Origin of the sequence: Pseudoalteromonas sp. Z1A8, from assembly GCF_011378855.1 — a bacterium.
GTDB lineage: Bacteria > Pseudomonadota > Gammaproteobacteria > Enterobacterales > Alteromonadaceae > Pseudoalteromonas.
Map to the genome: position 1 here is coordinate 1 of NZ_WTLB01000005.1, position 115,343 is coordinate 115,343.

Here is a 115,343-nt window from a genome sequence, read left to right on the forward strand (position 1 = left end):
AAAACCCCTCATGAATTATTTACGGGGCAATCAGAAGTTCTGGTGGCTGCATAATGATTGCACTTAATACTTGAATTCAAGTACCTTTAAAAACACGCTTGCTAATAAAATACCACAAATTCATCGCTAATTACTGGTTTCATTTTCTCAGTTATATGAAGTCTATTTAACGATAAAGAAATTGCGCTATAACTAGCGAATTTTATACCTAGTCGGCTTGGTAACTGCTCCTGCGTTACCCTACTGGCCTACATTCATGTAAGAATAAGTAAAAACAGAGTAAAATATCCGCGTCCTGCTCACATCCCTTACCTACATACTACATGTAGGCAACAAAGCGTAAATTCCCCCTAGTACGAACCCAAGGGCAGCGCATGCTTGGTATTTGAGCTGCGTCATCACCTATTTACGGGGAATAACCACGTAACATAGGCTTCACCTTGAGCAAAAAAACAAACAGCTTACTGTAAATTCAAGCTCGAAAGATAAAAAGGCTCTAATCTGCCTATATAGACTCCATTTAACAATAATGCATTTTAGTTTTCTATAGACACAAAAAAGCCCGCTAAATTAGCGGGCTATTCTGTTATATGGTGGAGAGATAGGGATTTGAACCCTAGATGGGCTATAAACCCATGCCGGTTTTCAAGACCGGTGCATTCGACCACTCTGCCATCTCTCCGATACTGCTAAGTTAAAAGTAAGAGTGTACTAATAACTATTTAAATGAATGATACTTTAATTACCACACACTTATTAAATAAGTGGTGGAGAGATAGGGATTTGAACCCTAGATGGGCTATAAACCCATGCCGGTTTTCAAGACCGGTGCATTCGACCACTCTGCCATCTCTCCGCACGGCCTGCATAATAGGGAAACCCATCCCTTTTGTGAAGCTTTTTTTTTAATTAATTGTTTAAGTGCTTAAAAAACAATTAATTTGTCTAAAGTTAGAACAAAGTGTTTTTAATTTAGCCGTCAATACTCTTTTATTTAAATATTTAACTCTATTGATCTACAAAGGTTTGCCCAAACATATAAGAGTTGGTAATCTAATTTTAGTTAAATTATCGAAACACACACGTTTCACTTAAAGGAGCTCTACAATGGCGTTTAATCAATCGTACAATACCGCGAAACCGGTAATGTCTACCATTGAAACAAACAAGGTACTTAAAAACACCTACTTTTTACTAGCTATGACACTTGCATTTAGTGCAGTGACAGCCGGTATTTCAATGGCACTACAATTACCTTACTTTATGGGAATTGTGTTTACACTTGTTTCGTTCGGTTTATTATTTGTTGTAAATAAAAAAGCAGATACAGCATCTGGTGTATTTTGGGTGTTTGCTTTCACAGGTTTAATGGGGGCAGGCTTAGGTCCATTGCTTAACCATTATGCTGCGATGCCTAATGGCCCAATGCTTATTATGCAAGCGTTAGGTTCTACGGCGCTTATCTTTTTTGGTTTGTCTGCTTATGCACTGAACACTAAAAAAGACTTCTCATTCATGGGTGGCTTTTTAACGGTTGGCTTAATCGTTGTGATTGTAGCTAGCATTGTTAATATTTTTGTTGGCAGTTCACTTATGTTTATGGTGCTTAATGCGGCAGTTGTATTGATCATGTCTGGTTTGATTTTATTCGATACAAGCCGAATCATTAATGGCGGCGAAACCAACTACATTCGCGCAACAGTGTCTTTATACCTAAGCGTATATAACTTATTTACGTCTTTACTTGCTCTACTTGGCGCAAGTGATGACTAATTAAATAGTTCTGTTAAAATAGCCCCTTAATTGGGGCTTTTTTATTGGAATTGTTTTGTCACGTTTTGTTCTTTCATTACATACACCACCATCCGATCACGATACAACGCAAAGGTTAGTTAAGTTTGCGAATGCATGTTTAGCCCAAGGGCACACCATTGATGCTATTTTTTTATACCAGCAAGGTATTTATCATGCATCTACCCACTTTGATTTATCCTCAGACGAACTTCAAATTTCAGCACTTTGGCAGCAACTCGCCGATCAAAAACTAAATTTAATGCTGTGTGTTACCGCCGCTGAAAAACGCGGGTTAGATATTAAAAACACAGGTGTATTTGCAGTCGCAGGGCTAGCTGAATTTGCAATGCTTGCATCTGATGCAGATAAATGGGTGCAATTTAAATGATAAACGTATTAGTAATGAGTCAGTGCAGTCCATTTGACGATTTAAATATTCGTGATGCACTTGATATGACATTGATATTTGCTGCCGTTGACCAAAATGTGAGTTGGTTGTTTAGCGGCCCCGCCGTTTTGGCTTTAAAAAAGCATCAACAACCAAACAATATTGGCTTAAAAGATTTTTTTAAAAACATTAAAACACTCGAAATCTATGATGTTGAAAACATATACGTGTGTGAAAAATCATTGCTTGATTATGGTTTAAATAAACATGATTTACTCATAGAGGCAAAAGCACTTAACTTTAGCCAACAACAAACATTAATTAAAGCGCAGCAGCATGTGGTGAACCTATGAGTACGTTACATATATTTTCAAAGCCGCTTAATTATTACTGCGCAAATCAGCTAGAGAATTTAATTTTATCAACCGATAATGTGCTACTTGTGGGTGATGCCTGCTTTGCAAAAAAACAATTTAGGCAATTTGCAGATACACTGTTAATGCTTGAGCAAGACGCGCAAGTACGTGCAATAAAATTAACAGATAACGATAAAGCAATTAGCTATGAAGACTTTGTAGCACTGACTTTATCAACTAATCAATCAATTACGTGGTAACTCATGCTTGAATTTAACAACCAACAGATTGAAACCGACAAACAAGGCTACTTGCTTGACCATACTTTGTGGTCAAAGGAGCTTGCACCTGTAATTGCTACCCAAGAAAACATTACCCTTAGCGTTCAACACTGGGAAGTCATTAACTTTGTTCGTGATTTTTATATTGAATATAACACCAGTCCAGCAATTCGGATGCTTGTAAAAGCAATGGCTAAAGCACTCGGTGAAGACAAAGGAAACAGCCTTTATTTATATAAATTATTCCCTAAAGGCCCTGCAAAGCAAGCGACCAAAATTGCCGGATTACCAAAACCAGCTAGGTGTATCTAATGAGAAGTAAATCAAGCAATAATCAAGTAACACAAGCCAAACCTAAAAGAAGTACTGGCCGAACTTATTCACGCAGTGCACTTAACAAAACACCTTCTGGTAAAAGAGAAATAAAGCCACAAATAGCATCTAAAGACAGAAAAATTGTATTATTCAATAAACCATTTGATGTGCTATGCCAATTTACAGATGACGCAGACAGAAAAACTCTCGCTGAGTTTATCCCTATTAAAGAAGTTTACGCAGCAGGAAGATTAGACAGAGACAGTGAAGGTTTATTACTTTTAACAAACTGTGGAAAATTGCAAAATACCCTAACAGCACCTGATAAAAAAACCAATAAAACCTACTGGGCACAAGTTGAAGGTGAACCAACAAGTGAATCAATTAATGATTTATGTAATGGCGTAAAACTTAAAGACGGGCTTACACTCCCCGCTAACGTTAAAATAATTGATGAACCTACAATTTGGGCTCGTAACCCGCCAGTACGCGAGCGAAAAGCTATCCCAACTACGTGGTTAAGCATTACTATAAACGAAGGTAAAAATAGACAAGTTCGTCGCATGACCGCGCATATTGGCCACCCTACACTTCGCCTTATTCGCTATAGCATTGGCAACTATACGTTGGATGATATTAATTGTGGTGAATACAGAGTAATTAAGGGTGTAGTTGATGCATAAACCGCATGTCACAGTTGCAGCAATAGTAAAAAAGCAAAATGAGTTTTTGCTCGTCAAAGAGCGCGATAAATTTACACAGCAAATTTGTTACAACCAGCCAGCGGGTCATTTAGAGCAAAACGAAACGCTTGCACAAGCCGCAAGCAGAGAATTACTTGAAGAAACTGGCTTAGCGCTTGAGCCAGTCGGCTTTTTAGGTGTGTATAATTTGCATGCCGAAAATGGAGTGCACTATTTACGATTCTGCTTTTTATTTGAAGCGCCCGATAACATACAAACTCCAGTGCCAATAGATACCGATATAATCAGCGCTAACTGGTACACATTAGAGCAAATAAAAACACTACCGCTTAGAAGCCCTTTAGTATTGAAGTGTATTAACGACAGCCTAAGTCGACCAATATTAAGCCTAGAAACTATTTATAATTAGCTATATTAGGGAGTAGAGTAAATAAAATAATTAACTCTATTTTATTTACTCTGAGCTTAGCGCTATACAGTTACGCCCTTGTTTTTTAGCATAGTACAGGGCGTTATCAGCGGCTTTAACGAAGCTAATTTCATCACTATTTGTATAGTCACTGATGTTATTAATACCCATACTTATAGATAAAAACCCTGTAAAGCTATCCTGGTGAGCAATAGCTAAGTTTTCTACAGCTTTTTGTATTTGCTCAGCTATAAACAATGCCCCTTGCCTATCGGTTTGAGGTAATAAAACAACAAATTCCTCTCCCCCATAGCGAGCAACAAAATCTTCTGGGCGACTAACCGTTGAAGCAATTGTTTGGGCCACATCATATAAGCACGTATCGCCCGCTACATGCCCATACCGGTCATTAAATTGTTTAAAATGGTCAATATCGATAATAATCATCGATAGCATGCCTTTGCATTCTTTTGCTCGTTCGTACTCATGCGTTAGTTTTTCATCAAACCGACGCCTATTTGCAATTTTGGTTAATGCATCCAAAAAGGCCATATCCCTAAGTATATCCTCTGCTTCTAAACGCTCTGTAGCATCATTAAAAACAGCTAAAAACTCTTCACCTATATCAATCCCTGAAATTTCCATCATCACTTGTGTGCCATCACGACAAGACACTCGATAGTTATTTGCGGGTATATCATTATTATTATTCAGCGCCTTTTCAAGCGAGTCTTGCCACAGATCTTTTACAAGTGCTCTGTACTGCGGATCTGGATACGCTTTTTCCCACCACGATTTAAGATTAGGTACATCCTCTACTGTATAACCAAAAACATCTACAAAGCGTTGATTAACTTTCAAAATATCGCCCGTTTTGGAACACACATTACATACCGGCATTGGCAAAACGGTAAATAACCTAGCGTAATGACTTATCTCATGTTTGCGCATAGGGTTGAGTGTACTTTGAGGTAAGTAACTCATTGGCATATCACGTTTTTCAATACTAAGCTTTTCGTCCATTTCTAAAGCAAAATACCATTCAAGCCACCAGTGTTCTACGTGCTCAAGCACCTTTAGCTCAATGTTCTTTTTTGCGGTTGAGCCCTTAATTAAGCTAAATAACTCATGTACATGATTTGGTTCTTGGAAAATGTGAGGGTTTTTGAGTTTTATTAACTCATAAAAAAGGTGATAGGCTGACTTTTTAAACTCTGTCGTTTTACTGGAGAGTAATTCACTATCCACAAAATCAGATTCGTTTGTGTAGTGTTCAACTAAAGAATTTATCTTATTTATTTGATAGGCGTAATTCATATATTCATTCCATTGACTATATATCAAGCGACTTAAAGTGGTTTACATTCATATACTCACCACTATTTTTATTTTATTAAGTGTATATTTACTCTAGTAGTTTTAAAAGAAAATACTATTAATAAAACTTAATAACTACATGAATTAGTCTATAGCCCTAATTCATTAGTTCAGATCACTTAAATTTCACTAAAGCTTCAGCTCAATAACGCGTTTAAGTCTAGTTTGCTATTTGTTATATAAATAAAATACTGACTAATTCCTCTCTTTGCGCCCTTAGTCTCTTTAAGCACAAACAAAATACATGCTATAATCGCGGCCTTTCCAAGTTAACAGCAATCTGTATAAGCGAAATTATTCATGAGCGAAAATAGTCACATTAAAGTCATTGTTGGCATGTCCGGCGGTGTTGATTCTTCTGTATCTGCGTATTTATTACAACAACAGGGCTACCAAGTAGAAGGCCTGTTTATGAAGAACTGGGAAGAAGATGACAATGATGAATACTGTGCTGCAGCTGATGACTTAAAAGATGCGCAAGCAGTGTGCGACAAATTAGGCATTGAGCTTCACACTGTTAACTTTGCAGCAGAATACTGGGACAACGTATTTGAGTACTTTTTAGCAGAGTACAAAGCAGGCCGTACACCTAACCCAGATATAATGTGTAACAAAGAAATTAAATTTAAAGCTTTTTTAGAATTTGCAGCTCAAGCGCTAGGCGCAGACTTTATTGCAACGGGCCACTATGTTCGCCGTGAGCTTCGCGATGACAAATACGTAATGTGTCGCGGGCTTGATAACAATAAAGACCAAAGCTACTTTTTATATACGCTAAGCCACGAGCACCTCAGCCAAACTTTATTCCCTGTAGGTGATATCGAAAAACCAGAAGTACGCCGCATAGCAGAAGAGCAAGACCTAATCACTCACGATAAAAAAGATAGCACTGGCATCTGCTTTATTGGTGAGCGTAAATTTAAAGACTTTTTACAAAAGTTCTTACCAGCACAACCTGGCGTTATCGAAGACACTGACGGTAATAACGTAGGTGAGCACGAAGGCTTAATGTACCATACGCTTGGCCAACGCAAAGGCTTGTTAATTGGTGGTATGAAAGAAGGTTCTGGTGAGCCTTGGTACGTAGTAGATAAAGACCTTGAACGAAATGTACTTATTGTGGGCCAAGGTAAAGATCACCCTCGTCTATACAGCAACGGTCTTAACGCTAATCAACTGCATTGGGTAGACCGAATTGGTCCTAAAGGTACCACTCGTTGTACAGTTAAAACACGTTACCGCCAAGAAGATTTAAGCTGTACCCTATTAGTTGGTGAAGACGGTATGGCACGCGTATTATTTGACGAGCCACAAAAAGCAGTAACACCTGGACAATCTGCCGTATTTTACGCAGAAGATATCTGTTTAGGTGGTGGTATTATTGATTCGGTGATTAAGTAATGAATGAACACCAAGTCATGGCGCTTGCCGCCATGTGCCAGGCTGCTAAACAAGTTCAAAAAATTGCCCAATACGGTAACAATAACGAACATGATTTAGAAATCTTACTTTCGAGTATTATCCAAACATCGCCTGCATCGCCAGAAGATGTTTATCAAGGCACTGACAACTTACGTGATGGCTATAAAACATTAATGGCACAGCTTACTGCTGGCGCTCAAAAAGATGTTGAAATAGTTAAATACGTAGGTGGTTTAATGCAGCTTGAGCGTGCACTAAGTGCAAACGACAAAAGCTTAAACGAATTAGGTAAACGAATAGATGATATTCATCGTCGTTTAGACCATTTTGCTATTACCGACGAGAGCGTTGTCGCCGGTTTAGCAGATATATACTCGTCGGTGCTGAGCCCCCTTGGGCACCGAATACAGGTTTATGGTAAACCCGAGTTACTAAAACAGCAGCTCACTCAAAATAAAATCCGTGCATTATTATTAGCCGGTATTAGAAGTGCGGTGTTATGGCGACAAATGGGCGGTAAACGCCGTCACTTTTTCTTTGCAAAAAGAAAAATACTCGCCATTGCTAAAACTAAGATTTAATTATCGTTCAAACTAAAATTTAGGAGTTATTATGGAGCTTTCAGCGTTAACGGCTATCTCTCCAGTGGATGGTCGCTACGGCAGCAAAACCACTGAACTACGCAGTATTTTCAGCGAATTTGGCTTAATCAAATACCGCGTAATTGTTGAAGTGCGTTGGTTGCAAGCGTTAGCTGCAGCAAGCGATATTAAAGAAGTGCCTGCATTTAGCGAACAAGCTAATGCACTACTAAATGCTATTGTAGATAACTTTAGTGAAGCTGATGCACAGCGCGTTAAAGATATTGAACGCACTACAAATCACGATGTTAAAGCGGTTGAATACCTACTAAAAGAAAAAGTAGCCGATAACAGTGAACTTCATGCAATTAACGAATTTATTCACTTTGCTTGTACCTCAGAAGATATTAACAACCTATCACATGGTTTAATGCTTAGCGAAGCACGTAAAAACGTTTTACTTCCATATTGCGATGAACTTTTAAGCGCAATCAAAGCTAAAGCAATTGAATACAAAACAATTCCAATGATGACGCGTACGCATGGTCAACCTGCTACACCATCAACTATGGGTAAAGAATTTGCTAACGTATACATGCGTTTAAAACGTCAACGTGACCAAATTGCACAAGTTGAAATGTTAGGTAAAGTTAACGGAGCTGTTGGTAACTACAACGCTCACCTTAGCGCATACCCAGATTACGACTGGCATAAACATGCTGATAAATTTGTATCAAGCTTAGGTTTAACACTAAACCCATTTACTACACAAATTGAACCGCATGACTACATTGCAGAGTTGTTTGACGCTATTGCACGTTTTAACACTATACTGCTCGATTTTGACCGTGACATGTGGGGTTACATTGCCCTTAATCACTTTAAGCAAAAAACAATTGCGGGTGAAATTGGCTCATCTACAATGCCACATAAAGTTAACCCTATTGATTTTGAAAACTCAGAAGGTAACTTAGGATTAGCAAACGCTATTTTTGCTCATCTTGCGCAAAAGCTGCCTGTTTCTCGTTGGCAACGTGACCTTACCGATTCAACGGTATTACGTAACCTAGGTGTAGGTATGGGTTATGCACTTATTGCATACCAATCAACACTTAAAGGTGTAAGCAAGCTTGAAGTTAACGAGCAACGTTTAGCTGACGAGCTTGATCAAAACTGGGAACTGCTAGCAGAGCCAATCCAAACAGTTATGCGTAAATACGGCATCGAAAAGCCGTACGAAAAACTTAAAGATTTAACGCGCGGTAAACGTGTAAATAAAGAAATAATGGCTGACTTCATCGATGGTTTAGACCTTCCTGAAGACGCTAAAGTAGAAATGAAAAAACTTACTCCAGCTAACTATATTGGCCGTGCTGTTGAGTTTATTGATGATTTAGTTTAAAACTAAATTGTTCTTTTAAAAAGCGAAAGGTTAACCCTTTCGCTTTTTTTGTTTTAGCACTAATTTATGAGCCTTTGTATGTACCAACTAAAAATAAATAACCTCTCTGAGCAAGAATTTCTCACCCATTTTTGGCAAAAAAAACCGCTATTAATCAAACAAGGTTTTAGTGATTTTCAAGACCCGCTTGATGCTAATGAATTGGCCGGCCTAGCAATGGAAGAAAGCATAGAGTCACGTATTATTACGAATCATAAAAACGATTGGCAAACATACCAAGGTCCATTTGAAGACTTTGAGCAATTAACAGACGAGCACTCTACTCTACTCGTACAAGCGGTTGATCACTGGCATCCAGATGCTGCACAGCTACTGGAACCATTTAGATTTATTCCTAACTGGCGTATAGATGACTTAATGATCAGTTATTCAACGCCTGGCGGTGGTGTTGGCCCGCATTTAGATCAGTACGACGTATTTATTATTCAAGGCGAAGGCAAACGCCATTGGCGTGTAGGCCTTCCCGCTCCAACACTCAAGCAATTTGCCCAAAATAAAAAGTTATTACAAGTAGAACCATTTGAAGCCGTAATAGATTGCATATTAGAGCCTGGCGATATTTTATATATTCCACCAGGGTGCCCTCACGAAGGTTACGCTGTAGAAAACGCACTAAACTATTCAGTTGGTTTTAGAGCGCCAAATCAGCAAGATTTATTATCGAGTTTTGCCGATCATATTATTGATACCGAAAGTGGCCAAAAGCGTTATACCGATCACAACATAACGCTCAGAAAATCTAAAGGTGAGCTTACTAATCTTGAAGTGGAAAAAGTTAAAACATTAATGGCTGCCCTTTTAGAAAACGACGACTTGTTTAAACAATGGTTGGGGTCAACGCTTAGTCAGCCTAAACATGAAATGGATTTAGCACCTGTAGAACCTCCATTTACATCAGAGCAAATAAGCGATGATTTAAGTAATGAAGAAACAGTGTTTGAGCGTTTAGGTGGTACGCGTGCTATTTACCAGCAGCTCGATACAGAACTACTACTAAGTATTAATGGTGAAAATTACGCAATGCCGTTAACTGACTTACCGGCGGTAAAACTACTTACCGACAATACTGAGTTTGAAAGTTCAGCACTGAATTTAACAAACCCAAGCCTAGTTTTTACTCAAACCTTTACTACACTTGTTAATGAGGGGATCTGGTTTAATATAGACCAAGAGTAATAATACCAATTTTATTAATAATGATGAGCATTTTACAGCGTAAAATATTATGTATACAGGTCAGTTAAAATTTTTAATTTTCATCTGATATTGGCTTAAATAATTTTGCTGTGATTGCTTACTCATTCTAATTTGGTGTCAATAGGAGTTTGCAATGGGCTATCTGGTTGATAAGGTTGAATGGGATATAAAAAAAGATATGCTACAAAAAATTCGAGAGCGAGTTTTTGTTTACGAGTTACATATCCCCAAGCATATCGAATTTGATAGCCTAGATAAAATTGCATTACATGTACTTGTTACAGACGATGCAAACTGCCCAATTGCAACAGGTAGATTATGTACAGATGGCTTAATCGGCAGAATAGCTGTATTACCTGAGCACCGTAATCGCAAAGTATATAAATCGCTTCTCAACTTTATTGTGGAATTAGCGTCAAACCAAGGTATTGAAGAGGTTAGCATTAATTGTATTTTAAATGAGGTAGAGCGTTTTAAGCGAAATGGCTTTATTCAGCAAGGGAACGTATTTATGGAGGCGGGAATTCCTAGGCAACGTTGTTTCGGCGTTTAATACAACTCCCTTCACACTTGTCCATTAGATAAAGAAAAGGGCAATAAATAAGCTATCACCCTCTACTTTTTTACTTAACCAAACTGTAGTTACTTTGGTTCATTTGCCCACAGCGGATCGTTTTCATACATTTCGTACAAGCCATGTGCTCTATTTATAAGTAAGTTAGCAAAATCCACTTGTGTTTTATCACGTGCACCTGCACCTGCACCTGTACTCATAATTTGATCAGCTTTTAATTGCCACTGCAAAGAAAAATAACGCATGGCATCACGAGCATCTGTAGCTGCACTTACCTCAGCATGATCTGTAGGTAATCGCCCTGTTACTACCCAATATGTTTTACCGTTCTGTGCTTTAAATTTCCACATTGCACAAAAAGGTGCTAAAAATCGGCTGTCTTTATCAACTACTGACTTTGGCATAATACCTTTTTCGGCTAAATGCTTTTGTGCAGCTTGAAAGCATTCACGCTGCCACTGCATTCTTTGCTCATCAGCTATAACTTGCTCTTTTGCTGTTAACGGCTTTTTTTCTTGTTGTTCCATGTTTAGTAACCTTTTACTTCTTTTTTTACACTTTAAGGGCTTAGTAAATAAGGTGCAAGTATAAAACGGTCTTTTGCATCTCAAAGCTCTCTGTTTGCTGTGTTTTTAGCCAAACTATTATTTTATATTGTGATCAAACGAACCTACATCACCTGGAAAAACTACTGGCGACTCAACACCGTCTTTACTAACAGAGGCTACACCAAAGTAATAATTATCAATCACTACATTTTTAAGTGTGTATTGTGAAACCCTACCAACGTATTTGCTGAACTGCCATTGCGGCTCGCTCGTGTAACGCCAATAAATTTTATAGCCAGCAACGTTTTCGTCACTGCTTTCTTGCCATGAAAACGAAGTATTCGCAGTAACAGCGCCCGTTATTTTAACCTCTTTTGGTGGTGCAGGTGCCCACGCCATAGACGCCATAGTTACCGCATTAAGTGAAGTTAGCTTTGCCGTGTAATCAAAATCAACGCCTTCAATTGTATCGCCATACTCAACACCATTCTCAGTGCGTAGATCTTGATGCTGACGATCGTAGTGCTCGTTAGTTTCCATAATACGCACCGCTGCAAAACCTGCATCATTAAATGGACGATGATGCCCACCACGGCCAAACCTATCTAATCGATATACAAGCATTGTATCTAAATTAGGAATGTATCTGTCGGCAACGGTATCAATATAACGTGCTAAATTGCGGCTCGCAGAATCAACTTCACCACCTGTAAAGCGACGAGTATTAGCTTGCGCCTTGGTTTCTACAACACGGGTACCTTCTGAAAATATACGCGCAGTCGTATTATCAGTTACCCCATTAATACCGGTAATGTTACCAATCATGTCGTTATTTAAAACACCATGAACTTGCCAGTTATGCTTTTGCGCATACGCGGTGAGTATTTTTCCGCCAAACAACCCTTGCTCTTCGCCCGAAAGCGCTGCATACACTACTGAGCCATTAAATTTATACTTACTCAGTACTCGTGCAGCTTCAATTACACCAGCAACACCCGACGCGTTATCGTTTGCTCCAGGCGAATCGCTGGTAAAATCCATAACATCACTTACACGTGAATCTATGTCACCCGACATCATCACCATACGATTAGGCTCGCTTGACCCGCGTTGAATAGCGACTATATTCACCACTTCAACAGGATTCGGAATGCGTTTTTCACCCGAAATAGTCTCTTTCACTTCTATTATTTCAAGACAGCCTCCACATTGGGCTGATATTGTTTCGAATTCTTTTTTTATCCAACGCCTTGCCGCGCCTATGCCTCGAGCATCCGATTTAGTCTCTGAAAGCGTATGACGAGTACCAAAATCCACCAGCGTTTGAATGTCACTGCCAATACGGTCAGCCGACACTTCACTAGCTATATCGTGTAACTTTTGTTGGTCGGTATGTTGTAATTGCGTTTCACCATGTACTGACATAGCAATGCTACATGCGCTAGCAAGTACGCTAAATTCAAGTAATCTTGTTGATATTTTAAAAGGTGATTTAAGCATCTATTAGCTCCTAATTATTATAGTGTTACCATTACTTAACTAAAATTTTATGGCAATACATTTGAGGTAGATGCAGAAAGGAGCACGCTAAAGCGAAGTTATAACAATAGTTAGAGAATTAATTGAGTCGCACAATTAACATAATGCCGGTCATAGGGATTAAACCAAACATCCAAAGTTTTATTCCTAAAATATATTTTTTAAAGCCCCCTTTATTTATACGTGATCTAACTCTACTTCTATAACCGTTAAAATCACCCAAAATTAAAAACACGATTCCAAGTACTACTGCGTAAAATAAAGCACCAATAAGTAAAGGATTTTGCTTAAAAATACTGATTATTTTATCTAAGTGCCGAACGTTGAATGTCATCGCTAAAAGAAAAATATATAACGTTGATATCATCGCTAACAATGTTGCCGCATTAATGGCTGTATTTTTATTTCTTGAATCTAACTTTTTTATGCACTGAGCGCATACAAAATGTACTGCACAAATAAATGTTCTCATTTTCAATCCTTGAATAACGTTTAACTTGTTAATTGCTAATACAATATTATATTTAGAGGCTAAATTACAAACCTTGTTACACAATAACTATTAAAAAATATCCTTTTCGTGGCACACTAGCATTGTGTATACATTAATAGTTTAAGTTATGCGTCAGCTAAAAGAAGATACAGTTAAAAGTAACCTTATTGAGTCGCAGCAAAGTGCATACGGCCCCGTATGTGTGTATCAAAATAAAAAATATCGTTGGTTAACGCTTGCACAAAAAACTGATGAAGACATAACTATTCAAGGCGTTATGAACCTTACACACCCTGAGCAGGTAATTGTGCCTGTAAACCAGTGTATGATGTTATTTTTACTTAAACCGGTAGATACACTAAAAATATTAAATTTAGGCTTAGGTACAGCAGGGTTTGAGCGAATTATGTATCACTTACAAAGTAATACGCCTTACATAAATACTATAAATACATTTAACACGGTAGAAATAAACCCAAGCATTGCCTTAATTGCTGCCCAGTACTTTAAGTTACCCATTAAGCACAGCACCTATTTACAATGCGCCGAGCTGTATATTACACAATGCTCTGATCTCTTTAACGTAATCACTATAGATATATTTAGTGGTGAATATCACCAGCCTTTTTTAACCAGCGATTGCTTTTGGCAAAACATAAATCGCTGCAGTGAGCAAAATACGCAAGTAATCATAAATTTAAATCCACAAACTGGCCAAGAGCTTCAAATGCTGTTAGTTCTATTGAGGCAACATTTTAAGTGTTTAGCAATAATAGAGTTTAACGATTACAAAAATATAGTGATCATGCTAAGCCAACAAACATTAATGCACATAAACGTTGATGAAATACAAAACTCACCTGTGTTTATGAATTTTGCACCTGACCTTTATAAAAATATTAACAGTATTTATCACATAGAATAAAACGTGTTACCTGCCAGGTTCATGCTTTTCATAACAAGGCAGGCTTGTTTCTAACTGCTCCCAGTTAGCCTTGGACGTAACAAAATTATGCGATAACACTTGCTCTGTTATATCGCTATCTATTATTCCTAAACGAATTCGTATTCTACTTTTATCATCGCTGTTGCTGCTATAAACAGGCGAGCCACAGCATTTACAAAAGTAACGTGTTCGCCCGGCTTTAAAACTAAATTCACTGAGTCGTTCTTGCCCTTTAGTTATTGTAAAATCATCTGTATTTACAAATCCATTGGTAGCAAATGCTGTCCCGCTGTTTTTTCTGCACAGTGAACAATGGCAATGAATAATGCTGGTTATACTACCTGACAATTTAACGCTTACCTCACCGCACAAACACGAACCCGTATACATATAACATCCTAACTATTAAGTTATTTTAAACTCAGCTGAAATTTGCTGAGTTAATTTAATGGATAAGTTTACTGGTTAATTTTCTGAATGGAATAATAATTTTTGTATCTTCACAGTTCCCACTGCTATACCTGTTTTTTATTGATTGACATAAAAAAATTAAATTGGTTATATAAATATCAATAATAAATATAGCCAAAATTTAAATTGGTTAACCAAATATCAATAATATTACGAGAGCCAATTATGCATTCTAAACACATTTTAATTTTATGTTTGTTAGGCACATTAGCGTCGTGTTCAACCACGCCTAAAAACACGCCAAGCGAATGGCTACTTATCGATGACTTTGAAAACTCACTTAGCGACTGGCAAAGTGTTGATACACAAAATGAAACTAAGCCACAGGTTAAAAACCCACAAATAACAGTTATACAACCAGAACAAGCAACCGCATCTGCAAATCATTATTTACTAAAAAAGCCCGCACGCGAGGGTATTGTTGGTAATCGCAAGGCGCTCTCTTATAAAAAGCTCCCACAAGCGGTTGAAGTTGGCGACACCTACACATTTTATATGCGTATAAACGTAGCAGCGTTTCCTAATAACCACGCTTTCGGCTTGAGTAACCTCACCCCAGAGCTCATTAATAAACATGCGTACGATGCGTTTGAGCCAACACTTCGCGTAACCGATAAAACAGAATCAAACGATCTTGTAAACGATGGCGCATTAATGGTTAAAACCAACAGCGGATATAGCAATATTCAAAACTACACTACCAAACAATCGGCTAAACCTCTGCAAACAAATACCTGGTACGACGTATGGTACGTTGTTAATAATTCAGCAGCCTCAGAGCAAGGTCAGCAATACAATGTTTACGTAAAAGGTGGTGAATTTAGCAAGCAAACACTGGTGTATAAAAATGCACAATTTAGAATGAAGCGCGAGCAGCCGCTTATATATTTTTTAGCAAACTGTAATACAGGCCCTATTAAAAAGCCTTATGGCAACGGTGGTCTAAGGTATGATGATTTATACATGATAAAAGGAATAAATCTAAATTACCCAACATTATAAAGATGAGTAAAGCGCTTTTTAGATTTTCTGTTAGATATAAGTTTATATTAATAATGCTCTACCATATTCATAATTAATGCCCTACAAACCTGCATTTTAAAATACTTAACTGGTATGATAGCCGCCATTATTTGCCATTTAAGTTTTTAAAATGTATCGATTATTTGAAAAAATGACAAAAGCATTTCCTGAGGACCAACCCACTCAGCCGCCTTCTACTTTGTTTGCTTTTTGTCGCCACTACACCAAAGGAATGGAACTGTCACTGTTGCTTATGTCAATTAGTGCCGCCATGCTCGCTATTTTAGAAGTTTCTTTATTTAGCTACATGGGACAGCTTGTTGATTGGTTAACAGCCTACACGCCTCAAACCTTGTTTGTAGAACAAAAATCAGAACTTATCAAAATGGCTGTTATGCTGTTAGTTGTGCTGCCCGTTGTTGTATTTTTTCACTCCGCTATTTTACACCAAGCCCTACTGGGTAATTACCCCATGTCGATTCGCTGGCTAGCGCATCGTTATTTATTGCGCCAAAGTGTTAGTTTTTATCAAAATGAATTTGCAGGAAGAATCGCCACCAAGGTATTGCAAACCTCGTTGGCTGTACGCGAGACGGTGACTAAGTTACTCGATGTATTAATGTATATCGTGGTTTACTTTGGCTCTATGGTGTTTTTAGTGGCTGAAGCCGATTGGCGCTTAATGATCCCATTACTCGTTTGGTTAGCTTTATATATTTGCGTGCAGCTTTATTTTGTACCGCGCCTTAAAAGAATTGCCAGCTCACAAGCCGATGCTCGCTCAGAAATGACTGGCCGCATTGTTGATAGTTACACTAATATTTCTACAATTAAGCTGTTTTCGTATACCCAACGTGAAGAGCAATACGCAAAACAAAGCATGGATGTATTTTTGCAGCCTGTGTACAAGCAAATGCGCTTAGTAACCAGCTTAAACTTTGTTATTCAAACCCTAAATTATCTATTAGTGTTCTCTGTTGCTGCCGTATCACTTTATTTATGGTCACTTAGCGCAATTAGCGCAGGCGCTATTGCGGTAGCCGTTAGCTTAGCACTTAGATTAAACGGCATGGCACAGTGGATCATGTGGGAAATAAGCAGCTTGTTTGAAAACATCGGCACCGTAGCCGATGGCATGAAAACACTGTCAAACCCTATTGAAGTTGCCGATAAACCAAATGCCGATACGCTTAACGTAAGCCAAGGCGCTATTGAGTTTAACAACGTACACTTTAACTATGGCAAAGCTGCAAACGAAACTAGTCGAAGCCCTGTAATGAACGGTTTAAACTTAAATATTAAACCTGGCGAAAAAATTGGCTTAGTCGGTCGCTCTGGCGCAGGTAAATCAACGCTAGTTAACTTGTTACTACGCTTTTACGACACCGACTCTGGCAACATAAAAATTGATGGCCAAAACATCACAGACGTAAGCCAAGAAAGCCTACGCCGATATATAGCAATGGTAACGCAAGACACTTCCCTGCTTCACCGCTCAGTAAAAGACAACATTTTGTACGGTCGCCCCGATGCAACCCACGATGAAATGATCAACGCGACCAAACAAGCTAAGGCGCTTGAGTTTATAAACGACTTGGTAGATAGCAAAGGCAACAAAGGTTTTGATGCGCAAGTGGGTGAACGCGGCGTTACTCTTTCGGGCGGTCAGCGCCAGCGTATTGCTATTGCACGAGTGCTACTTAAAAATGCACCCATACTTATACTCGACGAAGCCACCAGCGCACTCGACTCAGAAGTAGAAGCGGCAATTCAAGCAAGTCTTGATGATTTAATGACAGGCAAAACAGTAATTGCCATAGCGCATAGGCTCTCAACCATTGCACAAATGGACAGATTAATTGTACTTGATGACGGCGGCGTAGTGGAGCAAGGCACTCACGAAGAATTAATAGCTAAAGGCGGCATTTACGCAGCCCTATGGACTCACCAAACGGGTGGGTTTATAGGAATGGATTAGCCATTAATATTACCCTACTGTAGGCGTGATTTTACATCGCGCTGCTCTTTAAACAAAAAAGCGAAGATGCCACTAGGCTCTTCGCTTTTATGTTTTATATGGTTATAACCTAATTTAAGCTATTAATCTTAGCCCTATCAATACCAGCATAACCACATTAGCAAGCACACCTATTAAAAAGAAATAACTACGTGGGCTTGGGTTTTTCTCAGTAGCAATCGCGTAGTACAGCACCATGTGAATTAAGCGCGCGATTAAGTACACCCAAACACACATTGCAAAAATAGGGCTCTGTAAATTTATTACAAAGGCAAATAAAACAGTACCTATAAATAACGCACTGTTTTCAAGCGTATTATGAAACGTGCGATGCGCTCTAAATATAAAACTGTCGTGCGATAAATCATCGCTTATTTTACCTGGTACTGCATTAGGCTCTTTTGCTTTACTAAATGTAGCTACCGCCCATTGTACAAGTAACATGATTAAATACAGGTAAAATGCCAAGTAGGCCGAAAGTGCAACTTCAGTCATTATTAAATCCCTTGTTGTGTTTTTAATTGGTATTGTAGAGCAAGTTTTAGGCCGCACTTAATTAATTGATAAATATAAACTTAATTTAGTAAAGTTATTTATAAATGTAAGTACTTCCATCTATTTATAAAAATTACCTAGTACATAATCTCTATCAGCCCAACGCGACTGATTTACGAAACCGTGATAAAGCAAATATAAAAAATACACTGCCGATAGCAAATAAAGCCAAAAAGTAAGGCCAAACTACATCCCAGCCTGCTCCTCTGTACAAAATAGCTTGAGCAAATTTCACAAAATGAGTAGTAGGTGCAAATAGCATAATATTTTGTACTATATCAGGCATACTTTCACGCGGTGTGACACCTCCTGACAACATTTGTAATGGCAATAATATAAGGATCATCAATAAGCCTAATTGCGGCATAGTCCGTGCTTGAGTGCCTAATAATATACCCAATGATGTTGTAGCAAATAAATGAATTGCCGCACCCAGCAAAAATAGCGCTGCTGATCCATGAATCGGTACTTGTAAAAAACCTTCAATCACAATAAAGAGTGAAAAAGTGGTCAGTAATAAAATGACCAAACCATTAGCCCAAATTTTAGCCATTACAATTTCAAACGGCGTTAATGGCATTACTAATAAATGCTCTAGCGTACCGTGTTCACGCTCACGTATTACTGCGGCTCCCGTTAAAATAATCGAAATCATGGTAATAACATTCATTAATTCCATTACACTACCAAACCACACACTGGTCATATTTGGATTAAACATTATGTGCGCCGATTGCTTAATAGGTAGCGTGTATACCGCTCGATAACCTTTCACAAATTCATTTATTTCAGCACTGATAATTGTTTGAATATAATTATCACCAATAAATGATTGCGACATACGAGTGGCGTCTATATTCACTTGTAATGTGGGTTGTTTACCAGCAAGTACGTCACGCTCAAAGTGTGGCGGAATATTTAGCACGAAGGTATAGCTTCCGTTATCAAGTGAAGGATCCACTTCACTTAATGCAATAACGTCAGGCGTTTTAAAGTAAGGGTCGTAAAATGCATTAATTATACGCTTAGATAATTGTGATTGATCGTCGTCAACAACCGCAATAGGTGCATTATTTAATTCGATAGAAGTTGCCGAAGAGACTACATAAATTAATCCTGTAAAGGCAAAAAATACAAATAATAGCAGCACTTTATCGCGCCATAAGCTACGCAGTTCTTTAATACCTAAATTAAGAATATTCCCGCGATGTTGCATGGCTATTTATCCTGCTTTGGAAGTAAAAATACACTGGCTAGAGTCAGTACCGGTATAAAAGCAAGTAAAGGTAAAAGCTGCGCCGATAAATCAGAAAAGTTAAGGGCTTTATTAAATACACCACGACATGCTTCTAAAAAGTAGGTAGTTGGAAACAGTTTTCCGATTATTGCAGGAAAGCCTTCTAGCGATGAAACAGGGTCAATCAACCCGCAAAAGTTAACTGCAATCATCAATACAACCACAGTTGATGCTGCTAATGCCGATATTTGTGTCTTAGTAAAAGCCGAAATTAACAGCCCTACCCCCGTTGTTGCTGTTACATACAATAATGCAGCCACGCTTAACGCCCATAAACTTCCTTTTAGCGGAACGCCAAACACAGTGACAGCAAGGGCAACTAAACCAAAAAAACTCACCATACTAACTAAAATGTAAGGCAGTTGTTTACCAATAATAAATTCGAGTCGCGTAACCGGTGTAACATATAAATTTGTGATCGAACCTAATTCTTTTTCACGTACAACACCCAGCGCCATTAATATCGCAGGGATAAACACTAATAAAAGTGGAATAACAGCAGGCACCATAGCCTCAATACTTTTAAAGTCTTGATTATAACGATAGCGCGATTCAATATTCGCAGGTACCAAATTGGGTATTACCCCATAAGTACGCAATGATAAATCAGTGAGGTAAGTGTAATACGAGCTCGTCATATAACCCGATATAGTTTCCGCCCTAAAAGGCATTGAACCATCAATCCAAACTACAATTTCTGGTTTTCGCTCGCGTTTCAATTGCTGACCAAAATTAGGTGGAATTTCAACTGCCACACTTAACTCGCCGCTGCGCATTCGTTTATCTAGCTCTGAAGGGCTTTTAATATCGGCTTTTTGTATGAAGTAACGCGATCCTGCAATATTTTGAATGTAATCTCGACTCTCAGGGGTTTGATCTTGATCCATCACCGCAAAGCTCAAATCTTCAACATCAAAGGTAATACCGTAACCCAAAATAAACATTAAAATAATTGAGCCCAGCAACGCAAAGGTTAAACGAATAGGATCGCGCCATAGCTCTAGCGTTTCGCGATGTGCGTAACCAAATAATCGTAATAAACTAAAAGCGGCATTCCCTTTCTTTTTATGAGTGGTCGATGTTGTAAGTAACTCATCTGATAATGTATCAGACTCGTCAACTGCTGAAATTGGCAAACTTGAAGCAGCAGATTCAAGTACCGCTTCTTCTAAGTAAGTAATAAAGGCATCTTCGAGAGTATCAGCACTACGCGCTTTGCAAAGTGCAGCGGGTGTATCGCTGGCGAGTATTTTTCCTGCGTGCATTAACGATATTCTATCGCAGCGTGCGGCTTCATCCATAAAGTGGGTCGAAATAAAAATAGTAACGCCCTGATCCCGCGATAACTCAATAAGTAATTCCCAAAAGTCATCACGTGCAACAGGGTCTACGCCTGAGGTAGGTTCGTCAAGTATTAGCATTTCAGGGCTATGCACTACCGCCACTGCAAGTGATAAACGCTGGCGAATACCTAATGGTAAATCGACAGGAAAATCATCACGGTATTTTTTAAGGTTAAACCGTATAATTAATTCATTAACACGCGGCGCTATTTGCTCTGCAGGCAAATGAAATAAGCGCGCATGCAACACCATATTTTGCTCAACAGTTAACTCATTATAAAGTGAAAATGCTTGCGACATAAAACCAACGCGTTTACGGGTTTCTATATTGTTAGCATCAACAACTTGACCAAATAACTTAGCTTCGCCACTAGATGCCGGTTGCAGGCCTGTTAGCATTTTCATGGTTGTGGTTTTGCCACAACCATTTGACCCCAAAAAGCCAAAAATTTCGCCTTGTTCAATACGCAAACTAACATTATTAACCGCCGTAAAATCGCCATATATTTTACTAAGCGCTGTAGCCTGAATAGCGGCTTCTGTTGTATTTAGATTTTTCTGGCGAGGAGGAACTACAAGTACATGATGATCATGACGTTTTTCTTCAGGTAATAATGATATAAATGCTTCATCAAGCGATTTTTTCCCTGTTTGTGCTTTAATGTCTTCTGGGCTACCAGTACCTATAACTTTGCCATCGTCCATGGCTATTAGCCAATCAAAATCATCTGCCTCTTCCATGTAAGCGGTAGCAACGAGTACACTCATATCAGTGTGCTGAGCGCGTATATGGTTAATCAATTGCCAAAATTGACGACGAGAAAGCGGATCGACCCCCGTTGTTGGCTCATCCAAAATTAATAACTCAGGGTCATGAATTAACGCACAGCACAAACCGAGTTTTTGTTTCATCCCGCCTGAGAGTTTTTCTGCAGGGCGATCGGCAAACTCAGTGAGTCCAGTGCTTTTTAATAGGTTTTTAATTCGATGCTGGCGCTCTTTTTTTTCTTGTCCAAAAAGACGGCCAAAAAAATCAATATTTTCAAAAACAGACAAGGTGGGATATAAGTTTTTGCCTAATCCTTGTGGCATATAAGCAATACGTGGCGAAGTTGAGGTACGAAAACGGCTACTACGCATATCGCCCCCTAACACTTCAATATCACCTTTTTGAACGGCACGTGCTCCCGCTATAAGCGCGAGCAAACTCGACTTACCTACGCCATCTGGCCCTATAAAACCTACCATACTGCCTGCAGGTAACTCTAGGTTAATATTATCCAACGCTAAATTATTGCCATAGCAATGCGTAACCTGAGTCAGTTTTACTACACTAAAAGATTTTTTAGCTTTATTACTCTGCTTTTCGCTATTGTTTGCATCAGTCATTATTCAGGCACTCTAACCTGTAACTGCATAGGCCAATTTTGCTCTGGTGCTAATAAAACATAAGCAAGCCCAGGTACGCCTGTTTTAACTTGTTCAATATGATCGTTTAATAACTTTGAGTCTAGCTTCACTTTTACTCTAAACATCAGTTTGTCACGCTCGTTACGCGTTTCTACTGACTTAGGCGTAAATTGTGCTTGCGCTGATACAAAAGTAACTTTGGCGGGTAACGTATATTGTGCTATTGCATCTATTACAATGCGTGCCTCAGAGCCTATGGTTACTTTGCCAGCTTGCGCTGTTGGCAAATAAATACTCATATACACATCGGTTAAATCAAGCAAAGAAAAAACCTTACCACCACTGCCAAGCACTTCACCGGGCTCTGCTAATCTATATAATATTCGGCCACTAATCGGCGCTTTAAGTGTGCTATCGGCAATATTGCTTTGTAATCGTTCAATACGCGCTTGTGCCGCATCTATTTCTGCATCCGACTGCACCACTTTTACATTTGCCGCTTTTAAAGCTGCTTGCGCTGTTGCTGAAGCTGTCCGCTTTTGATCAACCACTTCTTTAGAAATATGCCCCTGTTTAAGCAGTGTTACTGAGCGACGTAACTCGGTTTCTGCAAAAGTAAGTTCACTTTTATGTTGTTCTACAATTGCCAAAGCATATTTGCGTGACTCAGTAGCAACACGTAACCCTGCATTAGCCTCACGTAATTGTGCATTTAAATCTTCAGTATCAATAACTGCCAAGGTTTGACCGGCTTCGACCATATCGCCTTCTTGTGCTAAAACCTCGATTAAGCGACCCGGCAATTTTGTTGCAATATCGTACTCCGTCGCTTCAATACGACCATTTCCATAGGCTACGCTCTCTGGCAATTGCTCAGATAGCAGTGCAGATTGCTGAGTTTGCCAAACATACCAACCACCCCCACCCAATATAATCACAGCAGCGATTGTACTGATAGATTTGAGTGTCGATTTAATCGTCATGCGGTAAAACTCCATGTATATAAAAGTGGGTAAATATAGTTAGTATTGGCGTATTTAATAAGATTAGGCTAATACTGCACTATCTTAGGTGTTAACTATCAATGCACTAGTTAATTGTATTATAGGAGTGACTCTACTTTGTTACTTCACGATAGTAGATGGTTTTAATGAATTTTAAATGTCAGTACCCCTATTAATAATCTATCATTACTGGCGTTTATAAATATGATTTAGATCAAAAAACATTCAACGCAATAATAAAGATTACAAATAAGGTACGCCCTACCAAAAACGGCTTATTTTTTAGTCTCCAAAAATATAAGATTAAGCAAAAAGAGTATCAGGTTCTTTAAATATCCGAATAAATATAGGGGCACCGTATTTAAACCCTTTAATAAAAAAGCTGCTCTTTTAATGCTGGTTTAACTATTGATATGGCTTTTTCAGAACGTGCACTAGCACGTGAGTTCTGCTGCAAAGTAATCAACCATAAACAAGGTTTAGTGTTAATTCATACATAAAAGACCGTTCATGATCTCAATTTAAGCGTAACTAACACAACACCATGGTCGGTAGTTAAATCATCACGCTCGTACTCGGGGTTGATTAAGTGCCTGTCGTAAGTGTTATAAGCGCTTACTTCAAAAAAGCTGTCATCGTAACTGGCGTCAAACTCACACGACAATAAAATGTAATCAAGTACAGAGCTGCTAGTGCCGTAGTAATGTGTAGGCGGCCTCAACGGTGCTGCCTTTGTTATTTTTGTATTCTTTATTTGGCTTTTGTCTGCTAAATCAACAACTTCACTATTATTGCTATCACAATCACTTTGTTCATCGTTTGTTATTAGATCGTCGCTAGTAACTTCATCATTGCTTAGCTGCGACTTAACAAACAAATCCCACGAATCATTTAAGCAATATTTAGCAAGGTAAGTTTTAGCATCAAACGCGGGAGCAAAACGCAGCGTATTTGTAAGTAAATGACTTAATACGCCATCCGCAAGTTCATTATTAAAGTCTCCCATTAATACCATCGGTTGCTGCGTCGCTTCACGCCGAGCAATCATTTGTATCATTAGCAATGTAGCTTCACTGCCACGCTGAATAGTTGAACCCCACCCTCCCGCTACATTCGCTTTTAAAATCTCTATTATGTTTTTCTCGGGTGTAAGCTCTTTATTGTGCTCATCAACATTAATCATTGGGCGCTTAGATTTAAAATGCACCACATAACAATCAGTATTGCCTATGTGCGGCAAAGTAACGGTCGCTCTTAATACCTTGCGACTAAAAGTAAACTCACTATTAAGGCCAAGCGCACTTGCAAGCTCGCTATCGTGCTCAACCGACGCCACTTCAACTATCGGGTATTTAGAGGCAATTGCCACTACAGGGCGTTTATAAATAAAGTCGTCAATCACCTCGGGCTCATCAACTACTGCAAAGTAATCATAACCCTGCTCACCCATTAACTCTTTTAACGAATCAATACTAAACACTTCCTGAAAACCAATCACGTCAGGGGTATGCTCTATTAAGTAATCAATAATCCATCGCTGCTTTTTAGCCCACTGTTGCGCGGTATAAATTTTCTCAAACTCATAATATGCATTGGGCGGCTCAAGGTAGTTAAACAGGTTAAATGTGGCTATTTTTAGGTGAGTGTTGGTAATTGCAGCTTCTTGAGCGTTTAAATCTGTATTTAACTGTTTAATATTTTGATTACTGATGGGTATCGCCTAAGTAAAGTTGAAAGACTAGCTTGCTTATAAACTATCATTTTATTACATGTTTACGTAATAAATCAGCCAGCTTAATCACAATTTTATACAGTCTTTCAATTATGTATTTTTTATATCCCTCAATAAATAGCATTAACGCGCCTAAACAGATAAAATCCGCGACAATTAAATATGAGCAAAGTGAAGTTGTAATGAGTAGAAAGATTGAACTATTAGCCCCAGGCGGTGATGTAAACGCGGTAAAAGCCGCCATTGTAGCCGGTGCTAATGCGGTTTATTGTGGGTTAGATACCTTTAATGCACGTAACCGAGCGTCTAATCTTTCGTTTGATGAGCTTAACGGCGCACTGCGCTTAGCGCATGAATACGGATGTGAAATATTTTTAACGCTAAACGTAGTTATACTAGAGCACGAGATGGGTGCGCTATTTAAGCTGTTAAACCAGCTAGTAAATACCACGCTCGATGGCATTATTGTGCAAGATTTAGGGTTGTTCAATATTGTTAAAAAACACTTCCCTACTTTGCATATTCACGCATCAACTCAGTTAACTACACATAACGAATCACAAGTTGAGTTTTTAGCGCGCATTGGCGCTACACGCGTAAATTTATCGCGCGAGCTTAACTTAACTGAAATTAAAATACTGACCGACGTAGCACACAAATGCGATGTATTAACCGAAGTGTTTGTGCACGGCGCTTTATGTATTGCATTTTCGGGGCAATGTTATTCAAGCTCGGTCAGTGTGGGCAACTCGGGCAACCGTGGTCGTTGCTCGCAAGCATGTCGTGACGAATACGAGCCAACGGCCATGGGTAACAAACACCCATTAAACTTAAAAGACAATTCAGCTTATTTCGACCTACCAGAGCTAGTAGCCGCAGGCGTTGACTCGTTAAAAGTAGAAGGCCGTATTAAAGGCGCTAACTACGTACACACAGTGATTGATAGCTGGCGCAAACAAATAGATACCTTTGTACAAACAGGTAACTTAATTGAAGACGATTCTAGCTTGTATAAAGTATTTAATCGTAATTTTACTAATAAGTTTTTAACCGGCGACATGACCAAAAACATGTTTACCGACAATCCGCGCGACCATAGCTTTGATCACGCAAACGAAAAAAGTAACGCTATTTCGGTTGTACAAATTTACGATGCGCAACAAGAGCTTTCTACCCAAAAAAGTGAAATTGATTCATTAGTTAAAAAGAAAATTGAGTTTTTAGATATTTCAAAGCGTGAGCTTCGTTTTGAATTTTCAGGACAGTTAAACCAGCCATTTACTGTAACGCTGGTTATTAATGATAAAAACGATAGTTCGTTAATAAATGAAAGCGCGAATATAAACACTGAGCAACCTCAGCGCTTTGAAGTGCAATCGCAAATGGTTATGCATACCGCTGATAAATCAGTAGTTGATATTGCTGCCATTGATAAGCGCTTTAAAACATTTAGTAATGCCAATTTTGAAATTAAAAATATGGATTACTCAAACCTCGGCGACAACTTAAGCATTCCGTTTAAAGAGCTAGCGCGTATTAAAAAGCAGGTAGCATTTTTATTAAACGAAGGCAAAGACGTTATAGCCCCTGTTGAACTACCTAAGCTAGTGAATCACGAAAAAGCCGAAAATAAAACGACGCTCTCTGTTTTAATATCGGATATAAAAGACGTTCACTTATGTAATTTAACTGACGGTGACGTTTACTTTAAATTGCCTGAAAGCTTTAGAACCGATAACGATAAATACATAAATGTATTTTTAGAGCACCCACAGTTAATTCCGTGGTTTCCAGCCGTGTTAATTGGTAAAGACTTTGACGAAGCCGTGCGTTTATTAGAAGTGGCAAAACCTAAACTTATTATTAGTAATAACACAGGCGTGGCATACAAAGCAGTCCAAATGGGCATTGACTGGATTGCAGGCCCGTTGTTAAATACTACAAACTCTTATGCGTTATTAACGCTACAAGAGGATTTAAATGCTAAAGGCGCGTTTATTTCAAACGAAATAAACAAGCAGCAAATGCGCAGTATTAAACGCCCTGACAACTTTAAAATGATGTACAGCATTTATCATCCAATACTAATGATGACTAGCCGCCAGTGTTTTTTCCAGCAAACCGTTGGCTGTAAAAAACCACGTATTGATGCCAGCTGTATGCTGAGCTGTAAAAAAGAAACAACCGTTACCAATGTTAAAGGCATTAGCTTTGCCATTGATAAACAAAAAGGCGGCTACCCAAGCATTTATAATCATGAGCAATTTTTAAATATGGATATTGTGACCGATTACGCCGATAAGTTTGACGAGTTCATGATTGATTTAACTGACATTGGCTCAGGCGATAAAGAAAAGCTAGATAAAGCCGTGTTACTCGCCCATTTCCAAGATTTAATTAGCGGGCAAACACAAGCAGCTGATCAATTAAATCACATGGTAAAAGTAAAAACACGTCAGCAATATGTTGAAGGCTTAAACAGTTAAGGTATGCAATAACATGACATTGCCATTATTATATTCATTACAACACTGCCCATACGCAATGCGTGCACGAATGGGTATTTTAATGGCAGAGCAACAAGTGCTACTACGCGCTATTAAAACCAAAAACAAACCACCGCATCTTTTGCAAATATCGCCAAAAGGTACAGTGCCAGTTTTATTATTACCTGATGGTCACGTAATAGATGAAAGCCTCGATATAATGCTCTGGGCTTTAAAACAAAACGATCCGCATAATTTACTGCATACTCAAGACTCATTAGCACTTGAGCGTATGCTTGAGTTAATTAAGCTAAACGACACGCAATTTAAACCAGTGCTTGAAAAGTACAAGTTTTATGCCCGTACAAAAGACATGGCACAAATTTATTACCAAAAAGTCTGCGAAGAGTTTATTAAGCAATTTGAAGCAAAACTAGCCACACATAAATACCTAATGGGCGATGAAAAAAGCCTAGCCGATTATGCTCTACTGCCGTTTATTAGACAGTTTGCTCGCGTAGATAAACACTGGTACTTACAAAGCGAATACGCACACATACGCGCGTGGTTAAACGAATTTTTGCACGCCCCGATGTTTACCAAAGTAATGACCAAATTTGATTTGTATATGGACTGCGGCGAAGAATTTTTATACGGCGTTAAAAATAAAAAGTAACTTTTTGTTTAAACAGAAATTTGCTTTGCGACTTTAACCTTTTTTACTTTTGCCTTTTTTGGCGGTAATGAATCAACAAAGTCACTACCAATGGCAAGCCACTGAGCTAAATCTGTATCTGACTCAAACCCCTCAGGCATTACATATACCATGGTTTTTATGGCCGTACCCGTAAAGTCCATTTTAGTTGCATGAGGTTTAGCTAAACAATGCTCATAATTATCAGCGCCCGTGCGCACCATTAATTTATCGTCGATAATAGCGCAGCACATACGATCTGAGAGTAAAAAGCATAAACCGCCAAACATTTTTTTGACCTTTAAATCGTCACGACTCTCAAAGTACTCGTAAAGCCTTTCTTCTAAACCGCGATCAAATGCCATGTTTAAATAATCTTTTTATGATTTAAAGGACAGTATAACAATGCTTAAAATAAATGGCCTTGTACACAATAAAACAATGCCGTGAATTATTCTCAACATGCAATTTAAGCACATAATTTACGCTATACTGCCCTCCCCGTTACTAGCGTAAAACAGGTATTATGAACTACTCAAACTTTGGCACTAAATTTACACAGCCCAACGGCATTACTCAGTTAATGGAAGACTTAGGCGGTGCTAAAAACAGCAACAATCCTAATATTGTTATGCTGGGTGGCGGTAACCCCGCATTAGTACCACAAGTAAATGATGTGTTTTTAGCTGAATTACAAAAGCTAGTTGCTAGTAATAAAGTATCGCAAGTATTTGGCCTTTACGACGGCCCAACCGGTAACGACGAGTTTAGAGCAGCATTAGCGGGCCAGCTAAGTAAAGAATATGCATGGGATATTAGTGCCGATAACGTAGCACTTGGCAATGGCAGCCAAGCTAACTTTTTTGTGTTGTTTAATATGCTGGCAGGCGAAATGCCTGATGGCAGCCACAAAAAGATTTTATTTCCCCTTGCGCCAGAATACATAGGTTATGCCGACCAAGGTTTATCGGATGATATGTTTGTTGCCATAAAACCAGATATCGAAATTCTAAATACTGAAAATGGCTCAAAACAATTTAAATATGTGATTGATTTTGACGCAGTTGAAAACGTATTAGCAACCGACAGTAGTATTAGTGCACTTTGTGTATCACGCCCTACAAACCCTACCGGCAACGTAATTACCGATGAAGAAGTACGCCATTTGGATGCGCTTGCACATAAGTACGCTATACCGCTTATTATTGATAATGCCTATGGCGACCCTTTTCCTGGCTGTATTTATACCGATGCAAACCTAACCTGGAACTCAAACATTATATTATGCATGTCACTTTCAAAATTAGGATTACCGGGTTTACGTACCGGTATTGTAGTTGCCAATAATGAGATTATTAAAGCCATCGGGCGCGTAAATGGCAGTATGGTGTTATCGCCAAACAGTATTGGCCCAAGCTTAGTGACGCGCTTAATTAACGACGGTGAACTACTTCCACTTTGCCGTAATGTCGTGTTGCCTTTTTATCGTAATAAAGCACAAATAGCGATTGAGTTGTTTAATGAAGTATTTTCCGAACTGCCTGTTTATTTGCACAAAGTTGAAGGTGCCTTTTTTATGTGGCTATGGTTTAAAGATGCAAAAATAACCAGCGAAGTGTTGTATCAAGAACTTAAAGCTCAAGATGTGTATGTAATTCCTGGGCACAACTTTTTTATTGGCATTGACGACAGCTGGCCACACAAACACGAGTGTATTCGTATTAACTATGCTACTGATGCCAATACACTAAAAAAAGGCTTAGAAGTGATTAAATCGCTAATAAAGTAAATACACTGATGCTGATATTAATATCGGCATCACCTACTTAACTCGATTGGCTTATATATTCGTTTAAAATTTACTGCATTTAATACTCTGCTTGTTTGTGCAGTAAGCGTTATTTTAACTTTAAACCTTAGCTTGTAACACTTACTCATACCCACTTTTAGCTTAAACTTTATCCAAACGCACTGTATCCCCTTTAAATTTATATATAAATTGGTATCCTACGCGACCTTTTTTAACATATGCTTGTTAAAAGAGAACCTGCCAAAAGGCGATTGTCGCTGCAAGGCACTTAATTTAAGTGGCAGCAATGACACAACAGGCATCGCGTATAAATATCGTTTTTAAACGTTGGATGTAACTTTAAATAAAAACGTGCAATAGCACTATTAAGGTCAATTATGCGATTAGGACCAGGACTACTCGTCACCGCTGCCTTCATTGGACCAGGGACCATTACTACTGCCAGCGTGGCAGGTGCAAACTTTGGTTTTGCACTTATATGGACATTACTGTTTTCAGTAATTGCCACTATATTATTACAATCTATGGCGGCGCGCCTTGGCGTTGCTACCGGGCAAGATTTAGCTCAAGCGCTCAGAGCACATATTCAAACGCCCTTATTTAAATCTTTGGCTATATTTTTAGTTATTAGCGCCATTGGCGTGGGCAGTGCAGCTTATGAAGCGGGTAACTTAAGTGGCGCTAGCATGGGCCTAATTGAAATATTCCCTCAAGTTAGCTCTCAAATATGGACACCACTTATTGCTTTTTTAAGTGCTGCTTTATTGTATAGCGGCAAACATAAAGTGGTTGAAAACGCGCTAATTCTACTCGTTATTTTAATGAGCTTAGTGTTTATCTCAACACTTGTAATGGCTGCTCCCTCGCTCAGTGATGTATTTTCAGGTTTTATTCCTAGTATGCCTGAGGGTTCTATTACAACCATACTCGCTTTAGTTGGCACTACCATTGTGCCGTACAACTTATTTTTACACTCCGGCGTGCTCGCTGCTAGACACGACAGTAACAGCGATATGGAAAAAGTGATCAAACAAACAAATGTTGATACAGGCCTATCAATCACCTTAGGCGGTGTGATCACGCTCGCTATTTTATCTACTGCATCGGTTGCATTTTATGGCACAGATGCGGGGCAAATTAGTGCTGCTAACATGGCCGTACAGCTAGAGCCATTGCTTGGCGATGCCGCTCATTACTTTTTTGCTATTGGCTTGTTTGCAGCAGGTTTAACAAGCGCCATTACAGCGCCACTTGCGGGTGCTTATGCTGTGTGTGGCATGTTAGGTTGGTCAAACGATATGAGTAACGCACGCTTCAAAGGCGTTGCTATTGTTATTTTATTGTTTGGTGCTGCGGTTGCCTCACTCGGTTTAGACCCTGTAGCGGTAATTATATTTGCGCAAGCGGCTAACGGGTTATTACTCCCTATTGTTAGTACTTACCTTGTATGGCTGGTTAATCAAAAAGGCGTTATGGGCAACTACACAAACTCTGTGGTTTTAAACCTAGTCACCCTACCCGTTTTAATCCTAATTTTTGGGCTAAGTAGCTACAAACTAATTAGTTTAATTTTTTAATTAAATTCTAAAAAATCATATTTAAAAGCCACTGTTTATAATAAACAGCGGCTTTTATTTGTTAATCATCAAAATAACGTATAAGCCGTATTCACATTCATACATCTAACACGCTTTTTGGTTGTTAGTTACCTTTATTAATTGTGAAAACGCATAACCACCTACCGCGCCTGCAAGCAGCTGCAAATAAAAACCCCAGCCTCTTGCACCCGCTATAATATGAATATTCATAATTGATTCAATGGCAATTAACACAATAGTAAATGCCACAATGCCAGCAATAACAAATAGCTGAGTACTGTATTTTTGAACCTTTTTATTAAGCTTTACGGTAACAAAAAAAGCGATGGCAAGTGCAACAGCAATAATAGCGCCGTAGGTAGGTAATAAGCCGAGCCAATCATCAAGCGTTAAACTAACGCGATCGCTAAAGGCTACCACCACACCTACATTAACTAATTGATTGACAACGTATTGGCTATGAAACAAGCTAGCAAGTGTGAATGTAAGTAACCAAGAAACTAAAAATGAAGGCAATATACGTGTTAAAAACGACATGGTTATCTCAACTTAAAATAAAGCTTTTTTCTTATATTAGCCATGCTAGCAAAGGCTTGCCCCGTAAACAATGTATCTCTTTTTTTACTCTGCTTTCGCTTTTTGCGTTTTCTGTTAATGCAGGCGCTACGTTACCAAAGGAGCAATACAGTACAAAAACACTGGCTACTCAATTACAGTCTCCGTGGAGCATGGTTGAACTACAAAACGGCACATGGTTAATTACAGAGCGTGATGGCCACGTAGTGATAGTTAAAAACAACGCGCAATCAAGAGTAAAATTAAACCTTGAGGGCTTATACGTTGCAGGCCAAGGTGGTTTACTCGATATTGTATTATCGCCAGATTATAACGACTCCAAAGAAGTTATTTTTACCTACGCCCAAGGTGATGCAAGCGCAAACAGGCTGGTTGTTGCCAAAGCCACGTTTAATGGCACTGACTTTTCAAAGCCTTACGTTATTTATAAAATAGCGACTAATAAAAACACACCACAACATTACGCTGGCCGCACCCTTGTACTACCCGATAATACGTTATTAGTTTCAACGGGCGATGGGTTTGACTTTAGAGAGCAAGCACAGGTTATTACCAGCCAACTTGGTAAAATATTACGTATAAACCTAGATGGCACCATTCCAACAGACAACCCATTTATTAATCACAAAAACCTAAATGCACATGCTGTTTATTCGCTCGGTCATCGTAACCCGCAAGGCTTAGTTTATGATTACGATACGCAGCAAATTGTAAGCCACGAGCATGGCCCTGCAGGCGGTGACGAGCTAAACTACTTAACCGCTGGGACTAATTACGGCTGGCCGGTAATCACCTATGGCAAAGATTATTCGCAAGCGCGTATTTCACCATTTACCGAATATAAAGGCATGCAAAAACCAAGTGTCAATTGGACGCCATCAATCGCCCCATCAGGCATGGCGTATTATGGTTCTAAACATGCCGCTTTCCCTTCACTGCAACAACATGTACTCATAACTACACTCGTCGATAAAAAACTCTACAGCGTTAATCTGGCCAATGGTGAATTTACGCAGTCCCACGTCTTCCCTGAGGCCGCAGGAAGACTAAGAGATGTATTTATAACTGATAAAGGTAACGTAGCGGTATTAACCGATGGGAAAGATGCAAAGCTAATGTTGCTTAGGGCAAAATAAGTGCGCTTTTAAATTTACTGCGCATTAAACTAGACAGCCACTCCAATTGTAAACTAATCTAGCGCCACTAAATTTACTTTTTTGAGCTAAGAGTTCACCTCTTTTTATATCTTTACTCGCGCGTTACACATTTAATAAGCAATTATCACTGTTAAACCTAAATTACACGCATGAAAATGACTGCATAATGCAGTTGTGATTTATTACTGAGTAGTTTAAGTTTTATGCCAGTAGCTTTTCGCAGTTACTGATATTCGCTCGCCGCTTTCGGTTTAAGTTTTCACAATAACCTTCTTGTGAGGCTGGCCTGCCGACTGCACCATGAAATACACGCGTAAATTGTGTGGTGAGCTTTAACCAGTTTTCTGGGGAGATATTAACTCTTTCGAGTAAGGGTAAGTGTGTACTTTCAATATAACCACGTTTGTCTTCTCGTATACAGCGCCCTGTTAGCTCAACAAGTTCAAGGTACGATTTAAGCTCAAACGGCAGCCCTTTTGGCATAATTTGACGAGGCATGCCTGCAAAGCGCAGTAGTTGTTTTGGTTGCTTGCCATCCTTTGCATACGTTAAACGCTGTTTGATGCTGGTATGGTCTGACTCTTCTGGGGTGTTAGCCATTTTAGCTCTAATGGGGTTTAAATCGACATACGCCATACAGGCCGCAAGGGCTGCTTCATCTAATAATGCTTGAGACGTAAATCGTCCCTCCCAAAAACGGCCAGTGCAGTTATCTTCTTTATTTGCTCTGCGAGCAATGTTTTCATTTAACAACCGCATAAACCAGCTAATACTTGATAGGCGCTCGCGGTATTGTTTTACTGTTTGATTAAAAAAGATAAGTTCAGCTTTACTTAGCTTTTCACCCTGTATGTATTTTTGCGTAAGTACAGTGCCTTTACACAGCTTGTGCCAGCGAATAACAATCGCTTTATCATTTAGCCTATTCGCTTTTTTATCATCAACATACAGCACTAAATGGGTGTGATTACTCATAACAGCATAAGCACATACATCAATACAAAACACTTTGGCTAACTCAAGCAGTTTATCTTCAACCCAGCCTCTACGATGCTCGTAGGATTGACCTGTAAAGTGGTCTTCCCCACATAAAAATGCACGGCGTACGTAACGTGATATGCAATGGTAGTACTTTGTATCAACCAAACTTACTTGGCGCTTTCTTGCAATTGCCATAAGACACCCTGCTTATTTTTCACACTGATAAAAGCCTAGTACTTAGTTCACTAAACTGCAAAAAATAGGATGGGTGTCACTGTTATCGTTATAAGGGGCAATTTCTGCATTAATAATAGCCCCACTTTCTAAGCAAAAAATACCTAATGAGCGACAAATTGGAAATCCTAGACCTGCTTTTTGAGCGAACTGCTGCGGATATTTTTCTTGATTTTTAATCGTGTCAGGAAGCGTAAAAGTTGTGCCGTCAATTAAGTAAATATTTCCCTCAATATCACTTCTATTATGTATTTTTTCTGTGATAGCACTCCCAGTGTAATGCACTAATTCCTTAATAAGTTTCAAAGGTAATTTTTGTCGACTACGACAAAAAGAACCTGTTGATTTACTGATGTTCCTTGGTAGTTCATTAATGTTATCAATAATGAAATCATTAACCACACTTACACATGAACGGTCAAAATTTAGCGCCTGTTTAATAAACATTGCGAGGATTACCGTTGGCGTAAAAATCCGTTCACGATACGCAGGAATATTGCGTTCAATAATCGATGCGATGAGATCTGATTTTAAAATCTTTAGAAAATCTGAATCAATAAAATTAGGGGGGGGGTTAATGCGTTTTGAGGGGATTCAGTGATAAAATAATTCATGCAGTCAGGATCTATTATATTGGTTTGTGGTGAATCAATTATATAATTTTTTCTGACTGCTTCTTCTGTGTTTTTAAGTTTTTAATATTTATATTCATATGGTTATCGCTTAATGCAGTGCCATTCAGACCTGACCCCATTATTTTTTTAGTCACATCAAGGTAATTGGCGTTATTAATATTAGGTTAGAGCACGTAGTTTTAACCGTGGACTAACATAATATGAGTTAAACGAAAGGTATACTAATGAATACAAGCGGTGGTCAAAACGAGTTGAGCACAACGCTCTACAACTACCTGATTAGATAAAACCATCAATCCCAATCAGGGTATTGTTCCGGTTTTATACCGCTTTCGAGTACCACTTTAGGATAAAGTATATCAGGCTTTTCACTAAAGCGTTTTTTTCTGCTTTTACTTATTTGAAACAACCAGCTATCACCGTAATCAAACATATAATAGAGCTTTTTACCCTTAGCTTGTGGAAATATGCTATCAATTGTTTCCTGGGTTACCTTATCTTCATTGCATGCTATACGTTGCGCGTTTCTAGAGTAATAAGAGTTACCAATACAAAACTCATACATATGATCATTATCAAAGTCTACAGCACACAAAATTGCCTGATGTAATTCATCCAAACTATAGTCAATTGGGATTTCCAAAGCACATTCCCAATCATTATAAGCGTGCATACCTTCAAGTAATTTTATCTTTAATGTCTCAATCATATCCAGACTCCCCCTTGTTACCTATATTGAATTAACAGCCTATTAAACGGACGGATATTTTAATTAAACTAATTATACTGCGCCACTAACCTTACTTTTTGTGCCAACAAAATTTAGAGTGGCTGTCTTTTATTATCGATGATATAGGCAACTCATATTATTCCTGATTTTTATATAGAGCGGTGATTACACCGCTTAACTACAAAAAAATGAGTGCTAAATTTAATTAACCCATGATTCAATTAAAAACCTAATGGCTTGCTTTAAATATCCTGCGTTTATATATCCTATAAATTTATTGAGGTAAAGCAATATGTAAGCTACTTAACAAGAAGTAGTAAGCCGTTACAGTTAAAATACCTAAACCAAGCACCATAAATGTTTTGTATTTAAATCCATGACGTTGCGCTTTGGCCCTGTCTTTATGCGAGGCTACATCCATCATTTCATCACCAAAATAAATTGACAAAAAAGTACCAAGCGCACTAATCAATAAAATACTCCAATAGGGGTACGGCTCTGACAAAATATGTTTTAATAACTGAGTTACGAATGTTAAGTCATAAATTTCAGGGGTTTTAAAATACATATACACATTAATACCGATCGCAACAAACCAAAGTACTATTTGTGTATAGGCCATTTTAATTTTAAATAATAACCTTATTGGAAACGCTAAAATAAACCCACCATCCGCAATTGGCGTACATAAAACAAAAAAGCTCCATGTAAGTACTGAAACACCAAAGCCTGTAGACGCATCATATTTCCAGCTCATATACGAAAAATAAGCAATAAGTACGCACAATAAAGCAACAAACTTAAGTAGTGTTTCTTTATGTGTGTCGTGTTTAGTATGAAATGTAATATGGCTATTTAACATTAACGTTGTTTCCCTTGCGAGTTAATAATATATTTTAAAATTAATGTAATGTGTATTTCAAGTGGTTATAGTAGATTAATAACAGTCATTAAACTTTAGTGTATAACTAGAATGAAAAATGCCGCGTTTCCATTTAGATAACGCGGCATTTTAATGTTTTACTTGCTACGAATTATTGTTTACCAATCACTTCAAGTCCACCCATGTATGGGCGTAATACTTCTGGTACTACTACCGTACCATCGGCTTGTTGGTAGTTTTCTAGTATGGCTACGAGTGTACGGCCAACGGCTAAGCCTGAACCATTTAGTGTATGTAGTAACTCTGGCTTTTTAACACCTTCACGGCGAAAACGTGCTTGCATTCTACGCGCCTGAAAATCTGCCATGTTTGAACATGATGAAATTTCGCGGTATGTATCTTGCGCAGGTAACCATACTTCTAAATCGTATGTTTTAGCTGAACCAAAGCCCATGTCGCCCATACATAAAATTACTTTACGGTACGGAAGTTCAAGCGCTTGTAGTATTTGCTCTGCGTGACCTGTTAACTCTTCAAGCGTTGCCATTGAGTCTTCTGGTTTTACAAGTTGTACAAGTTCAACTTTATCAAACTGATGCTGACGAATTAAGCCACGTGTATCGCGACCATAGCTGCCTGCTTCACTTCTAAAACACGGCGTGTGAGCAACTAAGCGAATTGGTAAATCGCTTTCATCGTAAATTTCGTCGCGTGCGCTGTTTGTAAGCGGTACTTCAGCTGTAGGAATTAAGCTAAAGCCGGCTTGTTGTTCGCCGTCATCGTTTACAAGGCCTAATGTGTGGAATAAATCGCCCGCAAATTTAGGTAGTTGGCTCGTGCCGTAAAGGCTTGCACTATTAACTAAGTACGGTACATACATTTCGGTGTAGCCGTTTTTGTCTGCGTGTGTATCTAGCATAAATTGCGTTAGTGCACGGTGCATACGCGCTACTTGGCCGCGCATTACGGTAAAGCGTGCGCCACTAATTTTAACGCCCATTTCAAAGTCTAAGCCGTTTAGGTCTTGCCCTACATCTACGTGGTCTTTTACTTCAAAATCGAATTTTTTAGGTGTTCCCCACGTTAAAACTTCAACGTTGTCATCTTCGTCTTTACCGGCAGGTACCGACTCGTCTGGCAAGTTTGGAATTGCTAAAGCAATGTCGTTAATCGCGGCTAATACTTCATCTTGCTCTGTTTTTGCGGCGTCAAGCTCGCTGCCTAAGTTAGCCACTGCATCAAGTAGTGGCTGTGCGTCTTCGCCTTTTGCTTTGGCTTGACCAATTGCTTTTGCGCTTGCATTACGTTGACTTTGAAGTTCTTGCGTTTTTACTTGTAATGTTTTGCGTTTTTCTTCAAGTGCCGTTACCGTCGCTACATCGAGTTCGTAACCGCGCGCAGCTAAACGTGCTGCAGTTTGTTCGATGTCTTGACGTAAAAATTTAGAATCTAACATGTTAGTTTTTTAACCTTTTTGCATTACTAGCTGAAGGCCCAGCCAAGCCATAAAAATACACACCATCACGTTTAAGATGATATTGAGGGCCATTTTAATAAAGTGACCTTGTTGTAATAACAACAACGAGTCCATTGAAAATGTTGAAAAGGTGGTTAATGCACCTAAAAAGCCAATACCGATAAGGGTTTTGGCGGGGCTAGCGGTGATAATTTCTTTATCTATCAAACCGTACAAAATGCCCATTAACAATGAACCCAGAATATTAACCGTCAACGTGCCAAAAGGGAATCCCCTACCGAGGAGTTTTAGCATGCTTTCGCTAATAAAAAACCGTAAACACGCACCTGAGGCTCCGCCAAGGGCGATCATCATATAAAGTTTAATCATTTTCGTACCGTTTAAGTGGGCTTTGCGCATCGCGCTCTTTTAGGTAGTCGAGTTTTTGTTTAATTTTTTGCTCAAGCCCGCGATCGCTCGGTAAGTAATATTCTTTACCTTCCATTTCTGGCGGTAAGTACTTTTCACCTGCGGCAAATGCGCCTTCTTCGTTATGCGCATAGCGGTACTCGGCGCCGTAACCTAAGTCTTTCATTAAGTTAGTTGGCGCATTACGCAGGTGCTCAGGCACTGGGTAACTTGGCTCGTTTTGAGCATCCTGCTTGGCTTGATTAAACGCCATATACACCGCATTACTTTTGGGTGCACTGGCTAAATACAATGTGGCTTGTGCAATAGCACGTTCGCCTTCGCTTGGCCCAACACGTTGAAATATATCCCACGCATTTAAGGCTACTTCCATTGCGCGCGGATCGGCGTTACCTATGTCTTCTGTAGCTATGGCAAGTAAACGCCTTGCTACGTATAGAGGGTCACCGCCACCAGCTAAAATTCGGCAATACCAATACAGTGCACCATCAGGAGAGCTGCCACGTACTGATTTATGAAAGGCTGAGATTAAATCGTAAAACTCATCGCCGCCTTTGTCATATTTAGCTAAATGCGTGGGCAGTACTTGGCTAAGTACGTGCTCGTCTACGTTGTATTGACCGTTTTGCTCAGTTGTTAAGTCAACTGCTTGTTCAAGTAAATTAAGTACTTTGCGCGCATCGCCGCCACTTGCTTGGCATAACGCCTTTTTAGCGTTGTCGGCAATAGTTATATGTTTTTGGCTTAATTGTTCGTCTTTTTTAAGTGCGCGCTCTATTACGGTGTATAAGTCGGTATCGGCAAGCGATTTTAAAACATACACGCGTGCACGCGACAATATAGCGTTGTTAAGTGCAAACGATGGGTTTTCGGTGGTTGCACCTACGAATATAAAGGTGCCGTCTTCAATGTGCGGTAAAAAAGCATCTTGCTGAGACTTATTAAAGCGGTGCACTTCGTCAACAAACATAAGGGTGCGTTGGCCACGGCTTTCTAGGTTGTCTCGCGCTTGCGTTACGCTGTCGCGTATATCTTTTACGCCTGCGGTTACCGCCGACATTTGAATAAGTGAGGCATCTGCATGGTTGGCAATTATTTGCGCAAGTGTCGTTTTACCAACACCGGGCGGGCCCCACAAAATTAAACTATGGCAGCGCCCCGCTACAATGGCTTGATGCAGTGGTTTATCAGCACTTAATAAATGCTGTTGACCAATGTACTCGTCAAGCGTTGTAGGGCGCATACGCGCGGCAAGTGGGCGTACATCGGGCCCAAAATTAAATCCTAAATTACTCACCGTTACTCTGATCGTCTATTTCAACACCTTCAGGAGGCGTAAATTCAAAAGTGCTTTTATCAAGCTGTGTATTAACTTGTGCATCGTTAAACGTAAATGACGATAACTGCCCTGAGTTGTCGGTAACTACTAATTTAGCAAGGCCTTGTTCGTTATCTGCAAACGCTATATCAAGTTGTTCTACTTGGCTTTCTACGCCTTTATTTGGTGTTACGCTAAAGCCTGTATTTGTTGCAAGTACGCTGTATTTTTCCCACTGTGCTGGGTCTTTAGATGTAAGTAGCACAAACGGTGTTGAATCAATTAGGCTGCTGGTTTTCATAATCGTTACTTGCTCAGCAAAGCTGTCGAAGTAATATGTTTTATCGCCGTTTGATACAAATAACGTATCGTCTGGATTAGTTTGCTGCCAGCGGATCATCATTGGCTGTTGAAGGGCTATTGTGCCCTCGCCTTGCATCACTGCTTGGCCTTCTTTGTCTGTTACTTTTTGTGCAAACTGCGCTTTAAAGCTTTTTAAAGTCGCAAGTTGGTCTTGTAATGCTTGGCTGTCGTCAGCAAAGCTTGGTGCAGCAAGTACGCTGCCTAACACTAATAATAAGGCGTTAAATTTTTTCATGAATTTGCTCCATTAGGTACTAATACATCGCGAGCGCCGTTATGACCTGGTGAACTCACGATACCCGATGTTTCCATTTGTTCTACTAAGCGTGCTGCTCGGTTATAACCAACACGTAGTTTACGTTGTACTGACGATACCGATACTTTGCCGGTTTCGATTACAAACGACACAGCTTCGTCGTATAGCGGATCGTTTTCTTCGTCTGCGTTTTCGCTAGCTTCACCGGGTAATAAAATATCCTCGCTTGCATCGCCATTGAGTATTTCATCAACGTAATTTGGTTTTGCACGCGCTTTCCAATCGTTTACTACAGCATGTACTTCATGGTCGTCTACAAACGCGCCATGCACACGCTCTGGTACGCTAGTACCTGGTGGTAAATAAAGCATATCGCCCATACCCAGTAGGTTTTCGGCGCCTTGTTGATCAAGTATGGTGCGCGAATCTATTTTACTTGATACCTGAAACGCCATACGTGTTGGTATATTTGCTTTAATTAAACCTGTAATTACATCAACCGATGGGCGCTGAGTTGCCAGTATTAAGTGAATACCTGCCGCACGTGCTTTTTGGGCAATACGTGCAATTAGCTCTTCTACTTTTTTACCTACAATCATCATCATGTCGGCAAATTCGTCAATTACTACAACAATACTTGGTAATTTACCTAGCTCGTCTGGGCCTTCTTTCATGCCATCTGTGTCTTTAAATAATGGATCAAGAATCGGGTAACCCGCTTCTTTGGCTTCAAGCACTTTTTGGTTGTAACCTTTTAAGTTACGCACACCTAATGCTGACATTAATTTATAACGACGTTCCATTTCGCCTACACACCAACGCAGTGCGTTAGCCGCTTCTTTCATGTCGGTTACTACTTCACACAATAAATGCGGAATGCCTTCGTATACTGAAAGCTCAAGCATTTTAGGGTCAATCATGATCATACGTACATCGTCAGGACCTGATTTGTACAGCAAGCTTACTATCATGACATTAACGCCCACTGATTTACCCGAGCCTGTAGTACCGGCAACAAGTAAGTGTGGCATTTTACCAAGGTCAGCACATACAGGCTGACCGGCAATATCTTTACCTAACACCATGGTAAGTGGCGACGGGTTTTGCTCAAATTTAGGCGCGTTTATTACCTCTGACAAACGTACTATTTCGCGGTGTTTGTTAGGAAGCTCAATACCTACATACGTTTTACCCGGTATAACTTCTACAACACGCACACTAATTGCCGAAAGCGAACGAGCTAAGTCTTTAGCCAAACCTGTAATTTTAGACACTTTAATACCGGGTGCTAAATCTAGCTCAAAACGTGTAACAACTGGCCCTGGGTATACAGCAACAACTTTAGCTTGAACGTTAAAGTCGAGTAATTTTGTCTCTACTAGGCGCGATACTGTATCGAGCTCTTCTTGCGAAATAGGGTTTTTAGCTTTATCCGGTCTGTCGAGTAAATCAAGCGACGGTAATGGCCCCGGTGGTGGCTCTTGCGTTAGTAATTGCTCAAACTTTTCTTTAGCCGTTGGCGGCGGTTGATACGCAGGTTTTGGCTTAGGCATTGGCCTAGCTGGCGATACCACCGTTGTGACTGGTTTTTCTGGCTCTATAACGGGGCTTTGGTCTAGTGCATTTAATGCAGCTTCTGTATCCATTGGCTCGTCATCTATGGCGCTAAAGCCAATTTCTTGATCGAGTATGTCGTCAAGCTCATCAAACGGCATAAAGTCATCACTAATTTGTGGCTCGCTAAATGGCGTTTGCGGTTTATTAATTGCTTTTTGTTTATCTGCTTTTTTATCTGATGTAGGTAGCTCTATTTGCTCATGAATATCGTCTTCAAAGTGAGCGTCAGCTTCATCGTTATTATTTACTTTGCCTGCAGCGTGTTCTCGGTGCATCCAGCCTTTTGCGTACGATACAATAAAGCGGTAAAGCCTAACCATTAAATCGCCAAGATAATCCACAAAATCAACCCACGATACGCCGGTTAGTAATGTTAAGCCTGCAAAAAAGAAACACAGCAATAATATAGATGTACCGGTAAAGTTAAATGCAGGCATCATGGCTGATGCAATAACATCGCCCACTACCCCACCAGATGAAAAGTTATAAATATCGTCAAAGTTTATACTGCTGATAGCCGTCGCTGAAGTAATAAATAAAGCAAAACCAATCACACGTAGCGCTAAGGTGGTGTAATCAAGCTGTAAAATACGGTGAGGCTGTTTAAATAACAAATAACCAAATAACTGAATGGCCGCAGGCACTAAATAGGCCAACCAACCAAAGGTGAGTAATAAAATGTCGGCTATCCATGCACCGGCTGCTCCTGTGATGTTGCTTACTTCGCTAAAACTAGTTTGCGACCATGCAGCATCTGCTGGATCAAAGCTGATTAAGGCACATAAAATAAATATTGCCATAAAGGTGCTGATAATCAGCCCTGTTTCTAATAGTCTTTGCACACCGTTTAGGCGCATAGTTTCCTATCCCTCTTTATTATTCTATTCGCACTTGCTTTGCAGTCAAATACCTTAGCAGGAAATGCAATTTGTTGCACTTTATCTTAACCTTCATGGCCTGATTATGAACAAGTTTTTATAATTTGAGCGCATCATGTTTAGATCTTCGAAGATTGATTTTAGTTAGCTTAAAAATTAACAACCAATATTATAGCTGTACTATAAATAATATTAAGCAATGTAAGGGCGGATAATGACCCCTTCTTCACCTTTTACTTCTTCCATTACTACATAAGTTCGGCTTTCACTTACGTTAGGCAGTTTTAATAATATGTCGCCTAATACACCACGATATTCTGACATATCATTTACGCGCGTTTTAAGTAAAAAATCAAAATTACCCGATACCAAATGACATTCTATAATTTCTTCGTGCTTTTTAACGGCCGCACTAAACTCATCAAATACGTCGGGAGATGTTTTAGTAATTGTTACTTCTACATACACCGATAAACCTTGCCCCAGCTTAGCTGGATCGACCACTGCTTTGTAGCCAAGGATGTAGCCTTCTCGCTCAAGCTTTTTCACTCGCTCCAGACAGGGCGTGGCGCTTAGGCCAACTCGTCTGGCCAGTTCAACATTTGAAAGGCGTCCATCATGTTGTAATTCCATTAAAATTTTACGGTCAATTCTATCTAATAATTGATGCATAGTACCAACTAGTTTTTTATGCTGTTTATTTTTGTTATATAGATGATAACACTAGATTTGACTTTAAAAAAGGTGAGACACACGCCCTTATGATGAATATAATAGTGAAAAATGTTAATCCGTTCTTAATAAGGCAAAAGTTATGATTATTGGTGTTCCTAAAGAAATTAAAAACCATGAATACCGTGTAGGTATGGTTCCTGCGAGTGTTCGTGAATTAGTAAACCACGGTCACCAAGTGATTGTAGAAACTGATGCAGGTATGGGCATTGGTTTTACTAACGAAGATTACACGCTAGCGGGTGCTGAAATTTTAGCAACTGCTGCTGACGTTTTCGCTAAAGCAGACATGATTATAAAAGTAAAAGAGCCACAAGCTGTTGAACGTGCAATGTTACGTGAAGACCAAATTCTTTTCACTTACCTTCACCTTGCACCTGATCTTCCACAAACTGAAGACCTTGTGAAAAGCAAAGCTATTTGTATTGCATACGAAACTGTAACTGACTCTCGCGGTGGTTTACCGCTTCTTGCTCCTATGAGTGAAGTTGCTGGTCGTATGTCTATTCAAGCTGGTGCTCAAGCGCTAGAAAAATCTAACCACGGTCGTGGCATGCTACTAGGTGGCGTACCTGGCGTTGAAGCTGCTAAAGTTGTTGTAATTGGCGGCGGCATGGTTGGTCGTAGTGCTGCACTTATGGCTGTTGGCATGGGTGCTGAAGTTGTAGTACTTGACCGTAATATCGACGTTTTACGTGCACTAGATGCGCAATTTGGTAATAAAGTAAAAGCTATTTACTCAACTGCTGATGCACTAGAAAAACACGTACTAGAAGCTGACTTAGTAATTGGTGGCGTACTAATTCCAGGTGCTGCTGCACCTAAACTAGTAACTGCTGAACACATTAAAGCAATGAAACCTGGTTCTGCAATTGTTGACGTTGCAATCGACCAAGGTGGCTGTATTGCTACTTCTAAAGCAACTACGCATGCTGATCCTACTTTCATCGTTGATGAAGTTGTTCACTACTGTGTTGCTAACATGCCAGGCGCTGTTCCTCGTACATCTACGTTTGCACTTAATAATGCAACATTGCCTTTCATCATTAACCTTGCAAACAAAGGTTATAAAAAGGCATTACTAGATGACGCTCACTTCTTAAAAGGCTTAAACGTAATTAAAGGCCAAGTAACTTACAAAGAAGTAGCTGAAGCGTTCAACATGGAATATGTTGACCCACGCACTGCAGTAGAAAATGCGTAACTACTATTGTTACCGCTTATACCTAAGTAATTATTTAGGTATAAGCATTAAAAAAGCAGCTAATTAGCTGCTTTTTTTGTGTCTAAATTTTAGATTTATACCAATCACATTAGATAAAACGCTTGATAATAAAATCGACTTTTACACGCTTAGCTTGGCCTAGTAATTTTTTAACTGGCTGCGGGTAATCGTCCATCGTTTCTAAATCATCGGGGCCTGTTAAACGTCGGCAGTGTTGTAAAATTTCCTGCTTTTCGTTATCAATAGCATCCATAATTGTTTGCTCTGGATCTTCTATTAAAATACCGTTTTCGATATCAAGACCCCATGCACGCGGATTTAAGTTATGCCCGCTCAGTAAATGTTTTGTTCTATCTGAACAAATACCTTTTAAATGAAACGAATTGCTTTCATCTTTCCACAGATACACATTTAAATTACCGTTGTCGATATGGCGCTTTTGCGTTTTTACAAACTTATGTAAAATGGTTTCGTATAAATAAGGTAATGCCCCTATTTTACTAAACGGCTCGCTTGGCGGTAAATAAAAGTCATTTGCTGTTTTATCGCCTACAACAATAGTCACTTGCTTACCCTGCTTTAATAATCGACGCAGTGATCGCATAAGCGGCGCCGGAAAATTAAAGTATGGCGTATACAACACAAGTTCTTGCTCTGTGTTATCAAATAACGCTTTTATTAAACGATTTAATTCGTTATTACGACGCCCGAGTCCTAAAAACAAGCGAATACCTAATGCTTGCGTATTTAGCTGCTCTGCTGCGTTATAACTTGCGACTTTTAAATCACGCATTAATTGCTTTTGATCAAGCTTAAAGTCGTGCAAACGCTTAAGCGGTCGTGTGTCTATGCGCGGCACAGCAACTGAACTAAGCAGCTTTGTTTCAATAAAATCAACTACTGAGTCACACAGTTCGCTCTGCGTTATTAAAAAGTAACGATCGAGTCTGTAGCGCTCGTTGTATTGCAAGTAAACGTTGTTTAAGCTTGCACCGCTGTAAAGTAAGGTGTCGTCAATTACAAAACCTTTTAAATGCAATACACCAAAAAGCTCTTTAGCTTTTACAGGTACGCCATACACTTGTACGTTCGATTTAAACTTTTCTAAATCGTCACAGTATAAGCTTGCGTTGCCGTCTGATTTATCTGCGCCAATTAAACCACGTTGCGCACGATGAAAATCCACCAGCACTTTTACCTCAAGTGCCGGGTTTGCCAATGACACACGATGCAGCGCGTCTAAAATCTCACGGCCCGCTTCGTCATCTTGTAAATACAACGCCGTAATATAAATTCGTTTTTTTGCGTTCGCTATCAAGCGTAGCAATTGCGTTCGGTAATCTTGCGCATTGGTTAAGACGTTAACGTCTTTTGAAGTCAACCCGAATGCGGGTTTTTCCTGCCAAAATAACATAGTTGCCTATTTGCTTAGGTCACATAATCTATCAGTGACAAATAAAATTAGGTAAAACATAACAAAAAAAATCAAAGGGGTCATGAAATAACGCTGTTTTGTTGCCTGTTAGTCTATTTATTGAGCTACTTAGGCATTTTAACTGTAAAAGCAAAGAACTCTAGTACACAATACTGCACAGCTTTTCGATTTAAGAAAAAAAATAATCGCGGATTTTGTTTACATCTGCCTTGTTTTTCTTAGAATCAAGCGCATTAATGAGCATATTGAACACCGTATTAAACGTTTAGGAAAAATAATGACTGAAGCAAAACATTGTAAGCTACTAATTTTAGGCTCTGGCCCAGCTGGTTATACTGCCGCAGTATATGCAGCACGTGCAAATTTAAACCCTGTTTTAATTACAGGCATTCAACAAGGTGGCCAATTAACAACCACAACTGAAGTTGAAAACTGGCCTGGTGATGCACACGGTTTAACAGGCCCTGCGTTAATGGATCGTATGAAAGAGCACGCTGAGCGCTTTGAAACAGAAATCATATTCGATCACATTAATAAAGTAGATGTATCTAAGCGCCCTTTCACACTAACTGGCGACCAAGGTACTTACACATGTGATGCGTTAATCATTGCAACCGGTGCGTCTGCTAAATACTTAGGCTTAGAGTCAGAAACTAATTTCCAAGGCCGTGGTGTTTCGGCGTGTGCTACGTGTGACGGTTTTTTCTATAAAGGTCAAAAAGTAGCAGTTGTTGGTGGTGGTAATACAGCGGTTGAAGAAGCGCTTTACTTATCTAACATTGCTGATGAAGTACATGTTATTCACCGTCGTGATAGTTTCCGCAGTGAAAAAATACTAGCTGACCGCCTTGCTGAAAAAGCAGCAAACGGTAACGTTGTAATGCATTACAACCGCACGCTTGACGAAGTACTAGGCGACCAAATGGGCGTAACAGGCGTTCGTATTAAAGATGCACACTCTGATGCAACTGAGGAGCTTGATTTAGCAGGCGTATTCATTGCTATTGGCCATAAGCCAAATACAGATATGTTTGTTGGCCAACTAGAAATGAAAGATGGCTACTTAGTTGTAGAGTCTGGTCTTCACGGCAACGCGACTCAAACAAGCGTAGAAGGCGTTTTTGCTGCAGGTGATGTGTCAGACCATATTTACCGTCAAGCAATCACATCAGCGGGTACAGGCTGTATGGCTGCACTTGATGCTGAACGTTTCTTAGATAATCTATAAGCGGTCAAAATAATTTAGAGGGGCTGATTATTCAGCCCTTTTTTTATGCCTAAAATATAGTTACACTTTTACGATCAATTATAAAATAAGTACTGTATGAGAAATCAGCTATACCAATTAAGCGAAACCGATATAGCATTCCCCAACCCGGAATACGCATTAGAATCCCCTGATGGCTTGTTAGCAATTGGTGGCGATTTAAGCTTGCCTCGGCTAAGTAATGCCTACAAAAACGGAATATTCCCTTGGTTTAGTGAAGATGAGCCTATTATGTGGTGGTCGCCAAGTGAGCGAGGCATTTTTGAGCTTAATGATTTTCATATAAGTAAGAGCCTGCGTAAGCATTTAAAAAAACACCCTGTTAGAGTAACTATTAATAATGCCTTTGAGGAAGTGATAGAAGCCTGTCGCGATCAACGCCTTGATACCGATGGCACCTGGATCACCTCTGACATGCTCGACGCTTACGTTAACGCGCACCATGCTGGCATTGCACATAGTTTAGAGGTATGGAGTAACGGAGAGCTTGCAGGTGGCTTATACGGCATAATGCAAAATGGGGTATTTTGTGGCGAGTCGATGTTTCATCATCAAACTAATTGCTCCAAACTTGCTATGTGGGCATTGGTAAATTGGCTTAAACGTCATGATGCACATTTTATTGATTGCCAGCTAGAAAATCCTTATTTAATGACCCTGGGTGCACAAGTAATCCCCCGTTCAACATTTTTGACTAAACTAAAAGCTGCACATAACTATACTGTTAACCCTATTATGTGGGAGCCACAAGAACTTGACGCAATCTATGAATGAGCAACTTCCTGCACGTGTTGGTTTAACCCAAGAGTTTGACTGTAGTTATTTACCCAACAGACAAGAGCAACTTTTAGTTATTCTTGATCCTAGTTGCTACAGCACCGACAAATTTGAGTCATTATTAGGCTTGGGATTTCGTCGCAGTGGTAATCAAATATACCGTCCGCATTGCCCAATATGCAGTGCATGTAGTTCTGTACGTGTATTAGCACAAGAGTTTATGCCCTCAAAATCGCAAAAACGTAAACTAAACAAAGCAAAAACACAGTTTGAGATAAAATATTCAACGCAAGAGCGACCTGAGTACTATCCACTTTATAGCAAGTACATATCTATGCGTCATCAAGACGGAAGTATGTATCCTCCTGAAAAAGAACAGTTTCAAAGTTTTTTACTTTGCAGTTGGCTCAAAATCACATTTATTGAACTATGGCATGAAGATACTTTAGTTGCCGTTGCTGTAACTGATTGTATGAACAGCGCTATTTCAGCAATCTATACTTTTTTTGACCCCGACTTTGAACACTATAGCTTAGGCTCGGTAATGATATTAGAGCAACTTAAGTTTGCTAAAGAGCAAAATAAACAATACGTGTACTTAGGCTATCAAATAGACGAATGCGACAAAATGAAGTACAAAACTCAGTTTTTACCTGCCCAAAAACAGCTCAATGATGAGTGGGTGGCTATTTAATTTGCAAATATAGCCCCTGCGCCTTTACTTATTGGTGTATTTTGGGCAAAATCTGCAGCGTTTAACTATTAAAGAGGTGTTACGCTAAACATGGCGAAAGAAGACGTAATCGAAATGCAAGGGACTGTCCTTGATACTTTACCAAATACAATGTTCCGAGTTGAGCTAGAAAATGGTCACGTAGTTGTGGCTCATATTTCAGGCAAAATGCGCAAAAACTATATCCGTATTTTAACCGGCGATAAAGTAACGGTAGAAATGACTCCTTACGATTTATCAAAGGGTCGTATCGTATTCCGTGCTCGCTAAGTAAGTGCGTAAACGAGATTTAGTTTTTGGCTAGTATTTAACTAGCTTTAAGCGTTTATTAAATGTAATTGATAGATATTGACTAGCAATTACATTTAATAAACAAAAAGCCCAGTTTTTACTGGGTTTTTTGTTGCCTATAAATAAAGTCAAAAAAAATGGCCCGCTATTATTTAGCGGGCCATTTTATTTAACTAAACTTTTTAACAACAAGCTTTACGCAGGCGTTAGACTGCTCTCGTAATCAAAGTGAATCTTCTTGTCTTTAACTGATACTTTAACCGTACCGCCATCAACAAGTTCACCAAAGAGTATTTCGTTAGCAAGCTGCTTTTTAAGCTCTTCTTGAATAACACGCGCCATTGGACGTGCACCCATCGCTTTATCGTAGCCTTTATCAGCAAGCCATTCACGCGCTTTAGACGTAAGCTCAAGGTTAACTGATTTTTTATCAAGCTGCGATTGCAGTTCCACAATAAATTTATCAACCACCAGTAGAATAACTTCACGTTCAAGGTGATTAAACCAAATGATGTTATCTAAACGGTTTCTAAATTCTGGTGAAAATACTTTATTAATTGCACCCATTGCATCGTGCGTATGATCTTGCTCTGTAAAACCAATCGACTTACGCGTAGTTTCTTGAACGCCCGCATTGGTAGTCATTACAACCACTACGTTTCTAAAATCAGCTTTACGACCGTTATTATCGGTTAATGTACCGTGATCCATAACCTGTAGCAAAATGTTGTAAATGTCTGGATGCGCTTTTTCAATCTCATCTAGTAGTACAACTGCATGTGGATTTTTAATCACAGCTTCTGTTAATAAACCACCTTGTTCAAAACCAACATACCCTGGTGGTGCACCAATTAATCGGCTTATTGCATGGCGTTCTACATATTCCGACATATCAAAACGAATAAACTCAACACCCATACATTTAGCAAGTTGCTTAGTTACTTCTGTTTTACCCACACCGGTAGGCCCTGCAAACAAGAACGAACCTACTGGTTTTTCTTCGCTCGATAAACCAGAGCGAGATAAGCGAATAGCTGATGTAAGCGCATCAATAGATTGATCTTGCCCAAACACGAGCATTTTAAGGTTACGGTCTAAGTTTTTAAGCGTTTCTTTATCTGTTGACGATACACTTTGCGCAGGAATACGTGCCATTTTAGATATAATTAGTTCTATATCTGCTACGCCAATGGTTTTTTTACGTTTAGAGCTAGGTTGCAAGCGCTGACTTGCACCGGCTTCATCAATTACATCAATTGCTTTATCTGGCAAGTGGCGCTCATTAATATATTTAGCACTAAGCTCTGCGGCTGCTTTTAATGCTTTTTGAGTGTAACGAATACCATGGTGCTCTTCGTAACGCTCTTTTAAGCCGTTTAATATTTTAGTGGTATCGGCAACACTTGGCTCAAGTACGTCAATTTTTTGGAAGCGACGTACCAATGCACGGTCTTTCTCAAAAATATTTTTATACTCGTTGTAAGTTGTTGAACCCATACAACGTAACTTACCACTAGAAAGCAGTGGTTTAAGCAAGTTTGATGCGTCCATAACACCACCAGACGCCGCGCCGGCACCAATAATAGTATGTATTTCATCAATAAATAAAATAGACCCAGGCTCTGCTTGTAGCTCTTTTAATAAGCTTTTAAAACGCTTTTCAAAGTCGCCACGGTATTTAGTACCAGCAAGCAATGCACCCATATCTAGCGAGTACACAACGGCATCTGCAATTACTTCTGGTACTTGCTTATTAACAATGCGATACGCTAAGCCTTCAGCAATGGCTGTTTTACCAACGCCCGCTTCACCAACAAGTAATGGGTTATTCTTTTTACGACGACACAATACTTGTACCGTGCGCTCTACTTCGCTGTCGCGCCCGATCAGTGGGTCAATGTTACCTTCACGTGCTTGAACGTTTAAGTTTGTTGTAAAGCTGTCTAGCTTGCTTGCTTCTTCGTTTTGAACTTCTTGCACTTCATCATGAATATCGTCGCTGTCGTTACCTAATTCATCATCAGCTTTAGAAATACCGTGCGAAATAAAGTTAACAATATCTAAGCGCGATACATCGTGCTTTTTAAGTAAGTAAACAGCTTGGCTTTCTTGCTCAGAAAAAATAGCGACTAGTACGTTTACGCCTGTAACTTCATTTTTGCCTGACGATTGCACATGGAACACAGCACGTTGTAGTACACGTTGAAAACCAAGTGTTGGCTGAGTTTCACGCTCTTCTTCTAAATCTGGAATGACGGGTGTTGTTTCGTCAATAAATTCTAATAATTCGGTTTTTAAACCAGAAATATTAACACCACACGCGTTTAGTGCTTCTCCTGCAGAAGGATTATCTAACAGCGCAAGTAAAAGGTGCTCTACGGTCATAAACTCATGACGGCGAGTGCGCGCTTCACGAAACGCGGCATTTAATGTGAGTTCTAAGTCTTTGTTTAGCATTGGCAACCCCTTACTGAGATAATAATTTATACCACAACAATCGGATGTTTGATCACCCTAACTGGTATTTATTCCTGCTCACAACTACAAAGCAGTGGATGCTCGTTATCACGCGCGTAGCGGTTAACTTGTTCAGCTTTAGTATGGGCTACGTCAGCGCTGTAAACACCGCATATACCCTTACCTTTTTCATGAACCTGAAGCATCACGTCGGTTGCTCTATCGCTATCCATATTAAAAAACGTCGTTAAAACTTCTATTACAAAGTCCATCGGCGTGTAGTCGTCGTTATTTAAAACAACTTTATATTTTCGCGGCGGCTGTAGCTTTTGCTTTTCACTGTCGCGAACTGTGTCGATAACACCTGAATCTTTCATACCACTCATAATTAAATATAGTCTTGTCTTTGTAACTCAAGCAAACTTGAATAAAAAATAAATAAAATGTTAAAAAAATAACTCAAAACACTTGACTGGTTGGCTAAATAAACTACAGTCAAACGTAGATTGATTAAACCTTAGTCAGTCTAGCAAATAATACAATTTAGAATAACTAAATTAGTCAACTTATTGAAGGATGTAGAAGTATGGCTTGCGGTAAAGTTAAATGGTTCAATAACGCTAAAGGTTTTGGTTTCATCGTAGAAGACGGCTGCGAGAATGATATTTTCGCTCATTACTCAACAATTGTAATGGACGGTTATAAAACGCTTAAAGCTGGTCAAGATGTAACATTCGAATTAGAACAAGGACCTAAAGGTCTACACGCTAAAAATATTGCCCCAGATGGTGACATTATTGAGTGACTATTGTTTTGTTCGACTAAAGCGAGTGACCTTTTAAGATCCTCGCTTAATTCCTTAAGCATACTAACTTATCTCTTCTCCCCTATTTATTGCCTCTTTTCATTCAAATTCAACCCTTTTCCTTGAATTTATTTTATATACCCCAATGTTCTAAGAGTTGATTGTTTAACTGCTTATTGGGCATGCTCAAACTCTAGCCCTTTTTATTTAAGCTTGTTACACTCTTAGTGCTAAAAATTGCGTATTAACGCAGCAACTAATCCAACTTGTCGCCTCTTATATATGTACTAGGCTAAAGGCTGATTTATTTTTGTTAATTTTTTAGCTATAAATACAATTCCAGTTCGTCAGGTGTGACTATTCTGCTTTTATAAAAGAGCAACGCTGAGTACCAACACCTAACAAACTATTCATTACGAGCGTACGTGTGCATTAACTCGTTTAATAATATGTACTCACTCATCAGTAATGATTTTCTTTGCATTGTTGAATAAGACCTTATCGGTCGACTATCTAGGAATGATGATGACATCAAAAATTATCTATACAAAAACGGACGAAGCTCCGGCACTAGCAACTTATTCGTTGCTACCGATCATCCAAGCATATACAAATGCGGCCGGTGTTGAAGTTGAAACTCGCGATATCTCATTAGCAGGTCGTGTAATTGCTAGCTTCCCTGATTATTTAACACCAGAACAACGCATTGGTGATGCACTAGCTGAACTTGGCGAGCTTGCTAAAACACCAGAAGCAAACATCATCAAATTACCAAACATCAGTGCATCTGTACCACAGCTTCGCGCTGTAATTAAAGAGCTTCAAGCACAAGGTTATGCACTTCCAGATTACCCTGTTGAACCTAAAAATGATGAAGAAAAAGCAATTCAAGCTGCTTACGACAAAATTAAAGGCAGTGCAGTAAACCCAGTACTACGTGAAGGTAACTCAGATCGTCGCGCGCCAGGTTCTGTAAAAGAATATGCACGTAACAACCCACATTCAATGGGTGCGTGGAGCAAAGATTCAGAGTCTTACGTTGCAAGCATGAGCGAAGGCGATTTCTTTGGTTCAGAAAAGTCAGTCACTGTTGATGCAGCCACTGATGTACGTATTGAACATGTTGCAACTAACGGCGACGTTACAGTACTTAAACAAAGCACGCCGCTGTTAGCTGGCGAAGTTATTGATGCATCAAGCATCAGCGCTTCTAAGCTTCAAGCTTTCTTAGCTGCAGAAATTGATGCTGCTAAAGAAAAAGGTGTTTTATTCTCGCTTCACATGAAAGCGACAATGATGAAAGTATCTGATCCAATCATCTTTGGTCACGCTGTAAAAGTATTCTACAAAGATGTATTTGCTAAACACGGTGAGCTTTTTGAAGAGCTAGGTGTTGATGTAAATAATGGTTTAGGCGATGTATATTCTAAAATTCAAACATTAGACGACGCTAAGCGCGAAGAAATTGAAGCAGACATTCAAGCTGTTTACGCTAACCGCCCTGCTATTGCTATGGTTGACTCTGATAAAGGTATTACAAACCTGCACGTACCAAGTGACGTGATCATCGATGCGTCTATGCCTGCTGCAATCCGTTCAAGCGGTCAAATGTGGAATAACGATGGTAAATTACAAGACACAAGCTTTGTAATTCCAGATCGTTGTTACTCAGGTATTTACCAAGCAACTATTGATTTTTGTAAAGAAAACGGCGCGTTTGATCCAACGACTATGGGTAGCGTTCCAAACGTTGGCCTTATGGCTCAAAAAGCTGAAGAATATGGTTCACACGATAAAACGTTTGAAGCTAAAGCAGATGGTTCTATCCGTGTTGTTGATGCAAACGGTACTACATTACTTGAGCACAGTGTTGAGCAAGGCGATATTTGGCGCATGTGTCAGGCTAAAGATGCACCAATCCAAGATTGGGTTAAACTTGCAGTAAGCCGTGCACGCGCAACGGGCGTTCCAGCTATTTTCTGGTTAGACGAAAACCGTGCACATGATGCTGAGCTAATCAAAAAAGTAAATAAATACCTACCAGATCACGATACAGCTGGCCTAGACATTCAAATTTTAGCACCGCTTGAAGCAACATTGTTCTCATTAGCGCGTATTAAAGAAGGTAAAGACACTATTTCTGTAACAGGTAATGTTTTACGTGATTACCTAACAGATTTATTCCCAATTTTAGAGCTAGGTACAAGTGCTAAAATGCTTTCAATTGTTCCACTTATGAACGGTGGTGGCTTATTTGAAACTGGCGCGGGTGGTTCTGCACCTAAGCATGTTCAACAATTCGAAAAAGAAAACCACTTACGTTGGGATTCTTTAGGTGAATTTTTAGCACTTGCTGCTTCTCTTGAGCACCTTAGCGTAACGACGGGTAACAACAAGGCACAAGTACTTGCTGATACACTAGATAAAGCAACAGGCACTTTCTTAGCAGAAAACAAGTCTCCTTCACGTAAAGTGAAAGAAATTGATAACCGTGGTTCTCATTTCTTCCTATCTTTATTCTGGGCACAAGAACTTGCTAAGCAAAATGACGACAGTGAACTTAAAGCACAGTTTACTCAAATCGCTAGCGACCTTGAGTCTAATAAAGATAAAATCGTAAGTGAGCTTAACGATGCGCAAGGCCCTGCAGTTGATTTAGGCGGATACTTCCTACCTAATGACGATGCTGCGTTTAAAGCAATGCGTCCAAGCACTACATTTAACGATATTCTTGCTAAATTAGTATAAATATTAGTTTGAATTAAAAAGCCGCTTACTTGTAAAAGTAAGCGGCTTTTTTGTGCCTAAATTTTATAAAAAAGGCCGCTATTTTACAAATAGCGGCCTTTAAAATAATTAAACTTAATTTAATTATTTAGTATATTAATTACTTGGTATATGCACGTGGCATTTTTGAATCAGTCATATAACGGTCACGCAGTTTATCTTGGCGAGATTGTGTAGATACCTCAACGCCATTAATAAACATTTTATTCACGTGGCTGCTGAGTTCAAACGGGTCATTACTCCACATTACTACGTCAGCTGCTTTACCTACTTCAAGGCTACCTGCATTAATACCAAATACATCAGCAACGTTTGATGTAACCGCTTTTAACGCGCCCTCTTGGCTCATACCGTACGATACAGCATTACCAGCATCAAAACGCAGCTGGTAAATGTTGTGGCTTGCATCGCCGCCTACTGTTAATAATACTTTTACGCCTGCTTTTTCAAGCACGCCTGCATTATCTAAACTCGCATGAAGCGAATCAAAACTTGCTGGTAAGCTATCCATTGCACTAATAATTACTGGGATATTTGCTTTAGCAACGCGCTCTTTGACTACAACAGCGTCTTGTGCACCGTTAAGTACTAAGTTAATACCAAATTGCTCTTTTACTTTAATAAGCTCAATAATATCTGCCGCACGCGATACGCCAACCACTAATGGCATTTCGCCACTGAGAACTTTTGCCATTACTTTGTCTTCAGTACTTGGCTTGTCGTCATCTTTTTTAGCTTTTTTACCGGCTTTAGTTTTGTGCTCATCAAGCTTATTAATAAGTGTTTGCAAAGTAAAAGCACGAGAACCTTTACTACGCTCACCTAAGTAAACAATTAAAGCCGCTTGTTTTTGCATGTTGCTGTCAAAACTACCACTTAAATCAACAACACTAGCAAGGCCTGAAAAAATGCTATCGCCGCCATGAGGGGTAATTACATCGCGTGTTACACCGCCTTTACGCGCATAAGGAATTAAGCTCGAATGTGCGTTGTAAGCCAAGCTTACATCAAAATCAATACCAGCCTTTTCCTCGCCTGCATCGCGAGAGCCCGCAACTGCACTTACTTCAACTAAACCAAGTTGATTAATACTTGCAATAAAGCCAGGGGTTACAATTTGACCCTTTGCATCAATAACTTTATCGGCTTTAACTTCAGTTGGGTTAATTGCTGTGATTTTGCCATCTGTCATGACAATGCTTGCCGCTTCTAATACGCCTTGATCTGATGACGTATGCAATGTTGCATTAATAATTGCTAGCGATTGTGCGCTTACAGCACCAGATGCTAATAATCCTGCAGCAACCAGAGAAAGCGAAAACGAACGTGATAAATTTTTCATTCTGGGTGCTCCTTATTGTTGACCTAACATAAAATCACTTGTTGCTTGATACGCGCTGTCGTTTCTATCGTAAACCTTTGCACCATCAACAAACACTTGTTCAGCTTTAGCATAAACACTAAATGGGCTTTGATTCCAAATAACCACATCGCCCTGCTTACCGGCTTCTAGTGAACCTGTTTTGTCATCAATACCAAGTGATTTAGCCGCGTTAGCCGTGATCCATTTAATAGCGTGCTGCTCAGAAATATCAAAACCATTTTCGTTAGCGCGGTACATAACCTTGCCCGCTTCTTGGTTTAAGCGCTGAATTGTTGTATCTGAATCTGAGTGAACAACCGCACATGAATTTTTAACTGCATCAACAATAGCCACGTTTTCTTGAACCATGTCGTAGGCTTCCATTTTAAAGCCCCACCAGTCTGGCCAAAGTGCAGCACACGAGCCATTCTCAGCAAGTAGGTCAGCAATTTTATATGCTTCTACACCGTGATGGAACGTACCCGCGTCATAATTAAATTCTTTTGACAGGTCAATCATCATTGCCATTTCTTCGGCTTTATAACAATGATTATGAATACGTACTTCGCCTTCAAGCACACCACGCAGCGTATCGTGTTTAATATCACGTACTGGTGCTTCTGGGTTTAAACCTGCTTCATAATCGGCATCGTATTTATCCCATGCACGTTTGTACTCAGCGGCTTCAGCCCACGCCATGCGATAACCTGCCATATTACCCATACGGGTTGAAGGCAATACACCTTGACGACCATAAACACGTTTAGGGTTTTCACCACACGCCATTTTTAAACCGTATGGCGCATCAGGAAACTTCATGCCTTGCATAGTGTGTGCAGGTACATTTTTAAGCGTAACGCCGCGTCCACCAAATAAGTTAGCTGAGCCTGGTAAAATTTGCAGAGAAGTAATACCGCCTTCGCGAGCACGGTTAAAGCCTGGATCTTGTGGCCAAATAGAATGCTCAACCCACACTTCAGCAGTGTTAGGGCTGGTCATTTCGTTGCCATCTTGATGCGACTCAACCGACGGGCTTGGGTAGGCACCTAAATGCGAATGCACGTCAATAATACCCGGTGTTACCCATTTGCCTTGTGCATCAATTGTAATATCAGCAGTAGCAGTTAAGTCTTTACCTACTTGTTGTACTTTGCCATCAACAAGCAATACGTCAGCATCATCTAAACGCTCACCAGTACCGGTAAGTACTGTTGCATTTGTAATAAGTGTGCTTGATGTAGCTACGGGCTGATAAGTGCTTGGGTAAGGATTTTTGTTGATTGTTATTTTATCGTCTTGCGGGCCGTTTTCTTGGCAACCTACAAGTGCAGCAGCTAAGCCAACTGCTAATAAAGAAGGTGCAAATTTTTGCATGTTGTTTGGATCTCCTGTTTTTTTGCTACTTTAGCGAAAGCTAAGGAATAAAGCCAAAAAAACAGGTGAAAACGCAGTTAATTAAGATGAATATCTGTAATTATTTCTTTATATAATTGTTATACAACTTTTCAAGCGCACCTTCGGTTGTAAGCGATGGATCTTTGCTTATAAAATGCTTAACCGTACGGGTTACAAAATCAGAGTTTTGCTTATGTAGCTTTGAAAAATCTTTAATAATTGTATTACCATCTTTAGCCGCAGTTACTTTGTCATGGCGGTGACGATACTGGCTCAATGCTTTATTAAAATCGCCTTGGTAGTCTTCAACCAATATTTTATAAAAGTCACTTTTTTGTACGTTTAAGTCATTAATGCAGTAATTTAACGCCTCTTTAAAGTCGGTAAATATCATGCCTTCTACATCAAATTCTTTCGTTTTTTCGCGTACAGCGACTTTGGCATCTTCTGTGGCATAGCTAAAACCAGTAAACGCTAAACGCTCAGCCGCTTCTTTTCCTAATTTCATACCTGCTTGAATACTATGGGCAAACTCATCGCTCATGTCGCCAAGTTCGTTTTCTTCCCACATGTTATAAACACGCAGAGGTTTTGCGTATTTAGTGGCAAGCTTTTTTTTCATTTTAGTGAAACGCTCATCAATCGTCATCAGCCTTTCGTTATGTAAAAGCGCATGGCACTCATAACACGCAGGAATAGATATAAAGTCAGCCTCTTCACCTAAATCAACAATGCTTTGTAGCATATGCAGCGGCGGACAATGGTCGCGCTCTGTTGCTTCACAACCACAATAAAAACACTGGTTAAAATGCTGCTGATCGCAAGCGTATGCTTGCTGATAATAACTGGCTAACGTTTTGCTCACCGTTGCTCCTAAAAAACACGACTAAATTATGGGGGCGATAATAACAGCCTGAAAAAATAAGTCATACAAATTGCATTAAATTAGTTATCTATTATTGCGCTAATAAAGTAGCGCAATAATAAGGCGAAATTATAACGTGTAGTTGCTATCACTAATTGCTCCCTGCATTGCTCTACCTCCTGCATCCATGCACTCGTATACGAACAATTTTTAATGCAGTAAGTGCGCTATTTAATGCGATAAAATGATTATTTTTTTAATTGGTATCAGTAGCTATATTTAAATCACGGCCGCTATTAAACCAAATAAACCACCAAACACACCACCCCACACTACAAGCCAGCCTAAGTGCTCGCGGATCATGGTTTGAATAATCTCTTTAACCATTTTTGGGGTAAGCTCATCTAAGCGCTCATCAACTAATTTAAGCACTGTTTTATGTAGACTCTCTGCGCTATTACCTTGTGAGAGTGTTTGGCTTACTAATGCTTTAAAATCGTCAGTTTGGGAAATTTCACTAAGCGACAATTGCATTTTTTCAATAAACTTTTCACGCATTGGCTCTATTGCTGCAGTGCCGCCAAACATACCTAACATGCTACCAAACTGAGATTCTTCAATAACGACAAGTAAATTGTCGAATGCAGGGTTTAAATCAACATTGCTAATTATTGGCTCAAAGTCGATATTGGGCTGCACTTTATTGAGTAAATTATTAATTTTTTGCTCTGAAAAAAACTCCGTTAATATTAGGTTTCGTATAGCTACTTTAAAGCTTTCAAACTTAAGCGCAATAACACCCGAGCCATATAAAAACGGGACTTTTTCGAACAACATATGAATAGCTAATAAATTAGTTACCGCGCCAGAAAGTGCAAATAAACCAACAGATAACACAATTGCTTGGTTAAACATAAAACCTACAACAACACATAAACCCGCTAGCAAATTGGTTATTAAACTTTTGTTCATTTTTACTCCATTACAGTAAGTGTAATTTTTATGCAATATAGTCATTAATTTTACAACGTTTAGATTGTTAAATTAATACCTTTTTGCCATAGTTTAAGTATCTGTTTAAAAGGCGAGCAATTGTTATGTGGAAAACAGTAAATGAGCACATCAGCCAAGCCATTAGTTTTGACTTTAAACACACCTATAAACGCCAATTACAAAGTACAAATACCGACAAACTATTTCATATTACCAATGGTACGCATAACTTCTTCGTTAAAATAGCATTAAAAAGCGAACTCGAGCGTTTAGAAAGTGAATTTATTGGCTTAAAGCTTTTAGCGCAAAATAGTAATTTTAAAGTCCCTGAATGTATTACAACCGGTGCAAATATAGAGTTTTCGTTTATTGTTTTACAGTGGCTTGTTTTAGATAAACAACCCCACAACACGTGGGCAACTATGGGAAGCAGCCTCGCTAAAATGCATCAAAAACACGACCAAGCCATGTTTGGTTTTGATGTAGACAACTATATAGCCACTACCATACAACCTAATCGCTGGCATAAAAAATGGGATGTATTTTACGCCGAAGAGCGTATAGGGTGGCAATTACAGTTACTCGCTGAAAAAGGCATTAACTTTATTGAACCCGAGCGCTTAATTAATGCCGTTAAAGAACAGCTGCATAGTCACCAAGTAGAACCTTCATTATTACATGGCGATTTTTGGCGAGGAAATATGGGCTTTTTAAAAGCAGAGCCAACGGTATTTAACCCGGCTTGTTATTATGGTGATCGGGAAGTTGATATTGCAATGAGCGAACTATTTGCGCCACTGCCAAAAGACTTTTATAGCGCCTATAACGCGCACTACCCGCTTTCTCAAAATTACGAAAAACGTAAGTTAATATACCAGCTATACCCTATTTTAAATCACGCTAATATATTTGCCGGGCACTATCTTACTGAAGCTAAACAACATATAGAAAAGCTGCTCATTTAATACAATTTTCTGCGTAAAATAAATGTCATAATAGGCTATTCAGAACTATATTTAATCAGTAAGTAAGGAGTTCAGCTTTGAGCCATTAAGTAGTTGCTAGCATATACACAATTACTTAATTATTTATAACTGGAGTGATTATGAAAGATTTTTTATCACAACGAATAACGTGCCCACACTGCGGCCACCACATACATTTAGACTTAGACGCAAGCATGGGCGATCAAGACTACGTTGAGGAATGCACTGCCTGTTGTAACCCAATTCATTTAAATATGCATATAGATCATGCTAACAATAAATTAGAGCTACACGTAGACAGTGACGACGAACAAATATTTTAACTTAAGCCTGATGGCGTAAGTAGTTTTCTACCGTATTTACAATAGTGTAAGTTTGCTGATCAACTTCAATATTAAACTTGTCACCCACTTGCGCTGCATCAATGTTTGTAATGGCGAGCGTTTCTGGAATTAGATGTAACCAAAAGCCTTGTTCGTCAACTTCGCCTACGGTTAAGCTTGCGCCATTTACCGCAACAAAGCCTTTATATAGCACATACTTTTGCCACTCTTTTGGCAAACTGAGTTGTATTTTGCAGTTATTCTCAAGCTTCACTATTTGAGAAATTTGTGACGTACAATGAATATGCCCAGACACTATATGCCCACCCAACTCAGTACCAAACGTAACAGAGCGCTCATAATTAACTAAACTGCCTAGCTCAAGTAGGCCTAAATTAGTTAACTTTAGGGTTTCGTCAATCACATCAAAATGCACTTGCGCCACCACATCGTGATTACTTAGCTCAACTTGCACAACGGTTAAACAACAGCCATTAATAGCAATACTTGCGCCTAAATCTAAATGCTTAACGTACTCATCGCTTACCGATACAACTAAGCGTAAAACACCGTCTGTTTGAGTTTTAGAGACTACCGTAGCTTGCGTTTGCACTATTCCTGTAAACATAAAATCACTTTAAATTATTACAAAGTGCTAGTTTAACGTATCAACTCATAAAATCATTCACTCCTGTGATTTTTATTTAAACCCCAATAGATTACAATTACGCCCTATTTTATCAACTAGCTGTTTTTATGACCTTTTGTAATTGGGAAGCCAAGCGTTTACTTTCCCTCGCTTTACCTGTTTTTTTAGCGCAAGTAACTCTTATTTTAATGTCGGTCGTCGACACCATCATGGCCGGACAAGTCAGCCCTACTGATTTAGCTGCACTTTCTATTGCTACGGGGATATGGAATCCTCTTTTACTTGGCCTTCAAGGTATTTTATTAGCGCTTACTGGTATTATTGCGCAGTTTTCAGGTGGCGATGATCGCAAAGGTATTAGTCATTATTTTCAACAAGCTCTCTATTTAACGGCTATTTTATGCTGCGTAGGCTTTTCTATTACCTATTTAGCCGACACCATTATTTTTAAACTAGACACCAGCCCAGCGATTGCAAATCTTGCGTATGATTACATTCACTTTGTTAAATGGGGCATTTTTGGTTTTTTAACTTTTACGGTATACAGAAACGTTACCGAAGGCATGGGTATGACCAAGCCCGCGTTTTATATAAGCCTGCTGGGTTTAGCCGTAAATATTCCGGTAAATTATATTTTTATAAATGGCTTATTTGGCTTACCCGCTTATGGCGGCGCAGGGTGTGGTATAGCAACAGCCATTGTTTTAACCGTTATGGCAATAGCGCAAGTTACCTATTGCCACACAAGTAAAAAGGTAGATGCCAAAGGCCTGCTTTCATCATTTAAAAAACCTAACCTAACCACTATTGGTATAATTACAAAATTAGGGATACCAATCTCACTAGCCACTTTTTTTGAAGTTACTTTATTTGCATGTATACCTCTGTTTATAGCGCACTTAGGTGCAGTTGCAGTCTCTGGTCATCAAATAGCAGCAAGCGTTACTACTTTGTTATTTATGATGCCGCTGAGCTTATCTATCGCTATAAGTATTCGTATAGGCAATTTATTTGGCCAAAATAAAATGACCGAACTTAAAGTTGCGGTATCTACTAGCTATATTTTAGCAATTGCTATTGCATTATTTTTAGCACTCATAACATTCCTCGGCCGTGATTTAATTAGCCAGCTTTATACCGACAGCCCTGCCGTAATGGCATTGGCTTCATCAATTATGATTTTAGCGTGTATTTATCAGTTACCGGATGCACTACAAGTTGCAGCAAATGGCATACTTCGAGGGTTAAAATACACCACGCCTATATCGTATATCACGTTTATATCGTATTGGTTAATCGGCTTTTGTTTAGGTTACGTATTGGCAAGAACAGACATAATTGTGCCAGCCATGGGGCCACACGGCTTCTGGACTGGGATAATAGTAGGTCTTAGTGTCGCTGCTATTTTATTAATGCTAACGGTAAAAAAACGTCTAAAATATGAATTTCTTAAAATTGATACACTTAATCAAAACTAATAAACTCAGCCTGAAAACATTACCAGCTACAATACTGGTAATGTTCGTTTTTGCGCTTACCGGCTGTAGTAAAGCACCCAGCAGTGTAAACGCAACTTATGTTGAGCGCTTAAGTAGCACCGTTAATGTAAATACAACAAAGCCTGTGTCACTCAAGCAACTCCTCTTACTGCGGCCTACCCCAATAGCACAAAGTGACTTAACATTGAGTATCGTTGAGCTTGCAGGTATTAGCCAATGTAAGCTTAACGTGCTTATAAGTGAGCATAATAACCAATTAGGAAAAACAGCCAGTGCTGCGGGGCAATTAAAGTATCAAATAAACTTTATTAAAAGTGCGCAGGTTTGCTTAAATACACTTGATAAAAATAGCCCTAGTTACACAAAAATACTCGCTGCCAAAAACCACAAAGAAACACACCTAATGCACTTTTTTAACGCCATGCTATTTAAAGAACCAGAGCTTAATAAAACATGGCTGTTAACATCAAACGAGCTAAGTAGCGAACCCGCAGGCTTTAGTGATACCTTGCAGGCGCTCAAACAACTTGTACTTATTAAGCAGCAAATTAACGCTAAAGAATTTAGTGAAATTAATAGCGATTCTATTTTTAGTGCACTCGAACAGCTTAATAAATATCAATTTAACCAAGCTTTAATTCAGTCAGCCCGTAAACAGGTAGTGTTAAACAACAACGCCACACAGCTTGTAAAAACACTAAACTTTAACACCCTATGCCCAGAGGGTAAAAACAATAAAAACGCAAAAATCATGAGCAACGTATTTCAAAAGTTTTACCTAAAACAAATTCAGCCCTATCAAGCGCAGTTAACTGGTTATTTAGAAGTACTACAACCGCTTTATAACGAGCTTTGGTTTAACGAAAGTATCTCCAGCCCTCAAATTAATAACTTAGTAAAAACGGGCTCGACAAGTAACTTACTGAACTTACTAAAAAGCTCAGCTAAAAAACATGTGGTTTGGTGGCAAGTATTTTATAAAACGTGTGAAATAAGCCCAATATGAATAAAAAAACGGCAAATAAACTCAAAAACAACAAACTTGCTTGATTCACCAACCGCCACGCTATATATTAGCCGCCGTTGTTAAGCAATTAACACCTACTTAAATAAAGTAATACGACTGTAGCTCAGTTGGTTAGAGCACTACCTTGACATGGTAGGGGTCGGTGGTTCGAATCCACTCAGTCGTACCAACATTTAAGAAAAGTATAATTGAAGGAAAAAGCACTACCTACTCTTGACCACCCGGTCCAAGGATCAGTAGTTCGAATCCACTCAGTCGTACCAACATTTAAGTAAGTTTTAATAAAAATACAATCTTAGCACTTCATAAAATTGTACGACTGTAGCTCAGTTGGTTAGAGCACTACCTTGACATGGTAGGGGTCGGTGGTTCGAATCCACTCAGTCGTACCACTTCAAAGTAATAATAAAAACCAAAGAAAAAGCACTCCCCACTCTTGATCACCCGGCCCAAGGGTTCGTGATTAAAATTCACTCAGTCGCAATAATTAAAGCCTATATTTCAGATAGTTAAATAGTCCATCTAATCAACTCGTTTATTTCTTTCATCCAAAATTTAAAAAACAACTAGAGCTGAGATCCAAATGAACATTATAAAAAGTTACAGTTTTATCGATTTCCACCAAAACGTCCAAACCACATTTTTAGTGCTTTAAGATAGTTATTGCGAGTTTATGAAGTGTGTTAGGTTAATAAAAAGAAAGCTTAACGAGTGAAGCAGTCTAACAACGCCAAAACTATCTATTGCTTTAGTTTTGGCGCTTATTAAAGAGATAATACTACCCTTTCATTTGTTCAAGCTCTTTGCCTTTGGTCTCGTGTAAAAACTTAAATACAAATATAACTGAAACAAACGCGCAAAATGCGTAAAAACCATAAGCCCCTGCTAAACCAATACCGGTGAGCATAACAGGGAACGACCAGGTAATTAAAAAGTTAGCTATCCACTGGGCAAAGCCGGTAACTGCAAGGCCAGAGCCGCGAATTTGGTTAGGGAACATTTCGCCTAACATAACCCACATTACAGGGCCCCACGATAAGTTAAAAAAGAATACATAAGCATTAGCGGCTATTAAAGCAACTATGCCCTGCTCTCCTAATTCTAAGTTGCCTGTTGAGCCAATATCTGCATTTAAAAAGGCATAAACAATAACCGAAAGTGTCACCGTCATACCAATTGAGCCGGTTAACAAAAAAGGTTTTCTGCCAATTTTGTCTATAAAATACATGGTAATAAACACCGCTAAAATACTTACAAAGCCGCTTATTATATTAATAAGTAACGCGTCAGATTCAGTAAAACCGGCTGCTTGCCAAAGTACCGCGCCGTAGTAAAAAACAACGTTAATGCCTACTAATTGCTGAAATGTAGCTAAGCCAATTCCTATCCAAACAATGGGGCGTAAACGTTTTTTAGGTTTATCAATAAGATCAGATAATTTAGGGTGGTGTTTATCGCCAGCAAGAGACTCTGCTATTTCATTTAATTTAAGAGCGGCAGTTTCAGCACCATATAATGACGATAAAACACGTGCAGCAGCGTCTTTTTTACCAGCCATAATTAAGTATCGAGGGCTTTCGGGGATAAAAAATAAAGCGATTAAAAACAAGCATGCAGGTAATAACTCAACCCAAAACATCCAACGCCATGTTTCAAAGTCGAGCCAAAATATAGCCGTAGAACCGCCAGCAGTATTGGCTAAAAAGTAGTTACTCACAAATGCGCTAAACAAACCAAAAATAATAGCCACTTGTTGCAGTGTAGAGAGCGTGCCTCTGTATCGCGCCGGGGCAATTTCGCTAATATAAGCTGGGGTCATAACCGACGCAGCCCCTACAGCTAAGCCGCCTAAAATGCGATAAATCACAAATTCAAACGAGGTGACTGACACACCCGAGCCCCAAGCACTTATAATAAATAAAGCAGCGGCAAAAAGTAATATCGGACGCCGACCAAATTTATCAGCTAACCGACCTGCGCAAAACGCACCAATGGCACAACCAATTAGCATGCTCGATACGTTAAATCCCGTACCCGCACTACTGGAGCCAAATGCCGTTTGTAATCCATCAACCGTGCCGTTAATTACACCGCTGTCAAAACCAAATAAAAACCCGCCAATGGTCGCAACAAAGCAAACCAGTACTATTAAAAGTACATTTTCTTTCTCGTTCATAAGTATCCATATTGTGTGTTGTTGTTATTTTATATAGATTTTGAAGCTCAAAAGGGTGTGCGTACTCGTTTATTTAGTTGTTTTTATTGGCTGAGCTTGATTCTCTTTCTATTAATTCAAAATCTAAAATATGTCTTAAGTCTAAGCTTTTTACATTGCTTAAATCGTTATACTGACCCGATGCAAGTAAAGTAATCGCAAGCTCAGCCATTTCATTAATAGGCTGTTTTACCGTAGAAATATTTGGCCAAACTATGGTTGCAAGTTGCGTGTCATCAAAGCCAACAACCGAGAGTTCGCTTGGAATATTAATACCTTGTTTTTGAGCTATTGAGATTACAGCGGCCGCCATATCATCGTTAGCTGCAAAAATAGCTGTTGGTTTATCATCAAGCGAAAGTAATTTTATTGCCGCTTCCATGCCCGATTGATAGGTAAAACTGCCCTGCTCTATATACTCAGGTGGCGTTATTATTTTATTAGAGCGCAATGCATCTAAATAACCTTGGTAACGCAAACGGCTTACACCTTGTTTAGTGTCGCCAATAATATGTGCAATTTTGCTATGCCCTTGATTTATTAAATGCTCTGTAACATCAAACGCCGCTTGATAATCGTCCATGCATATATAAGGGGAGCGATTTAATTTTGTATCTGGTGTTATTCTTACAAACGGAACATTTGCTTTAGTAAGAACATCTAAAACCTGTTCGTTGTCGCACATAGGAGGCAGTAAAATCATGCCATCAACCTGTGTAACATCAATAAGTTGCTTTACCGATTCAATTGTTTTGTCAATATCGGTATGCGCTTCGTCAACAACAAGGTGATAGCCCAATGCGCGGCATTTTTTAAGCGCTGCCAATAAAAACTGGCTTATGTAAGAGTCACTTGGGTTATCGTACAACAGTCCTAAAAAGAATGACTTAGTACTAGCAAGACGCCTAGCAGACACATTTGGCCGGTAGTTTAATTGCTCAACAACCGCCATTACTTTTTCGCGGGTTTTGTCGCTTACTTTTTTGTCTTGGTTGAGCACGCGCGAAACTGTCATCATTGATACACCAGCCTGCTCGGCTACATCTTGTATTCTTGCTCTTTTAGGATCGGCCATTACTGTTATTACCTACTCACAATCAGTGGATTGTTATAATTAACTTTCTTAATTTTCATTATACATAATTGTAAAGCTTGATATTGTTTACAGCGCGTTTTAAATGATTACTTATTGACAAAGTCTTATACTACACTGAAAATGTTAGCGCTAACAACAAATTTATAATATCCACACCCAATAATATAAAAAACTTAAAAAGGCCTATATTATGAGCATGCTGCAAAACCCAATTCTAAGAGGCTTTAACCCAGACCCAAACATTGTCAGAGTTAATAACGATTACTACATAGCCACATCAACATTTGAATGGTTTGGCGGTGTGCAAATTCACCACTCTACCGATTTAGTAAATTGGCGAGTTATAGGCCAAGCACTTAACACCGTAGAGCAACTCGATATGCGAGGAGTGCCCGACTCTTGCGGCGTATGGGCTGCGCAACTTAGCTACAACAATGGGTGTTTTTATTTGGTATATACCAATGTAAAAAGCTTTGATGGCCCTTGGAAAGACACACCAAACTATTTTGTATCAACCACTGATATTACCGGTAACTGGTCACAAGCGACTTACTTAAATTCAAGTGGTTTTGATCCGTCTATTTTTCACGATGATGACGGTAAAAGTTATTTACTCAACATGTTGGTTGATCACCGCAACAACGCACTATTTGGTGGCATAGTGATGCAAGAGCTTTGCCTAAAAACCAATAAGTTAATAGGCGATGTTAAACCTATATTTTCAGGCACAGAACTTGGTTGCACTGAAGGCCCACATATTTTAAAACGCGGCGATTACTACTATTTAATTACCGCTGAAGGTGGCACTGGGTATGAACACTGCATTAGTGTAGCGCGTGCTAAAAACGTATTTGGCCCTTACCAAGTACACCCACACAACCCTGTAATAACAGCAGTACATGAGCCGATTAATGCGCTACAAAAATGTGGCCATGGAGATTTTTTTCAAACACAAACCGGTGATTGGTATACGGTATTTTTAACATCTAGACCACTGACCGAGCGTGGCCGCTGCATTACAGGGCGTGAAACAGCAATTGAGCAAATAATCTGGAAAGACGATGGCTGGCCTTATGCAAAACACACAAATAAAGCCCCCAGAATACACGTACCCGTTGAAGGTTTAATGCTAAATCCACAGCCGCAACCTCCTGCACATATTGATTTTAGTAACGATGATCTGACTGTTGATTTTCAGTCATTGCGCATACCCATGTGCAAAAGTTGGGTCTATAAAAATACTCAAAAAGCATCGCTCACCCTAGTAGGTAAAGAGTCTTTAAGCTCATTGCATCAGCAAAGTTTTATTGCCAGGCGGGTACAGGCTCAACATACTGTTAGCAGTACATGCGTTGATTTTGCGCCGAGCAGCTTTCAGCAGATGGCGGGGCTAGTGTGTTATTACAACACCGCACATTATTACTATTTGCATATAAGCGGCGGCGATGTAGGCGATGAAACCACACCGCGTTATTTAAATATAATTAGCTGCGATAAATACCAAACAAGCACACCTGTTGCACCGCTTTTGCTTAAAACAAACAAACCTGTTTACTTAAAAGCTGATTTTAATGGCGCTCAGCTGCAGTTTTACTACGCCACCGAGGAAAACTGCTGGATAACGTTTGGCCCAGTGCTCGATGGTAGTATTTTATCTGATGATTACGTACAGCAATCACCGCAAGGGTATCGCCCTTGTTTTACCGGTGCTTTTGTTGGTATGGCGTGCCAAGACTTATCGGGGCAAAATAAAGAAGCTCACTTTTCATTTTTTGATTATGACGAACCTAGCGGCGAATAAATCGCCGCCACTTAAGTTTATTAGTTGATTTAAAGCTGATATAAAGCTTTTTAAAGCTCCTTTGTAACTCCTTTAAAGCTCTTTTAAAGTTCTCTTAAAACTATTTTAGAACAGGGCTTTAATACGCTCCATTTGCGATTGTAAAAGTAAACTCTGAGAGTGGCTCATAATGTCACTCTCTCGTTTATTTTCGCTCAGTAAGCGCCCTACTTCTTGGGCTTCAAAGCTGTAACCTTGTGACTGCCTGCCATCTTCAAAATGCTCAATTAAATCATCAAGCTCATACAAAGAGCACTCATAAGCTCTAAATGCATCGGGTATTTTTATATAGCCTTTGTTGCCAATAATATACGCGCCATTACCTAACCGACATTGAAATGACGTTGCTAAGCTCACCATTACATCGCCACAATTAGCCGTAATAAGTACATCGTCCTCTACGCCTTTGTAGCGAATATTTGCTCTTACGTATAAGTTTTCCAGGTCGTTATTTAAAAAGTAATTGGCAATAGCTAGCGGATAAATTCCCATATCAAGTAAACAACCGCCCGCCAAATCGGGGTTGTATTCACGCCCGTCGGGATTAAAAGGCACGGGGTAGCCAAAGTCGGCTTTAACATGCTTAATAGTGCCTATTCGTCCTTCTTCTACCCATTGTTTAGCTTTTTGTATTGCTGGTAAAAAGTACGTCCACATGGCTTCCATTAAAAATACGTCGTGCTTTTTAGCCAGTAAAGACAACTGCTTACACTCTTCAGCCGAAACCGTAATGGGCTTTTCACACAATACATGCTTACCTGCTTTAATAGCATCGCTGGCATTTTTAAAGTGAAAGTTATGCGGGGTCGCAATGTAAACCACATCAACGTTTTTATCGTCAAATAATGCTTGATACCCTTCGTAGGCATTGGCCGCACCATACTTGCTCGCAAAAGCGGTTGCATCACTCCCGCTTCTTGCTGCAACCGCGTACGCAACACCATTATTGGTATGTGCTAAGTCTTCACAAAATTGTGCCGCAATTCGGCCACAACCAACAATACCCCAATTTATTTTTTTCATAGTGTTTCCTTATGATCTTAAAAAGAAATTTAAGTGAACTCCAACAATCAAGCTATAAACTTGCAAATTAATTGTTAAACATAGTTTAAAACCAGCTTGACTTAACAATATCAAATCATTAATGTTAGCGCTAACACTAAAACAACATTAAGCATCACATTTATGTTCCTTGGTATCGATTTAGGCACTTCAGGTGTAAAAGTAATTATTTTAGACGAGCAAGACCAATTGCTTGCTCAAGCGAGCGGATCTTTGAGCGTTTCACGCCCGGCCCCCCTTTTTTCTGAACAAAATCCAGCAGATTGGTGGCTTGCTACATCTAGCGCAATCGAGGAGCTTAAAAATACTCACCCTGCATTACTAAAGTCAGTAAAGGCTGTGGGCCTTTCTGGGCAAATGCATGGCGCAACACTACTTGATAAAAACAATAATATTATTCGCCCCGCCATTTTATGGAACGACGGGCGCAGCGCAGCGCAATGTGTAGAGCTTGAAAAACGCGAACCTAACTCTCGTAATATTACCGGCAACATTGCCATGCCTGGTTTTACTGCACCAAAATTAGTGTGGTTAAAAGAGCATGAGCCAGCAAATTTTGCCAAAGTAGCCAAAGTATTGTTACCAAAAGACTACCTACGCTTTTTAATGACCGGCGATTTTGCATCAGACATGTCTGACTCGGCTGGCACATTATGGCTAGACGTAGAAAAAAGAGCATGGTCGCAAAAAATGCTTAGCGCTTGCGACTTAACAGAGCAGCACATGCCTACCCTTTTTGAGGGCACACAAATTACTGGCAAATTAACAGCCCAAGTTGCTGCTAAATGGGGTATGGAGCAAGTGCCTGTTGTTGCAGGTGGTGGCGATAATGCCGCAGGCGCTGCCGGTGTTGGCGTAGTAAGGCCTAAACAAGCGTTTTTATCATTAGGTACTTCGGGCGTTTACTTTGTTGCTAACGATAAATACCTGCCTAACCCAGAAGGTGCTGTACATACTTTTTGTCATTGCATTGAAAACACCTGGCACCAAATGTCAGTGGTGTTAAGCGCAGCAAGTTGTTTAACCTGGGTCACTAAATTAACCGGTTTTAAAAACGAAAGCGCATTGCTTGAACAAATAAGTAAATGCGATTTTAGCAAACCAAGCTCAGTGATATTTTTACCTTATTTAACTGGCGAGCGTACGCCGCATAATAACCCCGATGCCAAAGGTGTGTTTTTTGGTTTAGACAGCGATACCGATGCAGCAGCCCTTGGCCGCGCAGTACTCGAGGGCGTTGCTTTTGCCTTTGCCGATGGCCAACAAGTTCTGCTTGATGCTGGCGCACAAATTGACGATGTAACCGTTATTGGTGGCGGCGCTAAGAGCCCACTGTGGGGAAAAATCATCGCAAGCGTACTTAACCGCCCCCTTATTTACCGAGAAGGCTCAGAAGTTGGCCCTGCATTTGGCGCCGCAAGACTTGCCCGAATAGGAGTAGAACAACTCCCTGCACAACAAGTGTGTGTTAACGGCAAAGTAACGCAAACAATTGAGCCAGACCCAGTTATGCAAGACTTTTACGCACAGCAATACACAACATACAAAGCACTTTATCAAAGTGTAAAAACATACTTTTAATACACTATTATAAAATTAATGGAGCACATTATGAGCGAGCAATTTTTTACAAACGTTGAAAAAATTAAATTTGAGGGTGAAAACTCTAAAAACCCATTTGCATTTCGTTACTACGACGAAAACCAAGTAGTGCTTGGCAAAACAATGAAAGAACATTTACGTTTTGCAGCCTGTTACTGGCATAACTTTTGTTCTACTGGGTTTGATATTTTTGGTGAAGGTACATTTGATCGTCCTTGGATCCAACCTGTAGGCAATCAATTAGAACTTGCTGAACAAAAAGTAAAAGTAGCCTTTGAATTTTATGAAAAATTAGGCGTTCCTTACTTTTGTTTTCATGATGTTGATATTGCCCCTGAAGGCAAAACACTACAAGAAAGCCACGATAACGTAACGCACATAGCTAACATTATCGAAAAAGAAATGCAGCGCACAGGTGTAAAACTACTGTGGGGTACTGCTAACTTATTCTCAAATCAGCGTTTTTGTGCCGGTGGTGCAACAAACCCTAATCCTAATACGTATGCATACGCAGCAGCACAAGTTAAACATGCAATGGAAATTACGCATCGCTTAGGCGGCGAAAACTACGTACTTTGGGGTGGCCGTGAAGGTTACGACACGCTACTAAATACAGACCTTGCACAAGAAAGCGAACAGTACGCACGCTTTTTGAAAATGGTTGTAGAGCACAAGAAAAAAATTGGTTTTAAAGGCACATTATTAATTGAGCCAAAACCACAAGAGCCAACTAAGCACCAGTACGATTACGATACAGCAACGGTTGCAGGCTTTTTATATAAACATGGCTTACAAGACGAAATTAAAGTAAACATTGAAGCAAACCACGCAACACTTGCGGGTCATAGTTTCCATCACGAAATTGCAGTTGCTTGCGCTGAGGGCATTATGGGTAGTATTGACGCTAACCGTGGCGACATGCAAAACGGTTGGGATACTGACCAATTTCCTAACGACGTAGCCGAGTGCACACTTGTTGTTTACGAAATTTTAAAAATGGGTGGTTTTACAACCGGTGGCTTTAACTTTGACACTAAACTTCGTCGTCAATCGTGTGAGCGTGATGACTTATTCATTGGTCACATTGGCGGTATGGATACAATGGCTAAAGCATTACTCAATGCAGCAGCAATGATTGAAGGTGGCGAGCTGACTGATTTTGTTGAAAAACGTTACGCTGGTTGGAAAGAAGACCTAGGTCAAAGCATTCTAAATGGTGAGCAATCACTTGAGAGCCTTTCTGCCTTAGTACACGAGAACAACATCGATCCTAAGCAAGTTTCTGGTCGCCAAGAGCTGCTTGAGAATATTGTTAACCGCTACGTATAAGGACATCGCCTCGGTTTTAAAGCCGAGGCGTACATCATTATGAACTTGTTAGAACAACTCAAAAAAGTAACCACAGTCGTTGCCGACAGTGGCGATGTAGAGTCAATCAAAGCTCTACAACCGGTTGATGCAACAACCAACCCTTCGTTAATTTTACAAGCTGCAAAATTACCCCAGTATAAACATTTAATTAGTGATGCTATAAGCAAAGCTGGCAACGACGTTGACGCTATTTGCGACCAACTTATTGTTAATTTTGGCTGTGAAATACTAAAAGTAATACCTGGGCGTATATCAAGCGAAGTAGATGCGCGTTTATCGTTTGACACCCAAGCAAGTATTGCCAAAGGGCGTAAGCTTATTTCACTTTACGAGCAAGCGGGTATTTCAAAAGACCGCGTACTTATTAAACTTGCTTCAACGTGGGAAGGCATTAAAGCCGCTGAGCAGTTAGAAAAAGAAGGCATTAAGTGTAACTTAACGCTGCTTTTTTCGATGGCGCAAGCCATTGCGTGCGCGCAAGCTAATGTAACACTTATATCCCCGTTTGTTGGTCGTATTCTTGATTGGTACAAAGCGGCTGAAAACAAAAATTACACCCCAAGTGAAGATCCTGGTGTGCAGTCGGTTACCGGTATTTATCAGTATTACAAAAAGTACGATTATAAAACCGTGGTAATGGGCGCAAGCTTTAGAAACATTGAAGAAATAATCGAACTTGCTGGCTGTGATTTACTCACTATTTCGCCACCGCTGTTAAATAGCTTACAAAGCCAAGAAGGTGAACTGGTTACTAAACTTGACGCTGCAAACATAACAAAAGCGCCGCGAAGTGAAATAACCGAGCTTACCCATCAGCAGTTTTTATGGCAGCACAACGAAGATCCAATGGCCAGCGAAAAGCTCGGTGAAGGCATTCGTAACTTTGCCAAAGACCAGCGTATTTTGGCTAAATTGGTTGAAGACCTACTACACTAATTTCCCTCAAGCCTGCCACATTACGTGCGGGCTTTTTTAATTTTATTTGAGGTAATACATGACTCAGCTTTCTTCTCGTGCGCCTTTTGCTAATGCCATTCGCGCACTCAGTATGGATGCGGTACAGCAAGCAAATTCAGGGCATCCGGGCGCACCTATGGGTATGGCCGATATAGCCGAAGTACTGTGGAACGATTTTTTAAACCACAATCCAAACGATCCTAATTGGCCAAACCGAGACCGCTTTGTTCTCAGTAACGGGCACGGCTCTATGCTTATTTATTCTTTATTGCATTTAAGCGGGTACGAACTACCACTTAGCGAGCTTAAACAATTTAGACAAATGCATTCCAAAACCCCAGGTCACCCTGAATACGGTTATACCCCAGGTGTTGAAACAACCACAGGTCCGCTTGGCGCCGGTTTATCAAATGCCGTAGGTATGGCTATTGCCGAAAAAGCCCTAGCAGCACAATTTAACAAAGAGAGTTTTGATATTGTTGATCATTACACTTACTGCTTTATGGGTGATGGTTGTTTAATGGAAGGCATATCGCACGAAGCATGTTCGCTTGCAGGCACATTAGGCCTGGGTAAACTTATTGCTTTTTGGGACGATAACGGCATATCTATCGACGGACACGTTGAGGGCTGGTTTACAGACGACACCGCTAAACGCTTTGACGCTTACGGCTGGCATGTAATAAAAGATATAGACGGCCACGACCCAGAACAAATTGCAAACGCTATTGCACAAGCCAAACAAGTGAGCGACAAACCTACTCTACTGTGTTGTAAAACCGTGATTGGCTTTGGCTCGCCAAATAAATCAGGCTCGCACGACTGCCATGGCTCGCCATTAGGTAATGACGAAATAACCGCTGCGCGTAAATTTTTAAACCTACCAAATGAAGCATTTAGTATCAGTGATGATATTTACGCACATTGGGACGCTAAACAAAGCGGTGATAAAAAACAAAAACAATGGCAGCAACTGTTTAGCGACTACACCAAAAGCCACCCAGAGCTTGGCAAAGAATTTGAGCGTCGCGTAATTAAACGCACGCTACCTGACAACTTTGAAGCCATAGCAAACGACTACATTGCACAGTGCAACAAAGACGCTGCTAATATTGCCAGCCGAAAAGCCTCGCAAAACACCATTGAAGCCTTTGCACCGCATTTACCAGAGTTATTAGGTGGCTCTGCCGATTTAGCCGGCTCTAACTTAACGCTGTGGTCTGGATCTAAAGGCATAAGCGCAGATGACGCCAGCGGTAATTACCTGTTTTATGGCGTGCGCGAGTTTGGTATGAGCGGCATTATGAATGGCATATCACTGCACAGTGGTTTTATTAATTACGGTGCTACATTTTTAATGTTTATAGAATACGCCCGTAACGCAGTAAGAATGTCGGCACTTATGGGTATTCAAAATATATTTGTGTATACCCACGACTCTATTGGCCAAGGTGAAGACGGTCCAACTCACCAACCTATTGAGCAACTAGCCAACCTACGTATGACCCCAAACCTAGTAACATGGCGCCCATGTGATGCAGTAGAAACTGCAGTGTCGTGGAAAAACGCAATACAAAATCAGCAGCAACCTACAGCGCTTATTTTTAGTCGCCAAGGGCTCAACCACCAGCCACGTACCGCTCAGCAAATTAGCGACATAGAAAAAGGCGGCTATATTCTTAGCGAAAGCAATAAAGCGCCTGAGCTTATTTTAATTGCAACGGGTTCTGAAGTTGATTTAGCAATGCAAGCCTCAAAAGAGCTTACAGCACAAGGTGTTGCAGTGCGTGTGGTATCAATGCCAAGCACCACATTGTTTGATCTACAATCAGACGATTACAAGCAAAGTGTATTGCCAAACTCGGTAGCAAACCGTATTGCAATTGAAACATCACACCAAGACTACTGGCTTAAATATGTTGGCTTACAAGGCAAAGTAATTGGTATGAGCACTTTTGGTGAGTCGGCGCCAGGTAACGTGTTATTAGCGCACTTTGGCTTTACCACCAAAAATGTAGTGAGCACCGCGCAGGCGTTAATTAAAGCCAACACTTAATATATTTAGTACGCGTAATGCGCTAAATAATCCAAACTTTATCCAATTAATGCGCTAAGCTTCCCAAAGCTCGGCGCATTTTTATAATTAACTAACAAAGGTGAACTATGAAATATTTACTATTAATTATGCTTTTTAGTGCAAGTACTAGTTTTAACGCATGGGCAAGTGACGAGCAAAATGATGAACTAATGCTAACGATTTTTTTAAAGCACGACCAATCAAAAAACCTCTCTGAAATAAAAGAAATACTAAACAACGCTAACTTTTACAAACACTTCCCACCAGAGGGCGCTACAGTAGAATCTTGGAAAGTAATGATGGGTATAGGGCAAGTAGTTACCTTGCGCTTTCCGGCAGCGTTATTACCAAAAGTAAATTTATCGATTGAACGTTATGGTTGGAAAGCCTACAGCACTGAGTTTTATCCAACATACGATCTGTACCCAATCGTAAAAGAAGAAATTAAAAAAGCCAGAATGAACAATTAAAAGAGTAACCAACATGACAACTTCAATTGTTCAATACACACTAAGTAATGAGACAAACGACACTATTTCTATTATTAACTACGGTGCCCGGCTTACCAGCTGGGTTACCCATGTTGATAATAAAAAACGAAATATTATACTTGGCTATTCTAATATTAATGACTATTTAAACGACACGTTTTACTTAGGCGCTGTAGCCGGCCCTTATGCAAACAGGCTAAGTAACGCCCAAATAAACATTGATGATAAAGCCTATGCGCTTAATAAAAACGAAGGCGTAAACCAACTCCACGGCGGTCAAAAAGCATTAAGCGACTTGTTTTGGCAGCTCGATTACCATCAAAAAAATGCGTTAAGTTTAAGTATTACCCTACCCGATGGTTATAACGGCTACCCCGGTAAAACTATATTTAACGTGCTGTATACCTTTACCACTAACAGTAAAAACCAAAGTAATCTTGATATTAAATTTACGATTACCAGTAATAAAAAAACGATTGCAGGGCCAACAGCGCACCCATATTTTAATTTAAATGGCATTACTAACAGCGCACAAGGGCATACATTAAAACTGGCCGCCGCGCATTATACCCCCGTAGATACAAACGCCATTCCCACAGGTTTAATAGCCCCTGTAGCAAATACCACTTTTGACTACACAAATGCGCGGGTGCTTAATAAAACCGATAAACTCGATCATAACTTTGTAACCGAGCAAGTACTCAATCTGCAAGCCAATAAGCAACACGCGACGCTTACAAGCGCCGATGAAAAAGTAATGCTGAGTGTGCTTTCTAACTACCCTGCTATTCAGGTTTATACAGGGCAGCATTTAAAAAGCCCGTTTAACCAATTTGACGGTATTTGCCTAGAGCCGCAATTTTTCCCCGACAGCCCTAATAACCCACACTTCCCATTTAGCTATTTAACACCACAAGTACCTTTGCAAACGCATATTAGTTACTGCTTAACTAACTTGAAATCTTAATAATAAACCTATCAAAATAGCTATTTTAAGCGCTTAAAACCAAAAAAGGATCGCTATTAAGCGATCCTTTACGGGAGGTTAAATGTTTTTTGCTATTATAAATCGCTTACAAAGCTTTTAAGTTTTAACTCACGGTCAATTAATAATGGGTAATCGGTGCGCCCTTGCATTGGCCAATCGTTACGCCAAGTGCCTGCATCGCTTATACCCCAAAATGTTACGCGGCTTACTTTATCGTCATGCTTTTTAAGTATGTTAAACACGGCTTTGTAGCGCTCGCCTAACTGGGTATTTACTTCACTAGGCAATCCGTCAGGATATGGATTAAAGCGCTCTTGTAGCGCAATATCTAACGAAATATCAGCGCCTTGTTCTTCACCTTCAGGGAACGGTAAAACCGAAATATCAAGCTCGGTTATCATCACATCAATACCCGTTGCTGCGTATGCCACAATAGAGTCTTCCATTAACGAAAGCTCAGGGTTATCAAGCGAATAATGCGCTTGCATGCCAATGCCATCTATTTCAATGCCTTTGCTTTGTAAATTTTTAATAAGCGTAATTGCACCGGCTCTTTTTTCTGGCTTATACAAGTTGTAGTCGTTGTAATACAGCTTGGCATTAGGCGCTGCCTGCTTAGCGTATTTAAACGCGTATTCTATAAAGTCGTCACCAATAATAGTGCTCCATTTAGATTCACGAAGTGTGCCGTCTTCGTTTAATGCTTCGTTTACAACGTCCCATGCAAAAATACGGTTTTTATAACGCCCTGCAACAGCATTAATATGGTTTTGCATACGCTTAAGTAATGCGTCGCGAGTAAGCGGTTCGCCCTGCTCATCTTCAAAAACCCAATCAGGTGTTTGCGAATGCCACACTAATGTATGCCCAACTAACTCTTGGTTGTTCTCTTGTGCGTACTTAACTAACGCATCAGCGGCTTCAAAATCATACGTTTCAAGCTCTGGGTGTATACGTTCCCACTTCATAGAATTTTCTGGCGTAAAGGTATTAAATTGCGCTTTAGCCACGTTTAAATCTTCAGGCAAAGCTCCTAACACTTGGTCGCGGCTAATTGCGGTACCAATTTTAAAGTGATCTTTAAATTGCGCTTTAAGCGTTAATTGCGCCGGCGCTTTTTGTGCTTTTAAAGTCGGTTTACTTTGCTCTGCTGAGCCATTACAGCCAAGTGTAAGGCTCGACATTCCTAATAAAATAGCAATCGTTAGTTTATTTTTATGCATGATGTACCTGTTGTGTGTTTTTTAGTGTGCAAGGTAAACTTAACACCATATAGTCTTTTTGACAACAACGTTTTATTGAAATAGACTGAACAAAAATAACACAGCACACATTTCTTAATTGCATACCTAACTAGCAAGATAATTAGTAAATAAATTAGCAAGGACACACATGAAAAACACAACAAACACTTTATCACTAAAAGCCGCAGGCACCTTTGCATTAACGGTCGCATTAACTGCTGCATTAACTTCTGCAATAATTACTGCATTACCTGTCAGCGCAGCAGATAAACCCAAGCAACTTACCTCATCTATAGTGAGCCAAAAAGACGCGCACATTACTCACTACGAAGGCGGTGATTTTCATACCTACTTTTACGGCGATACATCACTTACCAAAGGCGCTATTACAGGTGTGGCGGTTATTAAACCTAATAACGAAATACACCCCGCCCACCAGCATCCCGATGAAGAATACTTAATGATTCTTGAGGGCTCAGGTACCTGGACACTTAATGGCAAAAGCCAACCAGCACTCACCGGGGATATTTTATTTGCAGCCCCTAATGACCTACACGGGATTTATAACAACGGCGATGTGCCACTTAAGTTTGTGGTAGTGAGGTATCAGGCTAAGTAGTTTTGAATGGCTTTTTGAGTTTTCAAGTGAAATAAACCAAGAGAATGATGCACAAAGAGGTTAAGAGACGCTTCGCTTTTAGAGGAAAACAAAACAGCCTGATGTGAGATCAGGCTGTTTTTAATTATCTATCATACATTTTATTTAGTAACAAAGAGCCGTTAAAATTTACACTCATTCATGAATTAATTTTTATTATTTCATAGAAAGTGCAAAATCAACCTCCCTATGGAGTTCACTAAATCTCGGCTATAACTAGCTAGCCATTTATTCGATTCATTATCAAAATGAGAATCACTAAAACCATTTCGTGAATTCCCTATCGCACTTGTAAGCGTTGAAATACTTGTAACCATATTCTGCGGAAAAGGCCCAATAGCATTCAATTTTGTAGTTATATCGTCTCGTACAAGTTTCGATAAAGGTATTAATTCACTTAACTGAGAACTTTGAGGTAAATGCTTATATACATAAGCTTTATATAAACCTTCCAAACATGTATACGATAATGTCATTGAATGATTGTAGTTCTGCTGGTCAATAGCGTTATCTATTCTTTTTATTAGTGTATTTAATTTTTCAGAATTCCAGTTATCTTGCGGAATTACAACTTGAGGAACTGGATTGCCAGAGCTAAATAAATATGATTTAAGCTCATCAGTTTCAGTAGGAAAATGCGGGGAAATAATATCGATAAAAGTTCTGAAAACATCTAATCGCACTGAGTCATCTAAACCAATTAAAATATCCCAATAAAAGTCTTTCCTGGTAGTACTAAGGCCTCGATTATTTCTTTCTTTAATATATAGAGAATAACTAGGCTGTTCTCTATCATATTGCTGAATCACTTTAATGAAACTATTCCCACTATGGTATGCAGGTGTATTACTTTTATCTAAAAGTAGGAAAAGTCGATTAAAAGCAGCTATCCAATTCACGATAATATATCCTTATGCAACTATCTATCTGTTATAAATAAATCTCGTTTTCTGATAAATGTATTATTGTATTTATTTCCCGTATTAGTACCAAATACTACAACGTATTACTAGCTATAAACTTTAAGCCCTATGCTCTTTCTATGATGCTTTAAAGTCATGAGGCACTTCTCATTTTTTATTTTTGTGAAAAACCCCGAAAACATAAAATAGAGGAGCATTTAAAAATATTCGGTTTTGAATACACAAGCTACCCTGCTGCATCCAGCATAAACAATTAAAGCCCGCGCAAAAAAATAGTCTGTATAAAAATACAGACTATTTAATCTGGGGTTAATTTCCTTTAGCTAGGTTTTTATTCGACCAAGGTTACCGATACATCATCCACATAAAAGTCAGCGGTGAGTTCACTTGACTCAACATAAAGTAAAGCGGCGCTTTCCTGCGTTGTAATTGAATGAGTGTAAGTACCCGATAACTGTATCCAGTCGCCTGCTGCAACTGTTGTAACAGGCGTCAACTCAAGGTATTCAGTGCTAGTGTGCTCTATTTGTAGTGTGAGTTTTATATCTGGTGAAACGGTACTGGTATCGTCAGATAACTTAACCCATGCAGATACGTTATAGGTTTTATCTGCTGTAAATAAGCCTTTTACATCCTTTTGTATCCCATTCCACGTTTCAGTTCGCCCTTGTACTAAAGCGCTATAATTACCGCTATGAGCTTGGGTTGACTCTAAGGTTATGCTTGCACTGCCACGCGCTTGCCATGAATCAAGTCCGGCTTCAAAGTCGCCATTAGTTAGCAGCTCTGATGAAGGTGCTGGTTGTACAACTTCAATTAACTCTTTTAATGCATTAGCAAATCCTTGTAAGGCAGGTTTTGCAGTAAAGTCATTAAAAAATAACAGTGGCCATTCTGTTGTCGGCTCTGGCCAGTTTTGTAACCAGCTATCCTCGTCAATTACGCCCCAAATAGTTATGCCACCGCGTTGATCTTCAGGTACAGTTTCTAGGTATGTTTTAACAATATCATAGTAATACTGCTTTTGTTCATCCGCTCTTTCACTGGTTAGGTAAGTTAGAGGAATGCCGCCTTCGTTGTTCATACGAACATCTAGCTCGGTAATTTTTACTTTAATTTTAGGGCGAATATCGACCACTTTTTGAAGATGTGCCTGAATGGTTGAAATGTCAGGGCTGTTAAGTGAAATATGAGATTGAAACCCTATACCATCAATAGGCACGCCATTGTTTTGAAAATCGTTAACCATAGATATAACGGCATCTAATTTATCAGCATTCCAAATCAGGTTGTAATCATTGTAGTATAAGTCGGCATCAGGATCGGCCGCTCTTGCTGCTTTATAGGCTAATGGTAAAAATTCGGATCCTATATTTTCAAACCATACAGATTCGTCGGCGCTGTCGTCAGTGGTTTTTTCACCACGGTATTTACCATTTTCCATAAACGCTTCGTTAACTACATCCCAGCTAACTACGGTATCGTTATCGCCTTTTTCTTCAAAGTGAGTGGCAACTTGAGTGATGTGGTTTTCCATCATGGTTATCCACGCGGCTTTATCACCTTGAAAACTTTGCATCCAAGGCGCAATTTGCGAGTGCCACACAAAAACATGGCCATGCACAGTGAGTGAGTTGTCTTTGGCGTAGTTAACTAGCTCATCAGAATCATCGTAAAAAAATTCGCCTTGGGTTGGTTGTAAATAGGTAGGCTTCATAATATTTTCAACCGAGAGCTGATTAAAGTGTTGTTCAATAATCGTTTTAATTTCTGGTCTATCTATTATGCTGTTACCAAAACCACCCGCTGGCACAGCCACGCCAATATTAAAATTAGGTGCCAATGCTTTTAAACTTTGTGCTGTTACTTCGCTATATTGAACATCAGGTATTTCTTGTGCTGGGACATCGTCTAAAATAAAGCCTGAAAATTCGTCTAGGTATATAGACTTATTAATGTTCTCTTCTTTTGAAAAGTGAATTGCCAGCCTTACTAAAGAGTCAGCTTCGGCCGTTGCAGCTGTTAATGTTATTTTTTGCCACTCGCCTGTGAGTGTTTCTTTTACTAGGCTAAGTTGACCGTAATCTGGCGCAGGCGTTTGAATCCAAAAATCGGCACTGGTTCCCTCTTCACCTTTGGCCCAAACACTAAACTCATAATTTTTACCTCCGGTAATAGGAAGGTCTTCATAAGCTATTTCAATACCCCACGGGTTGTCACCCAATGTATTAACGCTCACCTCAACTGCTTTTGTGCCTTTGTAAGTATTAACGCCTTCTTCGGATTCTATTACTTCTATAGTAGAAGTTGCGCTTGATTCTTGTGTTGGCCTAAATACCCAATTTCCGACAGGTGTTGTTTGCCCTGCGGTGTCTTCTTCAAACCCGCCATTTGTTATTTCAGCTGCTATTGGCGCTTCAGGCTCTGGAGTATCAGGGGCTACTACTTCCGGTATGGGTTCAGGCACCGGTGTATCTTTATTATTCCCCCCGCACGCCATTAAAAGTGACACTAAGGTCACTAATCCGGTGTTACGAAAAATCGATTTATTCATTTTTTATTCCTTAGACTAAAGCAATAAATGAGTCGTTTTTAAACTAGGTGCAGTAAAGCCATTTGAGTAAATAAAATATGATAAGAGTATTTCTACTGCATCATCAGAAACTATTATTCAATATGACTACAACTAATTAGAAAAACAAACAGTCATTTATGTTTATTATTTTAATATCTCTTCAAACGTTAATATTCACCTTGTACAAGGGTACATATATAAGCTTAAAATCATCGAGTTATAGTTAAGGCTTAAATTAAATTTTTATTGTTCTATATCGTGTGTGTGAATATACAATCATTAAATTAACCTAAAACCAACATAGTTATAGTCTATTTAACAATAAGTATCAAGGTTAAAATTTAACCCGCTTCATATTGCGTTTGCTTTGAGTTTGAAGAAAATAATTAAATAGAAGGTGTAAGTGATATTTGCGCTTGTATTACTTAGGTAAGTTCAAGGTTTGCCAGCTCATCGCTTAGTAAAGTGACTTTTATTTTCCCCTATATGGAAATTTCCAAACAAAAAAAGCCGAGTATTTAAAAATAGCCGGCTTTGACTACACAATGCGATTTACTGAACTACTTCAGCAATGTTTTTAATAACTGGCTTAGGGTTTAAATTACGATCCCATAGTAATGGGTAGTTTGTTCTGTTTGGGATTGGATAGTCGTTTTTCCACGACATGCCGTCGTGTAATCCCCAAAAGGTTACGCGGTCTATTTTATCGCGTTTTGCATAAAACAGTTCAAACAAGGCTTTATAACGGGCGTTTAATTGCGCCTCTACGTCGCTAGGTAAGCCATTTTTATAAGGGTCGAGGTAGGTTTCAAACTCTTCTAACTGAAACTGTGGTTTCATCATATCGGTGCCGGTGATTTGCCCTTCTTTTGTTAAAGGCAGCACGTCTATATCAAGCTCGGTGATCATCACTTTTATACCCAGTGCGGCATATGCATCAATAGCTTGTTCAATGTATTGCATTTTAGGAAAGTTAAGCCCCCAATGCGCTTGTATGCCAATGCCATCGATGCGGATACCTTCTTTTTGCAGCATTTTGATTATACGTATAATGCCGTCTCTTTTTTCTGGTCGCCATGCATTAAAGTCATTGTAGTAAAGTTCGGTATTAGGCGAATACTGCTGGGCGTATTTAAATGCGGCTTTTACCATAGTATCGCCATCGCCTACGCGGTTAACCCACACAGTTGGTCGATAAGATCCGTCATCAGCAATTACTTCGTTAACTACATCCCACGCATCTACTTTGTTTTTATAGCGCCCTGCTACCAGCTCTATGTGTTTGCGCATTTGCTCTAACTGCTCTGCTGGGGTATTTGGCTCATTTTTGCTATTTGTAAAAAACCAGTCAGGCGTTTGGTTATGCCACACTAAGGTGTGGGCTACGGTAAACATGTTATTTTGCTTGGCAAAATCTATAAATGCATCTGCACCACTAAAATCGACCTTACCTTTTTGCGGATAAATTACTTCTGCTTTCATGGCGTTTTCTAGGGTGACTGTATTAAATTGCTTAGCAATAATTGACTGCGCGGCTGCGTTTTTGCCTGTCACTATATCTTGATTTACAGCAACCCCCATTTTAAATGAGTCTGCAAAGGTGTTTTTAAGGGCTGGGACTGGGGCTGGATCTTGGTCTTTTGCAGCGTTTACGCTTAATGATCCTGCAAGTAAAAGCAGGCTGAGTGTGTGTTTTTTATGCATGTGTGTGCTCCGTTGAATCGTTATTATTTTCAATAAATATCATACAACGAAAAAAATAAATGATATAGTCAAAATGACCATTAATTATAAATTAAGCAAACCTGAGTAAACGTCCATGCTAAAAACACACAAAAAAACGCTAAGTTTAGTTGTATTAATGCTCTGTTTTAATAAAGCAGCGCTGGCACAACAACTTGAAAACACACCTTTGTTAAACGCTGTAAACAGCCAAAGCAATGAGCAGTCACCATTAATAAAAGGCGTAACACCCACACTTGTTAGTGACGAGCTTTTGTTTTTAGAAGGGCCTACGTGGTCAAGCCAAGACAATGCGTTTTATTTTTCTGAAATGAACTTTGCAAGCTCGCAAGCACTCGGCCCCGATTCGACCATTTATAAATTAGTGCTGCCCAATATCCTTACCACTTATTTAGAACACAGTGGTACAAATGGCCTATATGCAAAAAACGGTAGCCTCTATACGCTTAACCACAGTACGCAGTCGCTTTCTAAAATTAATATAAGAAGTAAAACTAATACCGTGGTAGTTAGCGAGTTTGATGGGCTAAGCTTTAGCTCGCCAAACGATATGACTATGCATAAAAATGGCGATATATTTTTTACCGATCCTAACTGGCAAATAGGCGAACGCACTCAAAAAATGCCTTATACCGGTGTGTATAAGTTAAGTAATACAGGCGTACTTAGTTTAATTGACGCCACGCTTGAAAAACCCAACGGTGTTGCGCTCTCGCCAGATCAGCATACCCTTTATGTTGGCGACTTTAGCAACCGCGTAAGCAAATACACTATTGATAAAAATGGTGAGATTTCACCACGTGAAGACTTTATTAAAGTAACCTCGCCAGATGGTATAAAAGTAGACTCTGCTGGCAATATTTACGTAAGTAGCCACAGCAAAGGCGTTATTAATATTTACACGCCAAGTGGCGCGTTTATCGATAAAGTTGAACTTGGCCCTAATGTAACCAACCTTGCGTTTGGTGGTAAAGACCGAAAAACATTATTAATAACCACCGCTAAGGGCTTGTTTACGCTTGATGTAAAAGTAGCGGGTTTGGCTAATTAGTTAAATTAGTTAAGCAACTTATTAAAGAGAAAAGTTAGCTTACTCGTTATACATAAAAAACCGGTGTAACTTGGTTACACCGGTTTTTTATTATCTAGATTTTGCTGCCTAAGCTTTTACTACTTAGATTTTTGCTACTTAGGCTTTTGCTGCTTAGGTATTGTTATTTTAATTAAACGTGTTGTTGTAAAACTTAAAGTTACCCGATACATGCAGCATAGCTAACATATATAACGAACCATTGTAGTAACGGTAGTCACCCGTTGGTTGCGATAAAGACCAAAAGTCGTTGAAAAACTCATTTGCTTGCCCAGTGTTTGTTGAAGCAAGTAACGCTACTGCATTTGCTGCTTTTTGACCTTCGCCTGCGCAGCCTTTGTTTTGCGCTCCACCGTACGAATACACTTGCTCGTAACAGTTTTTACTGTTGTTTGTTTTTGCATAACTTAAAAAGCCAAGTGCTTTATTAACTGCATTTTTATGCCACGCCTGAGCCCCCATTAAGTGCGCGTCTAAGCCAACATTCATAATTACGCGCCATGCATCAAACTCATACCATTGGCCTGGGTTTGCTTGGCCGTTAAAAATGTAACCAATAACAGGGCTGCCATCTAAGCGCGATAAAAATGTAGGTAAGTTCCAATGCGGATTATCATTCACTTTTGTAAAATGGTTTTTAAGTAAGGTTCTACTTTTTGTAGCCACTTGTCGCCAGTAATTTTTGTCGGCTTGATTAGTCACGTTATTTGCAAAGTAGTCGTAAAACGCAGGTATATGATAAGAAGGGTCTGTTAGGTTATCAATGTAAGGTGAAAAACGGATTATTTGGTTTTGCATCAGCTTGTTTTTAATTGTGTTTAACATAGTAATGGCATCAGCATAATAATCAAATTCGCCCGAATTACCCCAACGAGCTGACGCATTAAGTAGTGCAAAAGCAAAGTACTCTTCGCCATCAGGTGCCGGGCCTTCATCTACTTTATAAACAAAACCGTTTTGATTAAGCTTTAGTTTCCACGCATAAACGCCTTGTTTTTTTACATCAGGGTGATTGTCTGGATTTTTTTGATACGCTTTAGCAAAGCGCCATAAGTTATCAAATTCTTCTTGCTTGTAGAGCATAACAGCAGCAGTCATCCCCCATGATTGCCCTTCTGTTCTTATATCATCACCTTCGCCTGGGTTAATTGCTTTTATGTAGTGTGCTTTATATGCGCCATTTTCTGAGTATGGGTAATACAATTGCTGGGTATTATTACTTCCAAACATATTGTCAAAAGTACTATTCACTTTTTGCTGTATGTTCGTTTTACCCATTTCTTGAGCAAGGTTACGGTATGTCCCCGAGCTGTTGGCGCCTACACTCGATGGGTTATTATTAAATGCAGCGAATGATTGATAGCTTATTAGTGTTAACAATAAAGTTGTTATTTTAAAAAATACTTTCATGTTTATCCTCTTTATTTGAATTATATCAGCGTGCAAATTTAATATAGTCTTTTTGACCATTTGATCAAGCAATTCTCAAAGCTATTTGTTTATTTTATAAACTAAGTTAAATGAGTGAGGTGTTTACACAGTGCCTAAAATGCAAAAGGCCGCTTAAAAAAGCGGCCTTAGTGATGTAAATAATATTAAAAAATACATTTATGAGTTATTCATTAATTACTGCTTTTTAACCCTTTACCTGTTGCAGCCCAATAAATACCGCCATAAATATGCTCGGTTAAAAACTCACTGCTATACACCGCATTAGTATGTCCAAGAGCGGTATAAAATGATCGGCCGCCATCGTAATTGTGATGCCACGAAATAGGATGAAACGATCCCATGCCTGAGCCTGTTTTGTTATTACCCCAATCAGCAGTTGGGTTGTAAGTTTGCTCATCAACCGTGAGTAAGTAGTTTAACTTAGTGAGCTCTGGCCCAAACTCGTACCACTCGTCAGTCCAAAGCATTTCCTGCGGCATATGGTTTAAGCCAATAAAGTTAGTATTAGGCACTTTGCTTAATACACCGGTTTGAATAACAGGATGAATGTTAAAGGTGCGCCCCACCAGCTTTTGATACCACGGCCAATCGTATTCGGTGTCTGATGCGCTATGAATACCCACAAAGCCTTTACCTGCTTTTACAAATCGCTCAAGCGCGGCTTGCTCTTTTGGGTTTAAAATATCGCCTGTGGTTGATAAAAACACCACTACATCAACATTTTTTAAGTAGTCGTCGTTAAAATAATGACTTTCTTCGTGCCAAATTAAATTAAAAAAGTGCTTATCGGCTAAGCGTTCTAGCGCTTTAACGCCTTCGGTTTGCGACTTGTGGTGCCACCCTGCGGTTTTTGTAAATAGCAGCACATTAAATTGCTTTTTAGGGAGAGTATCAAACCCTGTAGCATGACTTTTTTGCACTGATGTGGCACTCAGCGCCAATACAAAAAAGCTTAATAGCCAACCTTTATATGCGAATCTAGGTAAAGAAAAAAACATAGTATTCCTATTTAAAATGAACAAACATATTGGCCGTTAGCCGCCCTGTTTGTGGACACGGTGAAATATCGGTAGCCGTATTAAGCAAACTTGTATGCAGCAAATACCCAGGAAACACAATAAGCCTATTTGGCTTGTAAGGTATGTGCTTGTAGCACTCAAACTCACTGTGCTGTGGGGTGCAGTAGCTAGGTTTTACGTTACTGCACTCAAGGATGTGTTGAGCATGCGTTAAATACGTGTTTTTGCGCTTTGTGCTTATTGTTTCAAACCCTGTTTTTTTATGCCTAAAAAACCCCGTTCCGCCATGCGCCCCCTCTCCAAGGTAATGAATAATGGCAATTAAGTTAGGATCGTTTGTATCAAAGTGTGGCAAGGTTTGTATTAGTGATAGTTCCCGCTCCGCTTTAGTAATTAACGATAAGGTATTATCTTTTGGGTATGGGGTAAGTGTTTGCCCAATATTAAATACGTTATAAAACCCCTGTATAAGCGGTTTTAAATAATCAACCACACATTGCTTTGGCAGCGGCATACGTAAACCTGGGTATTGAGTGAGTTCGTCGGGCTTAAACTCCCCATTACTTTGAGCAGCACTTTGCGCTAATTTTATAAGTTTTTGCCGCTCACTAAGGTAGTCGTCAATTATAATAATTGGCGTTTGCTCTTGCCCTATAAACTCATACTGCGGCTGTAAGTTATTGCCAAGTGTTAGCATAAAACTTACTTAGCCTTGCAATAATGATTAATAAAATCAATGTGACTCGGTAAGCTGTTAGCCTTTTTAGCTGCATGATTTTTTATTGATTCTAAAAAGCGTTTTAACTCATCATCGCTCATGCTATCTACAATGGGGTGATAATTTTGCGGCACTAGCCCTTGCCCTAACATCACTTGTAACCACGATGCTTCGCCAAATAGCTCTTGCTCTGCTTTATAAACATGCCCACTTTGCTTAAATAGCTCGATGCGTTTGGCAAGCGATTCTGGTATTGGCATGTTTTTACAGTAACGCCAAAAGTCGCTGTCGGTGCGCTGCGTTACGTGGTAATGCAGCACAATAAAGTCGCGAATGTTTTCGGCTTCAAAGCGCATTTTGTTATTAAAGTCATCTTGATAGCACGACTCAATTGCCTTGGTTGGCATGTTTTGCATTAATCTAATAATGCTTTGCTGAATTAAATGAATACTGGTTGATTCAAGCGGCTCTATAAAACCACTGGCTAAGCCAATAGCCACACAGTTTTTGTTCCAATGTTTACGTCGTGTACCGGTGCGATATTTTATAACGCGCGGCTCATTAATGGGTTTGCCTTCTACGTTATTAAGGAGCGCTGCTTTTGCCTCTTCATCGCTCATGTATTTACTACAAAATACTAAGCCATTACCACGGCGGCTTTGCAGTGGTATTTGCCACTGCCAACCACATTTATGCGCCATGGCGCGTGTGTATGGCACTATTGGACTTACTAATTCAGTTTGTACTGCTACTGCGCTGTCGCACGGCAGCCAATGGCTCCAATCTTCGTATCCGGTGTGTAGCGCTTGCTCTATTAATAAACCTTTAAAGCCGGTGCAATCTATAAATAAATCGCCCTCAATAATTTGCCCATCACCCAAAGTAAGTGATTTTATAAAGCCATTAGTGGGCTCTAAGTTAACTTTGCTTATCATGCCTTCTATACGTTTAGCGCCGTTTTGCTGTGCAAAATTTCGTAAAAATTTAGCGTACAAACCTGCATCTAACTGATAAGCATGATTACGGTCTTGATTCGGTACTACAGCAAATTTACCTAAACGACTTGCTACGTGCTCTGTGCAATAGTCGCCAATATCGGCTGCTACACCTTGCTGCATGCCTTTTAGCCAAAAATGCTGAAAACCCGCAGCCCAACAGCCTTGCCCCACATAACCAAACGAGTGAAAGTAGCTTTGTTGGTTTTGTTTCCAGCCCTCAAACGATATGCCTAATTTAAAGGTGGCGTTGGTGGCTGCCATAAATTCTGATTCACTAATTTTTAGCAAATCATGAAATATATGCAACGTAGGGATAGTTGACTCCCCGACCCCTACGGTCGGTATTAAATCGGATTCAACCAAGCACACTTCAATATTTTTACCTAGCAGCTTTGCCATTGCAGCGCTGCACATCCAACCGGCGGTGCCGCCACCTGCTATTACTATTTTTTTAATTGCATTTTGATTCATATTTCAAACCTTACAAGTACGCTTAGCGTCTTAATTTATTTTGTAATTCGGCTCTTAATTTACGCGCTGTAAGCTCATCCATTGGCTTTGCTAAAATAGACTGTGCAAGCGTTGGTATGTGGGTAAATTCGTTATCGGCAAATACGAAGTAATTAAACAAACGTTGCCATGCTGCGCGCTCATGCTTTGGTAAATTACGTATGTTTAAAATAGCAAGGTGCAGTGCATTAGTCGGCTGACCATAAACCGCTGGCGTATTTTTAAACCAATAATTAAACAGAATATTTAAACTGCCAAGCCCCTGTACTTGGTGCCACCACATGCTGGGTAAAATAAGCGCATCGCCCGCCTCTAAGTCAACGGTAGTTGCCGCTTTTATTGCCTGTTCAAACTTAGGAAACTGCTTAAAGTTGGGTGCTGTTGTGGTGGTTAAACTTATAGGCTGACCACCGGGTGCTTTATCAAGCGGGCCTATATATAAATTATCGATTTGATCGGGGGGAAATAAAGTAAAACGCCTTTTACCTGCAACGCAACAGGCTAAATTTTGCGCTACGTCGTAATGTGCTGGCACGGTAACCTTACCGCCTGCCCACGCATTAAATAAACAGCCTTCGCTTAACGCATTAACGTGGCAGTGATCAACCAAAGAAGGTAAGCATTGTGCAATGCTAGTAGAGCCAATGTATAGCGTATCTGCGTGTGGGTTATTTGCAGTTTGCGTTATTTGCTCAAGCGCGTTAATAAATGGCGCTTGCTGATTAGTAAAGTTAAAACCACTCATATCGTGGTTATACCCTACAACCCCATTTTGACTGGCGGCTATTGTGCAGGTATTAACTAAAAAACCTTCGTAAAACGGCGTTAAATAATCAATTGCTGCAGCATCAGATTTTTTAGCAGCAATAACTAGGGGCCATTCGCTTACAAACCCTTTTAGTACAATAGGCACAGGCGAGTTTAAAAGCTCCCTTGGTAACGTACTGGGAGTTAAACCACTGAGCGATTGAATTTTATTTACTAAATTTGCCATAGTTAAGCACTTACATCGCTTGCTTTTGTAGCATAAGTTGCTCGTTTTTAAGCGCCACTAAATCACGTACATGTACTTGCGATGCAATGACCATATATATACACGCTAAATACCCTTGTGAGTGAAGCTCTGCAATTGCCTCGCTACCTAGCTGGTTTAGCGAGTCTTCGTTTATGGTATAAAAACCGAGTAAGTTATGTTTAAGCCCGTTTACTAAATCAAGTTCTAGCGATACCGACTCAAGCAAACTATGTTTAATTAAGGTTTTAATAAAAGGCTGATTTTCTTGAAGGCCATGATGAAGGCTGTCGAGCACGTTTATTATATTTTCGAGGTAATCACTATTTCCGCCGTGTTCTAAAAAGAGGCTAATACCCTGCTTTGTTGACACTTTTGGTGAGTCTAAATCAATACTAAGCATGCGCTCTTGCGTTGCTACACCGTTTTGCATTGTATTTTGAGTCGCAATAGCAAAAGGCAGTCGCTGCATGCTGAGCGGAATGTAGTGTGCTTGCCATTGTTGGTTTACTAAAAATAAGTTTTCGTCTTTGTTTATGCCGTATAAACACACCGGCGAAAATGTATTTGTTGCGTCATCTTTGGTAAAAAATATTGGGTAATGTGCTTGAGCGACTCTAAATTCACTCACAAATGTTTCGCTGTACCAAACCCCGTCACCTAAGTGTGTGCTACGTGCAGGGTTTATTTTTAAATGCTGATGCTCAACATTATTTAATAATGCATGATTGGCCATGGATTGTGTGCTCCAATTATTGTTGTGTGCCTTTACTTACTGCTACGCATACCTACTGCTGTGAAGTGAATGTAATAAATAAGTTAAATTCACATTGACTATAACAGGTGGGTATTATTATTACTAGATTAAAAAGAGCAAAAAAAAGCCGCATAATGCGGCTTTAAATAGGTAGATAATATTTATTAAAAATTATAACGAACACCTAAACCGTAGCGAGAGCCTGTTTGAGTGATGTTATAAATCAGCTCTTGCTTGCGCCCGTACGATGTTACGTACTCGTCAGTAATATTTATACCTTCAATAAATACGGTAAGCCCTTCTACTGCGGGTACTTCGTAACTTACGTTAAAGTCTATTTGGTAATACTCATCGGTATAAATTGGCGCAGTTAAATCGCCATTTACACGGCGCTCATTTAAAAACGAATCGCGCCAGTTATACGCAATACGTGCTTGTAAGCCTTCTTTATCGTAAAAGAACACCACGTTTGCCGTATCACTTAACCCTACAAGTGCTTCTGTATCCTCAAGTGAATCGTTGTCGTATTCAAGACCTGAGTCAACCATGGTGTAGTTAAAAATACCGCCAAACCCTGACTCACCAAATAAGTGCTGAATATTAAATTCAAAGCCATCAATGGTGTATTCTTGGTCGCCATTTACAGGCACGTTTATTCTAAAGTTTACAGGTTCATCTGTTGCTGGGTCACCAACAATTGTGCCGCCGTCTAACTCGCCATTTTCATCAAAATTAGGCTGTACATTTGGATCATCAGCAAAGTTTTCAAAAATATATGTTCGAATAGCTAAGTTAGAAGCATCAGCACCTAATGCAATTTGTGCTGCTTTGAACTTCTCACCGTTTAAAGGATCGACAAGATTAAAAATATCCGAATCTATTGTGCCTGTTGTGATCCAATTGGTTACGTCTTTTTTAAAGTAACCAAACGAAATATAGCTACCTTCGCCGTAATACCATTCACTTGATAAGTCGTAGTTAATTGATTCAAGAGGTTTGAGTCCTGGATTACCAGAGCCACCCGAATAACCACTTAAACTACCGCCGGTATTAATAGTTGTTCCACCTTGTAGCTGACCATAACCCGCTCTTGAAATAGTTTTGCTCGCCGCTGCGCGGATCATTACATCTTCAACTACTTCAATATTAAAGTTAATATTAGGCAGGAACTGGCTGTAATCTGCCGATTGGCTTAGCGTTTCAATACCGGTAACACCGGTTACTGATGTGGCTGTATCTTCGTTCCATTCTACGCTGCTATAACCGGGTGCTGTTGCTTTAGAAAATACGTCTGTTTTTTCGTAGCGTAAGCCAATTTGTAGGTCGAAGAACATGCCGCTCAATTCGCCTTTATAATTTACTTGTGCAAAAGCAGACTGCGTTTTTTCTTCAGTAAAGCGGTTTGTTGCTGCATCCCAATCGGTTGAAGCACAAAATTGTCCTTCGCCATTTGGACCTGCCGCTGCGCCGTCGGCTGCTTTACAATCACCGTAAAGGTTATCTACGTTGGCAACAGGGTCAGCAAACTCGGCTGCATTTACAATCGCGTCAAAGTCGGCAAAAAAGATTGTATTAAATAAATCATATTCGCCTTGTGTTGCAGTGCCTTCAAAATTACCCGCTTTAGCTTGAAACTTATCTAAAATAGTATCTTGGCGCCAATCGATATCAGCAAAGTCGCCCTCAACACCAACTCCACCCCAATCTGGGCGCTGTACTTGCGTATGACGATAATGGTTATTTACTTTATTAACCGCAACGCCAAAATCAATACTTAAACTGTCGTCAAAGAAGTACTTACCTGAGATTTGTGTTTGATCGATTTCTGAATCGTATTTGTCGTTTGCAAACCAGCTACCCGATAAACGCATGGTTTCTGGCGTGAAATCTTCAATGTTACCAATTGCAATACCGGGTAAATCGCCAGTTAAATCAAGCCCAGAGCGCGTACGTGTGTACGAAGGCAACTGAATATTGTTACGCGTACCGTGGCGTGGATCGGTTGCTTTCATAGAGGCTTTTGAACTGTGATGATCAAACTCTAGGTTAAGTTGATCCGACACTGCCCACTCTAAGTTAAAGCCTAATGAATCTGTTTTTTCCTCGCGGCCCCAAGAACCTACAGTAAGCGACGTATCGCGGTAGTCGGCATCACTTTGGATGTCATAAATTTCTGAGTAAATGAGTGGGTACGCGTTAGGCTCGCCCGCCCAAACAGATTCACTTCTGTCGCCAGCGTAGTTAAACCAAACTGAGGCATCAGTGTGCTGCTCTTCAACGGTTGTTTTAAAGCCGGTGTAATCAAGGGTTGCTGTAATGTTTTCAACAGGTTGATATTGAAATACCAACTGACCATTTACACGTTCACGTTGACGTTCTTCAAACACATAACGTGGTTGTTGCGGGTTTGAATAAATACCTGATGTAGGTCTGTTTGTTCCGCCTTCTGCTCCTGCAGGTACGCCGCCCCATCCTGTATTTGTGTAATCAGATGCTCTGTAACCTTGATCTTGAATAAACTGTTGCATACCGCTTTCACGGTCTTGGTAACTACCCGATATCGAGATACCAAACTTGTCATCCCCAAATGTTTGCGAATATAAACCGCTTACCTCTGGTGTAATGCTGCCCTCATCGGTTGATTGATCGTCTACGGCTTTTACGCCAAACGATGCTTTTATACCTGGGCTATTTAAGGGTCTGTTTGTTGTTAAGTTTATAGTTGCGCCAATGCCACCTGAGGTAACACTTGCGTCTGATGTTTTATAAACTTGCACACCCGATACGCTTTCAGATGCGACATTTGCAAAATCAAATGTGCGGTCACCTGTTGTATTAGGAAGCTGACGACCATTAATAGTAATTAAGTTATTAGCAGGTCCAAATCCACGGACTGTTACGCGGCTACCTTCACCGCCGGCTCTATCAATTGATACGCCGGTAATACGTTGTAGCGATTCAGCAAGATTGGTATCAGGAAATTTCCCCATATCCTCAGCCGAAATTGCATCGACAATACCAGAAGAATCGCGTTTAACATCCATAGAGCGTTGCAATGAACCTCTAATGCCGGTTACTTGTATTATTTCTACATCTTCATCGACAACGGTTTCTGCAGCGTAGCTTTGGTGAGGAAGCGTAACCGACCCTATTGCAGCGAGTATGGCTGTTGAAATTATCTTTTTCTTAAACATCATGATGCCCTTTTTCTTATTTAATTATTATTGACGTACTGCAAGACTTTAAGAATTACTCGAAACATAATTGTAAACTATTTGTTTCATTTTACGGTCAATAAATAATTATTGTGTGTGTATGTTTTAAACGTTTTACAAAGACCACAACCAGTTTTAAACATGTGCTACTTAACTAAAAAAACATTAAATATCAGCAAGTTTATGCTAATTCTTTGTGCTAATTTTTTACTTTAAAATATTTTCATTTTGTCATATGTCCCCAGCTTCCTCTTAAATCGACCATTTACAAATAAATTAATGGTCATATTGACTATATCTTTTTTATGCAAATAAAAGGCGTTGCAGTGCTCACGCAGATAATTTGCATTGTTTATAACTATTTTTATTAAGCGTGTTCATATGGGCTTATTGTTTGGATTTTTCCGTTTTCGTCGTGCTCAAGCTTAGCCATTTTCATACTGCGTAAATGGGTTTGCCCGCTCGATAACGTACTGTCGTGATAAAATAAAAACCAATCACCATTGTGCTTAACAATTGAGTGGTGCGTGGTCCAACCCAGTACTGGGTTTAAAATAACGCCCTGATAGGTAAATGGTCCGTACGGATTATCGCCCGTTGCATAGACAATTTTGTGTGTATCACCCGTTGAATACGAAAAATAATAAACACCGTTGTGTTTGTGTACCCATGGGCCTTCAAAAAAGCGGCGGTTGTTATCGCATACTGTAATTGGTAAGCCACTCTCATCAAGTACAACAACCTCTTTTACGTCTTCGCTTAGGCTGATCATATCTTCCGATAATTTTGCTACGCGTGCTGGAATTGCAGCTTCACCATTTTTTGGATATGTACCTTCTTTGTTAAATTCGCTTGTTTGCCAATTTTGTAATTGGCCGCCCCACAAGCCACCAAAATATAAATAATGGCTTGAGTCGTCATCTTCAAATACAGCCGGATCGATACTAAACGTGCCTTGAATGTAATCGTCTTCTGCTTTAAAGGGCCCTGTTGGGCTGTCGCTTTTTGCAACGCCAATTCTGAAAATACCTTGCTGATCGCGTGCCGGAAAATAAAGGTAATACTGACCAAGTTTATGCGCTGCATCGGGTGCCCACATTTGCTTGCTTGCCCATTTTACATCGTCTACACAAAGTGCTACGCCATGGTCTATGGCTTTGCCTGTGCTTTCGTCCAGCGAAAACACATGGTAGTCGCGCATTGCAAAGTGGTCGCCGTTATCATTAATTTCATTTTTTGATTCAATGTCGTGCGACGGGTAAATATACACAGTGCCGTTAAACACATGCGCTGACGGATCGGCGGTATACATGTGATCAACTAACACATTGTGGTTTTGTATTAACGAGTTGGCTCGTTGTAGGTCTTTAAACTGTTTAAGTTCAGCGTCACTTAACCCATTAGATGGGGGTGCTACTTGCGCTGTATTTTGCATTTTTACTCCTAGTATTGCCTGCCCACTTTGTACTTTTAAAAGGTGCAAAATGGACTGCTAAATTAGTTTATGGTTTTGTTATCAGCCAGCTGCGTTTGAATGCGCTTTACTTCAGGCTCGGTAAGTTTGTAACGTGTTATAAAAATTAAACATGCCACGGTACAAATTACTGGAATACCAGCAAAGGCGAGTAAAATGCCTGATAACGTGTGTTCTGATTGCTCTTGATTAGGCACATATGCATAGCCAGATAATATCCACCCTGCAATAGCACCGCCGATTGCAAAGCCTAGTTTTATTGCCAATAAATGACCCGAAAACGTAACTGCTGTTAATCTGCGACCAATTTTTAATGCGCCGTAGTCAACCGTATCAGCCACCATCGAAAACATAATTGGGGTAATAATCATGTGGGCAAAGTTAGCAATAAAGTACACAATAAAAATGGTTACGATTGCGTCGCTCTCAAGTACGTAAAACATGCTGTGAGAAATAATTACGACCACTAAAGCGACAATGAAAAGTGTTTTCTTTTCAATAAATTTGGTTAAAAAGTTGGTAGATATAGCGCCCAATACTGAGCCAATTGCTGAGAGTGTTAAAAAGTTAGAAGTAAGTGAGGCTTCTCCTACGTAGTACTTAATATAATGCGGTGCTACTGAGGCTCTAACGCCAATTAATATTAATGTTGCTAGGCTTATAACAGCTATAACAACCCATTGATCGTTTTTAAATAAGCTTAAAAATTCAAGGAAGGCATTCTTTTTACTTTGCGCGGGTTTAACTTGTTTGGTTTCTTTGGTCATTTTAAAACACAGTAAAAAACACGCTGCGGCAAGTCCGCCTAAAAACACCATGGCTAGTGGGTAACCTACTACATCGTTGCCGTCGCCAAAAAAGGCAACCAGCTTAGGCAGTGCCCATACAATTACAAGCAGTGCTGCCATTGCCATTGCAAATCGGTATGACTGTAGCGATGCGCGCTCTTTAGGATCGTTTGTCATTACTGCGCCAAGTGCACCGTACGGTATATTAATGGCGGTATAACACGTCATTAATAACCCGTAAGTTAAGTAGGCATATATAAGCTTGCCCGTAGAATCAAAATCGGGGGTTATAAATGCTAAGCAAGCAAACACACCGTACGGCACAGCTAAAAATAATATGTAAGGGCGGTAAGAACCCCAACGGCTACGCGTTCTATCGGCAATGCTGCCCATTATTGGATCGGTAATACCATCAAATAAACGAACCGCTAAAAGTAGCGTACCCGCAGCAGCTGCAGATAAACCGTAAACATCGGTATAAAATATCAACATAAAGTTAGCGACCATTTGAAATACAATATTACTGGCTGTATCACCTAGGCCGTACCCTATTTTTTCTTTAATTGTGAGTGTGTGTTTTGTGTTGTTCATGTGTGCTCAATTTTCAATGCAAATCGATATAGTCAAAAATACTATATGCATTTTTAGCACATGTAAACATTTATGTTACATTTTTAATCAACTGGTAATTTATTTAATACATGACGCTAATTTGGCGTTAAATTTACTAACATACAAAGGTATTATTCGTTCGATAAAAAACCAATACCAAACCAAAGTCGAATATCGCCGTTAATGCGTAAAAACAGGGACAGTGTATAAAGTGATTAATTAAATAGATGTGATTGTTTTAGATAGGATTTATAAATGTTTTTTATTTGCGCTTTAAGCGCCTTTTATATACTCTTAATAGTCTTTATAACAATATGTATGTATAGCATTGGCTGAGTAATTTATGCACCATAAAACATCAAATATTTCTAACAATATTGACGAAGAATCGATTCCTGATGACTGCATTAGTAATCTAACCGTAGATAATATTGTATTTGCTATTCATGAAGGTAAGTTAAAAGTGCTGCTGGTTAAATATAATCGCGGTCTTGCAACAAGCCAATGGGGTTTAATTGGTCATTGGGTTCGTAAAGACGAAAACTTAGACCTTGCAGCTCTGCGTGTTGTTAAAAGTACCACCGGTGTTGAAAACCTGTACTTAGATCAGTTAGGTGCATTTGGTAACGTAGACCGCTACCCCGCTAGGCGTATTATAACTATTGTTTACTACTCGCTCGTACGCTTTGAAGAAACCAATCTTGTGAGTGGCGATAACGCTGTAGAGTGTGAATGGTTTGATGTAAATAACGTCCCTAGTTTAATGTTTGACCACGCCGACATTTTAAAAAGTGGCCTTGATTACTTACGCTATAAAGTAAGGCACGAGCCGATTGGTTTTAGTTTACTTCCTGAAAAATTCACCCTGCTTGAGCTACAAGGAATTTACGAGTCGATTTTAAATAAGTCACTCGATAAACCTAACTTTAGACGTAAGTTTCAAAAAATGAACTTACTAATAAACTGCAAAGAAAAACAAACCAACGTAGCCCATAGAGCAGCTACTTTGTACCGTTTTGACATAAACGTATATGAAAAATTAAGAGAGTTTGGTTTTACATTTGAGTTTTAAATAATTTGATTTTTGTATACCGTAAAATCAAAATACACGTGTAGGTTAGCTGTACAACGTAATTTAAAAGCGTTGGCTAACCTACAGAACCTCAGTGTATCAACATGAAAATTCGACTGTAATCTCTCCTAAACCTTCGTACTTTATTGATGTTTTTTTATTTATATCTAATTGCATTAGACCGTTATAAGAGCCTGTAATAAAAATATGGCCTGCTTTTAATTCAAACCCATTCGCCGTTAAAAAGTTAACAGCCCAATATAAAGGAAGTTGTGGCAAACCTGCAGGATGCTTCCCTGCATAGCTTTGTAAATCTTCGCCCTGTTTAACATCAATATTTATATCACTGCTCTCATATGCTTTTTTAACGTCTACTTTAGGGCCTAAATATACACCTTGATTAGATAATCCATCGGCCAATTTTTCATAGTGTGTTGCTTGATAACCCTCTGGAAATCTGTTCTGAATAAGCTCCAACGCTAAATGGGCGCTACCAATAGCATTATCTATTTCCTCATTTTTATATTCTTCATAGCTTGCTAGGTCTTTGTTTAGCACAAATGCAATTTCTGGCTCAATGAGCGCTTTATTATTTTTTGTAAAAAGAGCACAACGTTCCATAGATTTAACCGGTGCATGCAAAAGCGGCGCGAGAGTAATCGTGCCATCACCTGATGGAAGCATACATTTCCAACCATACACTTTTTGATTATTTAGCTTAATCATCAACTTCTGAACTGCTAAAACGTCGTCTATAGAATTAAGCGTTATATCTGATGATAAGTCAGGTACCTCGATACCTTGCTCTCTTTTATTTAGTAAATGCTTAGCTATATGTTCAAGCAAGATTGAGTTATCCACTGTAGTTCCTTTTTTGCTATTGAAAGTAATTTGCATAGCAATAATAACAGTGTTCTTGACAATTAAACATATGATGTTTAGATTTGTCGAACGTTATTCTTTTGCGAATTTACTTCTTGTTAAGTGAGTAAACTCTCAAAGGTTGAACTTTATCTGACAACACGACACACAAATATATGGAGATCACTATGCGTTCAAAGAAAAAAATTGCACTCGGTGTTTTAGCCGCTCTCTCAAGCTGTTCATTTGCTCAAGCTGCTACAAACGATAAAGTAAAAGACGATACTGAAGTCATTGTTGTAACGGGTGTTCGTTCAAGTCTCGAGGCCGCATCATCTCTAAAACGTTACAGCGATAGTGTTCAAGATAGTATTGTTGCTGAGGATATTGGTAAGTTTCCCGATCAAAATGTGGCTGAGTCTTTACAACGTGTTCCTGGTGTTTCAATTAACCGTGTAAATGGTGAGGGCTCAAAAATAACCGTTCGTGGTTTTGGCCCAGAATTTAACGTTGTTACGTTAAACGGACGCACATTAGCCACTTCTGAAATTGGTCGTTCGTTTGATTTTCAAGTATTAGCAGCAGAGCTAATATCAGGTGCTGATGTAGTCAAGTCACCTACGGCTAAAACACCTGAAGGGAGCATTGGTGCTTATGTTAACGTTAAGACTGCACGCCCTTTAGATAACCCCGGATTGCATGTGTTGGGCTCTGTAAATGCTAAATACAGTGAGCTTTCTGGCGAAACAAGTCCTGAATACTCTGCGTTATTTAGCAATACGTTTGCTGATGAAACATTTGGTTTTAATATTGCCCTTTCACAACAAAAAAGTGATAACCGATACGATTCAATGGGCACAACCCGTTGGTTATTACTTAATAATGAGCCGGGTGTGATTGAAGGCGACATTCATAATTTAGATGGCAATGTGGTTACGCCAACTATGCTTCGCCATGCCGGGCGAATTGAATACGCATTAGGGCAAGAGCATCGCGAACGTACTGGCATTAATACCAGTTTTCAGTGGGCACCAGATTCAACTTTTACAAATACCTTTGATTACATGTATACGGATCTCTCAGTAGAAACTCAAACTCAAGGTTTGCAAGCCGGCTTACAGTATCCTAATTGGCGAAATGTGGTTGTATCAGACAACGGTACTATTTTATCAGGCACTAAGTTTTCGGGTAAAACACTGGGCGGAACCGGTGAAAATATTGATTTTAGAATTGATGGTTTATTTCAAGAGCTGGAGTCAAAATCAAAAACACAGGCATTTGGGTTTAATTCTGTAAAAGAATTTGATGTATTAACGCTTGAGTTTGATATAAGCCATTCAACATCAAAATCAACGCCGCGTAGCGACTTATTAGTTCCTAATTATATTTCACCAGAGCGAAACGACAGTTTAAATTTTGATTTTAGAAACACTGATACCGTTAATTTAGACACAACCATTGATTATGCTTCGCCGACAAGCGTGAGAGCACATTGGAATCAAGTTTCACATTACGAATTAGAAGACACGATTACGGAGCTGCAAACAAAAGGGAAATACCTACTCGATTTAGAGTTTGCTGAAAGCCTAACCTTAGATTCAATCGATTTTGGTATTGCGTATTCAGATCGCGAAAAAGTAAGAGATCGCTTTGAAACATTCCATGAAGATAACTGTGGTTTAGTAGCACCGAATGCCGATATTTGTGGCGAACTTAGAGATATGCCTGATGACATATTTTCAGCAAGTCCCTATTCAGATTTTTTAAGTAGTGAGCCAGGTAATTTTCCGCGTGACTTTTTGTTTGCTGATATAAATAAATACCATAGCGCTATTCGTGATATGACCAAAAATCCAAATTGGCCAAACGAGCAATATAACGAAATCGCATCATCAAGCGTCACCGAAGAGAAAATAAGTGCTTATTCGCAGTTTAATCTCAGCGGCTTAATTGGTGATTACGATTGGCGCGGTAATGTGGGAGTCCGTTATGTAAAAACGGATACAAGCTCAAGCGGTTACGGAAAAAGGCGCCTAGGTTATACGGGCGAGCTTGATAATGGCCAACCTTTATTAGTTGTTGATTACACAGACTCAGGAAGCCTTAAAGCCAAAAATAGTTACACTAACTGGTTACCTAGCGCTAATTTTAGTATTAATTTAAGTGATAACTTATTGGTAAGAGCCGCAGCGGCTAAAGTTATGTCGCGCCCTGCCATTGACGACATTGGCGTACAAACAACGTATACCGATATGCAAGCAGGTAGCTTTTCTCAAACAGGTGGCAATCCTTATTTAGCACCTTATAAAGCTAATCAATACGATTTATCTTTTGAATATTATAGTGATAGCGGCGATTCTTACGCGGTTAACTTTTTCAAAAAGGATATATCTAGCACAATTGCACAAATAACTTATCTAGATAATACGCCTGATATTTGGGATGGGTCGCAATACGTTGATTCAAACGTAAGTATTGATGGATACGGCAATGTAAACGAAACTATTAATACTAAACAAAACCAATCAGGCGGCTCAATTACTGGAGTAGAACTTGCTGTACAACATAATATGGATTATTTACCGAGCTTTTTAAATGGCTTAGGTGTGCAAGCAAACTATACATGGGCTGATACTACAAATAAAAACACACAAAAAATAGAGCTTCCAGGTGTGACCGACCCAGGTGATAAATTAGAGGGATTTGCCGAAAACTCTTATAACATTGTTGCCTACTACGACAAAAATGCATTTCAAGCGCGTTTAGCCTACAACTGGCGAGATGACTTTTTAAGTAGCCGAGCAGGTATACGCAGTGGTGGATTACCAGAGCATACTGCAGCTTATGGTCAGCTCGACTTTAGTATGTCTTATGCGGTTAACGATAACTTTACGCTAACAGGCGAAGCAATAAATATAACTGATGAACGTACCTATCAATATGCCGATGTAAAAGAGCGCGTTATTAATACCCAATATACTGGTCCGCGTTACCGTATAGGTATACGCGCTAAGTTTTAACGCTTTATTGAAATAACCCAAATTGCTATAAAGATCGCTCATCAGCGATCTTTATTATATTCCCACTATGTCACTTTTAAACATATAAACAACGATTAAAATTAGTTACCACTCCCCCTATTTTGTGCACATTACATTGACCAGTCAAACATAATATGTTTATATTAAAGATATGAGCGAACTTATATATTACGACCTAAAACAAACATCAGGAATGGCAGCAAGCCTTTCTGTTCAAGTGGCTAAAGAAATTGGCAGACGCATTGTGTCTGGATCATTTGAAGCCGGCAGTTTAATTGATGATGAAGATGCACTCGCTAAACGCTACCAAGTAAGCCGTGTAGTAGTACGCGACGCGGTAAAAATCTTAGTAAGCAAAGGCCTACTTGATGTACGCAGAGGTATTGGTACGCGTGTACTACCTCGTGATAGATGGAATATGCTAGACGATGACGTATTAGCATGGCATTTATCAGCACCACCTAATCGTAAATTTTTAGAGCAATTAATGGACGTGCGCCTAGCCTTTGAGCCAAAAGCAGCACGTTGGGCAGCTGAACGTGCGCGCCCTGAGGATTTAATTGAAATTGCAGCCGCATGCGAGCGCATGGCTAAAACAGATAACAGCGTAGAAGATTTTATTATTGCTGATTCTTTATTTCATAAGGCCATTATAAAAGCAGCGCAAAATAGCTTTTTAGCTTCTATGGAAGGCGTTATTTATTCTGCACTTTTAGTTAGTATTAAAGTAACAAATAAAGACCCGCGCGATAACGGTGCATCTATTCCGTTTCATCGTGAAGTGTACGAAGCCATTGCTGCAAAAGATGGCGATAAAGCCGAATTTCTCACCGAAAAACTCCTTAAAGATGCCAGCTTTCGTCTTTCTGCGACAGTAAATAACAAATAGCCATTGTTTATTGTCGCAAATTCATATAAATAGTACGTATAAATAAATAATACGGACACTAAGATACTATGAGCGAATTAACATACTACGATCTAAGACGCAGCAGTGCCATGTCACCTAGCTTACCGGTACAGGTAGCTAAAGAATTAGGCCGTAGAATTGTTGCTGGCACATATACTCCTGGCACACTGATTGATGATGAAAACCGTTTAGCTGAACGTTTTCAAGTAAGTCGAGTTGTTGTTCGTGATGCAGTAAAAATTCTTGTTGGTAAAGGGCTTTTAGATGTACGCAGAGGCATTGGCACTCGTGTAAAAACCCGTGATAACTGGGCGTTGCTTGACGATGATGTTCTTGCGTGGCATTTAAGCGCCCCACTTAATCCTGAGTTTTTAACTCAATTAATGGAGTTTCGTTTAGCATTTGAGCCCAAAGCAGCCAGTGTTGCAGCGCTTCGCGCAGAGCCTGAAGATATTAAAGCCATTGAAGATGCATTAAATGAAATGCAAAGCTCGGTAAGCGATTTAGATAAGTTTGTTATTGCTGATGCACATTTTCATGGCGCTATTTTACGCGCTTCTCATAATGAGCTATTTATTTCGATGGAATGCGTTATTTTTTCAGCGTTGCTTGTGAGTATTAAAGTAACAAACCAAAGTGCACAAAGTAATCATGCTTCTATTCCGTTTCACCGAGAAGTATTTGATGCTATTGCCACCGGTAATAGCGAAAAAGCACAAGCCCTTACAGAAAAGCTTTTAGCTGATGCTAAATCAAATTTAGCTAAGTTAATGGATATTTAATTCATTTTAAATAGCACCGCTAACTCATCATTTATTGTGAGAGGAATGATGAGTAGCGATGCAAGCACAACAACGTTTTATCGCAATTTTATTAAAAATTAATTAAAGATAATATTCAGCATAATTTTTAGCATTAGTCGTAAATTCTTCTAAACCCATTCCGGCTTTATACAAACCACTTCCTAAACCAAAACCAGTTGCCCCTGCATTAACAAATTCGTCCTGGTTTTGAGGCGATACACCGCCAACAGGGTAAATATCAATACTAGAAAGCACCGTTGTAATTGCTTTTAAGCCTTTTGGGCCAGCTGTATCTGCTGGAAATAACTTAAGCGCGTCGGCACCAGCATGCAGTGCAGCAAAACCTTCAGTGGGTGTATAAAATCCTGGTACGCTGTACAATCCTTTTAATTTACTATAACGGATCACCTCTACATCGCTATGCGGCGATATAATAATACGCCCACCCGCTTCAATTACCTGATCAACTTCGTCTTTAGTAACAACCGTGCCCGCGCCAATAATGGCTATATCTGCGTATTTATCACTTAATAACTTAATACTTTTTAATGCCTCAGGAGAATTAAGTGGCACCTCAATAACGCGGTAACCAATATCAATAAGTACTTTTGCATAATCAAGCACTTCATTTGGTGTAATACCGCGTAAAATAGCAATCAGTGGTAGTTGCTTCATAGCATGAGTTAACGTAATTAATGACATAATTGAGTTTCCTTTTTAGTTAAAAGACCGGCCTGTACAGCTAGTGTAAACATGCCTTTAGTAGATGCCGTAGCACTGTTTAAAATAGAAGAAGTGAAGCCGAGTTCTTTTAATGCTTCACAATAGAGAGTGTTTAAACTTGAGTTACCAATTAAATAAACATGCTTAATGTCGTTTAGCTTACTTTTAATACCCGCAAGCTCAGCGCCAATAAGTAAACCAGATAAGTAACTAGGTACGTTTTGCAGCGTTAATTGTTTATCTAGCTTTAAAGTACGCGCACTAAATAATGCACTTAATAAACTGCTCTGAACTTGACTAACACCAACGCCTTTTAAAAAACTTGGCATATCTGTTGGTGTTTTATCTAGTGACTCTAGCCCTTCACCTAAAATGCTTTGTTTAGTCAATAAATCAAACATTTCGCCGGTCATAAACGTACTAAGACTTGTAATAACCGTTTTTTGGTCAGTATCTTTTGCAACTTGAACCCACTTAGAGTGAGTACCGGGTAGGCAAAACATAGTCTCACTTAAGGTTTGATTACTTAGCTCACCCGCTGTTTGCTCTACATCTAATACAGCGCCAAATACTTGTACTTCTTCACCGCGCATTACATCGCATACATTATTTTCCATAACGTATTTAACACCCGGCACAATACTAATTTGTAAGCCTGCTTTATTATTTGCTTTACAAAGGTTTACGCTCATACTACCGAGATTAGCTGGCGCATTTACATAGCCTGTATCTTGCCAACCAATAGCACCGCCTACCATACCCGCCATAATAATCGGCGTTTTATGCTTTGATAACCAGCCTGATATATAACTAAGTAATACGGTTTCTAAACAGTCGTTTTTAATACAAAGTACGCCCTGCTCACCATTAACAGTATCTAAAATGCTGCCTTTGCCATCGACTAAAAAAGCTCTAAAGTTAGAGCTTCCCCAATCAACAACAATTAATGCTGGTAAGTTGCTTTTGTTATCGCTCATAAGCCTTGCCCTTATTTATTAAATTGATACTTCGTAATGTTTAATAAAATCAAGGTCGGGCTCAATACCAAGGCCTGGACCTTGTGGTAGCGCAACAGTTCCGTTGTTATTTTTAACTTGCTCGTTAATATTTAGAGACTCTTGCAATAACTGCTCTCTAAATAAGTTTGGCGTTGTATCGTACTCAAGCATTGGTTGTACTGGGTGTGCAGCACCTGGTAAATCAGGTAATGCAGCCAATAAATGTAGATTAGTACCTACCGCAATAGCCGAGCCCCATACATGGTTTATTACAGGCACAAAATGCGCGTGTGCCATGGCTAATACTTTTTGATATTCGGTAATACCACCGAGCGCACACACTTCTGGCTGGAGTAAATCAACGCAGCGGTTTTTAATTAAGTCTCTAAAGCCCCAGCGGGTAAATTCAGCTTCGCCACCGGCAATGCTCATATCAAGTGCTTCACATAAATCGCGATAGCCTTGATGATCCTCTGGTGCAACCGGTTCTTCAAACCAGTACACGCCTAAATTTTGCAGCTCTCGACCTAGCGGAATAGCTTCGCGCGCTGTATATGCATGGTTAGCGTCAACCATTAGGCGCATATCGCGGCCAATACCTTTACGCACAGCTTCAACAAGCTTTATATCGCGGTCTGGCGAAAGGCCTATTTTCATTTTCATGGCCGTAAAGCCCATTTCTTTAATACGCTGGCTTTCTTCGGTAAAGCGCTCTTCCAGGTTTGGAAACTTTTGTAGCATCATGCCGTAACCATAAGCCGGAATGCGGTCTCTAAAAGCACCCCCTAGTAACTTATAAACGGGTTGATCTAAAAATTTACCTGCAATGTCCCACAGAGCAATATCTACACCAGATAAAGACTGAATAGGCATGCCTTTTTGGCCATGATCTCGCAATAAGTTATAAACTTTATGCCAAATCACTTCTCTGTCGAGTGGATCCATGCCCAAAATCATGGGTTGAATCACATGCTCAACAATTGTTTTATTGGCAAACGCAACGCCGCCACCGCCAAAACATTCGCCCCAACCTGTAATACCTATATCGGTACGAACTTCAACTAAATGTGCGGTACGTTTAGCGTAATACTGCTGCGAATAACCAAGTTCTTCTTCTAGGTCATACTGTAAAACGTGGCTAATAATTTGTGTGATTTTCATAGTCTGTTCCTTAAACCTTTAACGCGCGAGAAACACGTTTATATGCAAGGTAGTCATCTAAAGCTAACAACGAACAATCAACACCCACGCCCGATTGCTTAATACCAAAATGAGGTAAATTAATGCTGTATTTAATGCCGTTTACTTGTACTTCGCCAAAGCGTAAATGTTTTGCAAAGTAAGAAATAGTGTCTTCGTTACTACTAAAAATAAATGAGCTTAAACCAGCGTCCGTGTCATTTGCATCGCTAAGTACCTGTTCGTTATCACTAAACGTAATAATGCTAATAACGGGGCCAAATATTTCGTCTTTGTATAGATTCATGCTCGAATCTACACTTGTAAGTACGGTTGGTTCGTAAAAATACCCATTAACGCCTGTAGGTTTTTTACCACCTAATTGTAATTTAGCGCCTTTTTGCTGTGCATCTTTAACTAGCTCATCAATCCGTTGCCATGAGTTAGCATCCATAACGGGGCCCATATCAATGGCCTCGTTTTTATCAAAACCAACTTTTACTGCTTTTGCACGAGTAAGTACTTTTTCAATAAATTCGTCTGCAACGCTTTCGTGTACAAATACGCGATTTGGGGTAACACAAATTTGCCCTGCGTTGGTAAACTTAACACCACAAATCACATCGGCTGCGTTATCTAAATTCGCATCGCTACATACAATGGCAGGTGCATTACCACCAAGTTCCATTGAATAACGCTTGATTGACGTAGCACCTGTTGCAATTACATGCTTACCCACATTAGTAGAACCAATTAAAGTAAGTACAGAGGGAATAGTTGACGCTGAAATGGCATCGCCTACGGTACTATCTGTGCCCGAAAGTATGTTAACCACACCTGCTGGCAAGCCGATTTGTTCACATAATTCGCCTACAGCATAAGCAGACAAAGGCGTTTTACTTGACGGTTTTACTACAAGCGGACAACCCGCAGCCATTGCTGGGCCTAATTTATAAGCCAAATTTAATAATGGAAAATTCCATGCTAAAAATGCAGCCGCTACACCAACAGGCTCACGCGAAAGAACGTGGCTGTGCGTACCTTCATTATCTTTTAATTCTTCATCGGCGATATTAACAATGGCATCAGCGTAAAAATTAAGGCTATCAACTAACATTTGAAAGTCGTCAGCGGTTGACTGCCATGGTTTAGCCATTTCTAAATGTACGCATTCACGTAAGTGTTGCTCGTTTGCAATTACTGCATCACGCAGTTTAAGCATCCATTGAGCACGCTCTGTTGCAGGCGTTGTTGACCAACTTGAAAATGCTTCTTGCGCAGACTCTAAGGCCATGTTTGCTTCATTAATACCTGCAGCCGAAATTTCGCCTACAACTTCGAGTGTTGCAGGATTAATAATTTCGGTCGTTGCGTCACTCGTTATTAATTTTCCACCAATATACAGTTGTTTAGAAAGCATTCTGTCGCTCCATTATTATCTACAACACCCTAAGGGCTAAATGACTAAAGTAAGACACACAGGCCTTAATACATAATAACTATTTAAACATATGATGTTTGATTGAGCAAACACAAAATACATTTAGTTAACAAAAAAACTCATATGCCAAGATTTATGAGCATTGCTTTTAATTAAGCCTTCCTCTTCACTCGCCATGGCTTTGTGTAAAGAATCGCTATTGCCTATACAAGGTTCTATCCCAAGTACAAAAGGGGGGAGCTGCTCATTGGCAGACCAACCGTTGTAATTAAACCAAAGCCCCAAGTGACTTATGTTTGTTGATGAAAATTCAAACCCGCAGCTTTGCTGAGCTTTATCATCAACCAGTTTTACAACTATATTTTGATCTTTATGAGTGCCCGTATTTAAGTGTTTGCTAAAAACCTTACTTGCAAAACCACTGTTATAGGGCATAACTTTATTTAGCGGCGGGACTTTAGTTGAGCAGTCACTCCAATTAATAAAGGCACTATTAACGTTATAAAAACGACTAAGCCCTTCATCAACTTTAAACTCCATATGTTTGTTATTTATTAAAATACGCATCTCTGGTTTTATGGCAAAAATAGGATGCGCTGACCAAACAAAAGGGAGATTGTGAGTTGTGTTATTTTTTACATGGTAATCAACAAGCAGCCGCTTACTGTGTTTTTTTAAGGTAAACGTTCTTATAAATGTAAAAGTAGAGTCAAAAACCTCAGCTTGTAAGCTAAGTCTTATTTCTTCATCGCTAATATGGGTATTAGTTATTTGCCATGCTTGGCACCACAATTCACCATGATCATGTGAAAAATGCGTTTTATTGGGGATATGTTCGTACAGCTGAGGAGAAATACCCGGAAAACATTCATCCCAACCACCGCTATCATGCTCAGAGAAATCATTGTTTTTTGCAGGTTTTAAAGTGATTTGTTTATCGTGAGCAAGCCACTCTCTATTGTGTTTTAAGCTTACAATAGAGATGACTTTTGCACCCAACTGAGGAATGACTGTAACAGCAAGCTCACTATTTTTTAGCAAAATAGCCTCAAAACCATGAGCCTTACAGTGTGTTAAGTTAAGCACTTTAATCGTGATAAATTACAGAACGGCCACCATCAATGATTAAGCTTTGCCCTGTCATAAAACTCGAATCTGAACTGGCTAAAAACACGGCTGGGTAAGCAATTTCTTCTGTTGTTCCATTTCGTTTTAGAGGATGTACATCGCCCATTGCTTTGCGTGAAGCTTGCGGATCGTCTGTTTGCTCCCAAGACTTAAACGCCATAGGTGTTTCTATCATGCCTGGGCACAATGCGTTTACTCGTATGTTGTGCTTTGCGTATTCAACGGCTAAGTTTTTAGTTAACCCTATAACCGCATGCTTAGTTACCGCATACGGAAAATACCCCGGTACAATTTTATAAGAATGCACAGAACCTACATTTATAATGCTGCCACGGCCTAACTCTTTCATATGCTCAAGTACGGCTACAGCACACTGCCACATACCTTCAACATTAACCGCAAAGCTATCACGCCACATTTGTGGCGTAACGTCATCTACGTTTCGCCCGGGGCTAATTAAAGCCGCGTTATTAACTAAAATACTGGGCTTGCCGAGCTCATTAACTACTTTTTCAACCATGTTTTTTATAGCCGTTTCGTCGCTAATATCGGTATGAGCAAAAATAGCATCAAACCCTTTGCTTTTTAGCTCTGCTACAACACTTTCGCCCATTTCTTTATTTATATCAGCAACACACACTTTAGCGCCTTGCTCACAAAATACGCGTGCAACTGTTTTTCCAATTCCATCGGCTGCGCCAGTGACAATAGCAACTTCGTTTAATAATCGTGATGACATAGTTATATTCCTTATTTATTGAGCCCAGGGACCAAATCGCGTTCAATGGCCTCAATAGACTTGCCCTTAGTTTCGGGAAGTATGAATGCCATAACAATACAGCCTACAATAGCGACGCCTCCGTAATATAAAAACGTATTTGCTGCGCCCATGTTCTCTAATTGCCAAGGGAAAAACTGCTGAATACTCCAGCTAGAAATACTCTGTACTAAGGCGGCAAAGGGTAACGCAACACTGCGTACTCGGCTTGAAAATATCTCCGAGAATATCACCCACATTATTGGCCCTATCGACATATTAAAGGCGGCTAAAAATGCAAATAAGCCAAATAAAACATACGCAGGACTAATATTTATAGAAGCATTAATAATTGCACCGGTAACAACTGGTAGCTCTTTTTTACTGTAAATAGTGGCTAAATCTGCTTTTAGCGCAACATCAGTGCTGTATATTTTATTTTCGAAAACGTGCAGCTTTGTAATATCTACTTTTTGCTCTGCAACTTTGGTTATTGCTTCACTGTTGAGTGAGTACGTGGCATTTTCAAAACCATACCAAATTGATACATGCGCAACAGCAATAAGCAGCAAACCGGTAATTGTTAATGTTCTTCTGCCGAGTTTTTCAACAAAGAATATGGCGACCAATGTAAATAATACAGATACCGCACCAAGTACTATTGTTTGTAAAAAAGAGTTTTCGACGCTCATACCTATTTGCTCAAACACGGTAGGAGCATAAAACAGTACGGCGTTCATGCCAGTTGCACCCTGCACTACTGCGTAACATACAGCAAGTAGCACAACAAAACGCATAGGCTTACTAAACAATACTTTAAGTTGCTCTAGTGCACTGTTTTTTGAATCTTCTTGAATGGTTGCTTTAATATCATTAAGTACTACTTCGGTATCGGCGTTATTGATCCCCATTCCTTTGAATACAGCGCGTGCTTCTTCATCACGTTTTTTGCTCATTAACCAGCGCGGCGATTCAGGAATCGTCATTAATAACGAAAACCAAATAATATTAGGCACAATTTCAAAGCCAAGCATATAACGCCAAATATTGGCTTCATTTAACCATTCAATTGAGCCCATATTTTTGACAAAAAAGTAATTAACAACAAACGCAAATAAACTACCTAACGTTATAAGCAACTGATTAACTGATACAAATTGGCCGCGTTTATTAGCGGGTGCAATTTCACCAATATACATGGCTGAGACGGTTATGGAAGCAAATGCGACCCCTCCTATAAAGCGTCCAACAACCAGCATGGGGTAACTTACCGCAAAAGCAGAAATAACCGTAGAGAGTGAATACGTTAAAGCAATGCCAATAAGTACCTTTTTACGACCAAATTTTTGGCATAAAGTACCTGTAAAAAATAGTGCGATGATTACGCCAACAATAGCGCAACCCACTACATTACCTGTTTGTAAACTGGTTAGCTCAAACTGCGAACTAACATAGCGTAACGCCCCCGATATATTGGCCGCGTCTAGGCCAAATACAAATCCGCCAAATGCTGCAATGAGGGAGTACTTAATTGCTTTTGTTGATTGTGTGTGTGTGTCTTTCAATGTATTACCCTTAGTTTTATTTTTATACTTTTACTGTGTTGGTAATGAGTGCTCTACAACATATAAAAGAATAACATTGATAGAATTAGTAAAAACAATATAAACATATGATGTTTATATGTGCAATGTGTTTTTCCTCTCACATCTAATTAATATAAGAGGAAAAAACACAAAATTAATATTTAAAGTGAATACGTAAAATTAAAAGCCGTCTATTTTAACGCAAGGCTCAAATACGCCTTTTACCGCATTTTTAAATGCAAGCGTAGCGCCGTGAGGTATAGCATTAAATGGGGTATCTTCTAGGCCACATTGTGCTGACGTTACGTAAAGTGTTGTAGCATCGTCGCCAAACGCTGGGCAGGTAGGGCGAGGTGTTTGAGTCGCTAAGCTTTGAATTACCTTTGCTTCGGGCGATATGCAATCTACACGTGCGCCATCCCAAAGTGCAATCCACATGTTGCCTTCGCTATCAATTACAGCGCCATCAGGTGATACAGCTGAGCTCGAATAGTCAAAAAACAACACACTTTCTCCTATTGGCGTACCCGTAAGTGAGTCGACGTCAAATCGGTAAATTTTTTGCGTTTTTGAATCTGCGTAATAAGCTCTAGCACGCGATTTATCAAAACAGATACCATTGGGTATGGTTAAATCACTAACAACTTGAGTAAGTACGCCGTTGTGAAAACGGTATATTGCCCCTTCGTTTTCGTGAGCATCGCCGTGCATTGTGCTTATCCAAAACCCACCCCACGGATCGGCACGCCCATCGTTACTACGGTTGTCAGGTTTATCTGCTTCGACGCTGCACAAAAAAGTTTGCTTATGCGTGCTGGTATTATAGGTATTTAGGCCTTTATCACTTGCTAGTAATAAGGTTTTATTGTTTACCCAAGCCAGAGCGGTAACCATATCATCTAAGCGTTGCTCAACTTTATGGTCGCCTTTTTTGCTGTGCAAAATGTGGTTTGGAAAATCAACCCAATAAAGCGTTTGTGTGATCGGGTGCCACAAAGGCCCCTCGCCTACAAAATTTAGTGTGCTGTCAAAAACAGTCGCTGTAAGTGTATTCATTTAATTCTCTAAACAAGTTACCAGTTAGTATGAGAACCATCACGCTTTGATAAATGCGGTGCTTCGGTTTCTACAGGGGTTGCCAATCTAAACGCAGCTTCGTTCACTTCAACACCTAAACCAGGTACTTCAGGAATAGTAAATTTATTGCCTGTTAACACATGCTGCTTAGGAAAAAGAAGTGGATCATGGGCACCAAACTCACTAAACGGACCTTGGTGTGTTTCCATTAAGCCTAAATTTGGTAGCGCTGCTGCAAAGTGATTTGTGGCTGCTGTACACACAGGGCCAAGCGGGTTATGTGGCATAACATCTATATAATGTGCCTCAGCCCAACCAGCCACTTTCATTGC

Annotated in this window: 99 protein-coding genes, 4 tRNA genes and 1 pseudogene (1 of these 104 running past the window's edge); 46 read left to right on the forward strand and 58 right to left on the reverse strand. The window is 39.5% G+C overall.

Annotated elements, in window-relative coordinates; genetic code table 11:
- Positions 1-591 precede the first annotated feature (591 nt).
- Together GQR55_RS03255 and GQR55_RS03260 are read right to left on the reverse strand one after the other, a co-directional pair.
- Positions 592-682, reverse strand: a tRNA-Ser gene (locus GQR55_RS03255).
- An 83-nt stretch (positions 683-765) separates the two neighbouring features.
- Positions 766-856, reverse strand: a tRNA-Ser gene (locus tag GQR55_RS03260).
- 251 nt (positions 857-1,107) lie between these two features.
- On the opposite strand from GQR55_RS03260, the gene GQR55_RS03265 reads away from it, so the two are divergent.
- From GQR55_RS03265 to GQR55_RS03295, 7 genes are read left to right on the forward strand one after another with little or no spacing between them, the layout of a single operon-like run.
- Complete coding sequence (locus GQR55_RS03265; protein WP_007580214.1) at positions 1,108-1,773, forward strand: Bax inhibitor-1/YccA family protein; 666 nt, start codon at positions 1,108-1,110, stop codon at positions 1,771-1,773.
- Between the two features lie 55 nt (positions 1,774-1,828).
- Positions 1,829-2,182: a sulfurtransferase complex subunit TusD gene (gene tusD / locus GQR55_RS03270; protein WP_165727865.1), complete on the forward strand. Its 354-nt coding sequence runs from the start codon at positions 1,829-1,831 to the stop codon at positions 2,180-2,182.
- On the forward strand, positions 2,179-2,535 hold the full coding sequence (tusC, locus tag GQR55_RS03275; RefSeq protein WP_007580210.1) for a sulfurtransferase complex subunit TusC: 357 nt from the start codon (positions 2,179-2,181) through the stop codon (positions 2,533-2,535). The genes tusD and tusC overlap by 4 nt, the downstream gene beginning before the upstream one ends.
- Positions 2,532-2,798, forward strand: coding sequence for a DsrH/TusB family sulfur metabolism protein (locus GQR55_RS03280; RefSeq protein ID WP_166419422.1), 267 nt, complete (start codon positions 2,532-2,534; stop codon positions 2,796-2,798). Before tusC ends, GQR55_RS03280 begins: the two co-directional genes overlap by 4 nt.
- Positions 2,799-2,801: 3 nt before the next feature.
- Positions 2,802-3,131 (forward strand): TusE/DsrC/DsvC family sulfur relay protein, encoded by a 330-nt coding sequence (locus GQR55_RS03285; RefSeq protein ID WP_024612074.1) that lies wholly within the window; start codon positions 2,802-2,804, stop codon positions 3,129-3,131.
- Entirely contained in the window at positions 3,131-3,817 is a 687-nt protein-coding gene (locus GQR55_RS03290; protein ID WP_166419423.1) for a pseudouridine synthase, read from the forward strand. Before GQR55_RS03285 ends, GQR55_RS03290 begins: the two co-directional genes overlap by 1 nt.
- On the forward strand, positions 3,810-4,247 hold the full coding sequence (locus GQR55_RS03295; RefSeq protein WP_166419424.1) for an NUDIX hydrolase: 438 nt from the start codon (positions 3,810-3,812) through the stop codon (positions 4,245-4,247). Before GQR55_RS03290 ends, GQR55_RS03295 begins: the two co-directional genes overlap by 8 nt.
- Before the next feature lie 45 nt (positions 4,248-4,292).
- On the opposite strand, the gene GQR55_RS03300 is transcribed toward GQR55_RS03295, so the two are convergent.
- Entirely contained in the window at positions 4,293-5,564 is a 1,272-nt protein-coding gene (locus GQR55_RS03300) for a sensor domain-containing diguanylate cyclase (RefSeq protein ID WP_166419425.1), read from the reverse strand.
- A 360-nt stretch (positions 5,565-5,924) separates the two neighbouring features.
- On the opposite strand from GQR55_RS03300, the gene mnmA reads away from it, so the two are divergent.
- The 5 genes and pseudogenes from mnmA (at position 5,925) to GQR55_RS03325 (ending at position 10,867) form a co-directional block, all read left to right on the forward strand.
- Positions 5,925-7,025, forward strand: a complete 1,101-nt coding sequence (gene mnmA / locus GQR55_RS03305) for a tRNA 2-thiouridine(34) synthase MnmA (RefSeq protein ID WP_166419426.1) — start codon at positions 5,925-5,927, stop codon at positions 7,023-7,025.
- The gene (gene hflD, locus GQR55_RS03310; RefSeq protein WP_024589171.1) at positions 7,025-7,627 is read left to right on the forward strand and encodes a high frequency lysogenization protein HflD; all 603 of its coding nucleotides are present in this window, start codon (positions 7,025-7,027) and stop codon (positions 7,625-7,627) included. Before mnmA ends, hflD begins: the two co-directional genes overlap by 1 nt.
- 31 nt (positions 7,628-7,658) lie before the next feature.
- Entirely contained in the window at positions 7,659-9,029 is a 1,371-nt protein-coding gene (purB, locus tag GQR55_RS03315) for an adenylosuccinate lyase (protein ID WP_166419427.1), read from the forward strand.
- Positions 9,030-9,107: 78 nt separating this feature from the next.
- Entirely contained in the window at positions 9,108-10,265 is a 1,158-nt protein-coding gene (locus GQR55_RS03320) for a cupin domain-containing protein (RefSeq protein ID WP_166419428.1), read from the forward strand.
- Between the two features lie 154 nt (positions 10,266-10,419).
- Positions 10,420-10,867: pseudogene (locus GQR55_RS03325) on the forward strand (GNAT family N-acetyltransferase).
- Positions 10,868-10,928: 61 nt separating this feature from the next.
- Here GQR55_RS03325 and GQR55_RS03330 read toward each other — a convergent pair.
- The 3 genes from GQR55_RS03330 to GQR55_RS03340 all read right to left on the reverse strand — a co-directional run bounded on the left by GQR55_RS03330 (position 10,929) and on the right by GQR55_RS03340 (position 13,419).
- Positions 10,929-11,387 carry a DUF4826 family protein gene (locus GQR55_RS03330; protein ID WP_166419430.1) on the reverse strand — a complete coding sequence of 153 codons (459 nt, stop codon included), beginning with the start codon at positions 11,385-11,387 and terminating at the stop codon, positions 10,929-10,931.
- A gap of 117 nt (positions 11,388-11,504) precedes the next feature.
- Complete coding sequence (locus GQR55_RS03335) at positions 11,505-12,908, reverse strand: M28 family metallopeptidase (RefSeq protein WP_166419431.1); 1,404 nt, start codon at positions 12,906-12,908, stop codon at positions 11,505-11,507.
- Between the two features lie 118 nt (positions 12,909-13,026).
- On the reverse strand, positions 13,027-13,419 hold the full coding sequence (locus GQR55_RS03340; protein WP_166419432.1) for a hypothetical protein: 393 nt from the start codon (positions 13,417-13,419) through the stop codon (positions 13,027-13,029).
- A gap of 148 nt (positions 13,420-13,567) precedes the next feature.
- Between GQR55_RS03340 and GQR55_RS03345 the strand changes: the two genes are divergently transcribed.
- Entirely contained in the window at positions 13,568-14,365 is a 798-nt protein-coding gene (locus GQR55_RS03345; RefSeq protein WP_166419433.1) for a hypothetical protein, read from the forward strand.
- Positions 14,366-14,371: 6 nt separating this feature from the next.
- Here the strand turns inward: GQR55_RS03345 and GQR55_RS03350 are convergent, their stop codons facing one another.
- On the reverse strand, positions 14,372-14,776 hold the full coding sequence (locus GQR55_RS03350) for a GFA family protein (protein ID WP_166419434.1): 405 nt from the start codon (positions 14,774-14,776) through the stop codon (positions 14,372-14,374).
- A gap of 246 nt (positions 14,777-15,022) precedes the next feature.
- Between GQR55_RS03350 and GQR55_RS03355 the strand changes: the two genes are divergently transcribed.
- Positions 15,023-15,859 (forward strand): hypothetical protein, encoded by an 837-nt coding sequence (locus GQR55_RS03355; RefSeq protein ID WP_166419435.1) that lies wholly within the window; start codon positions 15,023-15,025, stop codon positions 15,857-15,859.
- Between the two features lie 151 nt (positions 15,860-16,010).
- Positions 16,011-17,858: an ABC transporter ATP-binding protein gene (locus tag GQR55_RS03360; protein ID WP_166419436.1), complete on the forward strand. Its 1,848-nt coding sequence runs from the start codon at positions 16,011-16,013 to the stop codon at positions 17,856-17,858.
- A gap of 114 nt (positions 17,859-17,972) precedes the next feature.
- On the opposite strand, the gene GQR55_RS03365 is transcribed toward GQR55_RS03360, so the two are convergent.
- From GQR55_RS03365 to GQR55_RS03385, 5 genes are all read right to left on the reverse strand, one after another.
- Entirely contained in the window at positions 17,973-18,392 is a 420-nt protein-coding gene (locus GQR55_RS03365; RefSeq protein WP_165740970.1) for an MAPEG family protein, read from the reverse strand.
- Positions 18,393-18,546: 154 nt separating this feature from the next.
- Positions 18,547-19,668 (reverse strand): ABC transporter permease, encoded by a 1,122-nt coding sequence (locus tag GQR55_RS03370; protein WP_165740969.1) that lies wholly within the window; start codon positions 19,666-19,668, stop codon positions 18,547-18,549.
- A gap of 2 nt (positions 19,669-19,670) precedes the next feature.
- Positions 19,671-22,481: a ribosome-associated ATPase/putative transporter RbbA gene (gene rbbA, locus GQR55_RS03375; protein ID WP_166419437.1), complete on the reverse strand. Its 2,811-nt coding sequence runs from the start codon at positions 22,479-22,481 to the stop codon at positions 19,671-19,673.
- The gene (locus tag GQR55_RS03380) at positions 22,481-23,485 is read right to left on the reverse strand and encodes an HlyD family efflux transporter periplasmic adaptor subunit (RefSeq protein ID WP_166419438.1); all 1,005 of its coding nucleotides are present in this window, start codon (positions 23,483-23,485) and stop codon (positions 22,481-22,483) included. The genes rbbA and GQR55_RS03380 overlap by 1 nt, the downstream gene beginning before the upstream one ends.
- Positions 23,486-24,014: 529 nt before the next feature.
- On the reverse strand, positions 24,015-25,124 hold the full coding sequence (locus GQR55_RS03385) for an endonuclease/exonuclease/phosphatase family protein (RefSeq protein WP_166419500.1): 1,110 nt from the start codon (positions 25,122-25,124) through the stop codon (positions 24,015-24,017).
- Between the two features lie 296 nt (positions 25,125-25,420).
- Here GQR55_RS03385 and GQR55_RS03390 point away from each other — a divergent pair, with 296 nt between their 5' ends.
- Both GQR55_RS03390 and GQR55_RS03395 read left to right on the forward strand, forming a co-directional pair.
- A complete protein-coding gene (locus GQR55_RS03390; protein WP_166419439.1) occupies positions 25,421-27,724 on the forward strand; it encodes a peptidase U32 family protein in 2,304 nt (767 codons plus the stop codon).
- 13 nt (positions 27,725-27,737) lie between these two features.
- Positions 27,738-28,400, forward strand: coding sequence for a glutathione S-transferase (locus tag GQR55_RS03395; RefSeq protein ID WP_166419440.1), 663 nt, complete (start codon positions 27,738-27,740; stop codon positions 28,398-28,400).
- 8 nt (positions 28,401-28,408) lie between these two features.
- Here the strand turns inward: GQR55_RS03395 and GQR55_RS03400 are convergent, their stop codons facing one another.
- Complete coding sequence (locus GQR55_RS03400; RefSeq protein WP_166419441.1) at positions 28,409-28,783, reverse strand: TfoX/Sxy family protein; 375 nt, start codon at positions 28,781-28,783, stop codon at positions 28,409-28,411.
- Positions 28,784-28,944: 161 nt separating this feature from the next.
- Between GQR55_RS03400 and GQR55_RS03405 the strand changes: the two genes are divergently transcribed.
- Both GQR55_RS03405 and GQR55_RS03410 read left to right on the forward strand, forming a co-directional pair.
- Entirely contained in the window at positions 28,945-30,207 is a 1,263-nt protein-coding gene (locus GQR55_RS03405) for a valine--pyruvate transaminase (RefSeq protein WP_166419442.1), read from the forward strand.
- Positions 30,208-30,605: 398 nt separating this feature from the next.
- Positions 30,606-31,805 (forward strand): Nramp family divalent metal transporter, encoded by a 1,200-nt coding sequence (locus GQR55_RS03410; protein WP_166419443.1) that lies wholly within the window; start codon positions 30,606-30,608, stop codon positions 31,803-31,805.
- A 105-nt stretch (positions 31,806-31,910) separates the two neighbouring features.
- On the opposite strand, the gene GQR55_RS03415 is transcribed toward GQR55_RS03410, so the two are convergent.
- Positions 31,911-32,363, reverse strand: a complete 453-nt coding sequence (locus GQR55_RS03415; protein ID WP_166419444.1) for a hypothetical protein — start codon at positions 32,361-32,363, stop codon at positions 31,911-31,913.
- Here GQR55_RS03415 and GQR55_RS03420 point away from each other — a divergent pair.
- Positions 32,348-33,538 (forward strand): PQQ-dependent sugar dehydrogenase, encoded by a 1,191-nt coding sequence (locus GQR55_RS03420; protein WP_166419445.1) that lies wholly within the window; start codon positions 32,348-32,350, stop codon positions 33,536-33,538. The two genes, GQR55_RS03415 and GQR55_RS03420, sit on opposite strands and share 16 nt — an antisense overlap.
- A gap of 222 nt (positions 33,539-33,760) precedes the next feature.
- Here the strand turns inward: GQR55_RS03420 and GQR55_RS03425 are convergent, their stop codons facing one another.
- The 10 genes from GQR55_RS03425 to lrp form a co-directional block, all read right to left on the reverse strand.
- Positions 33,761-34,735 carry a transposase gene (locus tag GQR55_RS03425; RefSeq protein WP_166419446.1) on the reverse strand — a complete coding sequence of 325 codons (975 nt, stop codon included), beginning with the start codon at positions 34,733-34,735 and terminating at the stop codon, positions 33,761-33,763.
- A gap of 42 nt (positions 34,736-34,777) precedes the next feature.
- Positions 34,778-35,221 carry a hypothetical protein gene (locus tag GQR55_RS03430; protein ID WP_166419447.1) on the reverse strand — a complete coding sequence of 148 codons (444 nt, stop codon included), beginning with the start codon at positions 35,219-35,221 and terminating at the stop codon, positions 34,778-34,780.
- 480 nt (positions 35,222-35,701) lie between these two features.
- A complete protein-coding gene (locus GQR55_RS03435) occupies positions 35,702-36,118 on the reverse strand; it encodes a plasmid pRiA4b ORF-3 family protein (protein WP_166419448.1) in 417 nt (138 codons plus the stop codon).
- A gap of 295 nt (positions 36,119-36,413) precedes the next feature.
- Positions 36,414-37,001: a hypothetical protein gene (locus GQR55_RS03440; RefSeq protein WP_166419449.1), complete on the reverse strand. Its 588-nt coding sequence runs from the start codon at positions 36,999-37,001 to the stop codon at positions 36,414-36,416.
- 172 nt (positions 37,002-37,173) lie between these two features.
- The gene (gene serS / locus GQR55_RS03445) at positions 37,174-38,478 is read right to left on the reverse strand and encodes a serine--tRNA ligase (protein WP_166419450.1); all 1,305 of its coding nucleotides are present in this window, start codon (positions 38,476-38,478) and stop codon (positions 37,174-37,176) included.
- Positions 38,479-38,487: 9 nt separating this feature from the next.
- Positions 38,488-38,868, reverse strand: coding sequence for a fluoride efflux transporter CrcB (gene crcB, locus GQR55_RS03450; protein WP_021032117.1), 381 nt, complete (start codon positions 38,866-38,868; stop codon positions 38,488-38,490).
- Positions 38,861-40,204, reverse strand: a complete 1,344-nt coding sequence (locus tag GQR55_RS03455) for a replication-associated recombination protein A (RefSeq protein WP_166419451.1) — start codon at positions 40,202-40,204, stop codon at positions 38,861-38,863. Before GQR55_RS03455 ends, crcB begins: the two co-directional genes overlap by 8 nt.
- On the reverse strand, positions 40,197-40,823 hold the full coding sequence (gene lolA / locus GQR55_RS03460) for an outer membrane lipoprotein chaperone LolA (protein WP_166419452.1): 627 nt from the start codon (positions 40,821-40,823) through the stop codon (positions 40,197-40,199). Before lolA ends, GQR55_RS03455 begins: the two co-directional genes overlap by 8 nt.
- A complete protein-coding gene (locus tag GQR55_RS03465) occupies positions 40,820-43,318 on the reverse strand; it encodes a DNA translocase FtsK 4TM domain-containing protein (RefSeq protein ID WP_166419453.1) in 2,499 nt (832 codons plus the stop codon). Before GQR55_RS03465 ends, lolA begins: the two co-directional genes overlap by 4 nt.
- A 213-nt stretch (positions 43,319-43,531) precedes the next feature.
- Positions 43,532-44,011: a leucine-responsive transcriptional regulator Lrp gene (gene lrp, locus GQR55_RS03470; RefSeq protein ID WP_033014887.1), complete on the reverse strand. Its 480-nt coding sequence runs from the start codon at positions 44,009-44,011 to the stop codon at positions 43,532-43,534.
- Positions 44,012-44,153: 142 nt separating this feature from the next.
- On the opposite strand from lrp, the gene ald reads away from it, so the two are divergent.
- Positions 44,154-45,275: an alanine dehydrogenase gene (gene ald, locus GQR55_RS03475; RefSeq protein ID WP_165740692.1), complete on the forward strand. Its 1,122-nt coding sequence runs from the start codon at positions 44,154-44,156 to the stop codon at positions 45,273-45,275.
- A 109-nt stretch (positions 45,276-45,384) separates the two neighbouring features.
- Here the strand turns inward: ald and pssA are convergent, their stop codons facing one another.
- Positions 45,385-46,710, reverse strand: coding sequence for a CDP-diacylglycerol--serine O-phosphatidyltransferase (pssA, locus tag GQR55_RS03480; RefSeq protein WP_166419454.1), 1,326 nt, complete (start codon positions 46,708-46,710; stop codon positions 45,385-45,387).
- Between the two features lie 298 nt (positions 46,711-47,008).
- On the opposite strand from pssA, the gene trxB reads away from it, so the two are divergent.
- The 4 genes from trxB to infA all read left to right on the forward strand — a co-directional run bounded on the left by trxB (position 47,009) and on the right by infA (position 49,778).
- Positions 47,009-47,959: a thioredoxin-disulfide reductase gene (gene trxB / locus GQR55_RS03485; RefSeq protein WP_008168643.1), complete on the forward strand. Its 951-nt coding sequence runs from the start codon at positions 47,009-47,011 to the stop codon at positions 47,957-47,959.
- Between the two features lie 96 nt (positions 47,960-48,055).
- Positions 48,056-48,772: a leucyl/phenylalanyl-tRNA--protein transferase gene (gene aat, locus GQR55_RS03490; RefSeq protein WP_166419455.1), complete on the forward strand. Its 717-nt coding sequence runs from the start codon at positions 48,056-48,058 to the stop codon at positions 48,770-48,772.
- Complete coding sequence (locus GQR55_RS03495; protein ID WP_166419501.1) at positions 48,765-49,469, forward strand: arginyltransferase; 705 nt, start codon at positions 48,765-48,767, stop codon at positions 49,467-49,469. Before aat ends, GQR55_RS03495 begins: the two co-directional genes overlap by 8 nt.
- Before the next feature lie 90 nt (positions 49,470-49,559).
- On the forward strand, positions 49,560-49,778 hold the full coding sequence (infA, locus tag GQR55_RS03500) for a translation initiation factor IF-1 (protein WP_002962494.1): 219 nt from the start codon (positions 49,560-49,562) through the stop codon (positions 49,776-49,778).
- A 216-nt stretch (positions 49,779-49,994) separates the two neighbouring features.
- On the opposite strand, the gene clpA is transcribed toward infA, so the two are convergent.
- Together clpA and clpS are read right to left on the reverse strand one after the other, a co-directional pair.
- Positions 49,995-52,256, reverse strand: coding sequence for an ATP-dependent Clp protease ATP-binding subunit ClpA (gene clpA / locus GQR55_RS03505; protein ID WP_165741346.1), 2,262 nt, complete (start codon positions 52,254-52,256; stop codon positions 49,995-49,997).
- A gap of 68 nt (positions 52,257-52,324) precedes the next feature.
- Complete coding sequence (gene clpS / locus GQR55_RS03510) at positions 52,325-52,633, reverse strand: ATP-dependent Clp protease adapter ClpS (protein WP_007585109.1); 309 nt, start codon at positions 52,631-52,633, stop codon at positions 52,325-52,327.
- Between the two features lie 209 nt (positions 52,634-52,842).
- Here clpS and cspD point away from each other — a divergent pair, with 209 nt between their 5' ends.
- Positions 52,843-53,061 (forward strand): cold shock domain-containing protein CspD, encoded by a 219-nt coding sequence (cspD, locus tag GQR55_RS03515; protein WP_002962500.1) that lies wholly within the window; start codon positions 52,843-52,845, stop codon positions 53,059-53,061.
- 525 nt (positions 53,062-53,586) lie between these two features.
- Positions 53,587-55,809: an NADP-dependent isocitrate dehydrogenase gene (locus tag GQR55_RS03520; RefSeq protein WP_166419456.1), complete on the forward strand. Its 2,223-nt coding sequence runs from the start codon at positions 53,587-53,589 to the stop codon at positions 55,807-55,809.
- A gap of 139 nt (positions 55,810-55,948) precedes the next feature.
- Here the strand turns inward: GQR55_RS03520 and GQR55_RS03525 are convergent, their stop codons facing one another.
- From GQR55_RS03525 to GQR55_RS03540, 4 genes are all read right to left on the reverse strand, one after another.
- Complete coding sequence (locus GQR55_RS03525; RefSeq protein ID WP_166419457.1) at positions 55,949-57,190, reverse strand: amidohydrolase family protein; 1,242 nt, start codon at positions 57,188-57,190, stop codon at positions 55,949-55,951.
- A gap of 12 nt (positions 57,191-57,202) precedes the next feature.
- Entirely contained in the window at positions 57,203-58,585 is a 1,383-nt protein-coding gene (locus GQR55_RS03530; protein ID WP_166419458.1) for an amidohydrolase, read from the reverse strand.
- 100 nt (positions 58,586-58,685) lie between these two features.
- Positions 58,686-59,471 carry a hypothetical protein gene (locus tag GQR55_RS03535; protein WP_007585117.1) on the reverse strand — a complete coding sequence of 262 codons (786 nt, stop codon included), beginning with the start codon at positions 59,469-59,471 and terminating at the stop codon, positions 58,686-58,688.
- Positions 59,472-59,750: 279 nt separating this feature from the next.
- Positions 59,751-60,443 (reverse strand): DUF445 domain-containing protein, encoded by a 693-nt coding sequence (locus GQR55_RS03540; RefSeq protein WP_166419459.1) that lies wholly within the window; start codon positions 60,441-60,443, stop codon positions 59,751-59,753.
- Between the two features lie 125 nt (positions 60,444-60,568).
- On the opposite strand from GQR55_RS03540, the gene GQR55_RS03545 reads away from it, so the two are divergent.
- Together GQR55_RS03545 and GQR55_RS03550 are read left to right on the forward strand one after the other, a co-directional pair.
- Positions 60,569-61,429 (forward strand): fructosamine kinase family protein, encoded by an 861-nt coding sequence (locus tag GQR55_RS03545; RefSeq protein ID WP_166419460.1) that lies wholly within the window; start codon positions 60,569-60,571, stop codon positions 61,427-61,429.
- A gap of 140 nt (positions 61,430-61,569) precedes the next feature.
- The gene (locus tag GQR55_RS03550; protein ID WP_165727832.1) at positions 61,570-61,773 is read left to right on the forward strand and encodes a CPXCG motif-containing cysteine-rich protein; all 204 of its coding nucleotides are present in this window, start codon (positions 61,570-61,572) and stop codon (positions 61,771-61,773) included.
- Position 61,774: 1 nt separating this feature from the next.
- Here the strand turns inward: GQR55_RS03550 and GQR55_RS03555 are convergent, their stop codons facing one another.
- Positions 61,775-62,401: a riboflavin synthase subunit alpha gene (locus GQR55_RS03555; RefSeq protein ID WP_165727831.1), complete on the reverse strand. Its 627-nt coding sequence runs from the start codon at positions 62,399-62,401 to the stop codon at positions 61,775-61,777.
- A gap of 128 nt (positions 62,402-62,529) precedes the next feature.
- Here GQR55_RS03555 and GQR55_RS03560 point away from each other — a divergent pair, with 128 nt between their 5' ends.
- From GQR55_RS03560 to GQR55_RS03575, 4 genes are all read left to right on the forward strand, one after another.
- Positions 62,530-63,900, forward strand: coding sequence for an MATE family efflux transporter (locus GQR55_RS03560; protein WP_165739268.1), 1,371 nt, complete (start codon positions 62,530-62,532; stop codon positions 63,898-63,900).
- A gap of 40 nt (positions 63,901-63,940) precedes the next feature.
- Positions 63,941-64,927 carry a DUF3080 family protein gene (locus tag GQR55_RS03565; RefSeq protein WP_240916824.1) on the forward strand — a complete coding sequence of 329 codons (987 nt, stop codon included), beginning with the start codon at positions 63,941-63,943 and terminating at the stop codon, positions 64,925-64,927.
- A gap of 113 nt (positions 64,928-65,040) precedes the next feature.
- A tRNA-Val gene (locus GQR55_RS03570) sits at positions 65,041-65,117 on the forward strand.
- Positions 65,118-65,263: 146 nt separating this feature from the next.
- Positions 65,264-65,340: transfer RNA gene (locus tag GQR55_RS03575), tRNA-Val, on the forward strand.
- Between the two features lie 386 nt (positions 65,341-65,726).
- On the opposite strand, the gene GQR55_RS03580 is transcribed toward GQR55_RS03575, so the two are convergent.
- Together GQR55_RS03580 and GQR55_RS03585 are read right to left on the reverse strand one after the other, a co-directional pair.
- Entirely contained in the window at positions 65,727-67,136 is a 1,410-nt protein-coding gene (locus GQR55_RS03580; protein ID WP_305137849.1) for a sugar porter family MFS transporter, read from the reverse strand.
- A gap of 61 nt (positions 67,137-67,197) precedes the next feature.
- Entirely contained in the window at positions 67,198-68,238 is a 1,041-nt protein-coding gene (locus tag GQR55_RS03585) for a LacI family DNA-binding transcriptional regulator (RefSeq protein WP_165727822.1), read from the reverse strand.
- A 211-nt stretch (positions 68,239-68,449) separates the two neighbouring features.
- Between GQR55_RS03585 and GQR55_RS03590 the strand changes: the two genes are divergently transcribed.
- Positions 68,450-70,060, forward strand: coding sequence for a glycoside hydrolase family 43 protein (locus GQR55_RS03590; RefSeq protein WP_166419462.1), 1,611 nt, complete (start codon positions 68,450-68,452; stop codon positions 70,058-70,060).
- A gap of 105 nt (positions 70,061-70,165) precedes the next feature.
- Here the strand turns inward: GQR55_RS03590 and GQR55_RS03595 are convergent, their stop codons facing one another.
- A complete protein-coding gene (locus tag GQR55_RS03595) occupies positions 70,166-71,122 on the reverse strand; it encodes a Gfo/Idh/MocA family oxidoreductase (RefSeq protein WP_166419463.1) in 957 nt (318 codons plus the stop codon).
- Positions 71,123-71,284: 162 nt separating this feature from the next.
- Between GQR55_RS03595 and xylB the strand changes: the two genes are divergently transcribed.
- The 6 genes from xylB to GQR55_RS03625 all read left to right on the forward strand — a co-directional run bounded on the left by xylB (position 71,285) and on the right by GQR55_RS03625 (position 78,626).
- Positions 71,285-72,742 (forward strand): xylulokinase, encoded by a 1,458-nt coding sequence (xylB, locus tag GQR55_RS03600; RefSeq protein WP_166419464.1) that lies wholly within the window; start codon positions 71,285-71,287, stop codon positions 72,740-72,742.
- 30 nt (positions 72,743-72,772) lie between these two features.
- Positions 72,773-74,092 (forward strand): xylose isomerase, encoded by a 1,320-nt coding sequence (xylA, locus tag GQR55_RS03605; protein ID WP_007375167.1) that lies wholly within the window; start codon positions 72,773-72,775, stop codon positions 74,090-74,092.
- A 39-nt stretch (positions 74,093-74,131) separates the two neighbouring features.
- Entirely contained in the window at positions 74,132-75,070 is a 939-nt protein-coding gene (gene tal / locus GQR55_RS03610) for a transaldolase (RefSeq protein ID WP_197239303.1), read from the forward strand.
- 58 nt (positions 75,071-75,128) lie between these two features.
- The gene (tkt, locus tag GQR55_RS03615) at positions 75,129-77,147 is read left to right on the forward strand and encodes a transketolase (RefSeq protein ID WP_166419465.1); all 2,019 of its coding nucleotides are present in this window, start codon (positions 75,129-75,131) and stop codon (positions 77,145-77,147) included.
- A gap of 107 nt (positions 77,148-77,254) precedes the next feature.
- The gene (locus GQR55_RS03620) at positions 77,255-77,638 is read left to right on the forward strand and encodes a hypothetical protein (protein ID WP_166419466.1); all 384 of its coding nucleotides are present in this window, start codon (positions 77,255-77,257) and stop codon (positions 77,636-77,638) included.
- Between the two features lie 13 nt (positions 77,639-77,651).
- Positions 77,652-78,626, forward strand: coding sequence for an aldose epimerase family protein (locus tag GQR55_RS03625; RefSeq protein WP_166419467.1), 975 nt, complete (start codon positions 77,652-77,654; stop codon positions 78,624-78,626).
- Positions 78,627-78,721: 95 nt separating this feature from the next.
- On the opposite strand, the gene GQR55_RS03630 is transcribed toward GQR55_RS03625, so the two are convergent.
- Positions 78,722-79,870, reverse strand: coding sequence for an endo-1,4-beta-xylanase (locus GQR55_RS03630; protein ID WP_166419468.1), 1,149 nt, complete (start codon positions 79,868-79,870; stop codon positions 78,722-78,724).
- A 169-nt stretch (positions 79,871-80,039) separates the two neighbouring features.
- Between GQR55_RS03630 and GQR55_RS03635 the strand changes: the two genes are divergently transcribed.
- On the forward strand, positions 80,040-80,510 hold the full coding sequence (locus tag GQR55_RS03635) for a cupin domain-containing protein (protein ID WP_231611854.1): 471 nt from the start codon (positions 80,040-80,042) through the stop codon (positions 80,508-80,510).
- Positions 80,511-80,710: 200 nt separating this feature from the next.
- On the opposite strand, the gene GQR55_RS03640 is transcribed toward GQR55_RS03635, so the two are convergent.
- The 3 genes from GQR55_RS03640 to GQR55_RS03650 form a co-directional block, all read right to left on the reverse strand.
- Positions 80,711-81,448: a hypothetical protein gene (locus tag GQR55_RS03640; RefSeq protein WP_166419469.1), complete on the reverse strand. Its 738-nt coding sequence runs from the start codon at positions 81,446-81,448 to the stop codon at positions 80,711-80,713.
- Positions 81,449-81,803: 355 nt separating this feature from the next.
- On the reverse strand, positions 81,804-84,026 hold the full coding sequence (locus GQR55_RS03645; RefSeq protein ID WP_166419470.1) for an endo-1,4-beta-xylanase: 2,223 nt from the start codon (positions 84,024-84,026) through the stop codon (positions 81,804-81,806).
- 573 nt (positions 84,027-84,599) lie between these two features.
- Positions 84,600-85,751 (reverse strand): endo-1,4-beta-xylanase, encoded by a 1,152-nt coding sequence (locus GQR55_RS03650; protein WP_166419471.1) that lies wholly within the window; start codon positions 85,749-85,751, stop codon positions 84,600-84,602.
- Between the two features lie 115 nt (positions 85,752-85,866).
- Between GQR55_RS03650 and GQR55_RS03655 the strand changes: the two genes are divergently transcribed.
- Positions 85,867-86,841, forward strand: a complete 975-nt coding sequence (locus GQR55_RS03655; protein WP_166419472.1) for an SMP-30/gluconolactonase/LRE family protein — start codon at positions 85,867-85,869, stop codon at positions 86,839-86,841.
- Positions 86,842-87,009: 168 nt separating this feature from the next.
- On the opposite strand, the gene GQR55_RS03660 is transcribed toward GQR55_RS03655, so the two are convergent.
- From GQR55_RS03660 to GQR55_RS03700, 9 genes are all read right to left on the reverse strand, one after another.
- Entirely contained in the window at positions 87,010-88,290 is a 1,281-nt protein-coding gene (locus GQR55_RS03660) for a glycosyl hydrolase family 8 (protein WP_166419473.1), read from the reverse strand.
- A gap of 212 nt (positions 88,291-88,502) precedes the next feature.
- Complete coding sequence (locus GQR55_RS03665) at positions 88,503-89,330, reverse strand: ThuA domain-containing protein (protein ID WP_166419474.1); 828 nt, start codon at positions 89,328-89,330, stop codon at positions 88,503-88,505.
- Between the two features lie 7 nt (positions 89,331-89,337).
- A complete protein-coding gene (locus GQR55_RS03670; protein WP_166419475.1) occupies positions 89,338-90,048 on the reverse strand; it encodes a DUF6445 family protein in 711 nt (236 codons plus the stop codon).
- 5 nt (positions 90,049-90,053) lie between these two features.
- The gene (locus GQR55_RS03675) at positions 90,054-91,538 is read right to left on the reverse strand and encodes a tryptophan halogenase family protein (RefSeq protein WP_166419476.1); all 1,485 of its coding nucleotides are present in this window, start codon (positions 91,536-91,538) and stop codon (positions 90,054-90,056) included.
- Between the two features lie 22 nt (positions 91,539-91,560).
- The gene (locus tag GQR55_RS03680) at positions 91,561-92,571 is read right to left on the reverse strand and encodes a cupin-like domain-containing protein (protein ID WP_166419477.1); all 1,011 of its coding nucleotides are present in this window, start codon (positions 92,569-92,571) and stop codon (positions 91,561-91,563) included.
- 10 nt (positions 92,572-92,581) lie between these two features.
- Positions 92,582-93,325, reverse strand: a complete 744-nt coding sequence (locus tag GQR55_RS03685; protein ID WP_166419478.1) for a SapC family protein — start codon at positions 93,323-93,325, stop codon at positions 92,582-92,584.
- A 185-nt stretch (positions 93,326-93,510) separates the two neighbouring features.
- Positions 93,511-96,540 (reverse strand): TonB-dependent receptor, encoded by a 3,030-nt coding sequence (locus GQR55_RS03690; RefSeq protein WP_166419504.1) that lies wholly within the window; start codon positions 96,538-96,540, stop codon positions 93,511-93,513.
- Between the two features lie 388 nt (positions 96,541-96,928).
- Positions 96,929-97,996, reverse strand: a complete 1,068-nt coding sequence (locus GQR55_RS03695) for a glycoside hydrolase family 43 protein (RefSeq protein WP_166419479.1) — start codon at positions 97,994-97,996, stop codon at positions 96,929-96,931.
- A 62-nt stretch (positions 97,997-98,058) separates the two neighbouring features.
- Complete coding sequence (locus tag GQR55_RS03700) at positions 98,059-99,414, reverse strand: MFS transporter (protein ID WP_166419480.1); 1,356 nt, start codon at positions 99,412-99,414, stop codon at positions 98,059-98,061.
- Between the two features lie 364 nt (positions 99,415-99,778).
- Here GQR55_RS03700 and GQR55_RS03705 point away from each other — a divergent pair, with 364 nt between their 5' ends.
- A complete protein-coding gene (locus GQR55_RS03705) occupies positions 99,779-100,507 on the forward strand; it encodes an NUDIX domain-containing protein (protein WP_166419481.1) in 729 nt (242 codons plus the stop codon).
- A 99-nt stretch (positions 100,508-100,606) separates the two neighbouring features.
- On the opposite strand, the gene GQR55_RS03710 is transcribed toward GQR55_RS03705, so the two are convergent.
- Positions 100,607-101,368 (reverse strand): 2-keto-4-pentenoate hydratase, encoded by a 762-nt coding sequence (locus tag GQR55_RS03710; RefSeq protein WP_165739264.1) that lies wholly within the window; start codon positions 101,366-101,368, stop codon positions 100,607-100,609.
- 188 nt (positions 101,369-101,556) lie between these two features.
- On the opposite strand from GQR55_RS03710, the gene GQR55_RS03715 reads away from it, so the two are divergent.
- The 3 genes from GQR55_RS03715 (at position 101,557) to GQR55_RS03725 (ending at position 106,101) form a co-directional block, all read left to right on the forward strand.
- Complete coding sequence (locus tag GQR55_RS03715; protein ID WP_166419482.1) at positions 101,557-104,388, forward strand: TonB-dependent receptor; 2,832 nt, start codon at positions 101,557-101,559, stop codon at positions 104,386-104,388.
- A gap of 172 nt (positions 104,389-104,560) precedes the next feature.
- Positions 104,561-105,298 (forward strand): FadR/GntR family transcriptional regulator, encoded by a 738-nt coding sequence (locus GQR55_RS03720; RefSeq protein ID WP_024594154.1) that lies wholly within the window; start codon positions 104,561-104,563, stop codon positions 105,296-105,298.
- A gap of 68 nt (positions 105,299-105,366) precedes the next feature.
- Positions 105,367-106,101, forward strand: coding sequence for a FadR/GntR family transcriptional regulator (locus GQR55_RS03725; protein WP_165739260.1), 735 nt, complete (start codon positions 105,367-105,369; stop codon positions 106,099-106,101).
- A gap of 102 nt (positions 106,102-106,203) precedes the next feature.
- Here the strand turns inward: GQR55_RS03725 and GQR55_RS03730 are convergent, their stop codons facing one another.
- From GQR55_RS03730 to GQR55_RS03770, 9 genes are all read right to left on the reverse strand, one after another.
- Positions 106,204-106,824 (reverse strand): 2-dehydro-3-deoxy-6-phosphogalactonate aldolase, encoded by a 621-nt coding sequence (locus tag GQR55_RS03730; RefSeq protein ID WP_165739258.1) that lies wholly within the window; start codon positions 106,822-106,824, stop codon positions 106,204-106,206.
- A complete protein-coding gene (locus GQR55_RS03735; RefSeq protein WP_166419483.1) occupies positions 106,815-107,822 on the reverse strand; it encodes a 2-dehydro-3-deoxygalactonokinase in 1,008 nt (335 codons plus the stop codon). Before GQR55_RS03735 ends, GQR55_RS03730 begins: the two co-directional genes overlap by 10 nt.
- A gap of 18 nt (positions 107,823-107,840) precedes the next feature.
- Positions 107,841-109,004, reverse strand: a complete 1,164-nt coding sequence (locus GQR55_RS03740) for a mandelate racemase/muconate lactonizing enzyme family protein (RefSeq protein WP_024594150.1) — start codon at positions 109,002-109,004, stop codon at positions 107,841-107,843.
- 10 nt (positions 109,005-109,014) lie between these two features.
- The gene (locus tag GQR55_RS03745; protein ID WP_166419484.1) at positions 109,015-110,442 is read right to left on the reverse strand and encodes an NAD-dependent succinate-semialdehyde dehydrogenase; all 1,428 of its coding nucleotides are present in this window, start codon (positions 110,440-110,442) and stop codon (positions 109,015-109,017) included.
- 123 nt (positions 110,443-110,565) lie between these two features.
- Positions 110,566-111,549, reverse strand: coding sequence for a hypothetical protein (locus GQR55_RS03750; RefSeq protein ID WP_166419485.1), 984 nt, complete (start codon positions 111,547-111,549; stop codon positions 110,566-110,568).
- Position 111,550: 1 nt separating this feature from the next.
- Positions 111,551-112,330, reverse strand: a complete 780-nt coding sequence (locus tag GQR55_RS03755) for a glucose 1-dehydrogenase (protein WP_024594147.1) — start codon at positions 112,328-112,330, stop codon at positions 111,551-111,553.
- Positions 112,331-112,341: 11 nt separating this feature from the next.
- Positions 112,342-113,913 (reverse strand): sugar porter family MFS transporter, encoded by a 1,572-nt coding sequence (locus tag GQR55_RS03760; RefSeq protein ID WP_024594146.1) that lies wholly within the window; start codon positions 113,911-113,913, stop codon positions 112,342-112,344.
- Between the two features lie 201 nt (positions 113,914-114,114).
- Positions 114,115-114,990, reverse strand: a complete 876-nt coding sequence (locus tag GQR55_RS03765) for an SMP-30/gluconolactonase/LRE family protein (RefSeq protein ID WP_166419486.1) — start codon at positions 114,988-114,990, stop codon at positions 114,115-114,117.
- A gap of 17 nt (positions 114,991-115,007) precedes the next feature.
- Positions 115,008-115,343, reverse strand: partial view of a mandelate racemase/muconate lactonizing enzyme family protein gene (locus GQR55_RS03770; RefSeq protein ID WP_055255562.1) — the end only. The gene runs 828 nt beyond the window's last position; 336 of the gene's 1,164 nt are visible here — the last part of the coding sequence; the start codon falls outside the window, past its right edge; the stop codon is at positions 115,008-115,010.

Coding starts and splice junctions, on each gene's coding strand:
- GQR55_RS03265 (WP_007580214.1), top strand. CDS start 1,108: ATGGCGTTTAATCAATCGTACAATACCGCGAAACCGGTAATGTCTACC.
- tusC (WP_007580210.1), top strand. CDS start 2,179: ATGATAAACGTATTAGTAATGAGTCAGTGCAGTCCATTTGACGATTTA.
- GQR55_RS03280 (WP_166419422.1), top strand. CDS start 2,532: ATGAGTACGTTACATATATTTTCAAAGCCGCTTAATTATTACTGCGCA.
- GQR55_RS03285 (WP_024612074.1), top strand. CDS start 2,802: ATGCTTGAATTTAACAACCAACAGATTGAAACCGACAAACAAGGCTAC.
- GQR55_RS03290 (WP_166419423.1), top strand. CDS start 3,131: ATGAGAAGTAAATCAAGCAATAATCAAGTAACACAAGCCAAACCTAAA.
- GQR55_RS03295 (WP_166419424.1), top strand. CDS start 3,810: ATGCATAAACCGCATGTCACAGTTGCAGCAATAGTAAAAAAGCAAAAT.
- GQR55_RS03300 (WP_166419425.1), bottom strand. CDS start 5,564: ATGAATTACGCCTATCAAATAAATAAGATAAATTCTTTAGTTGAACAC.
- mnmA (WP_166419426.1), top strand. CDS start 5,925: ATGAGCGAAAATAGTCACATTAAAGTCATTGTTGGCATGTCCGGCGGT.
- hflD (WP_024589171.1), top strand. CDS start 7,025: ATGAATGAACACCAAGTCATGGCGCTTGCCGCCATGTGCCAGGCTGCT.
- purB (WP_166419427.1), top strand. CDS start 7,659: ATGGAGCTTTCAGCGTTAACGGCTATCTCTCCAGTGGATGGTCGCTAC.
- GQR55_RS03320 (WP_166419428.1), top strand. CDS start 9,108: ATGTACCAACTAAAAATAAATAACCTCTCTGAGCAAGAATTTCTCACC.
- GQR55_RS03330 (WP_166419430.1), bottom strand. CDS start 11,387: ATGGAACAACAAGAAAAAAAGCCGTTAACAGCAAAAGAGCAAGTTATA.
- GQR55_RS03335 (WP_166419431.1), bottom strand. CDS start 12,908: ATGCTTAAATCACCTTTTAAAATATCAACAAGATTACTTGAATTTAGC.
- GQR55_RS03340 (WP_166419432.1), bottom strand. CDS start 13,419: ATGAGAACATTTATTTGTGCAGTACATTTTGTATGCGCTCAGTGCATA.
- GQR55_RS03345 (WP_166419433.1), top strand. CDS start 13,568: ATGCGTCAGCTAAAAGAAGATACAGTTAAAAGTAACCTTATTGAGTCG.
- GQR55_RS03350 (WP_166419434.1), bottom strand. CDS start 14,776: ATGTATACGGGTTCGTGTTTGTGCGGTGAGGTAAGCGTTAAATTGTCA.
- GQR55_RS03355 (WP_166419435.1), top strand. CDS start 15,023: ATGCATTCTAAACACATTTTAATTTTATGTTTGTTAGGCACATTAGCG.
- GQR55_RS03360 (WP_166419436.1), top strand. CDS start 16,011: ATGTATCGATTATTTGAAAAAATGACAAAAGCATTTCCTGAGGACCAA.
- GQR55_RS03365 (WP_165740970.1), bottom strand. CDS start 18,392: ATGACTGAAGTTGCACTTTCGGCCTACTTGGCATTTTACCTGTATTTA.
- GQR55_RS03370 (WP_165740969.1), bottom strand. CDS start 19,668: ATGCAACATCGCGGGAATATTCTTAATTTAGGTATTAAAGAACTGCGT.
- rbbA (WP_166419437.1), bottom strand. CDS start 22,481: ATGACTGATGCAAACAATAGCGAAAAGCAGAGTAATAAAGCTAAAAAA.
- GQR55_RS03380 (WP_166419438.1), bottom strand. CDS start 23,485: ATGACGATTAAATCGACACTCAAATCTATCAGTACAATCGCTGCTGTG.
- GQR55_RS03390 (WP_166419439.1), top strand. CDS start 25,421: ATGAGTAGAAAGATTGAACTATTAGCCCCAGGCGGTGATGTAAACGCG.
- GQR55_RS03395 (WP_166419440.1), top strand. CDS start 27,738: ATGACATTGCCATTATTATATTCATTACAACACTGCCCATACGCAATG.
- GQR55_RS03400 (WP_166419441.1), bottom strand. CDS start 28,783: ATGGCATTTGATCGCGGTTTAGAAGAAAGGCTTTACGAGTACTTTGAG.
- GQR55_RS03405 (WP_166419442.1), top strand. CDS start 28,945: ATGAACTACTCAAACTTTGGCACTAAATTTACACAGCCCAACGGCATT.
- GQR55_RS03410 (WP_166419443.1), top strand. CDS start 30,606: ATGCGATTAGGACCAGGACTACTCGTCACCGCTGCCTTCATTGGACCA.
- GQR55_RS03415 (WP_166419444.1), bottom strand. CDS start 32,363: ATGTCGTTTTTAACACGTATATTGCCTTCATTTTTAGTTTCTTGGTTA.
- GQR55_RS03425 (WP_166419446.1), bottom strand. CDS start 34,735: ATGGCAATTGCAAGAAAGCGCCAAGTAAGTTTGGTTGATACAAAGTAC.
- GQR55_RS03430 (WP_166419447.1), bottom strand. CDS start 35,221: ATGTTTATTAAACAGGCGCTAAATTTTGACCGTTCATGTGTAAGTGTG.
- GQR55_RS03435 (WP_166419448.1), bottom strand. CDS start 36,118: ATGATTGAGACATTAAAGATAAAATTACTTGAAGGTATGCACGCTTAT.
- GQR55_RS03440 (WP_166419449.1), bottom strand. CDS start 37,001: ATGTTAAATAGCCATATTACATTTCATACTAAACACGACACACATAAA.
- serS (WP_166419450.1), bottom strand. CDS start 38,478: ATGTTAGATTCTAAATTTTTACGTCAAGACATCGAACAAACTGCAGCA.
- crcB (WP_021032117.1), bottom strand. CDS start 38,868: ATGATTAAACTTTATATGATGATCGCCCTTGGCGGAGCCTCAGGTGCG.
- lolA (WP_166419452.1), bottom strand. CDS start 40,823: ATGAAAAAATTTAACGCCTTATTATTAGTGTTAGGCAGCGTACTTGCT.
- GQR55_RS03465 (WP_166419453.1), bottom strand. CDS start 43,318: ATGCGCCTAAACGGTGTGCAAAGACTATTAGAAACAGGGCTGATTATC.
- lrp (WP_033014887.1), bottom strand. CDS start 44,011: ATGCATCAATTATTAGATAGAATTGACCGTAAAATTTTAATGGAATTA.
- ald (WP_165740692.1), top strand. CDS start 44,154: ATGATTATTGGTGTTCCTAAAGAAATTAAAAACCATGAATACCGTGTA.
- pssA (WP_166419454.1), bottom strand. CDS start 46,710: ATGTTATTTTGGCAGGAAAAACCCGCATTCGGGTTGACTTCAAAAGAC.
- trxB (WP_008168643.1), top strand. CDS start 47,009: ATGACTGAAGCAAAACATTGTAAGCTACTAATTTTAGGCTCTGGCCCA.
- aat (WP_166419455.1), top strand. CDS start 48,056: ATGAGAAATCAGCTATACCAATTAAGCGAAACCGATATAGCATTCCCC.
- GQR55_RS03495 (WP_166419501.1), top strand. CDS start 48,765: ATGAATGAGCAACTTCCTGCACGTGTTGGTTTAACCCAAGAGTTTGAC.
- infA (WP_002962494.1), top strand. CDS start 49,560: ATGGCGAAAGAAGACGTAATCGAAATGCAAGGGACTGTCCTTGATACT.
- clpA (WP_165741346.1), bottom strand. CDS start 52,256: ATGCTAAACAAAGACTTAGAACTCACATTAAATGCCGCGTTTCGTGAA.
- clpS (WP_007585109.1), bottom strand. CDS start 52,633: ATGAAAGATTCAGGTGTTATCGACACAGTTCGCGACAGTGAAAAGCAA.
- cspD (WP_002962500.1), top strand. CDS start 52,843: ATGGCTTGCGGTAAAGTTAAATGGTTCAATAACGCTAAAGGTTTTGGT.
- GQR55_RS03520 (WP_166419456.1), top strand. CDS start 53,587: ATGACATCAAAAATTATCTATACAAAAACGGACGAAGCTCCGGCACTA.
- GQR55_RS03525 (WP_166419457.1), bottom strand. CDS start 57,190: ATGAAAAATTTATCACGTTCGTTTTCGCTTTCTCTGGTTGCTGCAGGA.
- GQR55_RS03530 (WP_166419458.1), bottom strand. CDS start 58,585: ATGCAAAAATTTGCACCTTCTTTATTAGCAGTTGGCTTAGCTGCTGCA.
- GQR55_RS03540 (WP_166419459.1), bottom strand. CDS start 60,443: ATGAACAAAAGTTTAATAACCAATTTGCTAGCGGGTTTATGTGTTGTT.
- GQR55_RS03545 (WP_166419460.1), top strand. CDS start 60,569: ATGTGGAAAACAGTAAATGAGCACATCAGCCAAGCCATTAGTTTTGAC.
- GQR55_RS03550 (WP_165727832.1), top strand. CDS start 61,570: ATGAAAGATTTTTTATCACAACGAATAACGTGCCCACACTGCGGCCAC.
- GQR55_RS03555 (WP_165727831.1), bottom strand. CDS start 62,401: ATGTTTACAGGAATAGTGCAAACGCAAGCTACGGTAGTCTCTAAAACT.
- GQR55_RS03560 (WP_165739268.1), top strand. CDS start 62,530: ATGACCTTTTGTAATTGGGAAGCCAAGCGTTTACTTTCCCTCGCTTTA.
- GQR55_RS03565 (WP_240916824.1), top strand. CDS start 63,941: ATGTTCGTTTTTGCGCTTACCGGCTGTAGTAAAGCACCCAGCAGTGTA.
- GQR55_RS03585 (WP_165727822.1), bottom strand. CDS start 68,238: ATGGCCGATCCTAAAAGAGCAAGAATACAAGATGTAGCCGAGCAGGCT.
- GQR55_RS03590 (WP_166419462.1), top strand. CDS start 68,450: ATGAGCATGCTGCAAAACCCAATTCTAAGAGGCTTTAACCCAGACCCA.
- GQR55_RS03595 (WP_166419463.1), bottom strand. CDS start 71,122: ATGAAAAAAATAAATTGGGGTATTGTTGGTTGTGGCCGAATTGCGGCA.
- xylB (WP_166419464.1), top strand. CDS start 71,285: ATGTTCCTTGGTATCGATTTAGGCACTTCAGGTGTAAAAGTAATTATT.
- xylA (WP_007375167.1), top strand. CDS start 72,773: ATGAGCGAGCAATTTTTTACAAACGTTGAAAAAATTAAATTTGAGGGT.
- tal (WP_197239303.1), top strand. CDS start 74,132: ATGAACTTGTTAGAACAACTCAAAAAAGTAACCACAGTCGTTGCCGAC.
- tkt (WP_166419465.1), top strand. CDS start 75,129: ATGACTCAGCTTTCTTCTCGTGCGCCTTTTGCTAATGCCATTCGCGCA.
- GQR55_RS03620 (WP_166419466.1), top strand. CDS start 77,255: ATGAAATATTTACTATTAATTATGCTTTTTAGTGCAAGTACTAGTTTT.
- GQR55_RS03625 (WP_166419467.1), top strand. CDS start 77,652: ATGACAACTTCAATTGTTCAATACACACTAAGTAATGAGACAAACGAC.
- GQR55_RS03630 (WP_166419468.1), bottom strand. CDS start 79,870: ATGCATAAAAATAAACTAACGATTGCTATTTTATTAGGAATGTCGAGC.
- GQR55_RS03635 (WP_231611854.1), top strand. CDS start 80,040: ATGAAAAACACAACAAACACTTTATCACTAAAAGCCGCAGGCACCTTT.
- GQR55_RS03645 (WP_166419470.1), bottom strand. CDS start 84,026: ATGAATAAATCGATTTTTCGTAACACCGGATTAGTGACCTTAGTGTCA.
- GQR55_RS03650 (WP_166419471.1), bottom strand. CDS start 85,751: ATGCATAAAAAACACACACTCAGCCTGCTTTTACTTGCAGGATCATTA.
- GQR55_RS03655 (WP_166419472.1), top strand. CDS start 85,867: ATGCTAAAAACACACAAAAAAACGCTAAGTTTAGTTGTATTAATGCTC.
- GQR55_RS03660 (WP_166419473.1), bottom strand. CDS start 88,290: ATGAAAGTATTTTTTAAAATAACAACTTTATTGTTAACACTAATAAGC.
- GQR55_RS03665 (WP_166419474.1), bottom strand. CDS start 89,330: ATGTTTTTTTCTTTACCTAGATTCGCATATAAAGGTTGGCTATTAAGC.
- GQR55_RS03670 (WP_166419475.1), bottom strand. CDS start 90,048: ATGCTAACACTTGGCAATAACTTACAGCCGCAGTATGAGTTTATAGGG.
- GQR55_RS03675 (WP_166419476.1), bottom strand. CDS start 91,538: ATGAATCAAAATGCAATTAAAAAAATAGTAATAGCAGGTGGCGGCACC.
- GQR55_RS03680 (WP_166419477.1), bottom strand. CDS start 92,571: ATGGCAAATTTAGTAAATAAAATTCAATCGCTCAGTGGTTTAACTCCC.
- GQR55_RS03685 (WP_166419478.1), bottom strand. CDS start 93,325: ATGGCCAATCATGCATTATTAAATAATGTTGAGCATCAGCATTTAAAA.
- GQR55_RS03690 (WP_166419504.1), bottom strand. CDS start 96,540: ATGTTTAAGAAAAAGATAATTTCAACAGCCATACTCGCTGCAATAGGG.
- GQR55_RS03695 (WP_166419479.1), bottom strand. CDS start 97,996: ATGCAAAATACAGCGCAAGTAGCACCCCCATCTAATGGGTTAAGTGAC.
- GQR55_RS03700 (WP_166419480.1), bottom strand. CDS start 99,414: ATGAACAACACAAAACACACACTCACAATTAAAGAAAAAATAGGGTAC.
- GQR55_RS03705 (WP_166419481.1), top strand. CDS start 99,779: ATGCACCATAAAACATCAAATATTTCTAACAATATTGACGAAGAATCG.
- GQR55_RS03715 (WP_166419482.1), top strand. CDS start 101,557: ATGCGTTCAAAGAAAAAAATTGCACTCGGTGTTTTAGCCGCTCTCTCA.
- GQR55_RS03720 (WP_024594154.1), top strand. CDS start 104,561: ATGAGCGAACTTATATATTACGACCTAAAACAAACATCAGGAATGGCA.
- GQR55_RS03725 (WP_165739260.1), top strand. CDS start 105,367: ATGAGCGAATTAACATACTACGATCTAAGACGCAGCAGTGCCATGTCA.
- GQR55_RS03730 (WP_165739258.1), bottom strand. CDS start 106,824: ATGTCATTAATTACGTTAACTCATGCTATGAAGCAACTACCACTGATT.
- GQR55_RS03735 (WP_166419483.1), bottom strand. CDS start 107,822: ATGAGCGATAACAAAAGCAACTTACCAGCATTAATTGTTGTTGATTGG.
- GQR55_RS03740 (WP_024594150.1), bottom strand. CDS start 109,004: ATGAAAATCACACAAATTATTAGCCACGTTTTACAGTATGACCTAGAA.
- GQR55_RS03745 (WP_166419484.1), bottom strand. CDS start 110,442: ATGCTTTCTAAACAACTGTATATTGGTGGAAAATTAATAACGAGTGAC.
- GQR55_RS03755 (WP_024594147.1), bottom strand. CDS start 112,330: ATGTCATCACGATTATTAAACGAAGTTGCTATTGTCACTGGCGCAGCC.
- GQR55_RS03765 (WP_166419486.1), bottom strand. CDS start 114,990: ATGAATACACTTACAGCGACTGTTTTTGACAGCACACTAAATTTTGTA.